At 41.4% G+C, this 115,343-nt stretch carries 97 protein-coding genes, 4 tRNA genes and 1 other RNA gene (1 of these 102 cut by a window edge); 52 read left to right on the top strand and 50 right to left on the bottom strand.

Translation table 11 applies throughout. The features are described from left to right. From hutH to H5164_RS10000, 17 genes are all read right to left on the bottom strand, one after another. On the bottom strand, positions 1-926 hold the 5' portion of the coding sequence (gene hutH / locus H5164_RS10080) for a histidine ammonia-lyase (RefSeq protein WP_182755907.1). 637 nt of this gene lie to the left of the window's left edge; 926 of the gene's 1,563 nt are visible here — the first part of the coding sequence; its start codon is at positions 924-926; the stop codon falls past the left edge of the window. 3 nt (positions 927-929) lie between these two features. Then, a complete protein-coding gene (locus H5164_RS10075; RefSeq protein WP_182755905.1) occupies positions 930-2,687 on the bottom strand; it encodes a glycosyltransferase in 1,758 nt (585 codons plus the stop codon). Next, positions 2,684-3,073 carry a thioester dehydrase gene (locus H5164_RS10070; RefSeq protein WP_182723084.1) on the bottom strand — a complete coding sequence of 130 codons (390 nt, stop codon included), beginning with the start codon at positions 3,071-3,073 and terminating at the stop codon, positions 2,684-2,686. The genes H5164_RS10075 and H5164_RS10070 overlap by 4 nt, the downstream gene beginning before the upstream one ends. Continuing rightward, positions 3,066-4,433, bottom strand: a complete 1,368-nt coding sequence (locus H5164_RS10065; protein ID WP_182755903.1) for an AMP-binding protein — start codon at positions 4,431-4,433, stop codon at positions 3,066-3,068. Before H5164_RS10065 ends, H5164_RS10070 begins: the two co-directional genes overlap by 8 nt. Continuing rightward, entirely contained in the window at positions 4,426-4,977 is a 552-nt protein-coding gene (locus H5164_RS10060) for a hypothetical protein (protein ID WP_124017467.1), read from the bottom strand. The genes H5164_RS10065 and H5164_RS10060 overlap by 8 nt, the downstream gene beginning before the upstream one ends. Next, entirely contained in the window at positions 4,977-5,225 is a 249-nt protein-coding gene (locus tag H5164_RS10055) for an acyl carrier protein (RefSeq protein ID WP_182697739.1), read from the bottom strand. The genes H5164_RS10060 and H5164_RS10055 overlap by 1 nt, the downstream gene beginning before the upstream one ends. Positions 5,226-5,233: 8 nt before the next feature. Then, complete coding sequence (locus H5164_RS10050) at positions 5,234-5,488, bottom strand: phosphopantetheine-binding protein (RefSeq protein ID WP_011635842.1); 255 nt, start codon at positions 5,486-5,488, stop codon at positions 5,234-5,236. Positions 5,489-5,515: 27 nt separating this feature from the next. After that, positions 5,516-6,367, bottom strand: coding sequence for a lysophospholipid acyltransferase family protein (locus H5164_RS10045; protein WP_182755901.1), 852 nt, complete (start codon positions 6,365-6,367; stop codon positions 5,516-5,518). Next, on the bottom strand, positions 6,360-7,121 hold the full coding sequence (locus H5164_RS10040) for a beta-ketoacyl synthase chain length factor (protein WP_182755899.1): 762 nt from the start codon (positions 7,119-7,121) through the stop codon (positions 6,360-6,362). Before H5164_RS10040 ends, H5164_RS10045 begins: the two co-directional genes overlap by 8 nt. Positions 7,122-7,360: 239 nt before the next feature. Continuing rightward, on the bottom strand, positions 7,361-8,242 hold the full coding sequence (locus H5164_RS10035; RefSeq protein ID WP_182697741.1) for a DUF3014 domain-containing protein: 882 nt from the start codon (positions 8,240-8,242) through the stop codon (positions 7,361-7,363). A gap of 269 nt (positions 8,243-8,511) precedes the next feature. Beyond that, positions 8,512-10,587 (bottom strand): ATP-dependent DNA helicase RecG, encoded by a 2,076-nt coding sequence (gene recG, locus H5164_RS10030; RefSeq protein WP_182723088.1) that lies wholly within the window; start codon positions 10,585-10,587, stop codon positions 8,512-8,514. A gap of 140 nt (positions 10,588-10,727) precedes the next feature. Next, on the bottom strand, positions 10,728-11,336 hold the full coding sequence (locus tag H5164_RS10025; RefSeq protein WP_182697743.1) for a response regulator transcription factor: 609 nt from the start codon (positions 11,334-11,336) through the stop codon (positions 10,728-10,730). Continuing rightward, a complete protein-coding gene (locus H5164_RS10020) occupies positions 11,333-12,427 on the bottom strand; it encodes a sensor histidine kinase (protein ID WP_182755897.1) in 1,095 nt (364 codons plus the stop codon). The genes H5164_RS10025 and H5164_RS10020 overlap by 4 nt, the downstream gene beginning before the upstream one ends. A gap of 77 nt (positions 12,428-12,504) precedes the next feature. Next, positions 12,505-13,185 (bottom strand): tetratricopeptide repeat protein, encoded by a 681-nt coding sequence (locus H5164_RS10015; protein WP_182697745.1) that lies wholly within the window; start codon positions 13,183-13,185, stop codon positions 12,505-12,507. Positions 13,186-13,405: 220 nt separating this feature from the next. Continuing rightward, the gene (locus tag H5164_RS10010; protein WP_182755895.1) at positions 13,406-14,335 is read right to left on the bottom strand and encodes a calcium/sodium antiporter; all 930 of its coding nucleotides are present in this window, start codon (positions 14,333-14,335) and stop codon (positions 13,406-13,408) included. A 138-nt stretch (positions 14,336-14,473) separates the two neighbouring features. Then, complete coding sequence (locus tag H5164_RS10005) at positions 14,474-16,129, bottom strand: AMP-binding protein (RefSeq protein WP_182697747.1); 1,656 nt, start codon at positions 16,127-16,129, stop codon at positions 14,474-14,476. 230 nt (positions 16,130-16,359) lie between these two features. Next, positions 16,360-16,743, bottom strand: a complete 384-nt coding sequence (locus H5164_RS10000; RefSeq protein ID WP_182697748.1) for a RidA family protein — start codon at positions 16,741-16,743, stop codon at positions 16,360-16,362. Positions 16,744-17,000: 257 nt separating this feature from the next. Between H5164_RS10000 and H5164_RS09995 the strand changes: the two genes are divergently transcribed. The 4 genes from H5164_RS09995 to H5164_RS09980 are packed head-to-tail and all read left to right on the top strand — an operon-like array spanning position 17,001 to position 20,726. After that, positions 17,001-18,233: a hypothetical protein gene (locus H5164_RS09995; RefSeq protein ID WP_182755893.1), complete on the top strand. Its 1,233-nt coding sequence runs from the start codon at positions 17,001-17,003 to the stop codon at positions 18,231-18,233. Then, positions 18,230-19,075 carry a hypothetical protein gene (locus H5164_RS09990; protein ID WP_182755891.1) on the top strand — a complete coding sequence of 282 codons (846 nt, stop codon included), beginning with the start codon at positions 18,230-18,232 and terminating at the stop codon, positions 19,073-19,075. Before H5164_RS09995 ends, H5164_RS09990 begins: the two co-directional genes overlap by 4 nt. Further along, a complete protein-coding gene (locus H5164_RS09985) occupies positions 19,075-19,920 on the top strand; it encodes a hypothetical protein (RefSeq protein ID WP_182755889.1) in 846 nt (281 codons plus the stop codon). The genes H5164_RS09990 and H5164_RS09985 overlap by 1 nt, the downstream gene beginning before the upstream one ends. Continuing rightward, positions 19,920-20,726, top strand: coding sequence for a hypothetical protein (locus tag H5164_RS09980; protein WP_182755887.1), 807 nt, complete (start codon positions 19,920-19,922; stop codon positions 20,724-20,726). The genes H5164_RS09985 and H5164_RS09980 overlap by 1 nt, the downstream gene beginning before the upstream one ends. Positions 20,727-20,779: 53 nt before the next feature. Here H5164_RS09980 and spoT read toward each other — a convergent pair whose 3' ends face one another. Genes spoT through gmk form a run of 3 tightly spaced genes read right to left on the bottom strand, consistent with a single transcriptional unit; the run spans position 20,780 to position 23,864 of the window. Next, the gene (gene spoT / locus H5164_RS09975) at positions 20,780-22,888 is read right to left on the bottom strand and encodes a bifunctional GTP diphosphokinase/guanosine-3',5'-bis pyrophosphate 3'-pyrophosphohydrolase (protein ID WP_124017483.1); all 2,109 of its coding nucleotides are present in this window, start codon (positions 22,886-22,888) and stop codon (positions 20,780-20,782) included. 13 nt (positions 22,889-22,901) lie between these two features. Next, positions 22,902-23,180 carry a DNA-directed RNA polymerase subunit omega gene (gene rpoZ / locus H5164_RS09970; RefSeq protein WP_011635854.1) on the bottom strand — a complete coding sequence of 93 codons (279 nt, stop codon included), beginning with the start codon at positions 23,178-23,180 and terminating at the stop codon, positions 22,902-22,904. Positions 23,181-23,240: 60 nt separating this feature from the next. Further along, positions 23,241-23,864, bottom strand: coding sequence for a guanylate kinase (gmk, locus tag H5164_RS09965; RefSeq protein ID WP_182723094.1), 624 nt, complete (start codon positions 23,862-23,864; stop codon positions 23,241-23,243). A 344-nt stretch (positions 23,865-24,208) separates the two neighbouring features. Between gmk and H5164_RS09960 the strand changes: the two genes are divergently transcribed. From H5164_RS09960 to yjjG, 3 genes are all read left to right on the top strand, one after another. Continuing rightward, the gene (locus H5164_RS09960) at positions 24,209-25,495 is read left to right on the top strand and encodes a DUF805 domain-containing protein (RefSeq protein WP_182755885.1); all 1,287 of its coding nucleotides are present in this window, start codon (positions 24,209-24,211) and stop codon (positions 25,493-25,495) included. 77 nt (positions 25,496-25,572) lie between these two features. Continuing rightward, complete coding sequence (locus H5164_RS09955) at positions 25,573-26,643, top strand: phosphotransferase enzyme family protein (protein ID WP_182755883.1); 1,071 nt, start codon at positions 25,573-25,575, stop codon at positions 26,641-26,643. Positions 26,644-26,775: 132 nt separating this feature from the next. Beyond that, a complete protein-coding gene (gene yjjG / locus H5164_RS09950) occupies positions 26,776-27,483 on the top strand; it encodes a pyrimidine 5'-nucleotidase (RefSeq protein WP_182697755.1) in 708 nt (235 codons plus the stop codon). An 80-nt stretch (positions 27,484-27,563) separates the two neighbouring features. Here yjjG and H5164_RS09945 read toward each other — a convergent pair whose 3' ends face one another. Next, entirely contained in the window at positions 27,564-30,119 is a 2,556-nt protein-coding gene (locus H5164_RS09945) for a penicillin-binding protein 1A (RefSeq protein WP_182755881.1), read from the bottom strand. Positions 30,120-30,305: 186 nt separating this feature from the next. Between H5164_RS09945 and H5164_RS09940 the strand changes: the two genes are divergently transcribed. The 9 genes from H5164_RS09940 to H5164_RS09900 all read left to right on the top strand — a co-directional run bounded on the left by H5164_RS09940 (position 30,306) and on the right by H5164_RS09900 (position 39,619). Then, entirely contained in the window at positions 30,306-31,385 is a 1,080-nt protein-coding gene (locus tag H5164_RS09940; RefSeq protein ID WP_124017489.1) for a pilus assembly protein PilM, read from the top strand. Beyond that, on the top strand, positions 31,373-31,957 hold the full coding sequence (locus H5164_RS09935; RefSeq protein ID WP_124017490.1) for a PilN domain-containing protein: 585 nt from the start codon (positions 31,373-31,375) through the stop codon (positions 31,955-31,957). Before H5164_RS09940 ends, H5164_RS09935 begins: the two co-directional genes overlap by 13 nt. Then, positions 31,954-32,571, top strand: a complete 618-nt coding sequence (locus H5164_RS09930; protein ID WP_124017491.1) for a type 4a pilus biogenesis protein PilO — start codon at positions 31,954-31,956, stop codon at positions 32,569-32,571. Before H5164_RS09935 ends, H5164_RS09930 begins: the two co-directional genes overlap by 4 nt. Beyond that, positions 32,571-33,089 (top strand): pilus assembly protein PilP, encoded by a 519-nt coding sequence (locus H5164_RS09925; RefSeq protein WP_124017492.1) that lies wholly within the window; start codon positions 32,571-32,573, stop codon positions 33,087-33,089. Before H5164_RS09930 ends, H5164_RS09925 begins: the two co-directional genes overlap by 1 nt. A 21-nt stretch (positions 33,090-33,110) precedes the next feature. Further along, positions 33,111-35,159 (top strand): type IV pilus secretin PilQ family protein, encoded by a 2,049-nt coding sequence (gene pilQ / locus H5164_RS09920; protein ID WP_182755879.1) that lies wholly within the window; start codon positions 33,111-33,113, stop codon positions 35,157-35,159. A 447-nt stretch (positions 35,160-35,606) separates the two neighbouring features. Next, a complete protein-coding gene (aroK, locus tag H5164_RS09915; protein WP_011635865.1) occupies positions 35,607-36,122 on the top strand; it encodes a shikimate kinase AroK in 516 nt (171 codons plus the stop codon). 8 nt (positions 36,123-36,130) lie between these two features. After that, on the top strand, positions 36,131-37,207 hold the full coding sequence (gene aroB / locus H5164_RS09910; RefSeq protein ID WP_182755877.1) for a 3-dehydroquinate synthase: 1,077 nt from the start codon (positions 36,131-36,133) through the stop codon (positions 37,205-37,207). Positions 37,208-37,246: 39 nt separating this feature from the next. Continuing rightward, positions 37,247-38,650: an ATP-binding protein gene (locus H5164_RS09905; RefSeq protein ID WP_182755875.1), complete on the top strand. Its 1,404-nt coding sequence runs from the start codon at positions 37,247-37,249 to the stop codon at positions 38,648-38,650. Positions 38,651-38,782: 132 nt separating this feature from the next. Then, entirely contained in the window at positions 38,783-39,619 is an 837-nt protein-coding gene (locus H5164_RS09900) for a Dam family site-specific DNA-(adenine-N6)-methyltransferase (protein WP_124017496.1), read from the top strand. A gap of 32 nt (positions 39,620-39,651) precedes the next feature. On the opposite strand, the gene H5164_RS09895 is transcribed toward H5164_RS09900, so the two are convergent. Continuing rightward, positions 39,652-39,831 (bottom strand): DUF2970 domain-containing protein, encoded by a 180-nt coding sequence (locus H5164_RS09895; protein WP_124017497.1) that lies wholly within the window; start codon positions 39,829-39,831, stop codon positions 39,652-39,654. Further along, the gene (locus H5164_RS09890) at positions 39,831-40,208 is read right to left on the bottom strand and encodes a hypothetical protein (RefSeq protein WP_182697759.1); all 378 of its coding nucleotides are present in this window, start codon (positions 40,206-40,208) and stop codon (positions 39,831-39,833) included. Before H5164_RS09890 ends, H5164_RS09895 begins: the two co-directional genes overlap by 1 nt. Before the next feature lie 271 nt (positions 40,209-40,479). Between H5164_RS09890 and rpe the strand changes: the two genes are divergently transcribed. From rpe to trpS, 3 genes are read left to right on the top strand one after another with little or no spacing between them, the layout of a single operon-like run. Continuing rightward, positions 40,480-41,151, top strand: coding sequence for a ribulose-phosphate 3-epimerase (gene rpe, locus H5164_RS09885; RefSeq protein ID WP_124017499.1), 672 nt, complete (start codon positions 40,480-40,482; stop codon positions 41,149-41,151). Positions 41,152-41,178: 27 nt separating this feature from the next. Next, entirely contained in the window at positions 41,179-41,868 is a 690-nt protein-coding gene (locus H5164_RS09880; RefSeq protein WP_124017500.1) for a phosphoglycolate phosphatase, read from the top strand. Positions 41,869-41,910: 42 nt separating this feature from the next. Next, complete coding sequence (gene trpS, locus H5164_RS09875) at positions 41,911-42,909, top strand: tryptophan--tRNA ligase (RefSeq protein WP_124017501.1); 999 nt, start codon at positions 41,911-41,913, stop codon at positions 42,907-42,909. A gap of 45 nt (positions 42,910-42,954) precedes the next feature. On the opposite strand, the gene H5164_RS09870 is transcribed toward trpS, so the two are convergent. Continuing rightward, positions 42,955-43,824 carry a LysR substrate-binding domain-containing protein gene (locus H5164_RS09870; protein ID WP_182723103.1) on the bottom strand — a complete coding sequence of 290 codons (870 nt, stop codon included), beginning with the start codon at positions 43,822-43,824 and terminating at the stop codon, positions 42,955-42,957. Between the two features lie 141 nt (positions 43,825-43,965). Between H5164_RS09870 and H5164_RS09865 the strand changes: the two genes are divergently transcribed. Continuing rightward, complete coding sequence (locus H5164_RS09865; protein WP_182755873.1) at positions 43,966-44,859, top strand: DMT family transporter; 894 nt, start codon at positions 43,966-43,968, stop codon at positions 44,857-44,859. A gap of 19 nt (positions 44,860-44,878) precedes the next feature. Here the strand turns inward: H5164_RS09865 and dolP are convergent, their stop codons facing one another. The 4 genes from dolP to H5164_RS09845 all read right to left on the bottom strand — a co-directional run bounded on the left by dolP (position 44,879) and on the right by H5164_RS09845 (position 48,314). Beyond that, positions 44,879-45,448, bottom strand: a complete 570-nt coding sequence (gene dolP, locus H5164_RS09860) for a division/outer membrane stress-associated lipid-binding lipoprotein (protein WP_124017504.1) — start codon at positions 45,446-45,448, stop codon at positions 44,879-44,881. Continuing rightward, positions 45,445-46,038 (bottom strand): phosphoheptose isomerase, encoded by a 594-nt coding sequence (locus H5164_RS09855; protein WP_124017505.1) that lies wholly within the window; start codon positions 46,036-46,038, stop codon positions 45,445-45,447. The genes dolP and H5164_RS09855 overlap by 4 nt, the downstream gene beginning before the upstream one ends. Before the next feature lie 129 nt (positions 46,039-46,167). Beyond that, complete coding sequence (locus H5164_RS09850; RefSeq protein WP_182697763.1) at positions 46,168-46,494, bottom strand: YraN family protein; 327 nt, start codon at positions 46,492-46,494, stop codon at positions 46,168-46,170. Then, positions 46,491-48,314, bottom strand: coding sequence for a penicillin-binding protein activator (locus tag H5164_RS09845; RefSeq protein ID WP_124017507.1), 1,824 nt, complete (start codon positions 48,312-48,314; stop codon positions 46,491-46,493). The genes H5164_RS09850 and H5164_RS09845 overlap by 4 nt, the downstream gene beginning before the upstream one ends. An 89-nt stretch (positions 48,315-48,403) precedes the next feature. Here H5164_RS09845 and rsmI point away from each other — a divergent pair, with 89 nt between their 5' ends. The 6 genes from rsmI to H5164_RS09815 all read left to right on the top strand — a co-directional run bounded on the left by rsmI (position 48,404) and on the right by H5164_RS09815 (position 53,932). Next, positions 48,404-49,246: a 16S rRNA (cytidine(1402)-2'-O)-methyltransferase gene (gene rsmI / locus H5164_RS09840; protein WP_182755871.1), complete on the top strand. Its 843-nt coding sequence runs from the start codon at positions 48,404-48,406 to the stop codon at positions 49,244-49,246. 54 nt (positions 49,247-49,300) lie between these two features. After that, an RNA gene (rnpB, locus tag H5164_RS09835) (RNase P RNA component class A) lies at positions 49,301-49,654 on the top strand. Positions 49,655-49,747: 93 nt separating this feature from the next. Then, positions 49,748-51,430, top strand: coding sequence for a tyrosine-type recombinase/integrase (locus H5164_RS09830; RefSeq protein ID WP_182755869.1), 1,683 nt, complete (start codon positions 49,748-49,750; stop codon positions 51,428-51,430). Positions 51,431-51,493: 63 nt separating this feature from the next. Then, entirely contained in the window at positions 51,494-51,775 is a 282-nt protein-coding gene (locus tag H5164_RS09825) for a hypothetical protein (RefSeq protein WP_182755867.1), read from the top strand. A gap of 22 nt (positions 51,776-51,797) precedes the next feature. After that, on the top strand, positions 51,798-52,418 hold the full coding sequence (locus tag H5164_RS09820) for a hypothetical protein (protein WP_182755865.1): 621 nt from the start codon (positions 51,798-51,800) through the stop codon (positions 52,416-52,418). Positions 52,419-53,161: 743 nt separating this feature from the next. Next, complete coding sequence (locus H5164_RS09815) at positions 53,162-53,932, top strand: inovirus-type Gp2 protein (RefSeq protein WP_182755863.1); 771 nt, start codon at positions 53,162-53,164, stop codon at positions 53,930-53,932. A gap of 97 nt (positions 53,933-54,029) precedes the next feature. Here the strand turns inward: H5164_RS09815 and H5164_RS09810 are convergent, their stop codons facing one another. Further along, positions 54,030-54,578: a tyrosine-type recombinase/integrase gene (locus H5164_RS09810; protein WP_182755861.1), complete on the bottom strand. Its 549-nt coding sequence runs from the start codon at positions 54,576-54,578 to the stop codon at positions 54,030-54,032. 371 nt (positions 54,579-54,949) lie between these two features. Then, positions 54,950-55,648, bottom strand: a complete 699-nt coding sequence (locus H5164_RS09805) for a dienelactone hydrolase family protein (protein ID WP_182755859.1) — start codon at positions 55,646-55,648, stop codon at positions 54,950-54,952. A gap of 472 nt (positions 55,649-56,120) precedes the next feature. Between H5164_RS09805 and H5164_RS09800 the strand changes: the two genes are divergently transcribed. Continuing rightward, positions 56,121-58,250: a TonB-dependent siderophore receptor gene (locus H5164_RS09800; RefSeq protein WP_182755856.1), complete on the top strand. Its 2,130-nt coding sequence runs from the start codon at positions 56,121-56,123 to the stop codon at positions 58,248-58,250. Positions 58,251-58,472: 222 nt separating this feature from the next. On the opposite strand, the gene H5164_RS09795 is transcribed toward H5164_RS09800, so the two are convergent. Then, complete coding sequence (locus H5164_RS09795; RefSeq protein ID WP_404948303.1) at positions 58,473-60,131, bottom strand: ShlB/FhaC/HecB family hemolysin secretion/activation protein; 1,659 nt, start codon at positions 60,129-60,131, stop codon at positions 58,473-58,475. A 263-nt stretch (positions 60,132-60,394) separates the two neighbouring features. Continuing rightward, the gene (locus H5164_RS09790; RefSeq protein WP_182756083.1) at positions 60,395-61,615 is read right to left on the bottom strand and encodes a threonine/serine exporter ThrE family protein; all 1,221 of its coding nucleotides are present in this window, start codon (positions 61,613-61,615) and stop codon (positions 60,395-60,397) included. Between the two features lie 163 nt (positions 61,616-61,778). On the opposite strand from H5164_RS09790, the gene H5164_RS09785 reads away from it, so the two are divergent. The 4 genes from H5164_RS09785 (at position 61,779) to H5164_RS09770 (ending at position 67,028) form a co-directional block, all read left to right on the top strand. Then, on the top strand, positions 61,779-62,174 hold the full coding sequence (locus tag H5164_RS09785; RefSeq protein WP_182697779.1) for an MAPEG family protein: 396 nt from the start codon (positions 61,779-61,781) through the stop codon (positions 62,172-62,174). Positions 62,175-62,376: 202 nt separating this feature from the next. Continuing rightward, positions 62,377-64,698, top strand: coding sequence for a YgiQ family radical SAM protein (locus H5164_RS09780; protein ID WP_182755854.1), 2,322 nt, complete (start codon positions 62,377-62,379; stop codon positions 64,696-64,698). Positions 64,699-64,916: 218 nt separating this feature from the next. Next, on the top strand, positions 64,917-65,519 hold the full coding sequence (locus tag H5164_RS09775; protein WP_182755852.1) for a hypothetical protein: 603 nt from the start codon (positions 64,917-64,919) through the stop codon (positions 65,517-65,519). Positions 65,520-66,605: 1,086 nt separating this feature from the next. Beyond that, a complete protein-coding gene (locus H5164_RS09770; protein ID WP_182723108.1) occupies positions 66,606-67,028 on the top strand; it encodes a hypothetical protein in 423 nt (140 codons plus the stop codon). Positions 67,029-67,536: 508 nt separating this feature from the next. Here H5164_RS09770 and H5164_RS09765 read toward each other — a convergent pair. The 3 genes from H5164_RS09765 to H5164_RS09755 form a co-directional block, all read right to left on the bottom strand. Further along, positions 67,537-68,118, bottom strand: coding sequence for a lipid-binding SYLF domain-containing protein (locus H5164_RS09765; RefSeq protein WP_124017514.1), 582 nt, complete (start codon positions 68,116-68,118; stop codon positions 67,537-67,539). A gap of 141 nt (positions 68,119-68,259) precedes the next feature. Then, positions 68,260-69,198, bottom strand: a complete 939-nt coding sequence (locus tag H5164_RS09760) for a hypothetical protein (protein ID WP_124017515.1) — start codon at positions 69,196-69,198, stop codon at positions 68,260-68,262. A 64-nt stretch (positions 69,199-69,262) separates the two neighbouring features. Continuing rightward, positions 69,263-69,655 carry a nitrous oxide-stimulated promoter family protein gene (locus tag H5164_RS09755; protein ID WP_124017516.1) on the bottom strand — a complete coding sequence of 131 codons (393 nt, stop codon included), beginning with the start codon at positions 69,653-69,655 and terminating at the stop codon, positions 69,263-69,265. A gap of 378 nt (positions 69,656-70,033) precedes the next feature. Here H5164_RS09755 and H5164_RS09750 point away from each other — a divergent pair, with 378 nt between their 5' ends. From H5164_RS09750 to H5164_RS09720, 7 genes are all read left to right on the top strand, one after another. After that, on the top strand, positions 70,034-71,110 hold the full coding sequence (locus tag H5164_RS09750; protein ID WP_182755849.1) for a hypothetical protein: 1,077 nt from the start codon (positions 70,034-70,036) through the stop codon (positions 71,108-71,110). A 116-nt stretch (positions 71,111-71,226) separates the two neighbouring features. After that, positions 71,227-71,550, top strand: a complete 324-nt coding sequence (locus H5164_RS09745) for a hypothetical protein (RefSeq protein ID WP_220492685.1) — start codon at positions 71,227-71,229, stop codon at positions 71,548-71,550. After that, positions 71,540-73,021 carry a YdiU family protein gene (locus H5164_RS09740; RefSeq protein WP_182756081.1) on the top strand — a complete coding sequence of 494 codons (1,482 nt, stop codon included), beginning with the start codon at positions 71,540-71,542 and terminating at the stop codon, positions 73,019-73,021. The genes H5164_RS09745 and H5164_RS09740 overlap by 11 nt, the downstream gene beginning before the upstream one ends. Before the next feature lie 26 nt (positions 73,022-73,047). Beyond that, on the top strand, positions 73,048-73,368 hold the full coding sequence (locus H5164_RS09735; protein ID WP_124017519.1) for a DUF3630 family protein: 321 nt from the start codon (positions 73,048-73,050) through the stop codon (positions 73,366-73,368). Further along, positions 73,361-74,362 carry a serine/threonine protein kinase gene (locus tag H5164_RS09730; protein ID WP_124017520.1) on the top strand — a complete coding sequence of 334 codons (1,002 nt, stop codon included), beginning with the start codon at positions 73,361-73,363 and terminating at the stop codon, positions 74,360-74,362. The genes H5164_RS09735 and H5164_RS09730 overlap by 8 nt, the downstream gene beginning before the upstream one ends. 129 nt (positions 74,363-74,491) lie before the next feature. Next, a complete protein-coding gene (locus H5164_RS09725; RefSeq protein ID WP_124017521.1) occupies positions 74,492-75,109 on the top strand; it encodes a thiol:disulfide interchange protein DsbA/DsbL in 618 nt (205 codons plus the stop codon). A 577-nt stretch (positions 75,110-75,686) separates the two neighbouring features. Continuing rightward, positions 75,687-75,899, top strand: coding sequence for a DUF1107 domain-containing protein (locus H5164_RS09720; RefSeq protein ID WP_124017522.1), 213 nt, complete (start codon positions 75,687-75,689; stop codon positions 75,897-75,899). Here H5164_RS09720 and H5164_RS09715 read toward each other — a convergent pair. Beyond that, entirely contained in the window at positions 75,896-76,117 is a 222-nt protein-coding gene (locus H5164_RS09715; protein WP_124017523.1) for a cell division protein ZapB, read from the bottom strand. The two genes, H5164_RS09720 and H5164_RS09715, sit on opposite strands and share 4 nt — an antisense overlap. Before the next feature lie 172 nt (positions 76,118-76,289). Here H5164_RS09715 and H5164_RS09710 point away from each other — a divergent pair, with 172 nt between their 5' ends. Together H5164_RS09710 and H5164_RS09705 are read left to right on the top strand one after the other, a co-directional pair. After that, positions 76,290-76,655, top strand: a complete 366-nt coding sequence (locus H5164_RS09710) for a RidA family protein (protein ID WP_182755845.1) — start codon at positions 76,290-76,292, stop codon at positions 76,653-76,655. A gap of 211 nt (positions 76,656-76,866) precedes the next feature. Continuing rightward, complete coding sequence (locus H5164_RS09705; RefSeq protein ID WP_124017525.1) at positions 76,867-77,958, top strand: branched-chain amino acid aminotransferase; 1,092 nt, start codon at positions 76,867-76,869, stop codon at positions 77,956-77,958. 55 nt (positions 77,959-78,013) lie between these two features. Here the strand turns inward: H5164_RS09705 and H5164_RS09700 are convergent, their stop codons facing one another. From H5164_RS09700 to H5164_RS09685, 4 genes are all read right to left on the bottom strand, one after another. Then, positions 78,014-82,474, bottom strand: a complete 4,461-nt coding sequence (locus H5164_RS09700) for an EAL domain-containing protein (protein ID WP_182756079.1) — start codon at positions 82,472-82,474, stop codon at positions 78,014-78,016. Between the two features lie 287 nt (positions 82,475-82,761). Continuing rightward, a complete protein-coding gene (locus tag H5164_RS09695; protein WP_124017526.1) occupies positions 82,762-83,664 on the bottom strand; it encodes an acyltransferase in 903 nt (300 codons plus the stop codon). A 6-nt stretch (positions 83,665-83,670) separates the two neighbouring features. Beyond that, complete coding sequence (locus H5164_RS09690; RefSeq protein ID WP_182697785.1) at positions 83,671-84,567, bottom strand: acyltransferase; 897 nt, start codon at positions 84,565-84,567, stop codon at positions 83,671-83,673. A 79-nt stretch (positions 84,568-84,646) separates the two neighbouring features. Then, entirely contained in the window at positions 84,647-86,170 is a 1,524-nt protein-coding gene (locus H5164_RS09685) for a YifB family Mg chelatase-like AAA ATPase (protein WP_182755843.1), read from the bottom strand. Positions 86,171-86,536: 366 nt separating this feature from the next. On the opposite strand from H5164_RS09685, the gene H5164_RS09680 reads away from it, so the two are divergent. Further along, positions 86,537-87,844, top strand: a complete 1,308-nt coding sequence (locus H5164_RS09680) for a hemolysin family protein (RefSeq protein ID WP_124017529.1) — start codon at positions 86,537-86,539, stop codon at positions 87,842-87,844. A gap of 40 nt (positions 87,845-87,884) precedes the next feature. On the opposite strand, the gene ilvY is transcribed toward H5164_RS09680, so the two are convergent. After that, on the bottom strand, positions 87,885-88,757 hold the full coding sequence (gene ilvY / locus H5164_RS09675) for an HTH-type transcriptional activator IlvY (protein ID WP_124017530.1): 873 nt from the start codon (positions 88,755-88,757) through the stop codon (positions 87,885-87,887). Positions 88,758-88,954: 197 nt separating this feature from the next. Between ilvY and ilvC the strand changes: the two genes are divergently transcribed. From ilvC to H5164_RS09645, 6 genes are all read left to right on the top strand, one after another. Beyond that, positions 88,955-90,436 carry a ketol-acid reductoisomerase gene (ilvC, locus tag H5164_RS09670; protein WP_124017531.1) on the top strand — a complete coding sequence of 494 codons (1,482 nt, stop codon included), beginning with the start codon at positions 88,955-88,957 and terminating at the stop codon, positions 90,434-90,436. 570 nt (positions 90,437-91,006) lie between these two features. Next, on the top strand, positions 91,007-92,692 hold the full coding sequence (ilvG, locus tag H5164_RS09665; protein ID WP_182755841.1) for an acetolactate synthase 2 catalytic subunit: 1,686 nt from the start codon (positions 91,007-91,009) through the stop codon (positions 92,690-92,692). Beyond that, complete coding sequence (ilvM, locus tag H5164_RS09660) at positions 92,689-92,946, top strand: acetolactate synthase 2 small subunit (RefSeq protein ID WP_123778371.1); 258 nt, start codon at positions 92,689-92,691, stop codon at positions 92,944-92,946. The genes ilvG and ilvM overlap by 4 nt, the downstream gene beginning before the upstream one ends. 79 nt (positions 92,947-93,025) lie before the next feature. Beyond that, entirely contained in the window at positions 93,026-94,885 is a 1,860-nt protein-coding gene (ilvD, locus tag H5164_RS09655) for a dihydroxy-acid dehydratase (protein WP_123778370.1), read from the top strand. A gap of 1 nt (position 94,886) precedes the next feature. Beyond that, on the top strand, positions 94,887-96,458 hold the full coding sequence (gene ilvA / locus H5164_RS09650; protein WP_124017534.1) for a threonine ammonia-lyase, biosynthetic: 1,572 nt from the start codon (positions 94,887-94,889) through the stop codon (positions 96,456-96,458). 413 nt (positions 96,459-96,871) lie between these two features. After that, on the top strand, positions 96,872-98,008 hold the full coding sequence (locus H5164_RS09645) for an alanine--glyoxylate aminotransferase family protein (RefSeq protein ID WP_182755839.1): 1,137 nt from the start codon (positions 96,872-96,874) through the stop codon (positions 98,006-98,008). A gap of 77 nt (positions 98,009-98,085) precedes the next feature. Here H5164_RS09645 and H5164_RS09640 read toward each other — a convergent pair whose 3' ends face one another. Next, positions 98,086-98,334 (bottom strand): ubiquinone biosynthesis accessory factor UbiK, encoded by a 249-nt coding sequence (locus H5164_RS09640; protein ID WP_124017536.1) that lies wholly within the window; start codon positions 98,332-98,334, stop codon positions 98,086-98,088. A 143-nt stretch (positions 98,335-98,477) separates the two neighbouring features. Here H5164_RS09640 and rep point away from each other — a divergent pair, with 143 nt between their 5' ends. After that, entirely contained in the window at positions 98,478-100,490 is a 2,013-nt protein-coding gene (rep, locus tag H5164_RS09635) for a DNA helicase Rep (RefSeq protein ID WP_124017537.1), read from the top strand. A 23-nt stretch (positions 100,491-100,513) separates the two neighbouring features. On the opposite strand, the gene H5164_RS09630 is transcribed toward rep, so the two are convergent. Further along, entirely contained in the window at positions 100,514-103,138 is a 2,625-nt protein-coding gene (locus H5164_RS09630; RefSeq protein WP_182697791.1) for a diguanylate cyclase domain-containing protein, read from the bottom strand. 252 nt (positions 103,139-103,390) lie between these two features. Between H5164_RS09630 and H5164_RS09625 the strand changes: the two genes are divergently transcribed. The 4 genes from H5164_RS09625 to H5164_RS09610 all read left to right on the top strand — a co-directional run bounded on the left by H5164_RS09625 (position 103,391) and on the right by H5164_RS09610 (position 103,833). Next, positions 103,391-103,467, top strand: a tRNA-Arg gene (locus tag H5164_RS09625). Between the two features lie 51 nt (positions 103,468-103,518). Beyond that, positions 103,519-103,594 (top strand) — tRNA-His (locus H5164_RS09620). A 26-nt stretch (positions 103,595-103,620) separates the two neighbouring features. Continuing rightward, a tRNA-Pro gene (locus tag H5164_RS09615) sits at positions 103,621-103,697 on the top strand. Between the two features lie 59 nt (positions 103,698-103,756). After that, positions 103,757-103,833, top strand: a tRNA-Pro gene (locus H5164_RS09610). A 428-nt stretch (positions 103,834-104,261) separates the two neighbouring features. Here the strand turns inward: H5164_RS09610 and H5164_RS09605 are convergent. The 7 genes from H5164_RS09605 to H5164_RS09575 form a co-directional block, all read right to left on the bottom strand. Continuing rightward, positions 104,262-106,184 carry an EAL domain-containing protein gene (locus H5164_RS09605; RefSeq protein ID WP_182755837.1) on the bottom strand — a complete coding sequence of 641 codons (1,923 nt, stop codon included), beginning with the start codon at positions 106,182-106,184 and terminating at the stop codon, positions 104,262-104,264. A gap of 7 nt (positions 106,185-106,191) precedes the next feature. Beyond that, positions 106,192-106,842, bottom strand: coding sequence for a transglutaminase-like cysteine peptidase (locus H5164_RS09600; protein ID WP_182697793.1), 651 nt, complete (start codon positions 106,840-106,842; stop codon positions 106,192-106,194). An 86-nt stretch (positions 106,843-106,928) separates the two neighbouring features. After that, positions 106,929-107,534 carry an OmpA family protein gene (locus tag H5164_RS09595; RefSeq protein ID WP_182755835.1) on the bottom strand — a complete coding sequence of 202 codons (606 nt, stop codon included), beginning with the start codon at positions 107,532-107,534 and terminating at the stop codon, positions 106,929-106,931. Continuing rightward, on the bottom strand, positions 107,534-108,946 hold the full coding sequence (locus H5164_RS09590; protein WP_182755833.1) for a TolC family outer membrane protein: 1,413 nt from the start codon (positions 108,944-108,946) through the stop codon (positions 107,534-107,536). Before H5164_RS09590 ends, H5164_RS09595 begins: the two co-directional genes overlap by 1 nt. A 22-nt stretch (positions 108,947-108,968) precedes the next feature. After that, complete coding sequence (locus H5164_RS09585; RefSeq protein WP_182697796.1) at positions 108,969-110,351, bottom strand: HlyD family type I secretion periplasmic adaptor subunit; 1,383 nt, start codon at positions 110,349-110,351, stop codon at positions 108,969-108,971. After that, positions 110,348-112,525 (bottom strand): type I secretion system permease/ATPase, encoded by a 2,178-nt coding sequence (locus H5164_RS09580; RefSeq protein WP_182755831.1) that lies wholly within the window; start codon positions 112,523-112,525, stop codon positions 110,348-110,350. The genes H5164_RS09585 and H5164_RS09580 overlap by 4 nt, the downstream gene beginning before the upstream one ends. Positions 112,526-112,607: 82 nt before the next feature. Next, positions 112,608-115,343: VWA domain-containing protein (locus tag H5164_RS09575; RefSeq protein WP_182755829.1), on the bottom strand; the 2,736-nt coding region annotated here is incomplete at its 5' end.

The raw sequence follows: 115,343 nt of genomic DNA, 5'->3' as shown, positions 1-115,343 counted from the left end.
CGCATAAAGGGTAGAGCATCTTGCAATACGCCGATGATGTGCGGTGCACAGCGGATAGAATAACGGTCTTGAAGGCGGTCTGAATTTCGGGGATGCACATGATGATTTAAGTCCTCACGGATCCAACTGGCAATCTGGTTTTGACCTGGGTGGGGCTTGGCGGCAAATAAAATTTCATCAAAATGGTTTGCGTTACCTTTGAGCGTTAACGATGCCATGGCGGTGATCCGGCTTGATAGGCGGGTTAAATATTGCGATCTGTCATAGGCTAAACAAGCAAGAGCCGTCATAACCGCAGTACCATTCATTAATGCGAGACCTTCTTTAGGACGCAAGATTAATGGCATCATGCCAAATTGTAGGTAAACATCTTTAGTCGCTTGGCGTTTACCTTGGTAAATCACTTCGCGTTCGCCAACTAATACCGCAGCAAGATAAGATAATGGGGTTAAATCGCCACTGGCGCCGACCGAGCCCTCTTGGGGGATCACCGGAGTAATATCATTGTTTAAGAGCCACTCGATACGTTGTAGCAGTAAATAACTTACGCCTGATTTGCCCACAGCCAGTGAGTTTAAGCGGCAAGCCATAATCGCGCGGGCTTGCATCGGGCTAAATACGTCGCCTAAGCCACAGCCATGGAAGCGGGTTAAGTGCAGCGGTAATTCGTGGACTAAATCTAAGCTAACATTAACTGTACACGAGTCGCCGTAACCCGTTGTCACGCCATAAACCACGCCTTCTTCATGGAGTACGCTGTCAATAAAGCGTGCACCTTTTTGAATATATTCAACATAGTCAGCAGTGTCTGTCAGTTTGACCGCAGCGCCTTTGGCTATAGCCACCACTTGCTCAAGACTAAGATAGCGTTGGCCTAAATGCACTGTGCTGTCGGCGGTTGATGACATTGAAGATGAATGGCTCATGAATTATCTATCCTGACTGGGTAAATGGGTTGCGCTTGAGGGAGAGTGCTGAGTATTACGCCATACCAGCTCGTCTTTGCGCCAAAAATCGAAAAAGTTAAACCATTGCATCGGAGCGAGTTGGGCAAAATGCGCTAAGCGTTGGCTGTATTGGCTCATGGCGTCGGTTAAGCGTTCAATTCGACCTGTACGTGGACCTTTTAAGCTGTCGCTTAGATGTTCAACATGTACTTGATAACGGCCATGCTGACGAATACAAAATAAGGTGTAAACCGGGCAGTCGAGTAAGCTTGCTAAAATAAATGGCCCTTGTGGAAACGCTGCATCTTGGCCTAAAAACGGTAAATAGGTTACACGGCCCTGGCTGCTCGACGAGGTGCGGTCAGCGGCAATTACCACAATTTCACCTTGGTCGATTTTTTGCTGCAGTAACATGGCAGTACTCGGATCGAGCTCGTTAACATGGATTAAATTTAGGCTACTTTGTGGATTAAGCTGCTGTAGAACCTTATTAAAATTTTCCGCATTTTGGGTTAGCACCATCACATTCACTTTGACATTTTGCTGGTGGACAGAGATAGCGCGGCACAGTTCCATATTACCTAAATGCGACACAATTAATACGGCGCCCCTGCCAGTAGCCGCTTGATTTGCGAGTATTTTACGGTCGTCAAAGTCGACTTGGTCTAGATTTATCCGGTTACACCAAGCGTCAATTCTATCGAGGGCGGCATTACCAAAGGCAAAAAAATGTTTGAGGCTATCGCGCCAATTGACCTCGCGACTGAGATGAGGGTGATTGGGTTGTTGCTGTTGCACTCGGTGTAAAAAGTCTAATGATGCACGGCGAGCTGTTGAGCCAGTGAGAAAAAAATAACAAATTACTGGATACATAACCGCTCGGCACAACCAATGCCCGCCCAAACGATAGCATTGGGCTAACAGCTTAATCCCCCAAAAACTGCCTCGCTCGGTCATTGTGGACCAATGTTTTGGTGACTGAACTTGAGTTGGGGGCGACTCTTTTTGCTGCAAAAACCGTGTGCTAATAATACGTGGTAGACGCGCTAACATGCCAAAAAATAACTTGGTGTGCATCCAGCTGATGCGCACATTATCCTGAACGCCTTGAAAGTGACTGATGCCATCTTCAGGATAGATGACTTTGGTTGGCACCTGCACGACGGCAGTGCCTTGCCAGTAAAGCTTGACCATGATCTCAATATCAAAGTCCATCCGTTCGCCTAACGCTTGCTGGCTAAATAATTGCTCAGTCGCAGCGAGTGGGTAGATCCGAAAGCCACACATAGAATCTTGAATATCAAAACTTAAGGTTTCAACCCACACCCAAAAATGAGTGATATAACGCCCGTATAAACGCCCTTTAGGTACAGACTCATCATAAATTGGTTGGCCAGATATTAATGCTTGTGGGTGCTGCTTACTGGTCGATATCATTAACGGAATATCGTCTAAATTATGCTGTCCATCAGCATCGACCTGTAATACATGACTAAAACCATCACGATAAGCTTGGCGCAGCCCGCTAGTCACAGCGGCTCCTTTACCACGATTAAACGGATGACTAATAAGCGTTACCCAGGCAAATTTTTCCGCCATGGCGTGCAATAGGTAACGAGTTTCATCTTGGCTGCCATCATCAACCAAATAACATTGCAGGTTGAATTTTGCCAACTGTGCGAGGGTTTTCTCTATGGCGATATGATGATTGTAATTAGGAATAACCAAGGCGAGCTTCATGAGTCACTCTCAATATTGGTTGCAGCATTAACCCATGCGGGTTTGATAACAATGCGCCCAGAAGCAAAGCGTTTATCTTGATCGCGGTAACTAAAAATCATTTTTGCTTTTTGCGCTTGGTGTTCAATCACCAAATCAACATAGGTGTCGGGTAATATGAGTTGCTGAAACTTAAGTACTTCTAATGTGGCAACCTTAGCGGAATAGCCAAATGCCTCGCAACCCAATTTGACCGCCCAATCGACTAGAGTTATCCCAGGTAATACAGCTTGCTCTGGGAAATGGCCCTTAAAAAAGGCTAAATCTGCACTAATAAATAAGCGCCAATGATAGCTATTATTATCGCCTTCATGGCTAATGATATGAGGTAATTCGGACTTAATCATGACTAAATAAGGCTACAATTTCTGATTGGGTACGCTTGCCTTGGCTATTGAGCGGCAAGTTTTCTGGATAGCGCCAGCGTCTTGGTAACGTGATACGCTCAAACTGACTCAACAAATGACTTTTTAATGCATTATTAACTGCCAATTTGCCTTCGTCCTTTAGGGTTTGCAAGCCTAATTCGCTTAAACATATTGCAGCACCTAACATGGTCCGCGGCTGTTCTAATACCGTGACCGCAGCTTCGCGCACAAAAGGATGTGTTTGCAGTAAATGCTCAACTTGGGCTAATGACAAACGTTTTTCTTCAATTTTTACAATGCGGTCAAGTCGGTGTAATAAACGGAACTGACCATCATTTACCAGTTCAATTTTATCATCGCATTTTAACCATTGAGTCGGGTCGTCTAAATAGACTGACTGCAACATTAATGCTCCGTCTTGTGGCGCGATATCAATATTGACTTGGTTAAAGGCTTGCCATGGCTGCTGAGGTTGCAGCTGGCGGCGATAGGCAATACCGCCAGTTTCAGTACTGCCAAATATTTCAATCGGTAATTGATTAAAACAGTGCTTAACCGCCTGGGCTGCCTCTAAGTTTAACGGGCCACCCGAGCTGAAAATTAAGCTAGGAATACGTTGTTGCCTTTGGTTTTCAAGTGCATCAGGTAAGCGAGTCAATTGAGCAGGACTACTGATTAAACATAAATTTGGCATAATAGCTAAGTAGTAGCTTAAGGTTTCTGGATAGTCGATTTGTTCGCTTAAGAATGCGCGGCTCGCAGCCAAAGGCCAGAGAATTTTAAATAATAAGCCGTAGATATGTTGATGCGAAACCGTCGAAACGACTGAGCAATGAGGTAAATGTTCGGCGAAGGTGTGTTCAAGAATGCTGACTTCAGCATCCAGTTGTTGCAAGGTTTTCTTAACCGCTTTGGGTTGACCGCTACTGCCTGAGGTGAATAAGATTAATTCCCCCAAGGTTTCTGTTTTCGGCCAAGGTGCAGCGGGTAAACTTAATTCTTTTTTTAGCGCAATGTACTCACGCACCTCACATAGAGGTCTGTCGGCAATAATGGCATCAAATTCATGATTAAGTTGGCTCAAGGTGCCACCTTGGGTGTTGGCAGGTAATATCACTTGTTTACCCGCCAACAATGCCGCGCATAAACCGGCGGCAAATACGTCACTGTGCTTGGCGGCAAGCAACCAGCGCTTCGCTGTACTTTGGCTCAGTTGCGCATGCAGATGAGCAACTTGGGCACAAAATAATGATCCCGTCATGATGTCATGATGATCAAAGCTTATCAGCTGCTGAGAGGCCGGCCCTGTTGCTAACCAATTGAGTAAAAGTTTATTCATGTTTTTTCAACCAAAAACGACGGTAAATCCATTCTCCACTGAGCAGCATACCCATAAGCAGATAAGCTATCAGTCCGTTGTAAAGTGTCCATATTTCAATACTGGTTGCTATGGCCGTATAGGCAGCCACGGCACCATTAATAATAAATAACCCACACCAGAGTATGGTAATAGTGCGTAAGTAAGTAATGGCGGAGTCTGGTAAGTCAGGCTCTTTTAAGCGCGCTAAACGCTCAATCATGCTTGGGCCATTAATCAGTGAATAACCAAATAGTCCCAACATACTCATATTTATCACCACTGGATAGAACAATAACCAGTCGTGACGCTGAGCAATAAAACTGGCTGCAGTTAATCCTATACCAATCAATATTGGCAGCGTCATGGATTTTACTTGCTGTTTATTGATAATAAATCGCATTATTAACGATAAGCATAGTAATAAGGCGATTGTACCCGGTGGTAAATATTGCAATCCAAAGTACACAGCTAAAGGATAAGTGATAATAACCAAAGTTGTGATAATCAGCAGGACTAAGCGCATTAGCTTTTAATTAAACCTTCAATGGCATTGACGATATCATCGACGCTTCGCACTGCTTTAAAGGCTTCAGGCTGAATTTTTTTGCCGGTCTGCTGCTGCAATTTAATCACCAAGTCAACGGCATCAATACTGTCTAAATCCAGATCTTCGTACAAAGTGGCTTCGAGAGTGATATCTGCCGCATTTATTTCAAAGTCTTCAACTAAAATAGCGCTAAGCATTTCGAGTATTTGTTCACGATTTTGCATGCTAGCTCCTAAACACGTTGAGATTCAATAAAGCTAGCTAAGCTAGCAACACTGAAAAAGTGTGCTTTAGTTGCATCTGAATTGGCTTCAATTTTGACATCAAACTCTTTCTTAATCGCCAAGCCCAACTCTAGCGCATCGATCGAGTCTAACCCCAGACCGTCACCAAATAAGGCCGCGTCAGTTTCGATATCATCGACAGTGACATCTTCTAAATCTAAGCAATCAATGATCAGTTGTTTTATTTGGTTGTGTAAGTTCATTATTTGTCTTTCTTATCAGTATGGCTATCAATTGGACTTGATAGGTTGTTTAAGTGTATCAATGTAAAACTGCTGTAAGTCGCGCGTCAGCTGTCGAGCCATTTTGGCTTCATTACCCTGTTGAGCATCATACCGCAGGTATGGGATGCTTGTGCCAATTTCTACTGACATATTGATGGTTTGTCGCGGTATTTGGTACCAAGGTTGTTGTTTGGTTAAGCCGGCAACATCGGTTCTTAATACTACAGGTAAAATATCTGTTTGGGTGCGAAGCGCAATATTGGCGGCGCCACGAGCAAATGAGTTAACGATATTACCAGTTAATGTTCGGGTACCTTCTGGAAAAATAATTAAGTTAGTATCACGATTTAATACCTGCAAGCAGTCGTGCAGGAGCCAATTGACTTCGCGATTGGGAATATACCCTACACTGGCGAGTACGCCGCGAAAGAATGGATTACGCCATAAACCTTGTTTGACAATACAGCCCGCATTAGGCATCAAGCTAATTAATACCACCACATCCACTAATGTGGGGTGATTAGCGATAACAATTTTCCTTTTAGCGTGTTGCAGTGCTTCGATATTCTTAGTACTCACAGCAATCACCCCAGCAAAACTAAGCATGGCGACAAATATTCTAAACATCCAGCTGACTAATCGTTGCACTCTTGCAACTCGCAGTTCTGGTTTTGTGGGCCAAAGTTGTAATAGAGGTAAAATAGTTAATGAACACAATAGGCCACCTAAACCAAAGGTAATATAGCAGCCAACTCCAGCTAACCAGCGAGGAATATATCGCACTCCGCTGAGTTTCGGTGCGGGTGTTTTTGTTGACTCAATAGCATCAGCATGTGGCATCTTGTGTTGATCAGTCATGGTGTTCAAGCGACCAATACCAATGGCACAATTTACCTTGAATATTTTTTGCGCTAACAATATGGTGGATTAACTCGCTTAAACTTATATTTTTTTGTCCCTGTGGATTAGCGACATCCAGTGGATAATCAGACAAGCTCAGTGTTGTCCGTTGAGGCGCCTGTTTTTCAACGTGGTAACCTATGTGATCTTTTGGTGCAAGATACAACCCCAAGGCGAGGGGCAGTTCGACTTCGTGAGTAAATTCGCTGTATATCGGTGGCACAGGATCGTCACCAAAAATGACTAATAAGGGCTCTGGAGATTGTGCTAATTGGGCATAGGCTTCAATAAGTGCTTGAGAAAGGGTTTGTTCACCAGCAGCAATGGATGTAGAGGCTGTAGTGTTATTATTTACAATGCCAAAAATACCACTGGCAGTATTATGCACCGACTGGCTAAAAGCCATTGGCGATAAAGCTTGCTGCTGGGTAATGTCATTAAGTAAGCCTAATGTTCTCGTGAGCTCGCCATGACGAGATGAGAAAATGCTCCGACAATGCTCTTCTGGCTGGCATTGGTGAGCTGCTGTTAGCATCATTTTAGTTAAACGACTAAAACGACGACGTTGCATGGCCGGAATGTGCTTTAAAGCTGGCGAGTCGGGCTTAGGCGTCAAGTTGCCATTTGGCTGTTGCCATTGTAGCCAACTTTCTGTGGTTTGAAAGTTTGGTGACCATGCCCCCCATGATAGAAGCTCAAATACTAACTGCATGACTTTCCCTCTATAACTGCCAAGCTATCCTTATTTAACAGTTAATAATCATTTAAATAATAAAGATTAGTTAACCTTAGCGATTGTACACTGAAGTTAATGTAGATAAGAAGTCATGCAAACTAAAAAGCCTAATAGTGGAGGGGGATTAGCTAAGGTGATGGCTCAATAAAAAACGCGACATATGTCGCGTTCATTTTTGATAGCTTAATCTGCTAGGGTTACTCGTCGATATAAGCTTATTTGTTTGGAAAACTTTGTTGTAGCTTTTTGACCGCAGCTTTAATTTTACGAGTATTGTCAGGTCCCATACGGATCAACAGTTTTTGTGCACTGGGCAACGCTTCAAGGTTAGGATCAACGTATTTATAGTTCACACTGATTGATGAAAGCTCAATAGGGTCTTCAATAATCGGGGCGCTAGCAACCATGCTAAAAGCTTGCTGCATACGCTTATCAAAATCAATATCACTGTAACCGAGTTCAGTAAACGCTTCAGCAAAGAGTGGTTTTAATTCAATGTAAGTAGCGACTAAATCTTTATCGTTCAAGCCTTCGATGAAATTCGCATACAAATCATATCGATGATATCCATCTGGATTAAGATAGGTTTTATTGGTTATCTCGCTCACAGTAAATTGGGTATCAGGGCCTTTTAACGGGCTTGCTTTATGCACGATATCACCTTGGGCTAGGTTATCAACAAACACCACAAATTGGCGAGCTATGTCCTTTTTCAAGATCATCGGCGCAATTTTCATACCGTTGGCAATGGCTAATGTTTTTGCTTCAACAAAATCATCAGATTCAGCTAATACTGGCAGAGGCTCTGCCACTGCAGCAGACGATTCAGATTCTCCAGCGGGAACCATATCATCAACAGTGCTAACGTTTTGCGGTTCTTCAATCGGCGCTTGTTCTATTGGCACCTCTGGTACTGATTCTGGCAGTTCAACTGGTGTCATGACAACCGGTTCTAATTCTTCGGTATCATCACTCGTAAAATAGAAGTAACTGCTGGCGCCTAATAGCGCGATAACGGCTATAGCGATTAATAGCATGTTAGAGCCAGTTTTTTCCGTGGCTTGTGGGGTAATTCTATCTTCTTCATTAACTTGCATTTCAATTCCTTGGCGTTATAGCTAATCGATACAAAGATCTAGATGGAGTCGAAAAATTCTGCATGATACTAATTACATTCAATAACTAAACAGTTGCGGAGGACTGATTTCAAATCGCTTTCACTGCGTTAAAGCTTTCGCTTTGCTTGCAGTAAGGTGATCCCCACTAGCTGACTAGATAACAAACACAATTTATGTACCATTTTGCAATATTCGGCCCACTTGTCTAGTGATAACTGATGATAATGAACAATATATTATGATCTATATTACGCTTGGACATATTGTTGTCTATCACCGATCCAGCGATGAATGATAGCATCTACGTTTTGTGGCACTTGCTGGTAAACATGAGATGCTAATTTTTGAGTTGGTGCAATTAAGTGTTGATCACGAATCAGATCAGCAATTTTAAGATCTGCCAAACCGGTTTGTTTGGTGCCAAGCACTTCGCCTGGACCTCTAATTTCTAAGTCTTTTTGAGCAATAACAAAACCATCATTACTGTCTCTGAGTACGCCTAAACGTTTGGTGGCCGTTTGTGATAACGGGGCTTTGTAAAGTAATACACAATGGCTAGCTACAGCCCCACGGCCGACTCGACCTCTTAATTGGTGTAACTGCGCTAGGCCTAAGCGTTCAGGGTTTTCGATAATCATTAAACTGGCATTAGGCACATCAACGCCAACTTCTATGACGGTAGTGGCGACGAGTAAGTTCAATTCACCCGCTTTAAATTGCGCCATGATATGTTGTTTTTCAGCGCTTTTCATTCTTCCATGGATCAAGCCTATTTTCAGTTCTGGTAACGCTATGGCGAGTTCTGTGGCGGTGTCTTCAGCCGCTTGGCATTCAAGTACTTCAGACTCTTCAATTAAGGTACAGACCCAATAAGCTTGGCGATTATCGTTTAATGCTGCTTGTTTTACACGTTCAATCACTTGCTCTCGGCGACTGTCGGCAAGGGCTACTGTGGTTACGGGAGTTCGTCCTGGAGGCAGTTCATCAATGGTCGAGGTATCAAGATCGGCATAAGCGGTCATGGCTAAGGTACGCGGAATTGGCGTAGCAGTCATTATAAGCTGGTGTGGATGGAAGCCTTGGCTGACACCTTTTTCTCGTAAGTCTAGGCGTTGATGCACACCAAAACGATGCTGCTCATCAATAATAATCAGCGCCAGTTTATTAAACACCACCGCTTGTTGAAATATCGCATGAGTTCCAATAACCATTTGTGCAGCGCCAGAAGCGATATCTTCAAGTGATTGAACCCTAGCTTTGCCTTTTAATTTACCCGCCAGCCAGCCGACTTTTAGCCCAAGTGGTTCAAACCATGCTGCAAAGTTGCTGGCATGTTGTTCGGCGAGTAATTCAGTCGGTGCCATCATGGCCACTTGGTAACCGTTTTCAATTGCCTGTAATGCCGCCAGTGCCGCCACCAAGGTTTTACCTGAACCCACGTCGCCTTGAACTAAACGCATCATCGGCGTTGGATGTTGAATATCTTGGCTGATTTCGGCGACAACCCGCTGTTGAGCTCCAGTGGGTTTAAAAGGCAGTTGCGCTAGAAAAGGCGTTAGTAACTGACCTGTCGCTGGCATTGGCACCGCGGCATCTTGGTTACTGCGTTGGCGTAGTTGCAACATGCTCAGATTATGTGCCAGCAGTTCTTCTTGGATTAATCTTTGTTGGGCAGGATGTTGACCTTGTTCTAATTCAAAAGGTGATACTGAGCTATGGGGGCGATGTAAAATATGCAATGCATCACGCAGGCTAATATTGTTTGGCTGTAATGCACTGGGCAGCAACTCAGGTAATCCACCTTGATCCAACATCGCCAAGGCTTGTTGTGTTAATTTGATCCAACTGGCTTGCTTTACCCCTTCAGTCGTCGGGTAAATCGGCGTTAGGGTGTCGCTTAATGTGACAGATTCACCAGGATGAATAATTTGATATTCGGGGTGAACAATTTCTTTATGATGATTGCCACGGCGTATTTCACCGTAAGCCCGAATGCTGGCGCCATTTTCCATGGCATTACGTTGCGCCATAGAGAAATTAAAAAATCGCAGGCTCATCATTCCGCTGTGGTCACGGACATTACACACTAACATGCGCCGCCGACCTTGCATGATTTGAGTCGACTGAATTTCTGCTTCTATGGTGCCATAACTGCCAGGAGGTAATGCGGCAATAGCATGGATTTGCGTACGGTCTTCATAACGCAGCGGTAAATGAAACAGCACATCTTGTACTGTTTTAATACCTAACTTAGCCAGTTTTTCCGCAACCTTTTTAGCAACGCCTTTAAGGTCGGTGATCGGAACAAGATCCAGTCGTAGCAAATTGTGCTCACCTAAATTGATTACCAAAGATGTAAAAATTATAGTGATTTCAAGCTATCAATCTCAAATCACTGTAATTATATACAGATGTTTAAGGTATCTTAGCAGACTTTGCATACAAGGCAATATTAAGCCACTAATTACAACCAACCCTTTTGCTTGGCAATTCTGGCGGCATCAATTCGGTTACTGGCATTGAGTTTATTAATGGCTTCTGACAAATAGTTTCGTACTGTACCTTCTGCAATAAACAACTGACTGGCAATATCGCTGGTTGATAAGCCTTCGCTTGCTAGGCGCAATGCGCGCCTTTCTTTGTCGTTGAGAGGATCTATTTCACCAATAGCGGTGAAAGCCAATTCTGGATCGATGACTCGTTTACCCGCCATGACTTGTTTAATCGCGTTAATTAAGTCAGCAGAAGGTGCATCTTTTAATAAAAAGCCCCCGACACCGTATTCTAATGCTCGTTTGATATAACCCGCTCGGCCAAAGGTGGTCAGAATAATCACTTTGGTCTGACTGCGTTGCTGTTGCAACCATAGGCTCAGTTCTAAACCTGATTTCCCAGGCATTTCAATGTCGGTAAGTAGCAGGTCAAACGAATCGGTTTTAAGTTGTTGCATCGCTTTATCGCCATCTTCGACTTCGACAATCTCTATTGCATTTAAGCTATCACATCCTAATGTGAGTAACGCGGCGAGGGCGCCTCTTACCATGGCTTGATCTTCGGCTAATAGAATTTTCATCTAACGGACTCACTTAGTGGCAATTGGATACTCACTTTATAATGGGGAATTAATTGATAGTCGATGGTGCCATGTAGCAAGGTTACTCGCTCTTGAATACCGGTTAATCCGTTGCCTTTAGTGATGGTTTTAACCGGTACATTCTCGATAAAGTTGAGTTTGAGGCAATTTAGGCTTTGTTCAATACGCAGGGTGCAATGTGTTGCGTGGCTGTGTTTTATGGTGTTATTAATCAACTCAGTTAACAGCAAGCTGATTTGCGATTCCATGAGTTCACTGAGTTTAGGGAATGTGCCTTCTATGCTGACAGCAATAGCGTTATCTCTTAACGTATTGGCTAAGGTGTTTAAGGTATGCGTCAAGCCTTGATGTTTATAGCCCGATACCGTGTGGCGAATTTGGCTTAAACAGTCTCGAGTTATCACACTCACTTGATGAATTTGCTGCTGCGCTAAATCGATTTTACCTGAGGCAATGAGTTTGTCTGCCAGTTCAGCTTTTAAGGCGATGGCGGCTAAGTGGTGCCCCATCACATCATGTAAATCGCGGCCAATACGTTCGCGTTCTAATGCGGTAGCTAAATTGGCGACTTCATCTTTTGATTGTTGTTGCTGGCGTTTGATGCGTTGGCGGTTTTGTTCAATTATCCCAAACACTCCCACCCCTAAGCAAATTCCCATACCATAAAAAGTAAAAAAGTAGCCTGTGTAATCCATGCTAATATCGATCACTAAAAGCAAAATACTCAGTCCGATAAAACTCAATATGGCAGTACGAAGTGAGTAGAAAAAACCAATAAAGAAACAGCAAAAACTGAACAGTGATATGGCGCCACTGCTAACAAATGATGAGGCTATTGCTGTGACAAACATTAACCCAATAGGTTTGAGGGCTCGCTCTTTGCTACAGTTATAAGCCCAGAAATAACCGATAATAAATGGCACTAATAATAAGATAGCGATCGTAATGTTTAACCATTGACCGTGCATGAAATACAATGGAATAAAGTAAAAACCTAAGTTTATGAGGTAAACCCAAGCGGTTTTTTGCTCATAACTCTTTTCGTTGGGTATTGTTAAACCGAGTGTCATAGTGCCTCCTAGCGCAGTTAATCATAGAGTAACTGCGCGCTAACTCAAACCTATGCGAGTAATAATAAACTGGTCGATTACTGCTTTACTGTTTGTTGGTTTAACAGATATCTTGCCCAACCATACTGAGGGTCAACTTCAATGGCGGTTTGCCAATCTTGTAAAGCACCCTTTAAGTCGCCTTGTTCTTGTTTAGCGAGTCCGCGCCAAGTATAGGCTTCTGCATGTCCCCAACAGATTTCATTACAAGGCTGCTCAAATTGACTAATTGCTTGGGTTGCTAATGTTTGCGACTTGTCGAGTCCGCCACCAAATACGCTAGGGGTATAAAATGCATTAATTGCTCGCACTAAACTGACGCGCGGATTGTTAGGTTCCAGATCGTTTGCTTGTTGAAGTAATTGTGCCGTTTTCATTCCTAATACAGCACCTTTGCTATTATCAAACGAGATTTGCATTCCGTATACCGCAGCAAGTAGCGCTTGTGGGTCTGCAGATGGGTCTTGGTCTAAAAGAGATTCTAGTGTTTGCTGAGCATCGTTTAATGAATCTGTAGCGAGTTGACGTTGACCCATTATGTTGGCAGTAATGGCTAGACGATAATCAGCATAGGCTTTTTCATAATCAATAGCCTGTTCACTGTATTGGCTGAGTTCATTGATGTTCATGGTATTGGCAGCAGCATCAATATCGCTAATATTAGCAAAGCTAGCTTGGCTGACTAAGGTTAAGCTGGTGATCAGTAGTAAGGTTTTCATGGTTATCTCCATTTACGTTTCCCCCAATCAAGATGTTGTTGGGATAGGTGTAGTATGGCGATAGGCTTGGGTTATTCTTAGACACAAAGGTCATCAATTGAAGATGACAAATGTCATGTATTGTCAGGATCTCGTATTAAATATGAGTATAGGCTTACAAAGTGTTATGAAAAGACCGAATGAATATTCGGCCTTTAGTATGAGTAATATTGTCGATAACTTAAACCACTTGCATCACTAAATAACTGGTGTAGCCAAGGTAACCAGCTAATAACACTCCACCTTCACGACGACCAATACGTAAACCGCTCCAAGCAAACGGCAATACCATAAACGCAAAAATCAGCATGGCGATAAAATCAACTTCGTTAAATCCGGCAGCGGATACTGGGTGAATTAATGCTGTTGCGCCTAAAATACCGAGTACGTTGAAAATATTAGAGCCAACAACGTTACCGATGGCAATGTCACTTTGACCTTTAAGAGCCGCCATCACCGAGGTAACGAGTTCTGGCATACTGGTGCCAATAGCCACAATAGTTAAGCCAATGATGACTTCACTAATGCCAAACTGCTTGGCTAAATCAACAGCACCATCAACAAATAATATGCCACCACCGACTAACATTGCGATTCCAGCAAAAATTAATGCGATTGATAATCCTGGGTGTTGTGGATTGGTATTAACATCAACGTCTTCTGGATTATTTTTGGCGCTGACATAACTAAAGACTAAATAACTAACAAGTGCACCAAATAAGATGGCTCCGTCGATAAAGCTGACTTCACCATCAAGCAGCAAAAACCACATTAGTACTGACGCGCAAATCATAATAGGAATATCGCGCTTAACCATTTGAGATTGCACGGTAATAGGGCGAATAAGGGCGGTGATGGCTAAAATTAAACCGACATTAACAATGTTAGAACCGACAACATTACCTAAAGCAATCCCAGGATTACCAGCTAATGCCGATTTTACACTCACCGCTAATTCAGGGGCGCTAGTACCAAATGCCACAATGGTTAAGCCTATAATGAGCGGCGCAATACCTAAACGCAGCGCTACAGCACTGGCTCCGCGCACAAGAGCTTCTGCGCCAAAGGTTAAAATGATAAAACCGCCGATAATATATAACGCAATGAACATGAGTCTCTGCCTAATTAATGGGTATGCAACGCTATGTAAACTCTGCATAGTTGATGGCGCGTATATTGACAGAATATGTCAAAAAAATACACGCATATTGCGTGTATTTTTTGAGGCGAAATAATCGATAGTGGATGACTACAATTCGTCTTCCCAACGTACTTTTGCACCGCGCACACCGTCTACTTTGGCACTGAATGTTTTTTCCAGTACGTGACGTTTAATTTTTAACGTTGGAGTTAATACATCGTTCTCAATGGTCCAGTCATCATTGACGATTATAATGGCATCAACGTGCTCATGTGACTCAAGATGCGGGTTAATGCTGTCGAGCGTCTCTTTCAATGATGTTCTTACTTCCTCACGAGGCTGCAATTTAGAGCCTTCTGAAAGCTGCACTAATGCGACTGGGTGCGGTAAGCCAGAACCAATAACACAAATTAACTCTATATGTGAATCTTGAGCCAATTTACGTTCAATAGGGACAGGTGCGACATATTTACCTTTTGAGGTTTTAAAGTTGTCTTTAACTCGACCAGTAATATCGATATAACCGTCTGCATCAATTTCGCATAAATCGCCAGTATGGAAAAAACCATCTTCGGTAAATGCGGCAGCGGTGGCTTCGTCTTGTAAGTAATAGCCGCTCATCAAGCCAGGACTTTTAACTAACAACTCACCTTGTTCAGTTTGACGCACCAAGCATCCTTCAACTGGACGGCCGACAGTGCCAATTTTCTTGGCATTAAATGGATGGTTGATTATAGAGTAAGCACAGTTTTCAGTCATCCCCCATGCTTCACAAATATCAATGCCGATATCGTTGTACCATTGAAGCAATGATGGTGGTATTGGCGCCGAGCCTGAGCCGTTTAAGCGTGATTGATCCAGCCCTAAACCTTTTTTAATCTTACGCTTAACAATACTGCTAATAATGGGCAGTTTAAGTAAGGTTTTAAGTTTTTTCTCACCAATTTTGTTGATGATATTGAGTTGGAATACCGTCCATAAACGCGGTACGGAGAAAAATATCGTTGGACGACAACGCTGAATGTCATCAACAAATGAGTCGAGACCTTCAACAAAAGAAACCGTTGCCCCAGAATAGAATGATGAACCTTCAATAGCTACGCGTTCGGTAATGTGTGCTAATGGTAAATAAGATAATAGTCGGTCAGTCGTGTTTGCTTGTAAATCACGGATCACGGCTTCACACGCCCAGCCATAACTGGTAAAGGTTTGGATCGCGCCTTTAGGTTTGCCGGTTGAGCCTGAGGTATAAATGAGCGTCATGACTTGATCTGCAGTGGGTAACTGCTCGTCAACCAGAGGTTGCCCCAGCTTCAATAGCTGTTCCCAATGATATTGGGCAGGCATGGTGTCATATGGCATGGCTAAACGGAGAATTTCACCGCCCACGGCAGCTTCTTGTTCAGCCCAATGATCAAGCTTGCCAGTAAAGATGGCTTTTGCACCACTGTGCTCAAGTATATAACGAATCGTTTCGGCATTAGCAGTTGGATAAACAGGCACACTAATATAACCACCGTACATTAATGCTAAATCGACAATAAACCACTCGGCACAGTTCTTAGACAGTACAGCAACTTTATCACCGCGCTCTAGACCTAAATGGCGCAGTGAACCTGCAAGTTGTTGCACTTTTTGTTGAACTTCACGCCAGGTGAAATCTACATATTTACCGTCAATCGGCTGGCGAAGGTAAACTTTGTCGCCTTGCGTATCTACCCAATGAGACAACATCTCAACAGGAGTTTTAATTAAATTTTCCATCGACGCTTCCATGTTCTTTATTGTTATTGTGGGTCTCTATAAATTTAGTATGGCCATTTTTGTGCGCTGGCGCAAACAATTGCACAGTATGTGTGCAAGGTAACACAACAAACACGTTAGCAGAATTTACTGAAGAAACAATAGGTGTTGAGTAAATACTCTACAGTGTAAAACCCACAGATAATAAAAAAGGCACCCTAGGTGCCTTTAAAAAAATTGTACGGTTGTCGCTAAATTTCCATGATTCCGTCCATTTCAACCAATGACCCTTTTGGTAACTCTTTGACGCCAATCGCGGCACGAGCTGGATAAGGTTGTTGGAAGTAACGACTCATAATTTCGTTTACCGTGGCAAAATGAGATAAATCGGTTAAGAAGATATTCAGCTTAACGATGTCACTCATTTTTCCGCCAGCAGCTTCACATACCGCGGTTAAATTTTCGAACACTTGTACAACTTGTTCTGCAAAATCATCGCTCACCATGGTCATGGTTTTTGGGTCTAACGGAATCTGACCTGAAAGATAAACGGTACTGCCGACTTTAACTGCTTGTGAATAAGTACCAATAGCTTGGGGAGCTTTGTCGGTTGCGATGATAATTTTTTCAGCCATGTTGAATTCTCTTTATTTAATTGTGTTGGTTGGTAAAAATCAATAGTCAATGTATCGGCTTAGCGCTATTTGAGCAAGCCTCCTTAAACAGTTTCAATGCTACGAATAACGTCTGACCTAAATGGGTATATATGAGCTTATTATTAACTCATTATCATCAAGTATTACTTACCATAATAAAACCAGTTATTTGTAGCTATATATAAAATCGACAATCCATTTTATGATATATAATTTATATATCAGGGATGACTAGCATGACATGGAAAAACAGCGGCGCAAATAAAAGTGCACTACAACCGAGTTCACCTCATAGTTTAATGGGCTTAGACCATCAAACAGCATTAGAGCATGGACTTCGATTACCGGTTGACTTTAATTACCAAAAAGTTGAATTTGCCTATCAAGCATTTGTTATGCTGCAAAGCCTTAATGATTATGACCAACAGCAGGTGATTAAAGAAATTCAATTTATCAGCCTGCACCCAACAGCAGCCTCGTCAGTTAAACAAAGCCGTAATCCCTTTAGGCATATGCGCCGCTCTGATATTCCATTTCGTAATTATCATTACTTTATTGATTATAAAATTGCCGCTAATAGCCAAGTACATATAACCGATATATTATTTGATCAGCAGTTACATGGTAAGAAAGATCGTCATACAGATGAGCGCACTATGTTGTATCAAGTTGAAAGAATTGGTATTGGCGCAAAATACGATGGTGTAAAAACCAAAGATGAAATCGATAAATTGCAAAATGAATGGGGTGGTGCAGAGCCTAGAACACAAGTGAATACAGGACATGCAGCGGTTAATGGTATGCTAAATGAATTAACCAAGGCGCAGTGGTTGATGGGCACCCATTTAGACACAGCCTATCAAAGTGATAGTATAAAAGCCTATACCTTGTTTCATAACCCCAGTGATAAGACGGTGCGTGATGTGTATGAATGTGCCTTTGACAAAGGTCAAAGTAATACTTCGCACAATGCTCAGCACTTGGCTGCTGTATTGAAACAAAATCAACAATTGGGTAAAAAAGTCAAATGGGTCGCCCACAGCCAAGGGGCAATTATTTTCTTATCGGCATTACGCTATTATCGAGTTCATTATCAAGGCTTATTAACTAGTCAAGAATTAGCTATTCATGGAAGTGGTGCTAATGTGGCAGAGATACAACAAGCCGCTAAACTGGTAGGGTTAAAAACCCATGAACCAAGAAATAACCCATTTGATATCGTACCAAATATATTCGGCAAAAATGACCTATCAGCCAGTAGTTTTGCCCGTTCAATTAAATTTTTCCCCTCGATAATGTTTAGCTCTGCGGGGGCAAGTCCACATACACTGCCTTTTTTGGGAGTAAAAACCTATTATGCCCAATTATCGACGTTAGGTTCAAAAGTTCGCGCTAAAGAAGTTAAAAAATATATTCAGAAAGCTGAGCAATTAATGCAAGAAGCACAAAAAATAAAAAAAACATTATGAATAAATTACTAAAAACATTGTGGCAAGGCTTTGTTGGCGGAGCTGACTTTACTCAGCTAGTCACTGAGCGGTTTATTTTAGAAGATAAACTGTTAAAAATAACTATGCCAGTCAGCAATATTGCCACGGTAGAGCCCCCAAAAGAAGTAAATTATCCTTATAGAAGCGACTACTGGTTTAGTCATAAACAAGAAACTCACACCCACGAAACCTATGTACATATTTATACTGAGTTGTGGATGTATTTACCTATTATTGGCATTGTACCCAGCAGTGAATACGGCATGCTCAGCAGTGTGTTTAGAATAAAAAAAACCCCTGATGGTATTAATGCGCTCGATAACCAGGCGCTTGGTTCATGGCTTAATCAAGAATATGATGAATATTATAATCACCCTGAAGTTGGTGATAAAATGCAGGGGCGAAATACTTATTTAAGAGCGAAAATGAGTAAACATACGACATTATCCGATGAGGTAATGGCTGAGCAACTGGAAGCTTGTATCAGTGGTAGTGGTTACCCGTCTATTCCTGATGCTAGAACGGTACGAATAAATGGTACTGAATGGGTGTTTTATCAATTAGTAAATCCTCGTTCACGCAGTCGGACAGATATGTATTGTTTAGGTTTAGATGAAGGCCATTATTTAGTGGTGCGTTTTAGTCATCGTGTTGATCGCTCTGATAAGCATAAAAAGTGGCGCAAGGCTGCTGATAAAACTCAACAACGAGTGATGGAGATGGTGTCATTAACTGATTATGTTGCAGATGAGCCACAATCGCGACTATCCAATGATACTTCGTCAGCTCTGCAAACTTCATCTAGGCAAGATACGGCATAATGGGTTTGTTGAAGAGCTTGTGGCAAGGCTTTGTTGGTGGTGCTGATTTTACTCAGATCGTCACTGAGCGGTTTGTTTTAGAAGACAAACTACTCAAAGTCGCTATTCCTATTAGTAATGTTGTTGCTCGAAAGCCGACTAAAGAAGTCAATTACCCTTATAAAAATAACCATTGGTTTCACACTAATCAAGAAACTCATACTCATGAAACTTATGTGCATATCTATACTCGAGTTTGGATGTATTTACCGATTATCGGTATTTTTCCTAGCAGTGAATATGGCATGTTAGGTTGTGTATTTCGGATTAAGAAAACTCCTGAGGGAGTGAATGCGCTTGATAATCTGGCATTAGGTCAATGGCTTAATCAAGAATATGATGAATATTATAATCACCCTGAACCAGGAGATAAATCTAAAGGAAGGAATACTGCTTTAATTGCTGAAATGCAACAAAGACACGGTGATCTAACTACTTCTCATATGGCTTCACAGTTGCAAGCTTATATAAATGGTAGTGGTTACCCTGAAATTCCTGCTCCCACTACAGTCAGCTTTAATAATATTCAATGGGTATTTTATCAACTAGTGAAACCGAACTCACGCAGTCGGACAGATATGTATTGTTTAGGTTTAGATGAAGGTCATTATTTAGTGGTGCGTTTTAGTCATTGTGTTGACCGATCTGATAAGCACAAAAAATGGCGCAAGGCGGCCAATCAAACCCAACAACGGGTGATGGAGATGGTGTCATTAACTGATTATGTTGCAGATGAGCCACAATCGCGACTATCCAATGATACTTCGTCAGCTCTGCAAACTTCATCTAGGCAAGAAACGGCGTAATGGGTTTATTGAAGAGCTTGTGGCAAGGCTTTGTTGGTGGTGCTGATTTTACTCAGCTCGTCACTGAGCGGTTTATTTTAGAAGACAAACTGTTAAAAATAACTATTCCTATCAGTAATATAGTTGCTCGACAGTTACCCAAAGAGGTTAATTATCCTTATAGAAATAGGCATTGGTTTAATACGAAGCAAAAAACTCACACCCATGAAACTTATGTGCATATCTATACTCGAGTTTGGATGTATTTACCCATTATCGGCATTTTCCCCAGCAGTGAATACGGCATGCTCAGCAGCGTGTTTAGAATAAAGAAGACCCCTGATGGTGTTAATGCGCTCGATAATCAGGCGCTTGGTACATGGCTCAATCAAGAATATGATGAATATTATAATCACCCTGAGCCTGGTGAGAAAGCTCGAGGTAGCAACACTAGAATAAGGCAAGAAATGAGTAAACATACCACTCTTTCAGATGAGGTAATGGCTATTCAATTAGAAGCTGCTATAAACAACGGCGGTTACACCAAAATTCCAGATGCTACTACGGTACAAGTAAATGGTACCGAATGGGTGTTTTATCAATTAGTAAATCCTCGTTCACGCAGTCGGACAGATATGTATTGTTTAGGTTTAGATGAAGGCCATTATTTAGTGGTACGTTTTAACCACCAGGTTGATCGCTCTGATAAGCATAAAAAGTGGCGCAAGGCGGCCAATCAAACCCAGCAACGGGTGATGGAGATGGTGTCGTTAACTGATTATATTGAGGAAGAACAAAGAGTATTTTCCGCAACTATAACTGAGTAATAGCTTAAAATATGAATATTCATGAGAGGTTAACTAAACCACTCATGAAATCATTAGCGGTTACGCGAAGTGCGTAAGACTTCAGGTAAAACACGGATCCTGCGCATAACGTTTGCAAGATGAACGCGATCTTTAACTGAAATACGTAAATTAATCAGATATACACGGCCATCACGTTCTTCTGTGCTGAGGTTGTGAATGTTAGAACCAGCAGAAGCAATGATCGAAGTGATTTTTGCCAACGCACCTTGGTGGTTTACAATTTCAACGCGTAAGTTAGCTTGGTATTCAACCCCTTCTACGTTGTCCCAGTGCACTGAAATGTACTTATCAGGCTCGCCTTGATAGCCGCGAATATTGGCACAGCTTTCCATGTGCACTACCAGACCTTTGCCTGGGCTCACATGAGCAATGACCGCATCGCCAGGGATTGGGCGGCAGCAATTGGCGTAAGTGACCAACATACCTTCGGCACCGCGAATTGGCATTTGTGGTCGTTCTTTATTGCTGTCTTGAGAATCAAACTGCTCACCAACCAAGCGCTGGGCAATCACAATACTCATGGCATTACCTAAGCCAATATCTGCTAGCAGCGAGTCTAATGATGTGTGTTTGGTTTCTTTGATCACTTTCTCAAGTAATTCAGCGGGAATAGTTTCCAGCTTGGTATCACCCAAGGCATGGTTTAATAAACGTTTGCCTAATGCGATAGCATTATCGCCTTTAAGACTCTTTAATACCTGACGGATTTTACCTCGGGCTTTACCCGTTACCACAAAATTTAGCCATGCAGCATTAGGGCGGGCACCTTTGGCGGTAATAATCTCAACGGTTTGCCCTGAAATTAACGGTTGGCTCAGCGGGTATGCTTGACGATTAACACGTGCGCCAACACAGGTATTGCCCACATCAGTATGCACTTCGTAGGCAAAATCGACCGCCGTGGCATTGACTGGTAATTCTAAGATACGACCTTCTGGAGTAAATACGTAGATTTCTTCAGGGAATAATTCAGTTTTAACGTTTTCAACAAATTCAAATGAGCTGCTAGCACTTTGCTGTAATTCCAGCAAACTTTGCATCCATTTATGAGCGCGAACTTGAGAAGTGCTTTGTTGAGCCGCATCGGTATTGTTTTTGTACATCCAATGCGCAGCGACACCTTTGTCGGCCATTTGATCCATTTCTTCGGTACGAATTTGTACTTCAACAGGCACCGCATGGGGGCCAAATAACGAGGTGTGCAGTGATTGGTAACCGTTGGCTTTTGGAATGGCGATATAATCTTTAAAACGTCCAGGGCGCGGCTTGTATAATCCGTGCATAGCACCTAATACGCGATAGCAGGTATCAATAGAGTCGACGATAACACGGAACGCATATATATCCATAACCTCTTGAAATTGAAGTTCTTTACTGCGCATCTTTCGATAGATTGAATAGAGGTTTTTCTCACGGCCTTTGACTTTAGTGGGAATTCCAGCTTCTTCAAGGCGTGTTTCAATAGCCACTTCAATACTGTTAATCAGTTCTTTACGATTACCACGAGCTGCTTTTACGACATCGCGGATCACTCTGTGTCGCATAGGGTAATAGGCTTGAAAACCGAGATCTTCAAGTTCGATTTTAATATTATGAATACCTAATCGATTAGCAATTGGAGCATATATTTCTAACGTTTCGCGAGCAATACGACGACGCTTATCAGGGCGAAGAGCGCCTAATGTGCGCATATTGTGGGTGCGGTCGGCCAATTTGATGAGGATAACTCGAATATCTTGAGTCATTGCCATCATCATTTTACGGAAGTTTTCTGCTTGGGCTTCTTTTCTGTCACGAAACTTGATTTTATCAAGCTTGGAAACACCTTCAACCAGTTCGGCAACATCAGCACCAAATAACTCAGTGAGTTCTTCTTTGGTTACCGGTGTATCTTCAATGGTGTCATGAAGCAAGGCAGCCATAAGCGACTCATGATCGAGGCGCATGTCTGCCAAGATGCGGCTAACCGCAACGGGATGGGTGATATAAGGCTCGCCACTTGTGCGCATTTGCCCTTCGTGGGCATCACGCGCAACCAAATAGGCCTGCTTGAGTAATTCTACTTGATCCGGCTCTAGATAGCTGGATGCTGACTCTTTTAGACCTTCAAACAGATACAAGTGGCGCTACTCCTTATAAAACGCGGCCTTCTGCTATGGCTGCTACAGCGGCAATTTCAGCTGCTTCACGTTCACGAACAGTTTGGCGCTCATCAGCATCTAAAGTGTTAGAGGTGACTAAACCTAATTCGATTTCACGTAATGCGACAACCGTTGGTTTATCATTCATCTCATCAACCATAGGTTCTTTACCTTGGACGGCGATTTGGCGTGCACGACGCGCTGCAACCAGGATCATATCAAAACGGTTGCCGATTTTGTTTACGGCGTCTTCTACAGTTACGCGAGCCATGTGTTGAAACTCCAGTGTTATCTATGGGGAAAAATGACGCAAAATTGTACACTATGACAATTAGTCTGCCAAGAGATCAATAAGCATATCATTGTGGGTATGCTGCTGACTAGCACAGGTTAGTCTTTGGCTGCGAATAATGGCGTTTAAATCGGTTAGGGCGTCATCAAAATCATTATTTACAATCACAAATTCATATTGTGCGTAATGTGACATTTCAGAAACCGCTTGTGCCATGCGTGAATCAATCACTTGTTGGCTGTCTTGGCCTCGACCAGTTAAACGACGCTCTAGTTCAGTTTTCGATGGCGGTAAAATAAATACCCCAATCGCATATGGCATTAGTTTTTTAACTTGTTCACCACCTTGCCAGTCGATATCTAGAAAGACGTCGATACCATTAGCCAAAGTGTGTTCAATGACGGTTTTGGAGGTGCCATAAAAATTGCCAAAGACTTCAGCCCATTCAATAAAGGCGTTTTGGTCAATTAATGCTTTAAATTGCTCAACAGTGACAAAATGATAATGTTGGCCATCGACTTCGCCAGGGCGAGGTTTACGGGTCGTGTGTGACACTGAAACCTGTTTATCAGTTGGTGTATCTTTTAATAGTGCTGATATAAGTGATGATTTACCTGCGCCACTGGGGGCTGACACAATAAAAAGATTTCCACGAGTGCTCATAAATAGGGTTTCTCATCCGATTATTCATTAAGAAAGCTTAATATTATACTCGTTAACTGTAAGGTTATGCTAGCGCAATCATAGCGATTGCTACTGTTCCTTGTTGTGATAAATGGGCGACAAGCGACAGACAGGTTAATGAATAAAAAAGTTATGTAAAACCTAGGTTGGGTCTGGCTTTATAAGATAAATTCTGTAGGCTTTGCGCTATTGATAGTGGTTGTCAGTTTTGATGGTGAAAACAATCTAATCACCTTGCCATCACTGTGTATAATTACCGATAAATTCTGTTATGTACCTAGCTGTTTTTTTTTGATTTTTTCGTAAATGAATAGGAATGATTGATGTCTGTAAAAACCCTACTGTGCCGAGATGGTCGTGACACAGGCTTAAGGTTAATGGCAATTATATTCGCTGCATTTTTGTTGTTAACAGTTGGGGCTATCGTATTTCCGACGAGTGTAATTAATGTGATTGTGACGCTAGCGGTTATGCCTATTGTTGGTTTGGCTGCACTTCGTCGCTTAAATGATGCCAATAAATCGATTAAGTTAGCGATGATTTGTGTCATACCTGTATTGGCTTTTGGCATATTGACTTACTTTATGGCGCCTTTGGGCGCGTCAGCTGGCGTATTTTTATTCGGCTTAGCCTGTGGTGGCTATTTGGCATTTTTACCGCCTAGAAATATCATTAATTATGTACAAGGATATAATGGACCAAATATGGCGCCAGTATCCAATATAGGTTCGGTTTATCACAGACAAGAGCCAGTTATGAAAGGGCAGGCTATGCCTGTTCAGGCAACGCCAGAGAGTACATTTTCAGCCGTAGAATCAACTGATAATGAAGTGAACTTTAGTACATCATCTGAGCCATATTCTGGCGAAACCCAGAGCAATCAGACTATTGATGATGTTTTACCTCAGGCTGGTATTGAGCAAGATAACACGGCCCTCGATGCTGATGCTGCAATAGATGAGCAATACACTAGCTCATTTTCCACAGCGTCAGTGCGTAATAATCAACCGCTTTATGTCGATCAAGATGCATTACAATCTGGGTCGATTACCGAGCTAGCAAAATCTTGGCTTAATGTGGCCAAATTACACCAGCAAAAGCTTATTTTAATTGGTAAAATTACTGCGCTTATCTTGGCTATCTGTTTAGTCGTGTATTTGGTCTTTGCATTGGTCAATGTTTTTTCTAGCGACGAAACCGAACAAGCCGCACACCTTGATGACATAAGTCATCAACAACAAGCTGGCACTCGAGAGATGGTAAAACTACCAGACGGATTTTGGCTGGCGTTAGAGGGTGAAATCTTGATTGTGCGCTGGTTAGGAGATAACGGCGCTGCGCAAAATATGTGGCGTTTAGCGACAGCAACGGGTGATAAAACCTGCGCTAATCTTGAGTTTAATGACGGTAGTCGCTATCGACCTATCACCGTTGATTTACTTAATGATGGTGCCAGTGAGGCTAGATTTACACCATTAGACAAAGATGCCATTGTCAATGATGTCGCGCTCAGAGGCAGCTTTAAGTTGTGTGGCTATGAATTTAACTTAAAGGGCAGTCAAGCAACCTTGATGCAAAACCCTCAATTTGAAATGATACTGAGTCAGTAATGATTACAGAGAGAAACCGGACCAAAGTGATGTATTGGTTACCTTAGGTTTTGGTGATATTAGTGTTGGAGTGTTGATTGGTTAATTTTATCCGTAGCAATGTGTTACCTCAGTTTGGTTTTAGTACCGAGCACAGCTCCATTCATCCACTGGGTAATGGCCATATAAATCAGACTTTTTTGGTGCGAGATCAAGCTAAAACGATGGTGTTGCAGCGGATTAATACTCAAATATTTACTGATCCTAGGGTTATTATTCAAAATGCCGCTAACATTAGTCAGCATTTATTGGCTAAGCGGCAACAGCAACAATATCCCTTGCAAGTGGTGAGTCCAATCGCTACCGTTTCTGGCGCGCTTTACGTAGATTTAGCTGAGCAAGGATTTTGGCGGGCAATAGATTATTTGCCCCATAGCGATACAATTGAAGTAGTTGATACGCCCGAGCAAGCTAAGCTAGCGGCCGAGGCGTTTGGGCATTTTGCTGCGGCACTGAGTAACTTAACCCCCACTGATATTATCGATGTGATCCCCAATTTTTTAAATTTACCTCAACGTATGGCTCAATTGCATAGTGCCGAGATTAACGATAGTCATGAGCGATTAGCGCAGTGTAAAAAATGGGTCGATTTTTGTTTGGCTCAAACTGATTTAGTGACAACATTGTTGCAATATGAAACCGATTTACCGATCAGGGTTTGCCATAATGATACTAAAATCAATAATATGTTGTTTGATAGTCGAGACATGTCTAGTTTAGCTATTATTGATTTAGATACCTGTATGACAGGATATTTAATGTATGACTTTGGCGATATGGTTCGTGCATTTTGCTCACCGGAGGCGGAAGATTCGACTAATTTAGCCAATGTTTACGCGCGTCCTGAAATAATTATTGCCGCTGCCAACTCTTATATTGCTTCTCTTGTTGGTATTATTACTCCGCTTGAAAAGCGTAGTTTGTGGCTAGGAACCAAAGTGATGCCATTAATGCTTGGTGTTCGTTTTTTAACTGATTATTTAAATGGTGACGTTTATTTTGGGATTAAATATGAAAACCATAATATTGATCGTGCCATCAATCAGTTAACCATTTATCAAAGTCTACTGCAGCAAGAAACTAGGTTAATGTCTTTATTTAGCGCTTAGCCAGTATCGTAAAAATCATCTCGTTATATTGCCCATTGCTAGCCAATACTAATAGTAGACCAAAGCTCTGCTCGATAACTTTTATTATTTAAACTTAGTTAGGTTAGCGTTTTTAAAATAAGGATTTAATTGATGTCAAATATGCTCAATAAGTATAAATGGATTTTATTTGATGCAGATGAAACACTATTTCATTTCGATGCATTTGCTGGATTAAAATTAATGTTTTCGCGCTTTGATATTGATTTTAGTGCAGAAGATTTTTCTGTTTATCAGCAGGTTAATAAACCGTTATGGGTCGAGTATCAGAACGGTTTAATCAGCGCTGCACATTTGCAACACACTCGATTTACTCATTGGGCTGCTAAATTATCCGTAACACCACAGCATTTAAATAGTCAGTTTTTAAGTGCTATGGCTGATATTTGTCTCCCTTTACCGGGAGCTCGTGAATTAGTTGATTCATTGTCGGGTAAGGTCAATTTAGGCATTATTACTAATGGTTTTACCGAATTACAAAATATCCGTTTAAGTCGTACCGGTTTCCAAGATGCATTTAATCCAGTGGTGATTTCTGAACAACTGGGTAAAGCAAAACCTGATGTAGCTATTTTTCAGCATGCGTTTAGCTTAATGGGAGAGCCGCAGAAGCACCAAGTGCTGATGGTCGGTGATAACCTACACTCAGATATTTTAGGGGGGATCAATGCGGGTATCGACACATGTTGGTTAAATCATCATGACCAACCTATAAGCGATAATATTGTTCCCAGTTATCAGGTACGAAATTTAACTGAGCTACATCAACTATTGATACCGAACACATCAGTGGCAGGTTAGCTACATTGTAATGTCATATCATCTGTTATAAAAAAGCCATTCAGTTGAATGGCTTTTTTATTAGCTAATGTAAATCGATATTATTGGAATAAATCTTCAGCAACATTGTCGATAAAGATATCTCCACTTTGCTGAGTTTCAGTGACATATTCTTTAGGTTCAGTGCCTTCAACAAAGTACTCAAACTCTGTCGTATAGTCTGTTTTTCGAGTCAATTTACCCGTGGCTAAATCAATACGCGCAGATACAATCCCTTTAGGTGGAATGACGGGCGCTTCTGGGGTGCCAGATAGGGCTTTATTCATATAGTCATTCCAACCAGGACCGGCAGTTTTTGCTCCTGCTTCAGCACCGGATATTTGATCTGGATCGCCATTAGCCATCCAGCTTGAACGGCCTAATTGACGACCATGATCATCAAAACCAACCCAGAAGGTTGCGGTTAGTGTAGGATTAAAACCACTGAACCAAGTATCACGAGATTCGTTAGTTGTTCCTGTTTTACCCGCAATATCATGACGTTTAATTAATTTTGATGCTCGCCAAGCCGTACCATTCCACCCCGTTCCATGGCTCCAGTCACCGCCACCCCAAATCACGCTTTTTAAAGCTTCAGTAATCAAAAATGCTGTCTGTTCAGAGATAACTCTTTTGGCAAAATGAGCTTGTGGATTAGTACATACATTTTGTTCTGCGGTGATTGAGCTGACATTCTCTTGATCTAACTCTGTTGCCATCACAGTAAATGGGTCATCAATATCAGTAAGCTCTGTTGGCCCTGTTATAGATGGTTCTGGTTTACTGCATGCAATAGTTGGAATGGTTTGTTCAACCATGTTGTCGTATGCATCGGTGACATGATCGATAAAGTAAGGCTCAACTAAGTAGCCACCATTAGCGAAAGTATTAAATGCAGTAGCAACTTGTAATGGTGTTACCGATGCAGAACCTAAAGCTAACGATTCATTGCGTGGTAAATCACTTGGGTCGAATCCGAACTTTATCAGCTCTTTTATTGTGTCGTCTAAACCGGTATGTCGCATTGCTCTAACTGACATAACGTTAATCGACTGAGCTAAACCCACACGTAAGCGTGTTGGCCCGCCGTAGATATCAGGTGAGTTCTTTGGTCGCCATGCAGTACCTTGGCGGGTATCGGGTTTGTTAATTGGTGCGTTATTGATAAGCGTAGCCAAGGTGTAATCTTTTTCTAAAGCTGCGGCATAAATAAAAGGCTTAATATTAGAGCCTAATTGACGCTTAGCTTGAGTCACTCGATTGAATTGACTCTGGCTAAAGCTAAATCCGCCTACAAGCGTTTTAATTGCTCCGTCATGAGGTTCAAGTGAGACGGTTGCACTCGATACCTGAGGAATTTGTGATAATTGCCAATGCTTACCATTGTGACGGATCCAGACTTGTTGGCCGGCGGTTAATATATCGCTTGCAAGTTTCGGTGGTAAGCTCTGACGTTTATCGCTAATAAACTTACGCGCCCATTTTAAGCCATTCCATTCAAGAGTCAGCAGTTCGCCTTTTTCATCAATCACTTGTGCTTGTTGGTCTTTTACGCTTAGCACAGCTGCTGGCATAATGCCCTGTACCGAAGAAGTGCGCTTTAAAATCGCCACAATCTCATCGTTGCTTAGTGGTGTATCAGTCCATAATTCAGTGACAGGGCCTCGGTAACCATGGCGTTGGTCGTAAGCAAAAACATTATCTCTTAATGACTCCTGAGCCATCAATTGTAGATCTGAAGATATAGTGGTGTAGACATTATATCCATTGGTATAGGCGGCTTCTTCACCGTACTTCTGGATCATGTAATCACGTGCCATTTCCGAAACATATGGAGCGTATAAGTCAATTTCAGCGCCATGATATTTCGCGGTAGAAGCGCTATTGATGGCCTCTTGATATTCTGCTTGAGTGATATTACGTTTCTCGAGCATGCGGCTTAGAACCCAATTTCGACGAGATATTGCCCGTTCGGTATTTCTAATAGGATTTGCTGCTGATGGTGCTTGTGGTAAACCGGCAATCATTGCCATCTCTGGTAAGGTCAGTTGGTTAAGTTCTTTACCATAATAAACTTGCGCAGCAGCACCAACGCCATAGGCACGGTTACCTAAAAATGAGCGATTTAAATAAAGAGCTAAGATTTCTTTCTTAGAGAGTGCTTTTTCAATTTTTAGCGCTAGAAATATTTCTTTTACTTTACGAATGTACGTTTTCTCATTCGATAAGAAAAAACCTCGGGCAACTTGCTGGGTTATCGTACTGGCACCTTGACTTTTCTTACCCGTCGTTATCAAAATGACCGCCGCACGAATAATACCAATTGGATCAATGCCATTGTGTTCAAAAAAGCGCGCATCTTCGGTATCGAGCACGGCATTAATTAACTGAGTCGGGACCTCTTCATACTCAACAGGTATACGACGTTTTTCACCAAACTGAGAAATCAGTTTGCCATCGCGGCTATAAATACGCAGCGGAGTTTGTAATTGAACCGTCTTTAGCGAATTAACATCGGGTAAATCGGGTAGCACATAAAAATAAGCGGCAGCTATAGCAGCAATGCCAAGTAGTGATAGGCTAAAAAATGCAATTAATAAACGTTTAAACCACTTCACTCTAGAATTCCAGAAAAATTACAAATAGTGACGTTAGTATATAAGCGTGAGGGTTTTTGGTGAAGTAAAACATGAAATAACTAAATAGTATTTGTAAAATGTTGAAACATTTTATACAAATACTTATAACGAGTTGATTATGTGCTAATCTCTTAGAAAATAAAAATACAATTGTGATGACGGACTATGATTTCAAAATTATGGAAGCGTCAAGCACCTCAAATGGTCGGGATCGATATTGGATCTCATGAAATCAAAGCCATATTGTTGAGCAAGACTGCGGATGGATATAAAATTCAAAACCATGCGGCGGTTCCTGTTAGAAAAGGAGCTGTAGTTGATCATGATATTCGTGATTCTGAAGCGGTACTTGAATCATTAAGACAAATTCGACGGGGATTACCTAAATCCCTCAAATTTGCTGCTGTTGCTGTTTCAGGATCTGCTGTAATGACTAAGGTCATTTATATGGATGCTGCGTTGAATGAAGAGGAAATGGAAGCTCAAATTGAGATTGAAGCTGACAATCTTATTCCTTATTCGCTCGATGAAGTCAGTATTGATTTTGAAAGACTTAATCCTAACATTACCGATCCAACGAAAGTGAATGTGCTACTGAGTGCATGTCGCACCGAAAACATTGATTCACGAGTAGATGCACTAGATGCTGTCGAGCTGGATGTAAAAGTTGTCGATGTGGAAGCCTATGCCCTAGGACGTTCTGCAGAATTAATTTATGGCCAGTTACCTGATGGTGCTAAAGATAAATCAATCGCCATGGTTGATATCGGTGCCAATATGACCACATTCTCAGTGGTTGAAAATGGTGATACTACTTTCATACGTGAACAAGCTTTTGGTGGCGAGTTATTTACTCAATCAATCTTGTCATTTTATGGAATGCCCCATGATGAGGCTGAACGAGCCAAGATAACAGGGCAATTACCCCGTAATTATATGTTCGAAGTTCTATCACCTTTTCAGACGCAATTATTACAACAAATTAAACGAACCTTACAGATATACTGTACTGCCAGTGGCCGTGAAAAAGTTGACTACATCGTTTTATGTGGTGGTACAGCTAAGTTAGAAGGAATGGTTGAATTACTTACCAACGAGTTAGGTACTCATACTATTCTTGCTGACCCCTTCCAAGGCTGTTTGCATGCAGATGATGTGATGAAAAGTCAGCTTCAACCTAATATGAGTAAATATATGGTGGCATGTGGTCTTGCGTTAAGGAGTTATGCTCAATGGCGAACATAAACTTATTACCTTGGCGTGAAGAAGCAAGAGAGAAGCAAAAACGCGACTTCATCGGTATTTTAGCATTAGTCTTTTTAGTGACTTCATTAGTCGTTTATTTATTTCTGGGTTTTCTGGAGGTGGTCACTGATGATCAACGTCAACGCAATGCCTATTTGGAATCGGAAATTAGTTTGCTTGATACCCAGATTGCCGAAATTAGAAAAATTACCGAACGTAAAAAAGACATAGAACGTCGCACTGAGATTATTCTCAATTTACAACAATCGCGTAATTTACCGACCCATGTTTTAGATGAATTAGTTCGAATTGTTCCGCCTGGTATTTATCTTTCAAGTATAGAGAAGAAAGGTAGCGTGTTATTAATTGAGGGACGAAGTGAATCGAACAATAACGTCGCTAATATGATGAGAAAGGTTAAAACTTCTGCTTATCTGAACGATCCGAGTATGCAATCGATTGTGACCCAAAATGAAGAGTTAAGGCAGTTACAACGTTTTAAATTACGTGTCACTATTCGTGATGATTCACAAGAAGCGAATGTTGATCCGAACCAAGGAGCGAGAAAATGAATCTCGACCTAGATCAATTTAACGATATCGATTTTGAAAACATTGGTGGTTGGCCTAAGCTGGTAAAAATTGTATTTGCTGGTTTCTTGTCTCTATGTGTTATTGGTGGCAGTTATTACTTGTTTATTTCTGACTCGATCAATGAGATGGAAGCTGAACAGCAAAAAGAAATTCAATTACGTGAAGATTTTGAAACTAAATATCGTTTAGCAGCTAATCTTAAACTGTACCGTGAGCAATTAGACGTGATGGAAGTGCAGTTTGCCGAATTGCTTAAAATGTTGCCTTCTGAAAATGAGATGCCTGGTTTATTAGATGATTTAACGTTTGTTGCTACCGATGCTGGCCTTAGAATTAATAGCCTAGATTGGGATGATGAAATCGAACGTGATTTTTATATTGAATTCCCAATTAAGATGTCAGTGGAAGGTGATTATCATAAAATAGGTAATATGGTGAGCGGGGTTGCAAAATTACCTCGAATTGTCAGTCTGCACGACTTTATTATAAAGCAGAACGATAGTGGTGGTTTATCAATGGATATTCTCGCTAAAACGTATCGCTTTAAAGAAGGGGCAGAATTAACGCAACAGGCCAATAAGGGACAGAAATAATGAAATTTTTGCCTTTATTCTTATCAATGGTGTTTTTATTGAGTGGTTGTATTGGCGATCGCAGCGATTTAGAGCTATTTGTTACTACTACAAAGGCACAACACGTCGCCCGTATACCGCCTTTGAAGCAAACACCAAAGTTTGAACATTTTGCATATCAAGCTGAGTTAATGCGCAGCCCGTTTGTTCCACCATCAAGGGAATTGACAGAAGAGGTGATTGATACATCTAAAGATTGTTTACAACCAGACTTAAAACGTCGCAAAAGTCGTTTAGAAACTTATGCATTAGACAATTTAAGAATGCGTGGAACATTAAGCGAAGATGGAACTATTTGGGCTTTAGTCGAATCTAGCGATGCCAATGTTTATCGCATGGGTGTAGGCGAGTATTTAGGGCTTTATCATGGCCGAATTGCTAAAGTAACGCCGCAATTTATCGAAATTATAGAATTAATCCCTGATGGTTCGGGTTGTTGGTCAGAAAGATCCAGCAATTTAGAATTATCAGGAAAATAACGTGCGAAGGATGAGAGAATAATGGAATCTTCTGCCGCGATAAAAAAAGCAATAACAAAGTTATTATTTTTTAGAGCGTTTTTAGGCGCAGTATTATTAATGGGTTTAATACCCAGTGCAATAGCTGCTAATCGTCTTATGGACGTCAAATACCATTCAATGGTTGATCATCAATTAGAATTAGAGTTGATTTTTGAATCATCAATAGTGTCACCGTCTGTCGATTTATCGGCAGATCCAGCTGAAATTATGTTGAATTTCTCTGATACTATTTCTAATTTAACTAAAAACAATATTCCGGTGAATACTGTTGGCATAAAAGAAATTAATACACAACAACAAGGTGGCGATTTACAGATCATTGTTGCAATGAATAAAGTAAAACCGTACCAAGGTAAAATTGTTGGTAATAGTTATCGGTTAACGATTAATGATGATGTCGCTGGTCCAGTAGAAGCTAATAATCCATTTGTTAACGGTATTAGTAGTATTGATTTTCGTCGCAACAAAACCGGTGGCGGAGAAATATTATTTAATCTTAGCAATCGTTCTGTAGCCGCTAATGTTGAACAAGTTGGTTCAAAGCTCGAAATAAAACTCTATAACACCGATATTGGTAATGATTTGCTTTATGTTATGGATGTACAAGATTTTGCCACACCAGTCAATAGTTTTGAAACATTTAAAGATGATCTTACTGCCCGTATCTTGGTTGATGTTGATGGTAACTATGACTATAACTACCGCCAAGACGGTAATGTGTTTAAAGTTAGCATTGATAAAGTTGAACGCGTTTCGGTTGCTAAAGAGGCCAAAAAATATAATGGTCGCTCATTGTCACTTAACTTCCAAAATATTTCAGTCCGTACTGTTTTACAAATTATTGCTGATTACAATAACTTTAACCTTGTTACCAGCGATACCGTAGAAGGTGAAATTACCTTACGTTTAGATGACGTACCTTGGGATCAAGCCTTGGACCTTATTTTACAAACTAAAGGTTTGGATAAACGTATTGAAGGCAATATTTTAATGGTTGCACCAAGTGAAGAGCTTGCTATTCGCGAAAGTAACGACTTGAAAAATCGCCAAGAAGTAAAAGAGTTAGCCCCGTTATATTCTGAATATTTACAAATAAACTATGCCAAAGCCGTCGATATAGCCGATTTACTTAAAACTACCGATTCCACTCTACTATCATCTCGCGGCAGTGTTGCCGTTGATGAACGTACAAATACGCTATTGGTAAAAGACACTGCGGAAATTTTAGAGAACGTACACCGATTAATAGATGTATTAGACATTCCTATTAAGCAAGTATTGATTGAAGCCCGCATGGTGACAGTGAAAGACGATGTGTCTGAAGATTTAGGCATCCGTTGGGGCATCACCGACCAGCAAGGCACAAAAGGCACCTCTGGTACCATTAATGGCGCCACTGATATTGCTAACGGTATTATCCCAAGTGTTAATGATCGTCTTAATGTAAATTTACCGGCAGCAGCAAGCTCTGCAACCAGTATTGCTTTTCATGTTGCTAAATTGGCTGACGGTACGGTACTCGATTTAGAGTTAAGCGCATTAGAGCAAGAAAACAAAGGCGAGATTATTGCCAGCCCACGTATTACGACGTCTAACCAAAAGTCGGCGTATATTGAGCAGGGTGTTGAAATTCCCTATGTTGAGTCAGCATCTAGTGGTGCAACAACGGTTACCTTTAAGAAGGCAGTGTTATCGCTTCGGGTAACCCCACAAATTACCCCAGATGACCGTGTTATCCTTGATCTTGAAATTACTCAAGACTCTCAAGGAACAACGGTTGCCACCCCGACTGGTGAAGCTGTTGCGATTGATACTCAACGTATTGGTACCCAAGTGCTGGTTGATAATGGTGAGACCATTGTGCTTGGTGGTATATACCAACAGAACTTAATTAGCCGAGTGAGTAAAGTACCGGTATTGGGTGATATTCCGTTAGTAGGCTTCTTATTTAGAAACTCAACTGACACCAACGAGCGTCAAGAATTGTTGATTTTCGTTACCCCTAAGATTGTTGCTGATAAACGATAGTTTTCTTTAGCGATAACGAGCATAAAAAGCCAGCGACGTAAGCGCTGGTTTTTTTATGGTGCATGTTTATGAGCAGCAAATTACCACTGAGGATAAATACACTAGCGGTAAATATCACTCAAGTGAGTAAAATGACTGCCTATGGCGGCAATAATAGTGATTTTATTAAAGTTTATAGCGAATGATATTAATTAGATTATGTTGTCTGCAGTAAACTATAGTCTTTGCATTAACAAACACTTAACTGTAAACATTACATTATTTAGGGTGTTTTTATCTTCGAGGTTATAATAAAATCATTATAAATAGCTGTGATGACTTGCAAGCGGTAGCCCTTAACTGAGATAATCCTTCGTCAAGTCTCAATAGAGCAAGGTTAAATTATAGGTCGGCTTGAGGTTTAAGTCGATAAGGCATTCTTCCATATAAGATTCAGACGTATACGAAATGGCTGAAAAACGCAATATTTTTCTGGTAGGCCCTATGGGCGCAGGTAAAAGCACAATTGGTCGCCATCTGGCGCAAATGCTGCATTTAGATTTCCACGATTCAGATCACGAGATTGAACAACGTACCGGTGCAGATATTGCCTGGGTGTTTGATGTTGAAGGTGAGGAGGGTTTCCGTCGTCGTGAAGCTCAAGTCATTGGTGATCTTTCAGAAAGGCAAGGTATCGTTCTCGCGACAGGTGGTGGTTCTGTTCAGAGTAAAGATATCCGCAACTATCTTTCTGCTCGAGGTATAGTGGTTTACTTAGAGACAACTATCGACAAGCAAGTTGCGCGTACTCAGCGTGATAAGCGTCGCCCGTTGTTACAAGTAGATGATCCACGTGAAGTGCTCGAAAGCTTAGCGGAAATTCGTAATCCTTTATATGAGGAAATTGCGGATGTTATCGTTAAAACGGATGAGCAAAGCGCGAAGATCGTCGCAAACCAAATTATCGAGCAACTCGGCTTTTAGGTAACAACATGCAACAGATTCAGGTTCAATTAGGTGATAGAAGTTACCCCATTTATATTGGCCAGGATTTGATGAATGATAGCGAGCTATTTGCTCGCTACCTAACAAACAAGAAAGCCTTAATTGTTTCAAATGACACCATTGCTCCGTTGTATCTTCAAAAGATACAACAAGCGATGAGCGCTTGCGCGCGTGTTGAAACGGTTATTTTGCCTGATGGCGAAAAATTTAAAGATTTACAGCACCTAGATTATATTTTTACTGAACTACTTGAGCACAATTTTGCCCGAGACTCAGTCTTAGTTGCTCTCGGTGGTGGTGTTGTTGGTGATATGACTGGTTTCGCGGCAGCGTGTTATCAGCGTGGTATTGATTTTATTCAAGTGCCGACAACATTATTGTCCCAAGTTGATTCCTCTGTCGGTGGTAAAACGGCAGTAAATCATCCTCTTGGGAAAAATATGATTGGCGCATTTTATCAACCCAAATCTGTGATTATCGATACGCTTTGCTTACAGACATTACCTGCAAATGAGTTTGCAGCAGGTATGGCAGAAGTCATTAAGTACGGTGTTATTTGGGATGCAGAATTTTTTCTATGGCTGGAAGAAAATGTTAACCCATTAAAGTCACTCCAGACTGATGCGCTTAACTATGCCATTGCAAAATGTTGTAAGATTAAAGCTGATGTTGTCGCGCAAGATGAAACTGAACAAGGTGTCAGAGCGTTATTAAACCTTGGGCACACCTTCGGTCATGCTATCGAAGCCGAAATGGGCTACGGAGTTTGGTTACATGGTGAGGCTGTCGCTGCTGGTACCGTTCTTGCGGCAAAAACTGCATGTAAACTCAATCTATTAGATGATTTAAGTGTTGAACGTATTTGTCAGTTAATGCTAGCGTTTGATTTACCTATAACGGCTCCAGAGTCGATGGATTTTGAACAGTTTATTAAGCATATGCGCCGTGATAAGAAAGTTTTAGGTGGTAAGATTCGCTTAGTATTACCCACAGGTATAGGCCAAGCTGACGTCTTTAGTGATGTAGGTGAAGACTTGTTAAAACAGGTTATTAGCTGCGAATAAGTTATGCTTCCTACATCTCAATTATAGTGTGGTGAATCATTGACGACTCCAGGACTATTGTTACTCCCCACTCAAGAAGCGCTTATTCAGCGTTTACAGCATATTGCTAGCTATAGTGAACAGATGTCGGTGGTTTGTGGCGTTGATGGCTCAGGTAAATCTACGCTTACAGCTGCACTAGCCAGTGAGTTAGATGATTACAATTCAGCTTTAATTATATGCCCTCAACATGCCGATAGTGCAGAGATTCGTCGAAAAATTCTTGTTCAACTCATTTCGGCCCCCATATTTGATGACGAACGTCCTTTAATGGATACCGTTCTTAGAATTCAATCAAGTTTGAAAAAGCCATTACACATCATTATTGATGATGCCGATCTATTGCCTAAAGATATTTGGGCTGAATGCATTCTTCTGAGTCAAATCCATTGTGCTGGTAAACCTGTAGCGGTCACAGTAACGGTTAGCCCTGATTTTTGGTATACCTTAGTGGCTGATTTAACCGATGATATTCGTGCTAGATTGCTCCCGGTTACGATCGAACCTTTATCGTTACCTGAGCGAGATGGTCTTTACCAGAGTTTATTACTTCGTAGCCAGCAAACGCCGTTTATTCCCCGTGAAATCATCCATAAACAATTAGAAAAACAGCAGGGCACGCCAGCTGAAGTGGTTAAATTATTAGCGTTAGCATTAGAAGAGCCGCAAACCAGCAAAGCATCTTGGTCCTGGTCGGCGAAAATGTTCATTGCCTTGTTTGCCATATTAGCGAGTGTGGCAATGTGGTGGGGTATTAGTCGTCAATTACCTCCAGCTATTTCTACATCGATATCGCCAACATTAACGGCTGAGCAATCAAGGTTGCGTGCCAAAGCAACAAAATATGTGATGAGTTATGCCGATAAAACATTAACCGCTTATTTTGCTCAGAGGCAATTGGTATTCACTAAGTCGAGCGCCAATGAGCAAGCACAGTTGCTTATAGAGGAGCAAGTCATTACAGATAGCCTAATTGAAGATAAAGATGCGACTGAGCTTGTTGAAGGTGTGCCTGTAGATAATTATACCGAGGTGGTGGTCAACTCATCATTAACGGGCTTGTCTTTTCAGGGGAAATTACCCAAAGCACAAGTTAATCCGGTCAATAAACCGAATGATATCGTTGAGCGAGACAATACTCCCAACCTAAAAGTTAAAGGGTTTACACTGCAACTTGCGAGTGTGAATGACAAAGATTCACTTACGCCTATATTAGTGAAATTGGCGCAAGAGCCGCAGGTTTACATTATGAGTTACAAACAACGTCACATTATATTATTGGGTGATTTTGAAACGGCTACGAGCGCTAGCTTAAAAGCGAAAAGTCTGCAGGAAAAATATGGGTTAGCGGCACCTTGGGTTAGAAAGTGGGCCGACTTAAGTGATTATAAGCGACAAGATTAGTTGCATCATATTCTGGAGCATTTAAGTCAATAACATGAAGAATCAACACAATTAATCTACTTTAGCCGATGATAATTGTCGTTAAACAGAGTACAATCTTCAGCTTTAATTTTGCTGGTATAATTCCTTTTCATGATAAAAAAGCATAGAGCCTTTCTAAAGTGGGCAGGCGGTAAATACAAGCTTGTTGATGAGCTAGCAAAACACCTTCCAGTAGGCAATCGACTCATTGAACCTTTTGTTGGCGCGGGTTCGGTATTCCTCAATACTCAGTTTGATGATTATTTGTTGTGTGACATTAATCAAGACTTAATCAATTTATACCAAATTGTTCAGCAACAGCCTGATAAATACATTCAAGCGGCAAAAGCAATGTTTGTCGATGAGATGAATGACAAAGATGCCTATTATCGTATTCGTGCAGAATTTAATCTCTGTAGCGATCCATTTATTCGGTCAGTATATTTTCTGTATATGAATCGTCATGGTTTTAATGGTCTATGTCGATACAATCGTAAAGGTGGTTTTAACGTGCCGTTTGGCTCGTACAAAAAACCTTATTTTCCAGAAGCCGAAATTCGTTATTTTTCATTAAAAGCGCAAAAAGCGACCTTTAAATGTATAAGTTACGAACAAGCCTTTGATATTGCTGAAAGCGGCGATGTTATTTATTGTGATCCGCCTTATGCACCTTTATCCACAACAGCCAGTTTTACCACTTATGCCGGCCCTGGTTTTAGCCTAGACGACCAAGCATTACTAGCACGTCATTCACGGCTTATTGCTCATGAACGAAATATTCCTGTGCTGATCAGTAACCATGATATCCCGTTAACTCGAGAATTATATCGCGGTGCATCTTGCTCAACGATTTCGGTGCAACGTAATATTAGTCCTAAAGGTGGTTCACGTAATAAAGTTGACGAAATTATGGCGTTATATGACCATCATTATCGTGAAGAAGAATAATATTACAGTGGCATATCTAGCAAAGCAGGTAATTAACTTAAGACTTGGTTAACAATCAAGATTATTGAAATCACTAAAGTAATTGCTAAGATAATTCCCATGATGATGAAGGGCAGAGGAGATTGAGTTTGAAAATCTTTTTGACGGTTTTGTTCTGTCTGCACGCCAAAAAAAGCCGCTACAGTACTACTAAACACTCGCCAAATAGACATTAACGCGATATCTGAGTTGGGCTGCCAGATGATGGCATATCATTTAATGGCTTATCTTTGTGGCCGTGGATCAGTTCAAGTAGATCAATGAAATGAAATTGGCTTGAGCGACTGTTGCCTGTAACCCAATTTCCCCAGCTCACATCGTTTGATTGTTCTGCACATCGATTGGTAGGATGACTACTTGGCAAGCTAGTATTGTAGTTGGTGCCGCTATTACACACGCAGGCTTTACTATTGGCAGAGTTATTTTCGGTGCTCATTAATACTTGGCTTAGCAATAGTGCCGAAGCTGATGTCGCAAAAACAGCAAAAATCTGTATTGACAATAATTTGCCATCACGACCAGAAAGCTTGCGTATTAAGTACTTAAGCATAAATTTTGCCCTATCCGTGGTGTAAAATCGATTAATACTACAACAGATGTAAGATCTTCTATTGGATCATAAACATAACAACATTTTCGCATTATAGCAAAATAGCTTAGTTATTGAACACTGGTTTCTGTTTAAAAAATAACAAAGTTGACCAATGTTGGCATTTTCGACTAAATTCCAGTTTCAGAGTGGTTATTTCTCGCGTGAGACTAGAGGGTTGCGGCTGCAAAGGGTAAAATGTCGACACTTTGATCTGCCAATAGAGAAGATTATGCGCCCATTTTTAATTGCACCATCAATTTTGTCCGCCGATTTTGCCCGTTTAGGTGATGATGTTAAAGCCGTATTAGATGCGGGGTCGGATGTTGTTCACTTTGACGTAATGGACAATCACTATGTTCCTAATTTAACCATTGGCCCTATGGTATGTACTGCACTGCGTAATTACGGCATCACTGCAGATATTGATGTACATTTAATGGTAAAACCCGTCGATCGCATTATTCCTGACTTTGCTAAAGCTGGCGCTTCAATTATTACCTTTCACCCAGAAGCTTCAGAGCATGTTGATCGTACCTTACAGCTTATTAAAGAATCTGGCTGCAAAGCTGGTTTAGTCTTAAATCCCGGCACACCATTGCATTATTTAGATCACGTAATGGACAAACTTGATGTTATTTTATTGATGTCGGTTAACCCAGGTTTCGGTGGTCAGTCATTTATTCCGCATACATTAGACAAACTTCGCCAAGTTCGTGCACTCATAGATGCGAGTGGGTTTGATATTCGTTTAGAAGTCGATGGTGGCGTAAAGGTCGACAATATTGCTGAAATCGCGGCTGCCGGTGCAGATATGTTTGTCGCGGGTTCGGCAATTTTTAATCAACCAGATTATAAAGTTGTTATTGATCAAATGCGTGCAGAACTTGCTACGGTATCATAACGTCTTTTCGTATTATTAGGACTTAACATGATGCAATGGTCAAACATTAGCGCTATCGCTTTTGATTTAGATGGTACATTAATCGACAGTGTGCCTGATTTAGCTGCAGCCACCAATGCCACATTAGCACAATGCCAATATCCACCCGTAACAGAAGCGCTGGTGCTGAGTTGGGTCGGAAATGGTGCGCGTGTATTAATGCAACGTGCATTAAGTTATGCCTCTGGCATGGCAGAAAATACTCCTGAGCTACAGGCATTACTTGAGAAAACGATGCCACTATTTATGCTTTACTATAGTGAGCATTTACATACGCATAGTCGTTTGTACTCTGGGGTGATCACCACGTTACAAAAGCTAAAACAAGCTGGTTTTAAACTGGCTATCGTCACCAATAAACCTTATCGTTTTACCTTGCCGATATTAAGTGCTTTTGGCCTCGATGATGTGTTTAGCGAAGTGCTCGGCGGCGATTCATTAGCCAAAATGAAGCCGGATCCTATGCCGTTGCAGCATTTGCTTGGACAGTGGCAATTGGATGAGTCGCAATTACTGATGATTGGTGATTCAAAGAATGATATTTTAGCAGCTAAAGCTGCCAATGTTATGTCTATTGGCTTGACCTATGGCTACAACTACGGCGAAGATATCGGCCTAAGTCATCCCCATGCGGTATGCGAAAATTTTGCTGATATAGAGCAATACTTACTTTCATAATAATTTTAATTTTCAAAAAGATAATCTGGAGCAATAAAACACATGACTAAACCCATAGTACTCAGCGGTGCGCAGCCATCAGGCGAATTAACCATAGGTAATTATATGGGCGCACTTCGTCAATGGGTTGCCATGCAAGATAGTCATGATTGCCTATATTGTGTTGTTGATTTACATGCCATCACGGTTCGTCAAGATCCTAAGTTACTCCGTGAAGCCTGTTTAGATACATTAGCCTTGTACCTTGCGTGTGGTGTTGACCCTAAAAAAAGCACCGTATTTATTCAGTCGCAAGTGCCGCAGCATACTCAACTTGGTTGGGTATTAAACTGTTACACCCAAATGGGTGAGTTAAACCGCATGACCCAGTTTAAAGATAAGTCTTTAAAGCATGCTAATAACATTAACGTTGGGCTATATGGTTATCCTGTGCTCATGGCGGCAGATATTTTGCTGTATCAAGCTAATGAAATCCCAGTTGGTCAAGATCAGAAGCAACACTTAGAATTGACTCGCGATATTGCCACTCGTTTTAACAATGCTTATGGCGACACGTTTACTATTCCTGAGCCGTTTATTCCTGAGCATGGTGCTAAGGTCATGTCACTGCAAGACCCACTAAAGAAAATGTCCAAATCAGATGACAACCGCAATAACGTTATTGGTTTACTTGAAGATCCTAAAGCGATTTTAAAGAAAGTGAAAAAAGCCATGACTGACAGTGAAGAGCCGCCTGTGGTGCGTTTTGATATCGAACAAAAGCCGGGTGTGTCTAATCTACTGAGTTTAATGTCAGGTTGTACAGGGCAGTCGATTGCATCTTTAGAAGCAGAATTTGAAGGCAAAATGTACGGCCATTTAAAAGTGGCTACCGGTGAAGCGGTTGTTGGTATGCTTGAGCCATTACAAGCTCGCTTTAAAGAGTTCCGCGCCGATCATGCATTTCTAAGCCAAGTGATGGCGGAAGGTGCTGAAAAAGCCCAAGCGCGTGCAGAAGTGACCATTAAAAAAGTCTACGAAAAAATTGGCCTTATCGTGTAAGTAAAACTTTAGCTATTGTTACTGATAAGCCAGCAAATTGCTGGCTTATTTTTTGGTTAACCATTGCACAAACGCAGCGATAGCAGGTTCCTTTAAACGTCGTTGTTTGCAGCTAAAATTGAATTCAAAGCCAGTCAACATAGCGGGTAAGTCAAGCGCGACTAATGCTCCCTTACTAATATCTCGCTCTACCATAAAATCTGACGCTAGCGCGATACCCTGACCGGCAATTGCCGCTTCAATGGCTAACAACACATGGCTAAATACATGCTGTTGTTGTGTCGCGGCTATGCTAATGCCATTAACGGTTAACCAGCGCTCCCAATCAAAGCCTATTGGCCCTTCGTCAACGGTAAGTAATGCATGCTGACGTAATACACTCAGCGCCGAGAGGTCGGTATTGAGCAGCCCAGGACAGATCACTGGGATCAGTCTCTCTTGGTGTAACATGCGATGCACATAACCGGGTTGGCCACTTTGGCCAGTAATAAACATATCAGCCACACTATCACTCATCAGTGGGTCGTCGGTGATCATATCTAGGCGAATTTTAATTTGTGGATGCAATCGATGGAAATCGCTTAAGCGAGGGATGAGCCACTTAATGGCAAATGAACTGTATACCGCTAAACGGAGTTGATCATTACTGTCTCCAGTGATTTGCATGCTTAAATCATTCAGCTCATTAAATATTCGTTCTAGCTCATGATAAAGCACACTGCCTTTACTGGTTAAACAGAGTTGCCTGCCTTCGCGGCTAAATAATCGTTCACCAAAATGAGCTTCAAGCAGCCTCACTTGATGCGATACCGCACTTTGAGTAATACAAAGCTCAGTTGCCGCCCGAGAAAAGTGCGCATGCCTTGCAGCCGCTTCAAATATTTGTAGTGCCCTCAGTGGTGGTAGTTTGCGCATATGCACCTTAAATATGAGTTTATTTTATTAATATTTACTATGTATGAATTTAACTCATGCATTGATTAAAAACATCATTATTCGATATAAATTACTAAGGATATGATGCAGCCAATTATTGATTCTTAGGTTGTAAGTACAATGAAATCCACAATCGCCATCGGCATGATGTTATTGGTCGTCGGTAACCTTTTTAGTGCTATGTATGATGTGTCTATAAAATGGCTTCCAGAGGGCAGTAGCGCTGCAACATTTCTGTTAATTAGACAGTTAACATCAGTATTCATGTTGCTGCCTCTGTGGTTGGCGGCTAAAAAACCAACCAGCCGCCACGTAAAGGTGCATTTAGTGCGGGCTAATACCGGCGCTATTGGCGCTGTATGTTTAGTTATTGGCTTAATTGCGCTACCGATTGCTACAGTGAGTTCGTTATTTTACTCAGCACCATTAATGATTGTATTAATGGGATTTTTGTTTTTGAAAGAAACCGTTACTACAGCGCATTGGTTAGCGGCTATTTTGGGGTTTATTGGCATTATTATTTTACTGCGCCCAAGTGAAATTAACTGGTTTGGTATTGCGGTATTAATTTCAGCATTTACGTTTGCGATTAACCAGTTGGCACTGCGCAAGTTACCTAGTACAGAAAGTCCAATCGTTACGCTAATGCTTTATAATTTACTTAGCATGCCGTTAGTTTTTGTGATGGCCTTAGTACAAGGCATAGAGGGAATAAGTGTTTCTTTAGTGGTCATCGCAGTGTTAAGTAACGTATTTTTACTCGCATACCAGTGGTTTTGTGCCTTAGCGTATCGTCAAGCGCAAGCCAGTCAAATTGTGGTGGCAGAATATACAGGTTTATTGTTTTGTGTTTTCTTGGGCTGGTTATTTTTTGACGAATGGCTTGATGGACTAAGTTGGTTAGGTGCCGGCTTTATTGTGTTACCGTCACTGGTTATCCCTTGGATACAAGCCAAAAGATCGCAAAAAAATTCATCGAGCAAAATGCAGGATGAATTTTTTAAATCGCGATAAGTTGTTAGCTACAGCAGGATTAAGATTCAGTGTATTCAAAAACCTTAATCACTTTGCGAACACCTGCTGTATTTCGAGCGATATCAACGGCTAAATCAGCTTGTTTGCGGTCAATTAACCCAAGCAAAAACACTTCGCCGTTTTCGGTAATGACTTTAATGCGAGTAATATCGAGCGACTTCTCATTCAGCATGCGGCCTTTTACTTTGGTGGTGACCCAAGTGTCATTGCTGCGAGTGGTAAATGAGGTTGGTGTGCCAATACGGATTTGATTATGTATTTTGCCGCCAATTTGTAAATCTTGTACGACTTTAACGGCTTTATCGCGCAGCATTGAATTAGGCGCTTGGCCTATCATCAATACATTTTTGTTCATCACAATGGCAGCGATATGGGTTTGATTGTTGAGGTCATCATGTTTTGATAATGCGCTGGCAATAACAAAGTCAGCATTGGTATCGCTGATTTGCGTGCCCATGCTGCGCTCATCGTTTGCCATCTTGGCACCGCTAACGGCGCCAACCATGACCGCACCAGCACATCCCTGCAACATCGCAAGGATCGAGATGATGAGTAACCCTCTTATCATGCTTGTTCGTCCTGTGGGAACAAGGTGCGATCGATGTTATCGCATAAACAATGAATAACCAGTAAATGAACTTCCTGAATACGTGCTGTCACGTTTGACGGTACACGGATTTCTACATCACCAGCGCTCATTAAACCTGCCATTGCGCCGCCGTCTTTACCAGTTAATGCAACAATTGTCATGTCACGGCTTAATGCTGCTTCCATGGCTTTAATAATGTTACCTGAGTTACCACTGGTAGAAATCGCTAATAAAATATCACCAGGTTGTCCTAAAGCTAAAATTTGCTTCGAGAAAATTTCATCGTAGCTATAATCGTTGGCGATAGCCGTAATGGTTGACGTGTCACAGCTTAATGCAATAGCCGGTAGAGGTGGACGTTCAATTTCATAACGGTTTAATAATTCAGCTGAGAAGTGTTGAGCATCGCCAGCACTGCCGCCATTACCACATGACAGAATTTTATTACCGCCAAGTAGACATTGCACCATCATCTCGGCCGCTTTTTCAATCGATTCTGGCAATGCTTCAGCAGCATCAATTTTAGTTTGAATCGATTCGGTGAAACTATCTTTAATACGTTCTAACATGCAACAATCCTTACGCTAAATTATGTCTACGTATGTCTCTGATTGGCCTTTTTAATATCGCTCATCAGTAAGACTTGGTGATTTGACTCTATGATGCCATAAATCAAGGTTATGGTAATCAATTGCCGCTTAAAAACAGCCTTGTAGCCAGTTTATTTCATCAATATTCATCGCAATGACATCAAAGCGACAAGGTGGATTCAATTTTTGTCTTTGTAAATAATGATCCGCGGCTAATCTTATCCGGGTGATTTGCTTATTTGTAAGTGCATTTAAGGCGCCACCAAACTGATTTGACGCTCTAAATTTGACTTCCACAAACACCCATACATCTTGCTGGCGCATAATCAAATCTATTTCACCAAATGGATAGCGGACATTAGCGGCAACAAATATCAGACCTTGTTGTTCAAGATAAGTTCGTGCACGTTGCTCAGCTAATTGTCCACTGTTCATAGTGGTGTTAATTTTCCTTGAGTATATTTACCCCAAGACAATTGACGCTCAATCACACCATTAGGTTTCACTGATAATGCGCCGCTACGCCCCATAAATTGATAACCAGGGAAGGCACGCATTTGCGCTAAACGATTAACCAACTCAAGTGCGTCAAACCCCATGACATACAAGCGTTTTTGGCTATTATTCCAACCACTCCACAGTTCTGACACCATTTGAGTTTCGCTATTCGATTGCATTAGCCAAGGAACATCACTAATGATCAAGTTATTTAACTCTTGTGCTGATTGTGCTGACTCACTTTCAAGGCGGCTCCGGCTAGTGGTATATAAAGTTACCGGTTCAGAGAACACACTAAAGTTAACGTCTAAAAAGGGTTTTAGCAGGGCTAAATCTTGTGAACCAGAAATCATGTAAATCGCATCAATATCTTGGCGAGAACGAAAATCTGATTCTAAGCGACTGCCTAATAAATCGCGCATTCTACTAATACGTGCCTGGCTATCTTTTACGCCCAATGCTTCTTGAACCGTCAACTTCATTTGGTCGCCAGCATCATAGAAATACACTTCGGCATCGTTACTGGTTAATGTCAGCCATGTTTGTTGAAAACTGTCGGCCATACGTTTACCAATCGGGTCATTACTGGCTAAAAGCAATGGCAGTTTGACGCCATCATTAAACAGTTTACGTGCTGCATCACTGGCCTCTTGCGCGGGTGACAATGAAAAATAAAACAGATTTGGTTGTGGTGTAAAGGTGTCTGTTTGATTCAAATACAGCTGAGGAATAGTGGTTTTTTGTTTATCATTTACTTTCTGTAATTCTTCAACTTCATTGGGTAATAATGGCCCAATGATAAATTCCGCTCCCTTGGCAACGGCTTGTTGATAAGCGGCAGCAACACCTTGCTGAGTATCATAAAAGTTAATTGATACATTGGCATCATAGTCTGACAGGTAACTTGACATTAACCCCTGACGAATGGGCTCAGCAACCACAGCACGTGGACCACTTAATGGTAATAACACCGCAATATTTTGCGGTCTAAAAGGCTTAGCATTGAGTGCCTGTTCTAGATCTGCAGGTAATTTCATCGCCGCAGGATGATTAGGGTTATTACGCTGCCATTCACCTAAATAACGCACTAATTGAGTTGGTTCAACCGCATAATGCTTAGCAATATAGGTTAATTGTAACCAACCCGCAAAAATCGGATTAGACTGATCGCGCATAAACGACTGCACTGTTTCTTCATGTAAAGGCTGTAGAAGCTTCCAAATGACATTATTAATCGCAGAGGTTTCAGATTTTGGTAAGTAATTACTTAACAGGCTTAATTGCTTAACTTGATCAATTGGCTGTTGAGTATTCTTATACAGCTTGGCTTTAAATTGGTGATAACTCGCCATTTGCCAACGCGGTAACTGCCAATGAGGCGGATACTGTAATATATCCAGCGCAGCTTGGCTGCTATTGGTTTTCTCTGCAATGCGCGCACGCAAGTATATGTGCTCAGCTTGAAGCGAGGGAACGGTCACCATCGACTTCTGCATTGAGGTTAATACTTTAGCGGCAGAATTAAAGTTACCGTCATTGATATAAGCGTGAGCGGCGAGTAATAAATAACGATCACGCTTTTCTGGTAAACTGCTATTCGTTGCTTGGGCTAAATAAACTTTAGCTGGATGTTCAGCGGCAACGAGCGATGCACTTGCGTCAATATTATCTTGCTGTTTATTGGCGGCACAACCGACCACCAATACAGAGAAAATCAACGCGCACACGAATTTTGTAGTATTCAGTCTTTTTAACACTTGGCTTCACTCTGGTAAGATGCTGTCACTAGTTTAACCTGCTCTTACGCTTGGCGAAAGACTCAGGTAGATTCATTATCGAGGTAATTATGGACCAAATGGTCGCGCTGTATATTGTTCCCACCCCAATTGGTAATTTTGGCGACATCAGCGCTCGGGCAATAGACGTGCTGCAACAGGTTGATTTAATCGCCTGCGAAGACACACGCCATAGCGGAAGGCTGCTGAGTCACTTTGGTATTGAAACCCGTAAAACGGCATTACATGATCACAATGAACGTGACCGAGCGCAATGGATAGTTGAACAGTTAAATGAAGGTAAATCAATCGCACTTATTTCTGATGCGGGTACGCCATTAATTTCTGATCCTGGCTATCATTTAGTTAATCATGTTCGCCAAGCTGGCCACAGAGTCGTGCCACTGCCTGGCGCTTGTGCCGCCATTACCGCCCTAAGTGCATCAGGGTTACCGTCTGATCGCTTTAGTTTTGAAGGTTTTTTACCTTCAAAAGAAAAAGCGCGTATCGATAAGCTTGAATTTCTTAAAGAAGACCCTCGTACGCTGATATTTTACGAATCTCCTCACCGTATTCTTTATAGCCTTGCTGCTATTGTTGAGGTGTTAGGCGAAGATAGACAAATAGTGATGGCTCGTGAAGTCACTAAAACCTTCGAAACTTTTTTATCGGGTACCGCTGCTGAAGTATTGGCACAGGTTGAAGCCGATGATAATCAGCAAAAAGGCGAAATGGTCATTATGTGCCATGGCTTTACATTAACTGATGAAGAAGGTATTCCAGCGGTTGCAGTTGCTACATTAAAGTTACTTTGTGAAGAATTACCGCTTAAGAAAGCCGCAGCTATAGCTGGGCAAATTCATGGTTTAAAGAAAAATGCCCTATATAAATATGGTTTAGAACTGGATTTATAAAAAGCTGGTCGCTTTGGCATTGGTTTGTTGCGCTGCTTAGGCTATAATCCGCGCCGAGTTGGCCAGACAGTTGCCGCGTACGTAAGTACGGGGAGGAAAGTCCGGGCTTCAAAGAGCGGGGTACCAGGTAACGCCTGGGCGGTGTGAACCGACGACAAGTGCAACAGAGAGGAGACCGCCATTTTGGCCTCGGCTAAGATGGTAAGGGTGAAAGGGTGCGGTAAGAGCGCACCGTGCGGCTAGCAATAGTCCGTAGCAAGGTAAACTCTACCCGAAGCAAGACCAAATAGGGTTCCGCATGGCGCTGCTCGCGTTGGAACCGGGTAGGTTGCTTGAGCCTGTGAGCGATTGCAGGCCTAGATGAATAACTGTCCACGACAGGACCCGGCTTATCGGCTAACTCAACCAATTGGGAAAGCCCCTTGTAATTCAAGGGGCTAACTCAATACTTCAATAGTTATCCATATAATCAGTGTGACGCTGTAACACAAGGTGTCACACATGTACTATCAAAAAATCCCTCATACTATTGTCAGAAATGGCATCTACTATCTTAATTTTCGATTAAACAATAAAAAGTTCATCCGCCAGTCTCTTTTGACTGATAGTGCTAGACAGGCTAAGTTTCTAGTCGGTAAGATGTTGCCATCTATCAGGAAAATGAAAAATCAAATGGAATTGACCTCTGAAGAAGACCTTGTTGATCGTATATCAGCACTGAATCAAGTAATTCGAACCATGGTTTCTAACATTCGTGAGCGTGCCAATGCAGCAATGTATCCCACATCAAATGAAGCTATGTTATACATAAAAAAGTGGAATTCTATATGTGATGATATCGAATGCCCTGAAGATATTGAACCAGATTACTGGGAAGGGTATTTACAGGCGGAATATTATAACCAACCAAGCAAACATGCTTTAGATTATCTATTCCCATTAGAAGTAGAACCAAAAAATACTGCTTACAATATTGTCCACGCAATATTCAATCCGACTAAGCCAGAGTTTCACAATGTATTAGAGTCCGTAACTCGGGTTTATGATATCGCAAGTAGTATACGTGAGAATATTGAAGCTTTTGATTATCCAGAAGCTGAAAAACAAATTAAAAGCTTAGAACTTTATGCTGAAAGGTTATGCGGTGATAAGTTAACTCCACCAGCACACATTACTAGCCAGCCAATCTTATCTGTCAAAGTAACCTCGCCATTACTGTCAAATTGTTTTAATCAATTCATTAATTCTAAGCAGAATGGTAAAGACCGTTGGGATGAAAAACAGCTAAGTACTAATAAACGCAATGCTGATACATTGATAGCGCTAATTGGTGATATGCCAATTAACGACATAGATTCTCATGTTTTAGATGACGCATTTAGCATTGCCATGCAGATGCCTAGACGAAACAAGAAACCCTACAACCGTTTAAGCGTACCAGAGTGCATAGAACTTGCTCAGGCAGGTGATATTGATGAAGATGATATAGTATCAGTCAAAACAGTTAAGGAGCTTAAGAAGCTATTGCAAGGGCTTTATAAGTTTCTAAAACTCAAAAGAGAAATTGATAAATCCCCGACAGAGGGAATGTTAATTAACCTATCCAGCAATACAAGGCGTGGGGCATTTAGTCATACTGAAATGCAGTCTATTGTTGAGCATGCTTGTACGCAGACAGAAGACTATAAAAAATGGCCTCTACTGATAATGGCTTATACTGGAATGCGTAATGGTGAAATCATGCAATTACGTCAACAAGATATTAAGTACGACAGCGAAACAGAAATTCTCTATTTTCACATCACCCCAGATGCTGGTGCCGTTAAAACAAAAGCCGCTGTACGTAAAATTCCAGTCCACTCCAAGTTACTTGAACAAGAGTTTTTAGCGTTTGTAAGAGGTTCAAATGATAGGTTGTTTGAACAAGGGGCTAGAGCGCTAACGAGCTACTATCAAAGGATTAAGGATGTATTGCAACTTCCTGATGTAGATGAAAATAATGATGCACTTTCCCTATATTCAATACGTCATAGAGTGGTTACTACCTTGCAGTCAAAAGGGGTGAATCTATCCACAACACAGCAGCTTGTCGGGCATTCAAAACAAAGCTCTATTACGGAGAGATATACGCACAGTATAGATTTAACATCGTTGCAGTTGGCAATTGAAATAATTCATTATTGATAGATTGAAGAGTCATTTGATTGATACAAAGATATTAAATTAATAATTTAAGGAGTAATTAATATGGGACTAATATCAAAATTTCTTGATAATGTACATGAAGAACATGTACAAGATGAGCTGAGCAAGGTTAACAAGTTGTACACTGGCTGGATTAAATTAACAGACAATTGCACTGATACTAAAGAAGTGTTGCAAGTGTTAAACGCGGCGTTAGCAGTGAGTGAGGTTATAAAAGAAAAATACACTAGCCCAGATAAATTTTATAATCAATTTGTGACGAATACTGATGATGTGGTAGCCGTTTATTATTGCAAGCGTACAAATACAATCAAAAGTTTATAACTGACTACTTTAAGGAGTTACTATGAGGCTTATATTGCTCTGTACAGCATGTATATTGATGGGGTGCCAGCCAAGTGACTCTGACTTTGATAAAAGAGTTGATGAGTTTAAATCAACTGATATTGGAAAAGATATTGCTAATAATAAATTTGTACCGCCATACAGTAGTTTTGATCCATTATTGGATTTTACAGAATGGTGTAACTCTGTTCTATGGGTACAGAAAACGACAGAAGAACAGTTTATTGATGAAGCATTTTTAAGAGAAGATATACTTGCTTTAGCTCCTAAGGAAATTATAGGTTTCAAGGGCGCTACTAATGATTTTATTGAAAAGTCTGGCGGATCTGATGCTATTTATCAATATGCCCATGGCGATGCGGCTTATCTTATGAAGCCTTCTCGTTTAGCTGTACCAGTCATTAGACACATGTTAAAAGAGAATGGGGAGAGCCCAAGTTTTAAAAAAGTAATGGCTTTGAATCAGAATAAACCAAAGAGGTCTAAATCTTTCAAAGATGCTAGTGATTTATGTTTTACTGCGGATGTTCTTACGGGGGTTTTAGGCGGTGAAAGTCGTTCGAGGGCGATAATCAAAGACGTCTCGACATTGGTTCGTAAGAATACATTGCAGGAGCGATAAGTGTGCTGATTTGAGTAGGGACTAAACTATTAATTTGAAGATTAGTTCTGCTTAATGACATTTGCGGATAACCTTTTAATTCAGTTTCTTTGAAGGTCTTTGTTACTAATTATTTGTAAAGAGCGTGGTGGCATAGGTCTTTGTTATAGCTATGTATTTTTTATTTATTTCTTACCATCTTGTTACGATATCAATCTTGTTGTTGATGTAAGTTGATAATAAGTTTTGAGTACGTAGTCGTGGTCATGTTATATTATTTATAGAGGTAAAGTTCAAACTGACCTTTCGTTCAGCATTATAGCTAATAATTCTTATACTCCTTTCATAAGCTGCCAATAAGGTAGCCAAAGTATTTAACAAATAGAATGTATAAAGTTACAACTCCTTATCTGAAGGACGTTGCTGTTTTCATTCCCTGTAAAACAAACAAACATAATATGTTATCAATTATCTGGATAGTGATTTTTTATACTATTCATAGTTCATGGTTTCTATCTTTCATTTAATCCATGTAGTAAAAAATTAATTATTAAGGTGGTACAACCTGCTTTAAATTCCCATAGTTGGAAATGTTAAATACCTAATGTTTTTTGCTCAAGCTATTAGTGTAGTGGAGTTTATATTATCTATGGCTATAGGTGTGGAATTTAATCTAATTTGGTGAAAAGCTTATTCTATAAGTGTTTTGATAGGTTTTAAAATTCGTGGTAAGTGTAATACGTTAATATAAGTATAGGAGGAGTATGTCTAAGGTATTTAGTCCCACGTTAGTTAGTGGTTATTTGTATAGGGGAGTTTATCGAGTTAATAAGAATTACCGTAGTTATGATTATGATCATTTGTCGTCATTGGTAAAATGGTGGGAGTACTTGGATCATAGTCAGTATCGGTATACATTTCTTGTTTTTACATTAAGTTATAATAAAGATGATATTCATAACTCGTCAAATATAACTAGCTTCATTAGTAACATAAGGAAAAACTTCAAAATAAATGGGTTTGAGGTTCCTTTGCACTCGGTTTGGAAGTTGGAATATCGTAAGCTCAGCTCGGAGTGTGGTGCTAGTGGATATCATTACCATGTGTTTCTGTGCTTCAATCGAGAAATATCGCCTTCCACTACACAACTTAGTCTACTAGTTAAAAAATACTGGAAATGGGGTGATGTCCACATTAGTGCTACACATTTAACACCTAAAACATTGCAAAGCGATGGAAGGGGATGGCCATTAGACTTCCCAATAAAAAATACACAAACAGAACATAGGGCTGGAGTATTCCATCATTTAAGTTATTTAGCTAAAAATGACCCAGAACAAGTTTTACCATCAGAATATAATGGAGATTCATTTAAAGCATCCCAGTGTATTCCTGATAGATTGATAAGGCATCCAAGTATTATAAAACGTAAAAATAAAATAAGATTAATACAACAAGATTGTATAGATTTTGAGGATGCCCCATATATGCCTGTATCATTGGATATAGATTTCAAGAGTGAAGTTCCATTTTGATCTAGAAGAAGCCATTTTAGCTTAACAAACTGCTCCCCCCTTCAACTTCCTGATAAATGTTTAAAAGTTGCTTAAAATGGCTCTGAGGAGCTTTAAATTATAGCTCCAGACAGGTGAAAGCATCATCTAGTTCATCTTGGTCAATACCTATATACCTTAGCGTGTGAGCAGTTGAGCTATGCTGTAAGGCTTTCTGGACTAAGGCGATATTGTTGGTATTACGATATTGGAAATAACCCCATGTTTTACGCATAGAATGAGTATTAATTGGCGTATCTATAATGTTTGATGCTTCTTGTAATGCCTTACTCAGTGTTTGCCGTGTAATGGGTTTCTCGCTTGATTTAGCGCGGTTGCTGGTGGACTGAAACAAGTATGTATGCCCATAAGTCTTTCTACGTTTAACAATATCTAATGCTTTACCATTAAGGCGTATTTGAATGGACTTGTTGGTTTTCTGTGCCTTAACGGTTAATACGTCATTTTTAATATCGGTAAATTGAATCGCCAGTAAATCAGATACCCTCAATGAAACTTGCAAACCAAACCGCCACGCATCGCTTACCACTTCTGAGTAGTGTTTAGTGATGAACGTTTCAACCCGTTCAAGGTCAGCTTTAGATTTAATTGCATTAACTTCATTCATGATAAATCCCTTAATTTAATGGGTTTGCTAAGTTACACAATTAAGTCTAATGGAGTGGTTTGAACAAGTAAAGTGATATCCCTATTTTTAAAGGACTCCCTATATTACATAATGTTATTGTGTAACTTAGATATTTTGTTTATTCATGATTTTTAAAAGTGGGATGGCTTTGTGCCGTGCTTAGAGGGTTTCCCTTAAATCTAGGATTTCACTGTCACACATTGTGTAACACAGATATGAGTGCTAATCTCATGATTCAATGAGTTATATCATTAATTAGTGTTACACAGGGCTTATCGGCCAACTCAACCTCTTTATAATAAAAGGCCTCACAGCAATGTGAGGCCTTTTATGTTACTGACACCTGTGGGTTAAATGCAGAGTTGTTCGGCAAGAAACGCCAGTGAACGTCCCTGGGCTAAAGCCGCGGATGGTTGATGATACATGCCTGAACGTCCCCAACAGTTAAAACCGTGTCCTGCAGGGTAGTCAAAAAATTGTGCATGAGTGTGATGAGCAAACGTTGCTTTAATTTTAGCAACATCATTGGCTGGAATATGTTCGTCATGTGCACCGTGATGGAACATAATCGCTTGCTTAAGCTGCGGCGCAACATCTAAATAATTTGCAATACCGCCACCGTAATAACATACAGCTGCGCTGATGTCTGCACTTGCAGCCGCACTGCGATAGGCAAGTTGACCGCCAAGGCAGTAGCCAATAATACCGATTTTTCCATTGACCTCTGGGCGTGTTTTAAGGAAATCAATTGCCGTCACAACATCGCTAACAGCCTGATCGGCATCCAGAGTTTGGTAACACTCAAAGGCTTTTTGGGTACCTGCGTCATCATAGTTTAAATCCAGTCGTGGAGTGAGTCGCCAGAACACGTCAGGAGCGAAAACCACAAAACCAGCTTGCGCATAGCTGTCGGCAACGGCACGAATGTGTTCATTCACTCCCCAAATTTCTTGAAGTAAAACCAGACCTGGACCTGTGCCTGTAGGAGGTAAACTCAGGTATCCGGCAAAAGGTTGGTCAGGAATAATAGTAATCCATTGTTGTGTCATGTGAACCTCTGTTTAGGTGAATTTAGCTAGGCTATATATGTTAGCGCCAATTGAGATCAATGTGTTTATACGCTGATATCTCAGTTTATTGTTTACGACTATTGAAGGTCATTATCTATAATAATTTCAATAAAATCATAGCTATTAACCATTTGTGTTGCAAACGAATTGGTGTGTTTATACTTCAATAATCTGATTCTGAAAAGGGTGGTTATACGTCGCCAATAGCATGTTTGACCAATTAACACCTCCTCAATTTACTCTCACACTAATGCACAGATTAACAACGGCGGTTATTTACTGCTGCATGCTCAACCTACTGCAATGACTTCATGCTAGCAATATTCTGTGCTAGATAATAATTAACAAAATATCACAAATGTAAATTATTGAATGAGAATAGTTGTCATTAGTATTTGATGCTATATTGCACGCAATTTTATAGCGATAGATTGTTACTAGGTAAAGTGTCATGCATTTGAAGGTTACGAATATTGGGGTGTTAAGCCTACTATTACCAGCGTTGAGTGTCAGTGCTAATGAATCGGCTGTGAATTCGAATCAGTCAATTGAGAAAATAACTGTCATGGGGCGGGCACAGACCTTTTATCGTGAATCTTCTACGTCTGTTGGTGCCAAAGTTGAAACTGATATTATGGATTTACCACAATCGGTACAGGTGCTGAATGAACAGTTGATTGTTGACCAAGCGGCACGTGAAATCACCGACTTATATCGTTCTATTGCGGGGGTAAGCACTTACAGTTACTCGGGAGTGACCTTTCGTGGTTTTCGTGATGACAGCAATGTGTTTTATGACGGTGTAAGAGGCGACCCTTTTTCGGGATTCGGCGTACCGCAGTTATTTAATATTGAACGAGTTGAAGTGTTAAAAGGTCCTGCTGCTGCGTTATACGGTGGTGGAGAACCTGGCGGGATGATCAATTATGTCAATAAAAAGCCGAGCTTTGTCCAAGATACTGAAGTGACATTAACCACTGGTGATAACGATCGTATGGGCGGGTCAATTGATTCTAAAGGTGGTTTAACAGATTCAGTTGCCTATCGTTTAGGTGGTTTTTATGAACAAAAAGACAGCTTTCGTAATAATGCAGACTCTGAAAACACCGAGCTGACCGGTGGGTTATTATTTCAACTTGGCGATGATACAGCGCTCACAACCACCATTGATTATATCAAACAAGACTTAGGCGGTAATCGTTTACGTGGTGTTCCCGTTGACGATGAGGGTAATTTTTTAGTGGATCCAAGCTATAACGCGAATGAAAAATCCGACTATCAAAACCTTGAAGCAACAATATTACAAGCTAACTTACAACATCACTTTAGCGATGAGTTGAGTGTTAATACCATAGTGCGTTATCTGGATAACGAGCGCGTTCAGGGGTATCACGAATCACAAAGTTGGGTTGATGTTAATGGCGATGGTAAAGCAAATATTGATGATAAAACCATTAAACGTGAATATCGTAAACAATATCGCGCTAACCAAGAAGTGAGTGTGACGTCAGATTTTGTATATCGATTAGATACTGATATTGAGCAAACCTTATTATTTGGAGCAGATTATCATCACGTAAACAGCGATTATGATTATTGGCGTGCCCGTTACGAGGCTGACGGGGTGGCCAATCTCAACATTTTTGATCTTAATTACGGTGAAACAGATCCTTCAACTTATAACTTACAAGATCAACATCGTGATGGCACTAAAACCGAACGCGCGGGTTTATATGTTCAAGATCAAATTAGTTTAAGCGAGAAATGGTTGTTGTTGATGGGACTACGTTACGATCACTTTAACGATTTTGACAAAGAAACTGGCTTTGAGTTTAGTGATAGCCATGTATCACCGCGTGGTGGTGTTGTTTATAAATACTCCACCGATACGTCGTTATATATTAACTACGCTGAAAGTTTTAATCCGACCTCCCTTGGCGATCAAGAAACTGCAAGTAAAGACGCGAGTTTAGATCCGGAAATGGGCGAGCAGGTTGAGTTCGGTATTAAAAATCAGTGGTTTGACGGTAGTATGATGACCACGGTTGCTGTGTATCAAATTACCAAAAAAGATGTTGCCATGAGTAACCCTGACTATACCGGTCTTGATGATGGTATCCCTGCCTTGGTTAGTTTAGGGCATGTCGAAAGTAAAGGGGTTGAGTTTACTCTGGTGGGCGATATTACTGCCGACTGGACCATTATGGCCAATTATGCCTACAACGATGCCCGTGTTACCCAAGGCGATGTGGGCGATACTTATGCCGATGGCACTAAGTTTATTAATGCGCCGCGACATCAAGCGGGTTTGTGGACGCGTTATGAGATTGCCAGTTTGCAGTCTTCTATTGCATTAGGTGCCGACTATGTTAGTGAGCAAATCAGCGCGGATGCGCAGCGTGTTAAGCCTTATACTGTGTTTGATATGAGCTGGACAACTCGGTGGCAAGATACGCAATTTCAGTTAAATGTGAAAAACCTGTTTGATAAACAATATGCCGTGAGCGGTTTCTCTGAACGTAATGGTCATTTCCCTGGTGCACCACGAGAAGTGGTGTTGCAGGTATCACATCACTTTTAAACTAAGACGGTTAGTTGCAGTAGTATTTACGTGTTGTTGAATAAAAAGGAGTGAACAATTTATTGTTTACTCCTTTTTTGTTAAGCCGCTGCTTTACACGCTGGTTTTGTGGCCACCAGTTGAGAACATTTTTGGTCATCAAGTCTACATTGCAGCACATAAAGCATTAAGTGCTGACTACTTTGCGAAAGTTTATCGTAACTAAACGGTCTACCTACCGCTTTAAAAATGGTCCTTAACTTGGAATCTAAATTCCCAGGCATTGATGTCATTACCTGTGGTGATAGGGACGGCAATATCAACATGGGCTACGTTACCGTAGCTTGATTTAGGGGAGTAAATGCGCGCGCCGATGCCAACACTGCCAATAGGACCATTGACTTCATTTTGCTGATCTGTGCCGCCGCTTGCTTCGCCAATGTCAGCAAATACTGCCCAGCCTAATTCGGCCAGTTGATATAAGTTAATATTAGGGTAATAACGGATCTCACCAGTAAGTAACCATTGGTTGTCACCATGTTGATAGTCATTAGGGTAACCGCGCACGCCGGTTTCATCGCCAAGGGCAAAAGTTCGGTCAAGGTAATTATTGTGCGAAGTGGCAATGCGGGCCTTGGAGTAGGCCGTCCACTTTGGGCTAATTTGATGGAAAAATTCAGCCCCTAAACCGACATTATAAAAGTCCTGTTGACCCGTTTGAATATCGGTCTGGCCATCGATAGTCATGAGCAATAATTGATTGTCTTTTTGCCAGCCACGGGTACTTAGCATGGTTAAGTGGTAGCCGAGATCGGCATTATCAGCGACGTCATTGGTTTCTAATCCTAAACTGACCCTATGATGCCAGCCCAAATTAAAGTCTTCGTTTTTATTAATCAGGTGAATATTATTTAGGACTGTGAATTGATCTTGGACATATTCGTAGCTGATCCATGGATACATAAATTCACGATCATAAGGTAATGGTGACTGAGGATATAAGTCTATATTATTGAATTGATGTTGGTCTTGGGTAATACCGACACTGATACGATGCAATTGATCCGCTTGTTTATCGACTAACCAACCATAACCTAAGTTTGCATAATCAATAACATGCTCAAACTCGTTAATGTCTTGACCATTTTGTCTAATGGTATCAATGCGGGTGTCAGTTAACCACGACGCTGCATACATATTTTGGCTATCGAGGGTATAAAAGGGCTTATTAAAGGCAATTGAGGATGCTTGACCGTCACTGTTGTCGTAAAAATCAACCGACACATTCGCGTGTTTAAGCCATCTTACTGGAGCATCAAAAGCTAATTTATAACCGGTACGATCGGCACTTGATTGGTATTTTATTTTGGTTTTAACCCCTAATCCCAGTAGGTTATCTTCTTTCATACCAAAAGAATATTTAGTGTCGCCACCATTTTTGCTCAAGCTTACCGTGGGTAATAATGACCAGTTATCCCATGTTTCGACTAACACCACATCTTCAACATTATCGGTTGCCAATGGGTCTTTTCTGGCAATATTAATTTTAGCATCGCGAATATAAGATTCGTAACGCAACAATCGCTGCGCTTCTTGCAGATCTTTCTCGGTGATCTTATCGCCTTTTTCAAAGCTTAAGCTATTGAGAATGGTCGATTCTTTGGTGTTGATATGCAAATAGTTAGCCCAGCGATGTAAAAAGATAGCATCTGGTGCTGACTCATCAAAAATAGGGTGACTAACAATAACGATTTTAGCGACCTTATCAACAAGGTGCTTATTAGTTGTCGATTGCTCATTGATGTCAGAGTCATCGTTGGCGGTTAGCTGTGACTGAGTGGCTGCAACCTCAGCTTGAACACTCTGCGAAGTCAGCAGGATGAAGAAAATAAATGCTGCCATAAATATGATTGGCATAGCTTCGTCCTTATTTTTATTGTTATGTTTTTTTAAGAGGTCAGCAACAAAGGGTAATTGTTTCTAATATGAAATTATTATGTTGCCTCTTTGTTTTGTATCATACCTGAATAACATCATAGTCAAACATGTAGCTTAAATAAATATTTCATTTAGCCACTAAAAAGATAAGGGTATTTAGATTGTTAACAACATAAGGGCTGTATTTATCATGCCCTCATGCTGTTTGAAATATAATAATCGGAGGCTTACAAGGAACGGCGGGGAGGTACGATTACGTTGGCAAAAATGAGTCCTGCGATTAAGGACATAAAAATGAGGAATATTTGTGAGCCTAAATGGGCTTGATTCAGCATCGTTTCACCTGAGATAAGTGCATTTAAGCCGATATAAGTTTTGCTACCCGGAACAAGAATAACAATACCTTGGAGTAACGCAATCGACACTGGTGCCTTCATCCAACGGGCGTATAGATTCGAATAAATACCTACCGCGAGCGCGCCGACAAAAATGCCAATAGATTCACCTAAGTAGATACCGCCGAGCATGGCAGAGAAAAAAGCCACAATGCCAGCAAAAACCCCCCAAGGAGAGTCTTTTAAGCGTGCTTTAAAGATAATCACCAGTGACATAGACAATAGCGGTACAGCAGACCAAATCGCCCAGCGCGGCAGTGGTATCGGTTCGACATAAATGGTTTCGCCAAATATCGCTTTCCCTATGGTCATGCCAAGCACTGCACCAAAATACAGTTTAAACAACTGCATGACAGCATCCATGATACGTGCAGTACCCGAGATTAAGTCGCGGGCGGCAAGCTCCGCTAAGCCAAGCGTGAGCGCAAGACCAGGAACAAAAATAATAATCCCCGATAAAATGGTCACAGGTAAATTGATACTCGGGTCAAATTGCGCAATCCCTGTTGCCATGATAGCGCAAACGACCGCCGCCATAGGCTCAAGCATTTCTGCAATACGTTTTGAACGTTCAGCCCAAAAAACGAGGCTGTATACCAGTAAGCCTAAAATAGCCGACCAAAAAACGTCATGCCAACCGGTACCCATTAACATGGCAAAGGCACCCGCACTTGAGCCAAAAGCTAATAAAGTGAGTTTATGGCCATAAGGATTGGGTTTATTGGCAATTTCTTCTAGGCGCTCTAACGCTTCTTGCAGAGTGCGCTGGCCAGAACTAAGCTCTTCCACTAACTCAAAAGTGCGTGCTAATGAACCTAAATCGAGGTCACCAGGTTTGACGCGAGCGACATGGTTATACTCTTGTTCAGTATCGTGTTGCAGTACAAAAGTCATCGAAGTCGGTGATATTAAAAAGTAACCTTCAATACCGAGCGTGCTACATACCGTTTGCAAGTGGGATTCTAAGCGATACGCAGGCGTACCAAACTTATGTAAGTATTTTCCTAACTTAATAATAAATCGGCGTTTTTCTAAAAAATCCTGATTATCCACTGGGCGATAGTCACTCTTGTTAGGGTGTTGAGCTAGTTTTGGCGCGAATATTAACCGATTAAGGCGTGTGTTTACAGCCAAACTGATCCAAAATGTTGGTATAGCATCAATATGTTAAAGATTGATGTAATAACAATAATATAGTCGACTCAAGGAATAACACATGACATTGATGATATCGGGTTTATACGCGGGTTTAACGGCGGTATTGGTTTTAGCATTATCGTACAAAGTGGTTAAATTTCGTCGCGCAAATAAAATAGGTATCGGTGATGGTGGTCACCAAGGATTATCGATTGCGATTCGAGCGCATGGCAATTTAATTGAAAATGCACCCATAGTACTTATTTTGTTAGCGTTGGCTGAATTAAATGGTATGCCAGTTTACTTGATACATTGTTTGGGCACCGCTTGGATTGTGGCGCGCTTATTACATGCAATTGGGTTAAATCAAGGCCAAGGTGGTTATCATTTTGGCCGTTTTTGGGGCGTATTAATCACGTGGATTGTGCTATTAACCTTAGCGGTTGCTAATATTGGCTTCTTTCTTGGGTTATAACATTGAAAGCATAAGGGAATAGCAATATTCCCATGCGTTTTACAAGGTTATAAAAGGATAAAAATATTTCACTTTTGATGTTTTTTTAGTCACACTTAGTGTCGCTGTACTGCTATACTCCGCGTCCGTTAAATTCAGCCGTAGGCTGATGTTGTCATCGGATCAGTTAGACTGGTTTTCCCCATTTATGTAGGTCATATACATGCAAGTTGAGTCAACGTTATTTAATTATCCAAAGTTTTGGGCTGAATGCTACGGAACTGCACCTTTTTTACCTATGTCTCGCAAAGAGATGGATATTTTAGGTTGGGATAGTTGCGATATTATTGTCGTGACTGGCGACGCGTATGTTGACCATCCTAGCTTTGGTATGGCGGTGATTGGGCGAATGTTAGAAGCTCAAGGTTATCGTGTGGGTATTATTTCGCAGCCAGACTGGTCAAACAAAGAAGACTTTATGCAGCTAGGTCGTCCAAATCTGTTTTTTGGGGTAACCGCTGGCAACATGGATTCGATGATTAACCGTTACACAGCAGACCGCAAGTTACGTCATGATGATGCCTATACTGCCGGAGATATTGGTGGTAAACGCCCAGATCGTGCGGTAACCGTGTACACCCAGCGTTGTAAAGAAGCCTTTAAAGATGTACCTGTTGTGATTGGCGGCATTGAAGCCAGCTTACGCCGTATTGCTCATTACGATTATTGGTCAGATAAAGTCCGTCGCAGTGTGATTTTTGACGCCAAAGCCGACATTTTAATTTACGGCAATGCTGAACGACCATTAATGGAAGTTGCACGCCGTATTGCTGCGGGTGAAGCCATTGGCGATATTGATGATGTTCGTGGTACCGCAACAATGCGTAAAGAACCTATGCCCGGTTGGCGCGGCATGGATTCACGCAAAATTGACCAACTACATAAAATTGAGCCATTACCTAGCCCATATGGTGCTGATGATGTTGGTTGCAGTAATTTATCTGGTCCAACAGACGAAAAGATTTTTGATAACGATGCGCCCAAAGCCATTAGCGTGCAACCGCCGCGTCCAAAGCCATGGGAAAAAACCTATGTGCTGCTTCCTGCCTATAACAAGGTCAGCGAAGATAAGTATTTGTATGCCCACGCCTCGCGTATTTTGCACCAAGAGCAAAATCCGGGTTGTGCCCGTGCCTTGTTTCAACCACATGATGCCAACCGTGGTGTATGGGTAAACCCACCAGCGTGGCCATTAAACACTGACGAAATGGATGCGGTATTCGATTTACCGTATCAACGCATCCCGCATCCGATGTATGGCAAAGAAAAAATCCCAGCTTACGATATGATTAAGACGTCGATCAATATCATGCGTGGTTGTTTTGGTGGTTGTTCATTCTGTTCGATTACCGAGCATGAAGGGCGAATTATTCAAAGTCGCTCGCAAGAGTCGATCATCAAAGAAATTAAAGACATTCAAGAAAAAGTGCCAGGTTTTACCGGTGTTATTTCTGACTTGGGTGGCCCAACGGCAAACATGTACCGTTTAGGTTGTACCAGTGAGAAAGCAGAGAAAACCTGCCGACGTTTATCGTGTGTGTTCCCGTCTATTTGTGGCCATCTGGGCACCGACCATAAACATACCATTGACTTATACAAAGCGGCGCGTGAAGTACCTGGCATTAAAAAAGTGCTAATCGCTTCGGGTGTGCGTTACGATTTGGCTATCGAAAACCCAGAATATATTCGAGAGTTAGCTAAACATCATGTGGGTGGTTATTTAAAAATTGCCCCAGAACATACCGAAGAAGGCCCACTCAGTAAAATGATGAAGCCAGGTATGGGAACCTATGACAAGTTTAAAGAGCTGTTTGATAAGTTTTCTAAAGAGGCGGGTAAAGAGCAGTTTTTAATTCCGTACTTTATTTCGGCGCATCCTGGTACTACCGATGAAGACATGGTCAATTTGGCATTATGGTTAAAAGGCCAGAAGTTTAAATTGGATCAAGTACAAAATTTTTATCCATCGCCGATGGCCAATGCGACCACGATTTATCATACCGAACTTAACTCACTGAAAAACATTAAACATGACAGTGAACAAGTGACAGTGCCGAAAAAAGGCCGTCAGCGTAAATTACATAAATTTTTGTTACGTTACCACGACCCTGTAGGCTGGCCGATGATCCGTGAAGCCTTAGTCGCCATGGGTAAAGAGTCGTTAATTGGTAATGGTCCAAATCATTTGGTACCACCAGAAACGCGTAACGAGCAAACTAAAGTGAAGTGGGGCCAAAAGCCGTCGCTTAAAGCAAAAGAACAAGGCGGCCAAAAGGCGATGACCCGTTTTTCTGCCGATCAGTTTGAAGACCGTAAAGGTAACACTAAAGCGGATAAAGGCAGTGTTAAGCCAGTAGGGCAGAAACCAAAGTCTCCAGCTAAAGCTTCGGGTCAAGCGGCAAATGGGCAAGCACCCAAAAGCCAGGGAGCTAAGCGTCCAGCAAAAGCGACCACTTGGGCGACTAAGTCTAAATACGCTAAGTAAGCTAACACGTTAACTTATTGTCATAAAACCCGCATGAACATTTGCGGGTTTTGTTTTTCTAGCAGCAATAGATTCAATAACAAGGTAATGTGGGCTAATACTGTCGCTAATACTGTCGCTAATACTGTAGCGAATAGTCATAAGTGTTTTACACTATGACTCTTTATCGATTTAATCGTTTTAAAATCTAATTATTTGATAAACAAGGAATGATCATTATGCCAACGTTAATTAGGCTGAGCGGATACCTTAGTGGGGTATTACTGTGTGGTAGCACTATGTTGGTTAATCCTGCTTATGCCGCAAACTCGGTACAGCAACAGCAATTTTTTGAAGCGATTAGCGCTCTTTGTGGTAAAGCTTTTGCCGGTAAGATCACTGCTGGTGGCAGTGAAGGAGATGGCTTTAGTGGCAAACCATTAATTATGCATGTAAGAGAATGCACCGATCACCAGTTACGTATTCCATTTCATGTTGGTGATGATCACTCTCGCACTTGGGTGATAACTCAAACCGATACCGGATTGCGCTTAAAGCATGATCATCGCCATGAAGATGGCAGCGATGACAAAGTGACTATGTATGGTGGAGAGACCCGTGATACTGGCACAGCCAACTTGCAAACGTTTCCAGTAGACGATGAGTCTATTGCCAACTTTAAGCAACATGGCTTAACGCAATCGGTTACTAACGAGTGGCAAATGATGATTGAAGCCAATACTTTTACTTATCGGTTAACCAGGGAAAATCGCGACTTTAAAGTTGAGTTTGATTTATCTCAACCAGTTGCATTACCACCAGCGCCTTGGGGATATAAATAGGTTTTTGACAAGTTTATCGGTTTTGCATGGCCTGCGGCCACTAGCGTTGTGGTGCTTCGCCCACACCAGAGTAAGTTAGTAGGTTGTCTTCTTACGCAGGCTAATTTAATCGTCATCCCGGTAATGTTCGTGAGCAGGGATCCAGGTTTGTACTTTTGCACTTTTGTATTTATGGCCTGCGGCCACTAACGTCGTGGCGCTTCACCCACACCAGAGCAAATGGGTAAAGCGCTTGTACCCCTTTGCAAACCCTCAGCGTTCCGGCAACATTTTCTGAACAGCGAAAAGGTCGCGACGGAAACTAATCTAGCTTTCGGCCTCGTTTGAATCCTGCTTCGGCCCATCTTGTAATAAGGAGTGAAAATGCTAACGCTTCCGATGGTACATCCTGTACCGCGAAAGCTAGTCTGATGTCCAGTCAGGTTCACGCATTCTTTTATAAAGAGTCTTCAACGTCCTCAAGTTCAGAGTTGAATCGGTCCATTTCCAAGTCAAGAAAACTAACTCGTTTGTGCCCCCAAAGTTTGTTGGCCTACGAATGAAGGTTTGGTATTTTTTATGATTGGTTGAGTGGTGTTTAGCTGAGTGGGTATTGGTTAAATGAGTTTGAAGCTTTTACCTTCAATGTAGTCAATCACTTGCAGTGGGCTTATGTGCAGATACTGCTTCGGGACGCTTTGCGCCATCCATGGCCGCTTAACGAAAATGTCCCTGTTTTCGATACCCTCAGTCGCATCTACACTGGATCATTCTATCTCTTCGATTTAGCTTCATTTGGTACGAATGTTAAGTTAAATGCTAACTTGTTTTTGACCCAAAACGTGTCAGTAAGGTATATCTTGGAGAAACTCATAACCGGGCAATATAAAAGCTATAAAATCGAAAACCTTTCTTAAAAGATGTAATTAGAAAAGGTGATTAGATACAAAGTTGTACAAAAAACTACTGTAAAACAGCGAATTTCTATAGCATAAAACATACCGATTAAAGTTTGATATGGCATCGCCCAAGTCTAATAAGCGATTTATGCGTCGCAAACAGCGCAACGCATAAATACTAAAACATTAACTGTAAAAGGAGCTTGTCATGCAGTATAAAAACACTCAGCTTGGAATCGCGATGATTTCTGTTATGGGAGTTGTAACATTAGTGCTTATCTTTGCTTCGGTAACTCAACCTACCGAACCTATTGGATTTGCGTATTTAATTGTAGGTTTGGTTTCAATTCTTTTTTCAGCATTAACAATCAAAGTTGAAGATGGAGAGATAAAATGGTTTTTTGGTCCAAAATTTTGGAATAAATCAATAAAGATATCTGAAATTGAGTCGGCGCAAGAGATAAGAACAAAATGGTACTACGGGCTTGGAATTCGGTTAATCTCAACTGGATGGTTATATAATGTTTCTGGTCTAACGGCTGTTGAATTAAAACTTAAAGATGGCACAACTGTTTTTCTGGGTACAAACGATCCAAAAAATTTAATAAAGGCTATTAAGCAAAGTAGTTAACTTGTGCTCGTTCCTTGCAAGTTTTAGCCAACTATTTACCGCCTTTTACAGTGCTCGCTATTAACTCATTTCTGTCCAAAAAGCGATCTGGTCTCTACTTAAAAATGGATAAATTCAACTCTGAACTTGAGGACGTTGAAGAAAATAGCGTGAGCTAGCCATGGATGGCGAGCTAGCTTTCGAGGGGAAGGGACGCCCCATCGGAAGCGTTAGCATTTTTGAATAAGGCCGAGGCAGGATTCAAATGAGGTTTCAAGCTGGATAAATTTCCGTTGCAATTTTTTCGCTGCCGTTGTTTGGTTAAACAGCGAAAATGTTGCCGGAACGGCAGGGGTGATCCAAGAGGGGATTGCTGTTGATCCTCTTTTGGCCCGTGCAGGGTGGAACCTTGCGATCTTAAGCGTTAGTGGCCACAGGCCATACCTTAAAAACCACTTATTCAAAATAATTCAGGCTGCCAATGGCAGCCTGAATGTTATGTACTTAAGAGTGTTAAGACTCGTCGCGGTTACTTACCATCAAAAGTAAATGACTGACCTGCTAGGGCGGCTTCAAACATTAATCCACCTTTAGCGGCGGTAAATATCGCCATGCCATTGATGTAGGCTGCAGTCGCAGCATGATTACTGCCAGCTTGTCCTGCACCCGCAGAATTACCTGTAGTGCCGACTTGAGCATTAGCACCAAGGTTAATCGCTACTGCTGACGCTTGAGCGCTAAACTCAAAACTGCCGCTGGTGAAATCATTGTATGCTTTGGCATCTTTAAAGAAGATTATTTCGCTATAGGCCTGTCCGCCTAGCTGAAAACCGATTGATAGCTGGGTTAATGTAGAATCACCCATATAAGAGCCTGCCTGATACACTCGACCGTTACCATAAGCAGCACCAATACCTATTCCCCCTTTGGCGACACTGGGGAAGATTGCATAACCATAAGCTGAATCAAATAAATGTCGGCTTTCGTTGGCTTTTTTAAAATTGGTAGTTGCATCGTTATAAGCTGCTTCGTCAGCAAAACTAGGAGCTGAAAACGCGAAGCTTATTAATACGAGAAAACTGGAAAACACTAAGCTAATTGAACGTTTCATAAATAACCTCGGTGACTATATTGTCATGATAAAACTGGCCTTAGAGTAGCATAACCCTTACATAGCGTGCGTTAATAAACATTTATATTCTGCTACTCGCAATACGCTCTTAAGCATAATGTTAACGTGAGACATGCGCCGTTAGTCTTTTTTATCACTGCTATTTTTAGTCGCGTATTGACTGGTATCGCGTCCATCTTTATTGGTCATTAACTGCTGTAAATAGGTGATTTCTTCATCGTCTAGTAGCGAATGAGCTTTAAGTTGCGACTGTGACGTATCATCTTTGCTGCTGGCGTTGAGTGCACCGCGCAAATAGGCTGATCGTGTGACTTGATGGATACCATACAAGGCAAACACATAGACTGTGAATAGAAGGCTTAATTGAGTTACTGCTTGAATTAACAAGGATACTGAATCACCTAAGTAAAATGGTAAGTATACCAATACAATTCGCAGCACCCAATTAATCAAAATACCTATGGTTAATACGCTTAACCAGCGAAAACGAATAACTTGTAAGTTAGGTTGCCTACTGGCTAAATATTGTGGTCGATAGCGTGATAACAAGCGATAAATCGCCCAAGAATAACCCATGGTTTGCAGCATTAATAATAGGGGTAAAATGACTGCTAGTAGGTTAATCGTGTTTAACTCAGCGAGTGATGTAATAGTGTTTTGTAAGTTTTTAGGGGCGATACGAATATGAAACAAGATGGCTGAACTGGTGACTAAGGCAGCAAGAATAGCCCCGCCAAAATGTTTAATGATCAGTGGTTGGTAGTCTTGTTCGGTTAAGCTGCTTTTACAATATAAATACAGCATGGGCATGAGTAAAAAATAGATTGGAATGAATAACGTTAGGGCCAAATGGATTGGTATTGGAGCTGTTTCTTGTGTTAGCAACCCGGTTAAAAAATAACAACCGATGAGTAAAAATATTCCCGCGAGTAGGCTATGGCTGCGAGTGCTGCTTTGATAAATATAATGAACATACACGCCCACTCCAAGGCAATGAATGCCTCCGAGTAAGGAAAGCCACCAGTATGTTTGAATAAATAAATCGTTAAATTGGTTCATTTTCACTCTCTTGGACGACAGTGAATACTAACCTACTTTCTGCAAAGCAAGTAGTTTACGATTGTTAACCTTGCTTAACTTTGCGAAAATGTCTGTTTGAGGCTTTTTCTGGTGGTAAACCTGGTGCAGGTTTACGCTCAGCAAGTAAATGCTTAATCGCCATAATGGGATGTGGTAATAACATTCTTGGCCCAGCAAACATCATAATTTCACGGGCTTTTTGTTTCATTTGGGGCTTGTAGCAGTGTACTGGGCATTTATTACACGTTGGTTTTTGTTGGCCGTAGGGGCAACGATCTAAACGAGTGTTGGCATAGCTTAGAAACTCACTACATTGTAGGCACACATCTCTGGCTGGTTTGAGTGGGTGGTGCACTTTACAGTAGATTTCCACCATAGCTTGCATAGTGCGAAACTCATAGAGTAATTGGTCACTCAATAATTCTGCTTCAGCCATAAGGTTATCCTCGATTTAATACCTTAGTAAAATAGTCTGATATTGGCAGTGTAAGCTCGATGATAACAGCTGACAAACTGAGTGTGGTTAACTTTGATATTCGGCCCAAAATTAACTTTATATGAGGTTAAGATCGCAAATATGGGGTTAAGATCGCAAAAAAGATTGAACCAGTGCTCAAATGATCGGCTATGTATGCCTTTTTACAGATTAAAATAGATAAATAGTCGCTTTTATAGTGTACATTGAAATAATAATGGTAGATGCTTAAAAAAACAGCACGCTATCATTAACCCTTTACATTACCTCACAATAAATGTCGTTGTGAGTGAGAACAAATAGTGTGTTATGGCACTTAATCAGCAAGGTGGAAGCCTAATGAAGATCATTTTAATGCTCGTATTGGTTGCAATTGCTCTGTACCTATACAGACGCACTCAAGCAGTGGCAAAACAAGAACTTGATAAAACCGATAGCAATGCCACTGCGCATTCGTCATCATCTGAAGTTGCTCAACCGTCATCGCCAGCCGCTACCGATACGACGGTTGCAGAGCATAAGGAATTAGATAAACCGGCAGCTGATGTCGTTTTAGGCGATTCTGTTATTAATGCCCCTCAGAGCACATCGGCTACATTGGTCGATGAACCAAGTACAACCGCTAATACTTCGCCTGTCGATACTCAACAAGCAGAACTCACTACCGAGCCAGATGCAGAGCTAAATGATTCTGAAATCACAGAAACCTTGAGTCATGCTAAGAGTCCATCAGTTAACGCTTCTCCTGTCGATACTCCAAAAATAAAGCTCACGACCGAGCCAGATGCTGAGCTAAATGATTCTGAAACTACAGATACCTTGAGTCATGCTAAGAGTCCATCAGTGAACGCTTCACCTGTCGAAACTCCAAACGTAAAACTCACGACCGAGCCAGATGCTGAGCCAAATGATTCTGAAACTACAGAGAGCTTGACTCATGCTGAAACTGGATCAGCGGATACATCTGCGACTGCAGTGTCGACTCTCCAAGCTGGAGGATTGAGTTTGGAGCCCGCTAAAGGCGATTGGGCTAGTGAGAGTTTGCAACAGCAGGTTGAAGTAGCCAACAATGCCACAGATCTTCAAGGTCAGCATGATGGTTTAGTCAGTGTGATTAACCATTGTTATAAAATGCGTAAGCAAGCTGATTATTGCCAATATGGCGCAGCATTGCAGCTAACCTATTTAGAGCTCTATCGCTCACTGCATCAGCAACATGTGGCTCAAAAAAATACTGACGATATCAAAGCGCCAGTGTTTATGCAGTTATCAACCTTGTTAAATGATGTTGGTCAATTTGATGAAGCGCTTAAGGTGTGCCAGCAAGCACTTGAATACCAGTTAACTGATGGAACTGTCACTGGGTTTGAAGGGCGAATAAAACGCATCGAAAAAGCTAAAGCTAAAGCGAGCTAATAGGCTAATCAATACTGTTGCATGGATATCAGGTATGATATTCAAAAGGAAAGCGGACCTTGGTTCGCTTTTTTGTTGCTTCAGATCCAATGATTTTAAGGTTTAAAATGATATTAATGACCCGTACATTGACTACAATATTGCTGATAACTGCCACGCAAGTCTTACTTGGCGGGTGTATGCGTACTCCAGAATGGACCTTATTTTATGTGGCTGACCACACGCCTGTGCCGACGCAAATTGTCCTGCAAGAGCATATTTCTGGTTATTACGATTCATTAGAACAATGCCAAGCTAAAGGTGCAGGAATGTTACGCTTACAGGCATCATCATTGCCAGCAGAGAAAGCTTTTGCTTGTGGTGAACAGTGTCAGGTAAATGAACAACAGCAATTACAATGTAAAAGTCAGGTTGTTGGTGCTGTATATGATGCACTTTAAGCAAGATTTTTTTGAACAATTAGACGGATTTTATTCACAAGTTTATCCGCTACCCATCAGCAATCCTCATTGGCTTGGTTGGAGTGATGACGCCGCGAAACTGATTGGATTACAAAAACCTAATAATGAATTGCTGATGCAGTTATCGGCTAACTATGCCGCGCCTGGCGCCAGTTATTATGCGCAAGTATATAGTGGTCATCAATTTGGCGGTTACACTCCCAGATTAGGCGATGGTCGCTCAATTATATTAGGTGAAGCTATTGGCCCTAATGGTGCTTGGGATGTCGCGTTAAAAGGTGGCGGCCCAACACCTTACTCTCGCCAAGGTGATGGCCGGGCAGTAATGCGCTCTGCGGTGCGCGAGTTTTTAGTATCAGAAGCGCTTGCGGCGCTTAATGTGCCCACAAGCCGCGCATTAGCCGTTATCGGTTCCGACTTACCTGTATGGCGTGAAAGCCAAGAAACAGCAGCTATTACGGTACGCCTGGCTAAAAGTCATATTCGTTTTGGTCATTTTGAATATTTTTTTCACAGTGAAAGCGGTGATGCTGGTAAGTTGACTCAATTAGTGAATTTTACGATTCAGCAGCACTTTACCCACTTATCCGCCGATGCTGCGGGTTATAAACAGTGGTTTTATGAGGTGGTGCAATCTACTGCAAAAATGATTGCCCATTGGCAGTCCATCGGTTTTGCTCACGGGGTAATGAATACCGACAATATGTCGATACTCGGTGACACCTTCGACTTTGGCCCCTTTGCATTTTTAGATACTTTTAAAGAAAACTTTATCTGTAATCACTCTGATCACGAGGGCCGTTATGCATTTGGCCAGCAGCCCGGAGTAGGTCTATGGAACCTTAAACGTTTAGCCCAAGCACTCTCGCCCATTATTGATGCTGATGATTTAATTGCGGCATTAAATACTTATCAAACTGAATTAGTTAACCAGTATTTAAGCCTAATGCGCGCCAAATTAGGGCTGCCTCAAGCGAGCATTAACTCAAATATATGCACTCAGGCGGCTCAAGCTGAGCTGGATCAGCAAGATTTACAGCTCGTGGGGCAGTTAACTGTTTTACTGGAAGCGAATCAACTTGATTACACCAATAGTTTACGTCGTGTGGGTCAAATTGACCCGAGTAGCTCTTATTGTACTTTACGTGATGATATGGTCGATCTTGCAGGCTTTGATACTTGGTATCAAGCTTATCAAAAGCGAGTGGGTGAAGTGGCAGATGTCAATGCGTGGCAAGATGATCGCAATAGTGTTAACCCGAAATACATTTTGCGTAATTACCTCGCGCAAGAGGCCATTATTGATATAGAAGAAAGTGGCGATAACAGTAAATTATTACAACTCCAACAATTGTTAAGTCGTCCTTTTGACGAACAGCCCGAGATGGAAGATTTTGCTAAACGCCCACCAGAATGGGGACAAGGCCTAATTATGTCTTGCAGCAGTTAATTGAATTATTTTAGTCGAGTTAATTTATGAAATTATTGTCAGCCCAATTAGATCCCGCAGCATTAAGTCTTATTATTAAAGCTGAGGTGGATTTTGAGCAGTTTGAACGATTTGCAGAACCGCTGGCGGCGGCACTTGATTGCGAAATCCGTGAGCGCCAATGGGGCGCAGATCGCCACCAATGGTTGCTGAACTTTGAAGGCAGTCCTCTATGGTTACATTATGAGTTTTATGGTGATATTTGTTGGATATCTACCGATAGCGCTGCAGAATTAGACGTACTAGCGTTTTTGTTAACGCTACTTGCTCCACATATTCAAACGACTAAAGAAGGCATACATGGATAACCGTACGGGCGCAGAATTTCATTTTCAGGCACTGAGACCCGATCTCATTCTTGATGCCATTGAAAGCATTGGTATCTTCCCTGAGACGGGATTATTAGCGCTAAACAGTTACGAAAATAGAGTGTATCAGTTCCGTTGTGACCAAGGGAGGCGCTATGTGGTCAAGTTCTATCGACCACATCGTTGGAGTAATGAGCAAATTCAAGAAGAACATGATTACGCCTTGGCTTTAGCGGCCGAAGATATTCCTATTGCTGTTCCTGTGGTTATCGAGGGTAAAACCTTATTTGAGTATCAAGGTTATCGTTTTGGACTATTCCCCTCTATTGGTGGTCGGGCATTTGAAGTTGATAATTTAGATCAACTCGAATCGGTGGGCCGTTTTATTGGGCGAATTCATCAGTATGGTGCAACACAACCTTTTAAGTACCGTGAATCGCTAACGCCGGAGATTTTGGGAGATGAGTCTTATCGCTATTTACGTGAAAGTGATATGGTTTCAAGCGCGATGCAAACGGCTTTTTTTACCGTAGTTGAGCAGGTCTTAGATAAAGCCAAGCAGATATGGCAGCAACATCGTTTTACGCCTATACGCCTGCACGGAGACTTGCACCCTAGTAATATTTTATGGACCCCAGACGGCCCCGGATTTGTTGACTTAGACGATGCCAGGCAAGGCCCAGCAATACAAGATTTGTGGATGATGTTAACTGGTGATCGCCATCAACAGTTGTTGCAGCTTGATATTTTATTAGAAGGCTATCAAGAGTTTTGTGATTTTGATGCTAAACAGCTGGCTCTGATTGAGCCGTTAAGGGCTTTCAGGATGGTGCATTATAATGCGTGGTTAGCCAAACGCTGGCAAGACCCAGCATTTCCAATGAATTTTCCATGGTTTGGTGATATAAAGTACTGGGAACAACAAACGCTAGCGTTTAAAGAGCAGTTATCTACGCTCAATGAACCTCCGCTGAGTTTACCCAGTTTTAATTAACAATATTTCATAATCACTACCTAATCGTATTTAGTTACAAATACAATTAGCTAGCAATTGAGTTACAGGCTAACGCTAGACTATGATAGAGCCAGCGTATTTATATTTTGCCTATTAGAAGGAAGTAAAATGAAAAAAGCATTACTGATGGCTGCTGCACTCTTGCTAGCGCCGATGGCTGCGATGGCTGCCGATTATAAAGAAGGTGTTCATTACACTGTGATTAGTGATGGCCCTGAAACTGCCAAGCCAGAAATTACTGAGTTTTTCTCCTTTTACTGCCCACATTGTTTTAATTTTTCTAAAACTGTGGTGCCTAAAATAGAAGCGACTTTACCTGAAGGCGTAAGCTTTAATCAGGAACATGTTGAGTTTATTGGTCGTGAAATGGGTGTTGAAATGTCTCGTGCATTTGCAGTTGCGCAGCAGCTTAATGTTGAGAAAAAAATGGAAGCAGCTTTGTTTAGCGCTATCCATGAAAAACGCCAGCAGTTCACCCGTCCTGATGATATCAGAGCGATATTTATTGCTAATGGCATAGATGGTAAAGCTTATGATGCCGCAGCAAAATCATTTATGGTGAATGCCAAGATGTCTAAAATGAAGCGTGATACTGAAAATGCGAAAATTTCAGGTGTGCCTTCATTGGTTGTTAATGGTAAATATCGTGTTGAAACAAGCTCAATTAAATCTTATGACGAGTTAATTGATATTGCATATTACTTAACGTCTATGAATAAAAAGTAGTGTTAACTGCTGATATTTTAAAAGGAGCTTAGGCTCCTTTTTTGTTGCCTGAATATTTGTGATTTAAATGCTGGCAAGGGCCAGTCGTCACTTATTCGCCTGTAAAAGAGCTTGGTCGCATTATTTATAGGGAGTGTATTGTGGTGGGGGAGCGGATATTACGTTACGGCAAAAACGTTAATCAAAAGACTGTAAGTAAAAAGTGTCAGGCAAAAAAAAACCGTATGTCTATAAAAGACGATACGGAGATGAGTTAAATAACTCTTTTTTACCCTGAGTAACATTAAAGATCCTAACATGGCGTCAAAATATTGGCAAGCGGCATTAAAGTGTCGTTTTGTTTTTGGATTGATCAACCTGATAAAAAATAGCGTATTGATGAAACTCTTCCGCAGGCGCGTGGTCTAATCTTTTGACATTAACCTTGTAGTGGCTCAACTAGAAAACTAAACAAAAAGTGAATAGTCGTGTTAAGTGGTTTTATCGACGCTTTAGACTTCTATCTGTCGAGTTATACATAACTTATTGTCGTTATTTCATCGCAATTTACATATGTTATCTTGTTGGAGGAAATCGTATGAGAAGGTTCCCTGTGTATGCACCTAAATTGATTGTTAAGCATGCGAGGATTTTTTTGAGTGGTGTTATCTGGGTAAAAGACTTAGGGTTACTTGAGTTTGATAAGGGCCGCTTTTTACAGACGAAAAAAAGCCTGCCAAAAGTTAAGCAGGCTATCAGCGAACTAAATGCCTTGATTGAAACACAATCAAAGCAGTATCAATCCATTTAGATTTCGTTATTCAATAAACCAACAAGGCCGTTGACCTTATCACTCCAAGAGTTTAGGTCCTGCTGCAATTGTTGGTTTTTTTGTGTCAATTCTTGCTGCTGTAATACTAATGCTTCATTCTTTTGCTTCTCTTCATCAAGCTCCATTTTTAGTAGCTCAATATTTTCGAGAGTTGCCTGGATTTTGTTTTCCAGTTGGGACAATAATTCAAGGCTCATGGGGAGTCCTATACGTTTCTGGATGGAATCCCGATTCTAGCAGTGACAAGGCCTATAGGAATAGCCTTTAAAACTAAGTGGCTAAAATATATTCAATAAATCGTACTATATTGTACTTTATCTGAGATCGCGCTATTTTCATCTGCCCTCTATGGTAATAAAAGACTTAGTTATGATAATTACTCGACACGATGTCAGTGAGCGAATGAGCAGTATTGTGATCCATAATGATACTGTTTACCTGTGTGGCCAAGTTGCAAATGATAAGTACGCAGACATTAATACTCAAACGGCGAGCATGCTTGAACAGGTTGATCGTTTACTGGCACAAGCTGGTAGCCGACGCGATCATATTTTATCCGCGACTATTTACCTCAAAGACATGACAGATTACGATGCTATGAACCTAGTATGGGATAGTTGGTTGCCAGCGGGCCATGCTCCTGCAAGAGCATGTGTGCAAGCTGCGATTGCGGAGCCGGAATACTTAGTTGAAATATCAGTGATTGCCGCTGTGGTAAACGAGTTATTGCCTTAAGTCAGTGATTAGCCTTAATGGATTCACTTTGATTAATAAGCGCGCGATGAAAATCAGACATGCACTGACAGTTTGTCTGTTGCAATTTGAATAAATATATTGATGCTTGTTACGTTCAATTGACGTATTTTGATTTAGGATATATGGCTGCGACTTGACATTAATCTCTAGCCTCCATAGTCTGCAAGCTCAGTTTTTAAGGTGGTATGCAATGGACATAAAATATAATTTAAAATCAGCGTCAGAGCGCCGCACAGAACCCTTTAAACCAGAAGGTGATGTTGGTTTTGGTCGACTTCGTACTGATCACATGTTTTTAATGGATTACCGTGATGGTCAATGGTGCGATCCGCGCATAGTGCCTTATGGTCCTTTTGAAATGGCGCCAGGTGCAATGACATTGCATTATGGCCAATCGATTTTTGAAGGTGCAAAAGCATTTATGCATGAAGACGGTGAGATTTATACTTTCCGTTTAAATAAAAATGCTGAGCGTATGAATCGTTCTGCCGATATTGTGTGTATTCCAAATATCGATGAAGCGATGCAAGTAAAGGCGATTAATGCCCTTATTGATGTTGATCGTTTGTGGTTCCCGCAGCAAGATGGTGCCTGTTTATACATTCGACCTTTCATTTTTGCCACTGAAGATCGCTTGTCTGTTAGCCCAAGCCAGCAATACACTTTTTGCGTCATGTTAAGCCCATCTGGTGCTTATTATGCTTCTGGGGTTAATAATGGTATTCGCTTATTAATTACGACTAAGTTTCACCGTGCTGTTTCTGGTGGTACGGGAGCGTCAAAGGCTTCGGGTAACTATGCCGCTTCTTTACGTGCAGGAAAAGCGGCAGCTGAATATGGTGCTGCGCAAGTGCTGTATCTAGATTCAACCAACACTCAAATTGAAGAAGTTGGCGCAATGAATCATTTTCATATTTTAAAAGACGGTACGGTGATTATTCCGACATTTACCGATACGATTTTAAAGTCAATCACCTCGCAATCAATTCTTGAGTTGGGCGATTTACTTGGATGTGAAGTGAGGCAAGAAACTGTAATGTTAGATAAGTTTGTTGCTGATATTGAGTCTGGCGAAATTATTGAAGCGGGCGGTTTTGGTACCGCTGCAGTAGTATCACCTGTTAGTTCATATATTTTTGAGGATGGACGCATTATCACAGTCGGTGATGGTAATGTTGGGCCTAATATCAAACGTATCTATAAAGTATTTACTGAGTTACAAAAAGGCCATATTCCTGCACCAGCAGGCTGGGTAAAGCGTATTGAGCGCGTTGCTCCATAGTTTAGCTTATTATGTTTATAATAATAAAAGCTCCCTTGGGAGCTTTTATTTTATCTTAAAAATGACGAGTGTCAGTTTTGTCGTATGTTAATAAAGTCATGCAGTCATCGGCACTTAAGGGTTTACTGAGTAAGAAGCCTTGAACTTGATCACAACCGCCTTCACGTAAGAAATTTAATTGTGCTTGGGTTTCTACACCTTCAGCAACAACGTTAAGATCTAAACTGTGGGCTAAAGTAATAATCGCGCTAGTGATGGCGGCATCATCAGGGTCTTCAGTGATATCACGCACAAATTCTTTATCAATTTTTAAGGTATCAATAGGGAAGCGCTTTAAATAGCTTAAGCTAGAGTAACCAGTACCGAAATCATCAACAGCAATAGTTAACCCTAGTGCCTTTAATTGCGCCAATATCGCTACAGAATCTTGAGGATTGCCCATGATCATTGATTCTGTTAATTCGAGCTCTAGGGCGCTTGCTGGTAATCCAGAGACGGCTAATGCGACCTCTATGATAGAAATTATATCGGCTTTTAACTGTCTAGCCGAAAGGTTTACCGCGACAGATATATGCTCAAAACCAAGCGCATGCCATTGTGCCAATTGACTACAGGCTTGGTTAATCGCCCAGTGACCAATCTGGTTAATGATACCCGTTTCTTCTGCCAGCGGGATAAACTCAACTGGTGAAATAAGCCCTAGCTCTGGACTCTCCCAACGCATTAAGGCTTCAACGCCGATAATCTTTTCAGTTTTAACATCATATTTAGGTTGATAAACCAAATATAATTCGTTGTCTTGAATCGCCTTTTTTAGCCCTGCTTCTAATTGAACATAACGTGTTGCATATTGGTTTAACTGTTCAGTATAGAATTGGAAATTGTTTCGCCCCAATGATTTAGCATGATACATGGCTGTGTCGGCGTACTTAATCAACGATGTAGTATCTTTAGCATCTTCTGGATACAAACTGATACCAATTGACGGTGAGATCGTCAGTACTTTATCGTCTAGTAAGAATGGGGTTTGAAATGCATGTAACACTTTTTCCGCAATAATAGTGGCCGCTTTAGTTTTAGCCACGCCTTCTAAAATAATGGTAAATTCATCTCCGCCCAAACGAGCAACCGTGTCGCCATCTCGTACAGCATTTTGTAGACGATGGGCGACGGCTTTAAGCAGCAAATCACCAATATGGTGGCCCATTGAGTCGTTAATATGTTTAAATCGATCGAGATCTAAAAATAATAATGCCACGATACTATTGGCGCGATGGGCTTTGGTTACTGCTTGATTTAGTCGGTCTTGAAACAGAGTGCGGTTAGGCAGTCCGGTCAGTGGATCAAAGTTAGCCAATACACGTAAATCTTCTTCAGCTTTTTTACGTGCGGTAATATCAGTAAATACTGCAACAAAGTGACTGGTTTCACCTTTATTATCGATGACTTGGTTGATCTCTAACCATGCAAGAATACCGCGTCGGTCGCGAGTTCGAATATGAATTTCACCAGCCCAATGTTTGTGTCTTAGTAGCTGGGTTTCAACAGCATTATAAAATTCTCGAGACTGCTTACCCATGGTCAAAAATAAGAAGTGCTTGCCAACAACATCACGGTGTTTAAAGCCAGTTATACGGCTAAACGCAGGGTTGATTGAACGGATTTGGTAATCCAACTCGCCGACGACAACGGCTTCGTTCATACTGAATAATACTTGTGATGACAGTTTAAGTTCATTTTCGGTAATTTTACGACTCGTAATATCTTTATGTGTTCCCGCCATCCGTATGGGAATATTATTGTGATCACGTTCAACGATTTGGCCCCGGTCTAGTACCCAAGCCCATTCTCCAGGTTTAGTTTCAACACGGTACTCAGCTTCAAAAAACTCACTGTCGCCATTGAGATGTTCGTTAAGCAGTTGTTGAACCCGAGGCTTATCTTCTGGATCAATATTTTTAATCAATAGTTGATCTGTTAATGATAAATTCATCGGCTCAATCATATTAGTGCGATAAACTTTATCGTCCTTAATATTCCAATCCCACATACCGTCGCCAGAAGCCCAAAGCGCTAATTTGAGACGCTCTTCAGATGCGCGGATACTGCTGTCAAACTCGCGTTGTTTAGCTCGTTTTTTCTTTCTAGTCGAAAAAATCCAAATAATAATAAATAACCCGAATGTGGCATAAAGTGCATAGGCCATCTTGGTCATGTAAATAGGCGGGATGACGGATACATTTACATTTAGTGTATATTGACTGTATCTATTGGTTCCCAGAGCATGGCGAACCATTAAGGTGTACTCACCCGGCGGTAAGTTCGTATAAGTGATGTCATTGCCGTTAGATAACTCATGCCAATCACTATCATAGCCGTCTAAAAAGTAACTAAAACGGTTTAATCCAGGGTAATTAAAATTGAGTGAGCCGATTTCAAAACTGATCAGTTGTTGTTCATAAGGCATGACAATGTGAGGTGCATGGCTTAAGTCGAGAATAGGATGCTGGTCTTCACCTACGGTGTATTTCGTTAGCGCCAGTTTATTCTCCGCTCTCTGAGTGGGAATCGTGCTGGGGTTAAACTGATTAAGCCCTCTAATACCGCCAAACCATAAGGCGCCATTCGCCTCTTTAAATTTGGCAGTACCATTAAACTCGTTAGCTTGTAGACCTTCGAATTTATTATAGGAAATAAAGCTCTGAGTACTTGGAGTAAATCGTGAAATTCCTGAGTTAGTGCTGAGCCACAAATCGTGAGCGTCATCTTCTAAAATGGCATAAACCGTATTGCTACTGTTATCCGCGTTAACGTCCATCCGTTCAAATTTAAATGTACCGTATTCAATTGTTAGCTTGTCTATACCACCATGGGTTGCTACCCAAAAATCACCGTTATCGGCCAGTAAAAAGTCTCTAACACGGTTATCACTAATGCTGTAAGGATTTTCTGGGTCGTGATTTAACAACACTAATTGTTGCGCTTCAGCAGAGAGCCTAACGACACCGCCCATGGTGCCTAGCCATAAATAACCTTGGCTAAAATAGAGCTTAATAATCTGGTATTTATAGGGTGAAAAGTCATCTTGAAAGCCAAAGTTATAAGCCATCATAGTGTGACTATATTCAGATATAAAATATAACCCCTGTGAACTTGCTATCCATAAACGGCCTTTGTCATCAATGGTTAAACTGCGAAATTTGGTATCGGTACTAAATTGCTCATTTGCAGGTTTTATTTGTTTGAGGGTGTTGTTGTTATCGAGAGTAAACAGTCCTATATTGGTGGCAAACCACAGTAAACCTTGGTTATCTTGCACTATGTCGTGTACTACAAACGATAACTCTTCTGCTGGTATTGCTAATGTTTTAGCAAATAATTCATTAATATAGTGATATTGATGGTCATTAGGAGCTAAATATTTAAGCCCTGCACCATCAGTACCAACCCAAAGGCGTTGCTGCTTATCGCGAAAAATAGCCCGGATCATGTTTGCCATGCCTGGGGTATCAGTTTGGTAATCGTAGAGATGGCTAAAATATTGATTGGTAAGAGAGAGTTTATCAATTCCTGAATAACCAGTGCCAATCCATAAGGTGCCATTTGGATCAAGCATTAGGTTTTGCAGATTATTAGCACTGATGGTATTGAGGGTTTGCGGATTATACTTGTAATGCCTGCTATGCCATTGTTCATCAAAAAAATCCAGCTGAAAAAGGCCATTGTTATTGCCGATAGCAAAAATCTGATTGGCATTAATCACCACAAAGTCTGCAATATTACGGTTGTATCCGTAACTATTTTCATTTGTCCAAATGAGTTCTTTTTCATGGGTATCAAGATTGTAGCGCCAAATTTGATTATTAATCGCTAACCAAACTGAATAGATTGAGCTCGATTTAATTTGATTTACTGTCATATTGACCGGAATATCAAGTCGAATGATAGTGTTACTGTCGATGGCAAATATGCCATGCGCTTGAGTACCGACAACAATGTACTTATTGTCGATGTTAGCGATACTGGTAATTTCAGGAGCAATGTTATTGCCTAGGCTAACGGAGGTTATTTTTTCTGTTTTTAGCGAGAGAATGTAAAGACCTGAACGTGTGCCGATCCAAAGGGTATCACCGATAACATCAAGTTTGGTCACCTGAAGATCTAGCAAGCCTTGAGCTTTTTTAAACTGAGTAAATTTGCCTGTGGTTAAATTTAACCTATTGAGACCATTATTGAGAGTACCGACCCATAAATCGCCGTCAGGTGACTGCAAAATATCAGTGATAAAATTGCCTGAAATAGAGTTAGTGCTTTTTTGTTGTTTCAAATACAAGCTAAAGTCTACACCATTATAACTGTGCAGACCGTCTTGAGTACCTATCCATAGCATTCCCGCACTGTCCATGAAAAGGCGAGTAATAGAGTTTTGATTTAGGCCATCCTTGGTATCAAAGTGCTCAAATTTTACTTCAGTTAGGCTGTCATAAGGAGCATTTTTTTGCGCTGCAACAGACACCGAGAAACTCAATGTAATGACCAAAATTAGCCAGTGTGTTGCAAGCGTTAAGGCACGAAAATTCAAATTTCACCTATAAACATTTCATTGGAAGGCTGCGAAAAATTTTAATTATGTTAACAATGATATGCTAATTTAAGCTTTGCAGATTCAGTTGTTAACTAATTTTATCAATTGAGTTATCTGAAAACTATTTTATTTCTAAAACTGACAGTTTTACATGCTCAACGCAACAGAAAATCGTCATTTGTCGACTTTCTGACAATTAAACCTATCCAATACCCTTATTACTGTTGGTAAACTTTTATTATGTCATCAATTTGCTGATCTTTATCTAACCAGAGCTGATTTAACCAGCGCTGAAATTCGACACGGTTTTCAGGGCTTGAAAAGTAAATTTCTGAATCCACTTTAGGCACGGGTAGCGTTTCAACACGCATAACCACTTTTTTAGTGCGCCCATGCATGACATTGGCTAATACTTTTTCTGACGTTTCTGGATACACTAAAGTGATATTGAGCAGTCCGGTAAATTGTTCGCCCATTGCTGAAAGTGTAAAAGCGATACCGCTCGCTTTAGGACGTAACAAATGGCGATAAGGTGAGTTTTGACGCAGGCGTTTTTCTTCGGTAAACCGACTCCCTTCGACATAATTAATAATGGATGTCGGCATGTGCTTAAATCGTTCACAAGCTTTGCGGGTTGTTTGCAGATCTTTGCCTTTTAATTTGGGATTTTTTTTCAGCTTGGCAGCACTGGTGCGATCCATAAATGGCATATCGAGTGCCCAGCAACCTAGACCCATAATGGGCACATAGATGAGTTCTTTTTTTAAAAAGAATTTCAACATTGGAATGTGGTTACGCAATAAGTATGTTTGGGCTGCTATATCGAAACCACTCACATGATTACTGATCAATAAATACCAGCCATTAGGGTCAAGTTTATCTAAACCTTCGACGTCCCATTCTATATTTGAGATTAAATATAAAATACCACCATTGCATGTTGCCCACGCCCACATGAATCGGTTCATTATTCGCGTTAACAGACGACGAACGGGCAAGAAAGGCAGTAATAATTTTACCACCCCACCAATGGTCAATAAGGTGCTCCATATTGCGGTATTGATGATCAATAGTGACAGACTAATAATAAACAGTATCGGACCTGGTAGAAAAGACAGCATTCCTTGTTATACCTCTTGCTTTGCTTGCGAAGAAAATTCCTGTAACTGTAAATCTTTTTTAAGCCAAAGCTGATTGAGCTGCTCTTGAAATTCAATTTTAAACTCACGATCTTTTAGGTAATCACCTCGCATCTTCTGAGGAATATCAGTGATTTTGATGTCGACTCTCACCTCAGACAACCCGCCACTGATATATTGCCAATATGTGGGTACCGTATCAGGGTAATATATAGTGACATTAACCAGCTTGTTAATGTGTTCACCCATGGCTGAGAGAGCAAACGCCATACCACCAGCTTTAGGCTTTAAAAGATGTTGAAAAGGTGATGCTTGTTTATCGTGTTTAGCTGCAGTAAAACGCGTACCTTCAACAAAGTTCATTATACTCACAGGCTTAGTTTTAAATTTTTCACATGCTTTACGTGTGATTTCAATGTCTTTCCCTTTCAATTTAGGGTTTTTGCGCAATTGTGATGTGCTATAACGGCGCATAAAAGGAAAGTCTAATGCCCACCAAGCCAAGCCTAGTACGGGCACAAAAATCAGTTCTTGTTTCAGGAAAAACTTTAAAAAGGGGATCTTGCGATTAAATACTCGTTGTAAAATGAGGATGTCGACCCAGGATTGATGGTTAGCAATAACCATATACCACTCTTGTTCCGAAAATGATTGATCACCTGTAACGCGAATACGCATCGGATGAAAAATAGCTTCGATGACGGTATTGACGCTAATCCAAGCAGTGGCGCAATTATCAAGAATATAGCTGCAGATTTTTTGGCAAATACCAATAGGGATCAATTTTACAAAACTAAATGCTAAGATCGGGATGGTCCAAAAAATGGTATTAATGACATAACATAAGAATGCGATTGAACCTTTGATTTTCGAAAGCAGCGACATTTGTATCTCCTATTAAACGGAGTGCTATGTTACTCGTAGTCGCTGTTTTGCTCAATCAATACGATAGGTTAAATTACGCTTATTGCTGATTCAATTTTGCCAGTAATCGGTCCATTGCCCTATAGCCAAGGGCTTGAGCAATATGACTGCGTTCGGTGGTTGGTGATTGCTGTAAGTCTGCAATGGTGCGAGATACCCGTTGAATACGATGAAAACTGCGAACAGACAACCCTAAACTCACCACACTTTGCTCCAAAAAAGCCAAATCTGCTTGAGTTATTCCGCCGTCTTGTTTGAGTTGTTTTGGGCTTAATTCACTATTTAATACCCCAGAACGGTTGAGTTGTCGATCGCGTGCTTGTTTAACCCGTTTAGCGATTTCAACGCTGGACTCACTGGGTTGATGTTGTTGGGTTAAGGTGCCAGCTGGCAGTTTGGGTACATCAACGGTTAAATCGAAACGATCTAAAAAAGGTCCCGATAGACGTGATAAGTAACGTTGAATTTGATCAGGGGTAGAACGAGCACGTTCCGTATCGCCACAGGGGCTGGGGTTCATTGCCGCGATGAGTTGAAATCGACTCAAAAAAGTCAGTTTAGCGGCTGCGCGTGATATCTCAACTTGACCGGTTTCTAGTGGCTCTCGCAGGCAATCTAATACTTTTCGAGGGAACTCAGCTATTTCGTCAAGAAATAATATACCACGGTGAGCCAACGATATTTCCCCAGGTTTTGGATGACTGCCACCACCAATAAGCGCAATCGATGATGACGTATGATGCGGCGAGCGAAAAGGGCGGTTAAGGAAACTTTGTGGTTTAATATGTAATCCGGCGACAGAGTGAATGGCTGCCACTTCAATGGCCTCATCGTAGGTGAGTTTGGGTAATAGTGGGATAATTCGATTAGCTAACATGCTTTTTCCTGTGCCAGGGGGGCCTATGAATAGCATGTTATGTCCCCCGGCAGCTGCGATTTCTAATCCTTGTTTGGCTTGATATTGACCAATGACATCGCTCATGCAAAGTGATGATTGCAGTTGCGGCTCTTCTTCAATCCACTCGGGGAGAGTATCGAGTAAAGGTAATTGTGCTTGGCCGTGTAGAAATGCCGCTAAGTTTTGTAAGTGTGCGACAAAATAACTGTGATGATAGCCAACGAGCTCTGCCTCATGGCGATTTTCGATAGGCATAAAGAAATGATGCTGATCGTTACGCGCGGCAATAATAGCAGGTAACAAGCCACTGCAAGGGCGAATTTGACCGGAAAGAGCCAGTTCACCGACAAATTCACATTGATGTAATGCTTTGGCTGGGACTTGATTTGATGCTGCGAGAATCCCAACGGCAATAGGCAAATCATAGCGACCGCCTTGCTTAGGTAAATCTGCTGGCGCTAGGTTGACAGTGATCCGTCGTTGCGGGAACTCAAATCCTGCATTAATTAACGCGCTTCTGACCCGCTCTTTAGCTTCTTTAACTGACGTTTCTGGCAATCCCACCAGATTAAATGCTGGTAAACCATTACTTAAATGGACTTCAACTGTGACTCTCGGCGCTTCTACACCGCAACTCGCTCGGGTAAATACACAGGCAATCGCCATTAACAATTCCTTTTGTTTGAATAATATACAAATCAACACGTGATTATAGTCTAGCAGCGATGTTTTTTTTTGCGTGATAAAGCCCAAATAACTCAGATATAATTATGCTGGCACGCTAGTTTAAATCACTGATGTTGAGTAGAATACCGCGGCTTTATAGTACGAGAGGCTTGTTAATCAATAGGTCTTTTGCTGTGAAACGCTATAATCATATTCCATCTGTCGTTATTTCTATTTGTATTGAATCATTAGCGTTATTGATTTTTATTTAAATCAATCGCTTTGATTTTACATTTACCCATTTTGTAACAATGATATGTCCATACATTCCTGATATTTTGGCTAGTATTCAGGTAAAGGTAAACTATGAGCCTCTCTGATAATTTAGTCATCATCTTGTGCCTCATCGGCATTAGTTGTTTTTTCTCTATGTCCGAAATTGCCCTTGCGGCGTCGCGTAAAATTCGTCTGCAATTAATGGCTGATGAGGGCGACTTACGTGCAGCCAAAGTGTTGAAACTTCAAGCTCATCCCGGTAGTTTTTTTACCGTTGTCCAAATCGGCCTTAATGCGGTGGCGATCATGGGCGGTATCGTTGGAGAGTCTGCTTTTAGACCTCATTTTGAACAACTATTGTTACCTTTATTAGGCAACGAATGGGGCTTACAACTGAGTTTTGTGTGTTCATTTATCACAGTTACATCCTTATTCATTCTATTTGCTGATTTAATGCCGAAGCGGATTGCCATGGTGATCCCTGAGCAAGTCGCGGTCACTTTTGTGATGCCGATTATTTTGTGTATTAAAGTGTTAAAACCTTTCGTGTGGATTTTTAATGGCTTGGCCAATGCGATTTTTAAATTGTTGCAAGTGCCTACAGCGCGAAACGATCAAGTTACTCATGATGATATTTACGCCATGATGACCGCAGGTACTGAAGCTGGTGTAATGGATAAAGGTGAGCAGCAAATGATGGAGAACGTGTTTGAAATGCAGTCGGTATCGGTAACCTCTGCAATGACGGCGCGTGAAAGTTTAGTGTATTTCTTACTGCAAGATAGTGAAGAAGTCATCAAACAAAAAATTGCTAAGAATCCACATAATAAGTTTATTGTTTGTGATGGCCAATTGGACATGATCAAAGGTTTTGTTGATGCCAAAGAGTTGCTCATTAGGGTGATTAACGGCGAGAACATCACCTTAAAAGGCAGTACCCTAGTGCATAACTGTCTGATCATTCCTGATACGTTGACCTTGTCAGAGTCGATGGAATATTTTAAGAATAATCGTTCTGACTTTGCGGTGGTCATGAACGAGTATGCTTTAGTCGTCGGCATTGTGACCACTAATGACTTACAAAGCGCCGTGATGGGGGCGTGGTCATTACACGAAAGTGAGGAGCAAATAGTGGCTCGTGATGGCAATTCTTGGTTAGTCGATGGTGTGACGCCTATCACTGATGTGATGCGCGCTTTTAATATTGAAGCCTTTCCGCATAATCAAAATTACGAAACCATTGCTGGTTTTATGATGTATATGTTGCGCAAAATTCCTAAACGGACTGATTTTGTCAATTACGCGGGTTACAAGTTTGAGGTAGTCGATATTGATTCATATAAAGTGGACCAATTACTGGTTACTCGTTTAGATATTGAGATGCCACCACTACCTTAAGTATCGTCTATCCGCTTAAGTCTAAGTCGCCTCGGTACGATTAAATGATGTCTAAGAACGCACTAATGATTGGATCATTGGTGCGTTTTTCTTTGCAGCAACAGCCTAATTCAAAAGGAGGAATGGGCACCGGTGACAATAAGGTTTGGATACGTTCTCGCACCGGACTATTGTGGATCACCGCTTCTGGACTAATACCAACACCACAACCGAGTGCGACCATAGAGACAATCGCTTCCTGACCGGATACTTGAGCATAAATATTGGGTTTAATCCCCATCTGCTTAAACCATAAATCGATTCTTTTTCTGCCGGGACCATGATCCGGTACGATATAAGGTAATTTAGCCCAGTCAATTTTTGCTTGATTGACCCATTGCTGAACTTGGCATTGTATTGTGGGTGCAATGACAGAAATCGGTACTTTATCAATCGGGGTAAAATGCAAACTGCTGGGGAGCACCTCTGGCAATGCAATAATGGCAATATCAGCACGATTCTTTTGAATTTGGCCGACTGCATTTGCCGGATCTCCGGTGTTGAGATTGATGTCTACATGGGGATGTTCACGTCTAAAGCGATCCAACAGTGCCGGTAAATGGCTGTAAGCAGCGGTCACCGAACAATACAGATTAAGATTACCGCGTAACACCTGCTGATTGGGATCAATCCGACTGCGTAGTTGGGTCCATTGCGCTAAAGTTTGCTCCGCAAAACCTTTAAATTCAATGCCTGCATGGGTAATAGTGACACTGCGATTGTCACGCTCGAACAATTTACTGCCTACTTCTTCTTCTAAACGCTGTAAAGCACGGCTTAACGTCGAGGGACTGACATGAGATTGCTCTGCAGTTTTGGCAAAATGCAGGCTATCGCACAAGTGTAAATACAATTTAAGTGAGCGAATATCCATAACAGCACCTTAAAGCACAAATTCAGTTGAGTATGAGGTTTATCAGTCCATGTTGCATTAATTGCAACGTGACGTCCCGAATATATCATTTTAAGCAATCATATGCATGCGCTATAGTGATTTTAATCACAACGCTTAAGGTCACTGACTTATAAGATGTTGAGTCCCAAATTATTAAATTTTAAAGGTGGTATCAGATGGCTAACTATTTTAACTCTCTGAATTTACGTCAACAATTAGCTCAACTAGCACAATGCCGCTTTATGGACCGTACTGAATTCAGTGATGGTTGCCAATATATTAAAGATTGGAATATCGTTATTTTAGGTTGTGGCGCACAAGGCCTTAACCAAGGTTTAAACATGCGAGACTCAGGGCTGAACATTTCTTTTGCCTTACGTCCGCAAGCGATCGCTGAAAAGCGTGCCTCATGGCAAAAAGCGACCGATAATGGTTTTAAAGTCGGCACCTTTGAAGAGCTTATTCCTGCAGCTGATTTAGTGTTAAACCTAACACCAGACAAGCAACATACTAATGTTGTTAATGCGGTTATGCCATTAATGAAACAAGGTTCTACGCTATCTTATTCACATGGTTTCAATATTGTTGAAGAAGGCATGCAAGTTCGTCCAGACATTACAGTTGTTATGGTTGCACCTAAGTGTCCAGCGACAGAAGTTCGTGAAGAATATAAGCGTGGTTTTGGCGTGCCGACCTTGATTGCTGTCCATCCAGAAAATGATCCTAATGGTGACGGTGTAGCCATTGCTAAGGCTTATGCTAGTGCAACAGGTGGCGACCGTGCCGGTGTATTAATGTCCTCTTTTGTGGCTGAAGTTAAGTCAGACTTAATGGGCGAGCAGACCATTTTATGTGGCATGTTGCAAACGGGTGCCATTTTAGGCTACGAGAAAATGGTCGCTGACGGTGTTGAACCTGGTTATGCCGGCAAGTTAATTCAACAAGGTTGGGAAACGGTTACCGAAGCACTTAAGCACGGCGGCATTACCAACATGATGGACCGCTTATCTAACCCAGCAAAAATCAAAGCATTTGATATGGCTGAAGAGTTAAAAGTTATCCTTAAGCCATTATTCGAAAAACACATGGATGACATTATTAGCGGTGAGTTTTCTCGCACTATGATGGCAGACTGGGCAAATGATGACGCTAACTTGCTGCGTTGGAGAGCGGAAACTAACGAAACCGCATTTGAAAATGCGCCAGTGTCATCTGAACATATTGATGAGCAAACCTACTTCGATAAAGGTATTTTCTTAGTGGCGATGATCAAAGCCGGTGTTGAGCTGGCATTTGATACCATGGTTGCCGCAGGGATTGTTGAAGAGTCTGCTTACTATGAGTCGTTACATGAAACCCCTTTGATTGCGAATACTATTGCACGCAAGCGTTTATATGAAATGAACGTAGTGATTTCGGATACGGCAGAATACGGTTGTTACTTGTTCAACCATGCTGCCGTGCCAATGTTACGTGATTATGTGAATGCCATGCCAGCTGCATATTTAGGTGCAGGGCTGGATGTTTCATCAAATGGTGTTGATAACAAACGTTTGATTGAAGTGAATGAGCAAATTCGTCATACCGACGTTGAATTCATTGGCGCAGAATTACGCGGTTACATGACCGACATGAAAGGCATTGTGGAAGCGAACTAAGCACTAATTACCAAGTGTTTAATTGAACTGATGTTGTACCTGTTCAGAGTTTTGGCTGGAAATACAGCTCCGTTGTCGGACAGGCATCAATCGAAACGCCTTCATCCTCCTGATTGAGGCGTGGGGAAAACAAATAGTTAGAGTGAGTTCAACTTGATTATGTCGTTGAACTCATAGGTTAAGTTTTTGTTGTTGTTTGCATTGTCTCGGCAGGGAAGCTGAATTTTTTTTATAAAGACAATTTATTAGTTGTGCTAAGTAAATCTTTTATGGTACTTGTTAGTAATACCGTAACGTTATTTGAACATAACTAAACAAATTATTTACTAGAAACTTAGGATACAGTCTAAAACATGTTAAACCATGCAGCCATGCTCATTCTCGTAATTATTACCGTAGTGATTATTAAGTCACAGCGGGGGTGGCGTTTGGCAACTAGACTGACCTAAGAGTCAAACAGATTGCAAAAACCCCCGCTCCGAAAGGACCGGGGGTTTTTTAGTTTTAGGCTTAAAGAAAAACAACCACACAGTAGAGCAGCAGAACCATTGACGAAGTAGAGAGCAACATATGGAAGCAGGACAGAAAATGCGCGGCGCGGATGCAGTAATCAAAGTACTAGCAGCACATGGTGTGACAACCGTATTTGGTTATCCTGGCGGAGCGATTATGCCAATCTACGATGCCCTTTATGGCGGTCCGGTAGAACACTTGCTTAGTCGTCACGAACAAGGTGCTGCGTTTGCTGCTGTAGGGTATGCCCGCGCCAGTGGTAAAACCGGAGTGTGCTTTGCCACCTCAGGTCCAGGGGCCACGAATCTCATCACTTCACTTGCCGATGCTTTACTTGATTCAGTGCCATTAGTTGCCATAACCGGTCAAGTGTCTACTGGTGTTATTGGTACTGACGCATTTCAAGAAATCGATGTATTAGGTATGTCGTTGTCATGTACCAAACATAGCTTTATGGTCACCGACATCAACGAGTTAATCCCGACTTTATATCGCGCATTCGAAATCGCTGCAGAAGGACGTCCTGGTCCTGTATTAGTTGATATCCCAAAAGACATCCAACTTGCGGCATTAGAATACAGAACACCGCTTCAAAGCGTTGCTGATGAGTTACAACCTCAGATAAGCGATTTAGATGCAGCTGCAGTGTTAATTAAGCAGGCTAAAAAACCTATGTTATACGTTGGCGGTGGTGTGGGGATGGCGGGTGCTGTTGCGCACTTACGTCAGTTCATCGACACCACGGGCATCCCATCGGTAGCGACGTTAAAAGGTTTGGGCAGTATTGCACATGGGACTAAAGGTTATTTAGGCATGTTGGGTATGCATGGTGGTAAAGGTGCCAACCTTGCAGTGCAAGAATGCGATTTATTGATGGTTGTCGGTGCACGTTTTGATGACAGGGTTACTGGCCGCCTTGCCAGTTTCGCTTGTAATGCCAAAGTATTGCATTTAGACATCGATGCCGCCGAAATTGGCAAGTTACGCCAAGCGGATGTCGCCATTGCCGCCGAGTTGAGCATAGTGTTGCCAGCATTAACTGCGGCGGTAGCAGATAAGCTTGATATTGGTCAGTGGCAAGCAGATGTTGAGGAGTTGTCTCGAAAGCATCAATGGGATTATCACCATCCAGGTGATTTAATTTATGCGCCAGCGATGTTACGTCGTTTAGCCAATAAATTACCGGAAGACAGCGTAGTTGCTTGCGATGTCGGCCAGCATCAAATGTGGGTTGCACAGCACATGTGGTTCCGCCGCCCTGAAGATCATTTAACCAGCGCAGGGTTAGGCACTATGGGCTTTGGTTTACCTGCCGCCATTGGTGCCCAAGTCGCACGCCCCGATGCGACTGTGGTTACTGTCTCTGGTGATGGCTCGTTTATGATGAATGTTCAAGAGTTAACCACCATTAAACGCCGTAAATTACCGGTGAAAATCTTACTGATTGATAACCAAAAACTGGGTATGGTTAAGCAATGGCAACAGCTATTTTTTGAAGAGCGTTACAGTGAAACAGACTTATCTGATAACCCTAACTTTGTCCTTATGGCGTCGGCATTTGATATCCCTGGCAGAACCATTACGCGTGCGGATCAAGTCGAGCAAGGATTGGATGATATGTTAAACAGTAGCGGTCCTTACATGCTGCATGTATCGATTGATGATATTTTTAACGTATGGCCTTTAGTACCGCCAGGTGCGAGTAATAGTGACATGATGGACCAAATGGAGAAGCAAACATGATGCATGCATTAGAAATAACCGTTCAGCAACGCCCCGAGGTACTTGAACGCGTGCTCCGTGTGACTCGCCATCGTGGATTTAAAGTGACTCAAATGCAGGTGCGCATCAACGACGACACCAGTATGGCGGTCGACTTATGGGTTGAGGCCGAACGCGCCATTGAATTGTTAAGTACCCAGTTAGATAAACTCATTGATGTGATGCATTGTAAAGTTTTGCCAGCAGTGTCACTGGATCAAGCAGCAAACAGTTAAGCTTTTTTATCACTCTTTATTAGAACGTTATCCGTGATCAAATCGGTAACGCGCTCCACATTAAACAAGGATATTTGCAATGCCAAAATTACGTTCAGCAACCAGTACCGAAGGCCGCAACATGGCAGGCGCCCGCGCACTATGGCGTGCAACTGGCGTAAAAGAAAATGATTTTGGTAAGCCCATTATTGCCATTGCCAATTCGTTCACCCAGTTTGTACCGGGTCATGTACATTTAAAGAATATGGGCTCATTGGTTGCTGGCGCGATTGAAGAGGCGGGCGGTATTGCCAAAGAGTTCAATACTATTGCCGTTGATGATGGTATCGCCATGGGTCATGGCGGCATGTTGTACAGCTTACCGTCTCGTGAGTTAATTGCAGATAGTGTTGAATATATGGTCAACGCTCATTGTGCTGATGCATTAGTGTGCATTTCTAACTGCGATAAAATTACTCCAGGCATGTTAATGGCCGCGCTGCGATTAAATATCCCTGTGGTATTTGTGTCTGGTGGCCCAATGGAAGCAGGTAAAACCAAGTTATCTGATCAAATTATTAAACTTGATTTAGTCGATGCCATGATTGCCGGTGCAGACTCTAATGTCAGTGATGAAGACAGCAAGCAAATTGAACGCAGTGCTTGCCCTACATGTGGCTCGTGCTCGGGTATGTTTACTGCTAATTCAATGAACTGTTTAACCGAAGCCTTAGGTTTGTCTTTACCGGGTAATGGTTCAATGCTTGCAACTCATGAAGACCGTCGTGAATTATTTTTAGAAGCAGGTCGCCGGGTGATGATGCTGGCTGAACGTTATTACAAGCATGACGATGAAACTGCCTTGCCACGTAATATTGCGTCATTTAAATCATTTGAAAATGCCATGGTACTCGATGTTGCCATGGGAGGTTCATCTAATACTGTGTTGCATTTAGTCGCCGCAGCGCAAGAGGCGGAAATTGACTTTACTATGGCGGATATTGATCGCATATCGCGCTTAGTGCCTCATCTATGTAAGGTTGCACCATCAACGCCTAAATATCATATGGAAGATGTTCACCGTGCTGGTGGGGTAATGGGGATTTTAGGCGAGTTAGATAGAGCAGGTTTAATCCATAACGATGTACCGCATGTGGCCGCAGACAATGGTGGTGATTTAAAATCAGTCTTAGCTAAGTACGACATTAAACAAACTAACGATCCAGATGTAATCCGTTTTTTTAGTGCCGGCCCTGCTGGAATTCCCACCACAAAAGCATTCAGCCAAAATTGTCGTTGGGACAGTGTTGATGATGATCGTGAAAATGGCTGTATTCGTTCGCGTGAGTTTGCCTTTAGCCAAGAAGGGGGCTTAGCCGTATTGTCAGGTAATGTGGCCGTTGATGGTTGTATTGTGAAAACCGCAGGGGTTGACGAGTCTAACTTAACCTTTGTTGGTAGCGCTCGAGTGTATGAAAGCCAAGACGATGCGGTAGCCGGTATTCTCGGTGGCGAAGTCGTTGAAGGTGATGTAGTGGTTATCCGCTATGAAGGCCCTAAAGGTGGCCCGGGTATGCAAGAAATGCTCTATCCAACAACCTACTTAAAATCACGTGGTTTAGGCACTAAATGTGCGTTAATTACCGATGGGCGTTTTTCCGGTGGTACTTCAGGTTTATCGATTGGTCATGTGTCACCAGAAGCGGCGTCAGGTGGCACCATTGCACTTATCGAGAACGGCGATCAAATTGCCATCGACATTCCCAAGCGTAGCATTCAGCTTAATGTCAGCGATAAAGAGCTTGCTCAGCGTCGCACTGCGATGGATGCCAAAGGTCCGCTAGGTTGGAAGCCGGTTGCTCGTGAACGTTATGTGTCATTAGCGCTTAAGGCGTATGCATTATTGGCCACCAGTGCTGATAAAGGTGCCGTTCGCGATCGCGCTAAGCTGGAGGGGTAATATGTTGGCTTTGGCGTCTCAAACTCAATTAGATTTAGCGCATTATTATTTACAGAAAATTTTGCTGTCGTCTGTTTATGATGTGGCTAAAGTGACGCCATTGTCGAGCATGAATAAATTGTCTGCTCGCTTTGGTTGTCAGGTGTATTTAAAGCGTGAAGATATGCAGCCTGTGCATTCGTTTAAAATACGTGGTGCCTACAACCGTATCGCAGCGTTAACTCAAGATGAGTGCGATAGAGGTGTGGTGTGCGCATCAGCGGGCAATCACGCTCAAGGGGTAGCTATGTCTGCTGCCAGTCGCGGTATTGATGCCGTAATTGTAATGCCTAGTACCACGCCAGATATTAAGATTGATGCGGTGAAACGCTTGGGTGGCAATGTGGTCCTTCATGGGCAGGCGTTTGATCAAGCCAATGACTATGCCAAAAACCTCTCGGCAACAGAAGGACGGGTGTATATCGCCCCATTTGATGACGAAGCGGTTATTGCCGGACAAGGCACTATTGCTCAAGAAATGGTACAACAACAACGCGATATTGAAATCGTGTTTGTGCCTGTTGGCGGTGGTGGTTTAATTGCCGGTATTGCGGCCTATTACAAAGCTGTGATGCCGCAAGTTAAGATCATTGGGGTTGAACCCGAAGACGCTGCTTGCTTAAAGGCGGCACTCGAAGCTGATGAACCAGTAACTTTGGCTCAAGTGGGGTTGTTTGCTGACGGCGTAGCGGTTAAGCGGATTGGTACTGAGCCATTTCGTTTAGCGCGTGAATACGTTGATGAAGTGGTTACCGTCACTTCTGATGAAATTTGTGCCGCAGTAAAAGATATTTTTGAGGATACCCGCGCGATAGCCGAACCCGCTGGAGCCTTGTCGATTGCGGGGCTTAAAAAGTACATGGCGCAACAGGGTGACTCTATCGATGCCCCCAAAAAAGTAGCGGCTATTCTCAGTGGTGCCAATGTGAATTTTCATAGTTTACGTTATGTGTCTGAACGCTGTGAATTAGCTGAGCAAAAAGAAGCGGTGTTAGCGGTAAAAATACCTGAAAAACCAGGCAGTTTTTTACGTTTTTGTGAGTTACTTGATAAACGAGTGATGACCGAGTTTAATTACCGTTTTAGCAGTCGTGATATTGCAGTGGTATTTGCGGGTATTCGTCTCACTGGCGGCCAAGCAGAACTCAGTGAGATCATTGCTAAGTTAGAGTCTGAAGGCTTTGAAGTTCAAGACTTATCCCAAGATGAAACCGCTAAATTACACGTGCGTTATATGGTCGGTGGTCACCCACTTGAGCCATTAGAAGAGCGCTTATTTAGCTTTGAGTTTCCTGAGCATCCCGGGGCATTGCTGAAGTTTTTAACCACTTTACAGAGCAAATGGAATATCAGTTTATTTCATTACCGTAACCATGGTGCAGCCTTTGGTAGGGTGTTAACCGGTTTTGAAGTACCGGCTAAAGATGACGTCGCGTTTGCGCAATTTTTAATGGAGCTCGGTTTCGTTTATCAAGAAGAAACCCACAGTCCGGCTTATCAGTTATTTTTAAATAGTGCGAAAGCAAAATCATAATTCATTTTTAACTGACCTGAACACGGGATAAGAAATGAAGATATGATATTAAAGATCATAGGCTTAGACGTTTATCACTATCAAACTTGTCATTTGTTTTACTAACAAGGCGAATTGCGCGTCTATGGCAAGTTGATTCAACACCGTTAGCAAGACAAAGGGCTGTTTGGGAGGCGTTTGTTATCCCTAGTTCAGGTTAACTACCATTCTTAGGTGATTTAGTGCCTCAATGTGGTATTGTCAGTACGCCTAAAACGAAAAAATATTCGTGGGTCTGTAGAAACGATTACCAACAAGTGAAAGTTGATTTATTTTGCTGCAACTGATTGGTATGTTTTGCTTTATATGTAGGGTAAATTTTTCCAGATTCATATTGAGTTATGAATTTTAGACCTCATTTTAAGGAGACATTGATGTTACCCGTGCCAACAATTCCAGTTTTTATGCCACCGCGCAGAATCTTAATGGGCCCAGGCCCATCTGATGTGTATCCAGAAGTGCTTGCGGCACAATCAAGGCCGACTATCGGTCACCTTGACCCATTATTTGTCGGCATGATGGATGAGCTCAAAAGCTTAATTCAATATGCTTTTCAAACTAAAAACGAAATGACTTTAGCGGTATCAGCACCAGGCAGTGCCGGTATGGAAACCTGTTTTGTCAATTTAGTTGAGCCAGGCGAAAAGGTCATCGTATGTCGTAATGGGGTGTTTGGTGAGCGCATGCGTCAAAACGTTGAACGAGTTGGCGGTGTAGCAGTTGTTGTCGACAATGAATGGGGCGAACCTGTATGCCCAGATAAAGTTGAAGCAGCACTCGTGGCGCATCCAGATGCAAAATTTCTCGCATTTGTACATGCTGAAACTTCAACAGGTGCACTGTCTGATGCGAAAACCTTGTGCACCTTAGCGCAATTACATGACTGTATCAGTATTGTTGATGCAGTAACCTCATTGGGTGGTGTTGAATTGCTGGTGGATGAGTGGGGCATTGATGCCATTTATTCTGGCAGCCAAAAGTGTCTCTCCTGTGTCCCCGGTTTATCGCCTGTGTCATTTTCACCTAAAGCGGTTGCCAAGCTTAAAGCCCGTACTACCCAAGTGCAAAGTTGGTTTTTAGATCAAACCTTAGTCATGGGTTATTGGGGCAATAGTGCTGGTGCTAAACGCAGTTATCATCATACTGCGCCAGTGAATGCCTTATATGCTCTGCATGAATCTTTACGTTTACTTGCCAATGAAGGGCTCGAAAATGCCTGGGCAAGACACCGAAAAATGCACTTGTTACTGCGTGATGGGCTAACAACATTAGGCTTTAAATTTGTGGTTGAAGAGTCGTCGCGTTTACCGCAACTCAATACAGTATATATTCCAGACGGTGTCGATGACGCTGCAGTGCGTAAGCATTTATTGGAAGAATATAATTTAGAAATTGGTGCTGGGCTAGGTGCTTTAGCAGGTAAAGCATGGCGTATCGGCCTGATGGGCTTCAGTGCTCGACGTGAAAATGTCGCCCTTTGCTTATACGCATTAGAAGAGTCGTTAACATAAACATTGATTGTTGAATTATCATAAAAATGACGCTTTAGAGCGTCATTTTTTATGATTTTTCAGAGATTATTTAGTCGCTAATCAGCTAACTTTTTCTCTAATTCATTGACTTGTACTTGTAATGCTTCCAGCTTTTCACGGGTTTTCAGTAACACATGTTGCTGCACTTCAAACTCTTCACGCGATACCACATCCAGCTTCATCAGTTGGTTTTGTAATAGCTGCTTGCTGCGCTCTTCAAATTCCCCGGCAAACTGCTTAACACCGCTAGGTAAGTTGTCGCTAAGTTGTTTAGCGAGCTCTTCAATTTTCTTTGGATTAATCATTATGATCCCCTACTGATATATTGAGTTAATTGTAACCGAGGTGAGTGCTTTTCCAAACCTTAACTGTGATTTTTCGTTAACCGTCACCAGTTGATTCTGCTATGATCCGCCTTCGTTTAACGTTAAGTAAGGTGTAATAATTAATGAAACTCAATCCAGGGCAAAATGAAGCCGTACATTATGTGTCGGGTCCATGCTTAGTGCTTGCTGGCGCGGGGAGTGGTAAAACACGAGTTATCATTAATAAAATTGCTTACTTAGTTGAAAAGTGTGGCTACAAAGCCCGTAATATTGCCGCCGTAACCTTTACTAATAAAGCCGCTCGTGAAATGAAAGAGCGTGTGGCTCAGTCTATGGGCCGCAAAGAAGCCCGTGGATTATGGATATCTACCTTTCACACCTTAGGACTCGAAATCATTAAGCGTGAGCATAAAGTGCTTGGGCTTAAGGCGGGTTTCTCTTTGTTTGATGATCAAGACACCTTCGCGCTATTAAAAGAGCTGACTGAAGATGAGTTCGATGACGATAAAGATTTAATCAAGTCCTTGGCATCAGCCATATCGAACTGGAAAGGGGGATTAGTGATCCCTCAGCAGGCAATCAGTATGGCAAAAGATGAGCAAAGCCAATTATTTGCTACCTTGTATCAACGATATGCTCAGCATATGAAGTCCTATAATGCGCTCGATTTTGATGATCTTATTTTAATTCCAACCTTATTGTTGCGGATGAATGAAGAGGTGCGCACCCGCTGGCAAACCAAAATTCAATACTTGCTGGTGGATGAGTATCAAGATACTAATACTAGCCAATACGAATTAGTAAAACTGTTGGTGGGTCAGCGTTCACGTTTTACCGTGGTAGGTGATGACGATCAGTCTATTTATTCTTGGCGTGGCGCCAAACCGCAAAATCTGGTGTTGCTAGGAACTGATTTTCCTAAGCTTAAATTAATTAAGCTAGAGCAAAACTATCGATCAAGCCAACGTATTCTCCGTGCTGCCAATATTTTGATTGCCAACAACCCTCACGTGTACGATAAGGCGTTATTTAGTGAGTTAGCTTATGGTGAGCCACTAAGAGTATTAATAGCCGCTAACGAAGAGCAGGAAGCTGAGCGAGTGGTGGCAGAGATCATTCGGCATAAGTTTGTTGGGCGGACTAAATTTGGTGATTACGCCATTTTATACCGAGGTAATCATCAATCTCGTTTACTCGAACGATCGCTCATGACCAACCGCATTCCTTATAAGCTCAGTGGTGGTACTTCCTTTTTCTCCCGAGCAGAAATTAAAGACATCATGGGGTATTTACGTTTAGTGGTGAATCCTGACGATGATAATGCTTTTTTGCGGGTGGTTAACTTGCCTAAACGTGGTATCGGCCCTGCATCGCTGGAACGTTTGGGTAATTTTGCTAATCAAAAGCATATTTCGCTATTTGAAGCGATTTTTGATGTTGAATTGAATCATCACCTTGCACCCGCGGCAGTCAACTCGCTGTATCAATTTGGCAAATTTATTGTTGATACTGGTGAGCTAGCAACTCGTGGAGAGCCGGTTGAAGCGATTAAACAGCTGATCCGCAAAATTAATTACGAAGATTATCTGTACGAAACCAGTACAAGCGCTAAAGCGGCCGAAATGAGGATGAAAAATATTTCGGAATTATACCGTTGGGTTACCGAAATGCTCGAAGGTGATGAGTTAGATGAACCGATGACGCTACCGGAAGTGGTTACTCGATTAACCCTGCGCGACATGATGGAACGTAATAGCGAGGATGAAGGTGGCGATCAAGTGCAGTTAATGACCTTACATGCTTCTAAAGGACTGGAATATCCTTTTGTATTTATGGTGGGGGTTGAAGAGAGAATTTTACCGCACCAGTCGAGTATTGACGAAGACAATGTCGATGAAGAACGGCGTCTGGCTTATGTGGGGATAACGCGAGCGCAGCGTGAATTATGGTTTGTGATATGTCGCGAGCGCCGCCAATTTGGTGAGACGATGCGCTGTGAACCCAGTCGCTTTTTACTTGAGTTACCACAAGATGACTTAATCTGGGAAAACCGTAAGCCAGTTCAAACTGAAGAGCAGCGTGTGGAAACCAGTAAAAGCCATATTGCCAACATACGCGATATGTTTAAAAAGTAGTGCTAATTAGGTTGGCCTATTGATTAGGCACAAGACTTATGGGGCTTTTTTTTTTCGTTAAATAATTTGCTGATTGCTCGCCCTTGACCACGCATATAACCAAGTTCTAAAAACTGTCTTACTTGTTGTTGCGTGTCAATGGTAGTGGCGTACATGTCGAAATTAAGTGTTTGCGCCGTCAATTGGTAAGCTTTGACTAATTGTAACTGTTTGTCATTGAGTAAGTGCTTACTGATGTCTTCATCTAACTTTAACGCTTTAATCGGTAAGAAGCTTAAGCAACTGAGCGAGCTGTAACCTGTACCATAGCCATCGATACCGATTTGCACATCCAGTTGCGAGATAAGCTCGAAGCCATTGATATGATTTTCGGTGTCTTGCATCAAGGCTTGTTCGTTAAAAAATAATATCAGTTTACGTAAATCGATATTACTGCCTTTGATGGTGTTTTTGAGATTGCGTAACACAAACTTATTTTTAATATGTTGACTGCTAATCGATAAGTGCAGATCAATATTGGTACCATATCGTTGCTTAATTGATTGGAAATGTTCATTTAAGTGGCCAAACATATAAGCATCTAAATTCAGTGTTAGCTGATATTGTGCCGCCAAGCGTTTCATTTTTGAGTGATCAATAATGCCTTGTTTTAGATGATGCCATTCAACTTGTGGTTCAATAGCAATAATCTCACCAGTGTTAAAGTCGACCACTTCAATATAATGTATCTTAAATCCCTGTTGCTCGAGCGCCTGCTTAAATTCAATTTCTAAGTCATGTTGTAATTTAGATTTCGCGCTCAGCTTGTTATCAAAAATGACGAAACACCCTTTACCATTTGCTTTAGCTTGATACATTGCGGCGTCAGCATCTCGCAGAAGAGATTCACTGGTCACTAGCTTATTACGTCCGCTAAAAGCCACCCCTATACTCGCACCAGAGATGAATTCTTGTTTGGCTAACTGATAGGGCATAGATAATGTTTGTAAAATACGCTCACAGACTTCGACGGCATCTTCTGTGGCATTAATTGAGTCCAGTAATATAACAAATTCATCACCGCCCATGCGAGCCAGAGTATCGTTGTCGCGAATACATGATTTTATGCGTTGTGACGTTTCAATTAAAAAACGATCGCCTTCCAGGTGACCAAAAGAGTCATTGATGACCTTGAAACGGTCAAGATCGATAAATAATAATGCAAATTGATCTAGCCCATGACGACGTAAGTGCTTTAATGCTTGTGATAAACGTTCCATCAAATAGCTACGGTTAGGTAACCCTGTCAGGCCATCATGTTGAGCATCATATAATAATTGATCTTCCATTTTCCGGCGTTGATTAATCTCTTTTTGGAGATTGTTGTTGAGTTCTGCAAGCGCCATGGTCCGTTGAACAACTTTATCTTCTAATAGCTCGTGGCTATTCTTCAGTGACTCAGCAGCGAGTTTACGTTCAATCGCATTAGCCATGTGTTGCGACACAAAGGTCAGCAGTTCAAGATCTTTTAATTGATAAATATGGGCGTCATCTAGACTATAAATGGTTAATGCCCCAGCAACTTCACCATTAATGATTAACGGAATACCTATCCATTGATGCATTCTATCGGTTTTGTTTAACTCTGGTGATTTAGCATAAATTTCACCTAGGCTAACCATGGTCGAGATATCTTTAGCTGAAAATAATCGCGGTAATTTATGTTGGAGAATATATTCGGTTAATCCATCTTGCATTGGTCGAGAGGCAGGATATTCAGCCGTCATTTGCGACACATAAAACGGAAACGACAGCATATTATTTTTGTCAATTAACGAAATAAAACAGTTATTGGCAGGAATGAGCTGGCTGATAATAGCGTGGAGCCGTAAGTAGAAATCTTGCTGAAGCACGTTGGATGCAGATAAATCGGCAATTTCAAACAGTGTTTTTTGCAATTTCTCCGCTTTAACTCGCTCAGTGACTTCTTGTTTAACCTTCTCATACGCTTGGCTGAGCTCTTTAGTGCGCTCCACAATGGCTTGCTCAAGTTGTTGATGATGCTCAAGCCGTTCCATTACTCCTGAAATATGATGGCAAATAAAGCCCATTAACTCTAATTCTAACTCACCGTAAGTATTGGCTTCGTTGTAGCTTTGCACCACAAGCACACCACTGACGACGTCTTTAGTTTTAATCGGTACGCCAAGCCATTGATGACTTGGCGAGCCAAGGCTTTTAATATCGCCACTGGCAATCAATTCATTAAACTTATTATCGTCGCATAACAAAGGCTCACCATTGCGAAGCACATACCCAGTTAGACCACTATTGAGTAATGCCGATATTTCTTGGTCTGGGTAAAGCTCTGTTGGATGAGAATCTTGTTGGTCAGCAAAAAAGGGTAAACTTGTTAGCCCTGTTTTAGCATCTTGAGATGCAATAAAAAAGTTTTCTGCAGGGATAAGCTGTTGTAGATGTAAATGAACTCGTTGATAAAAGTCATCAAGTGAAGTGACCTGGGTCGCAATATTGGAAATACCGAGTAAGGCGTTTTGAATAATCTCAGAACGTTTATATTTTTTAGCCAAACGCCTTAAACGAGCGACCCGTTTTTGGAGATGCTCGATCCTAGGAAAGGTTTTAGAGTGACTAATGACTGTATCCATACCCTTGTTTATCGTTATCCTATTAATTCTGTAAACAAATATTGTTGAACAGTCATTATAATTACCATAAATATAAATGTGATCCAAGCGAAATAAATGTAAACACAAGGTTAATAATTGTCGTAAGTGATAAAAAACAGGTTAATTGTTGCCTTAAACGCGTAAAAGTTAGTCAGTCAGTCAAAAGAAAGTAAATCAAGGCTAGACGTGAAGCTGTTTTATCCCTATTATATGCCTCGCTAACCAAGGCGAGCGCCCATAGCTCAGCTGGATAGAGCGTACCCCTCCGGAGGGTAAGGCCGAAGGTTCGAATCCTTCTGGGCGCACCATTCGGCAAGTACAGTTTCTGTCGTATTGGTTAGTAGAATTGAAAGTCAGTGGTGATTGTAGCTCAGTTGGTAGAGTCCCGGATTGTGATTCCGGTTGTCGTGGGTTCGAGCCCCATCAGTCACCCCATTCAATTTGTTGTTTTATATTTATTTCGGTGATTAGCGCAGCCCGGTAGCGCATCTCGTTTGGGACGAGAGGGTCAGAGGTTCGAATCCTCTATCACCGACCACATTTAAGTAAACAGGTTAACTTGATTAATTGGTTTACTGCACAGTTTAAAGTAAATTTCGGTGATTAGCGCAGCCCGGTAGCGCATCTCGTTTGGGACGAGAGGGTCAGAGGTTCGAATCCTCTATCACCGACCAATTTAAAAAAGCCACTCTTATGAGTGGCTTTTTGTTTTTCTAGAATCGATTAATGATTCCAATGGTATATTGTTATTTCAGCAACCATCATAAATCCTCAATCTAATTGATTGTATGAGCGTTAATATCGGTGTGCTGTTCTATTATGCCTATCTGTATTGAGCTCCTTAGGCTGCGTTATAGGCCGTATTAGCGCCTAATTATGTATCGCCCCCAAGCAACAACTTTCTAGCAGTGGTTCAAGAGATCAACCTAAATGTGTTGTGGCCACTCCATTAAACGTGAACTCTGGGCAAGACGTTAAAATATAATTATAAAGATTATAAGTTTAGACGTTAACCACTATCAATTAGTGAGCTAATCGCCGAGATATAAAAAAACCACTCAAAAGAGTGGTTAGTTTTCAGCGAGCAATTCATTGATATAATTTAAAGGTCTATATTCACTGGTGGTACAATAAAGCCTTGATAGGCATCCACTCTGAGATCTGTAAACCTTGTTAATTGTTCAGCTTCCTGGATCCCTGTGACAATAACTTGAATATCTAATCCTTTAGCAACATTGACTAACGCACGGCATAATTCACTGTTATGTTGATTATCTTCAATGTAAGCCAGTGATTGGTCAAGTTTGACATAGTTAGGACGTAAGCTTTGTAAGTAGGCCATAGAGCCAAATTGACGACCAAAATGGTCAATACCAAAATGGGCGCCAGAATCTCTAATGACTTTACACAGATTTTCACAAGATTCTAAGTCGCTATAAACACTCGCTTCTGGAATTTCGAAACAAATACGATCGGCGTATTTACTGACTCGTAGGAACTGTTTTAACCATACATGGAAATCAGTATCACTTATACTTTGATAGGTGAGGTTAATGGCAACACGTTCATAGTTACGTTCAAATAAACGATTTTCATTGATGGTTTCAATTAAGCAACGATCAAGCATAGTCCCTAATGAGAGCAATTCTACATAAGGCATAAATTGACCTGCGTGCAGGGTTGTTTCGCCTATTTTCAGCTGACAATATAGCTCGCGTTGACAAATTTCATCTCTGGCACATAACTGAATTGGCTGCCAACGGAATTGGAAGTTTCTGGTCTTGATAGCATTGTTTAAATTACTGCGCCATTCTTCTCGGGTAAAAAGCTGCTTTTGAGTGTTTTCAAACCAATGGAACACCTTTTCGTCTTTAATGGCTTGTTGCAATGCGTTATCTGCTTGGGCCAGCATATCAGATACCGTCATTTGCCCTAAACGCTCTGCTACACCAATATAAAACTGTTCGTTGGGTTTGCAGCCAGATTTAGATATTTCTTTATTCACAGTGCGTATGAGACTCTGCAAATATTTAGTCAGTTGGTCGTGTTCACAGTCTTCAACAAGAAAGGCAAATTCGTACGCAGCAATCCGCGCAATAACAGAAGAGGATATTTCATCTTGGTGATGCTGTAGTTTCTCCGCCAGAATACGAATTGTCTCATCACGAACTTGGAAACCATATTTACTGTGAACTTCTTCTAACCAATCCATTTTGACTAAGTAAAGCGCTCCGGTACTGGGCTCGCTTAACCAGCCATTCACTCGACTTACCATGTATTGTCTATTTGGCAGTCCAGATACTTGATCGACGAGATTTTTCTTTCTTAATGCAGAGACTTCTTCGTCGAGGGAGTTAAATACTTGTTTTAACTGAGCAGACATGCTGTTAAATGCATTGACTAGTTCTTTTAGTTCTTTGGTTTTTGGTGCTGGCATATCAGGGCCAAATTGGCGCTCAGCAATTTTTTTTGCGTGTACAGAAAGGGTATTTAATGGTTTTAATATCCAGCTTAATCCTACTCTTGCACAGATAATGGCAATGAGGAATAAGATCGAAAACAGAATAATAATGTCGGAAATAATCCGCCATAATTCTTGATAGCCAAAACCTGGATTTGCGGTAATTTCTAGCGTGGCAAGTTGTAACCAACCTGAAGTAATCGTGGTTTGTTTTTTTATTGTTTTAAACAAATTAAGATCAATAAACCATTGAGGAACATTGTCGACTTGTACAGCGTTATTCCACACCTGTTGCTTGCCACCCACTAACCAAGTTAACTTAATTTGTTGGTAGTAGCCGCCCTCAAAAATAACATTGACTAATGTTTCGGCTCCGGCATCATCACCCGCTTCTAAAACAGGCGTTAGCATCAGTCCTAATGAGTTGCTGGCATTATTAAGATCAGATTCCATCTGTTTAGATAAGAAACCTTGGGTCTCTGAAAATTGTACGTAGGCTACACTTGCAATTGTTAGCAAGAAAAGCCCAAAAAGTAACGCATAGATCTGCCTGAACAGGGTCATGTTGTTACTACTCCATGTTGAGTTTTGGTTGGCGTAGGCGATCTACACCTAATCTAAGTTTAAGGTCAGTCCATTTTTCAAGGCGTGATGATGAGCCAGCTAACACACCTCGACCTTTTTCTTTGTTTAACCATAATTGTTTACCGTTAAAACTGTAAACAGGCAGAAGATCTGTTCTTTTTGTTGCCAGCTTTATGGTTTTATCTAAATTATCAAGCACTAGCGGGATTGAATTTGGTTTTTCGTAATACGCTAAAACCATATGATACTGATTTAAAGATGTTGCTTTTACCATGGTTATTCTGAGTTTGTCTTCAGGAATACCAAGCTGGAGTAGCGTAAAGTATTTTGCTATTGAAAAGTCTTCACAATCCCCGCCATTGGCACCAATAAACTCCATTGGCGATGCCCAATAATTGGAGTCGCCCCACAATGTTTGATCATCAATAAATCTAAATAAATTAAAAAATTGATTAACTTTTTCTAATTTGTCTATATCAGCAAGTTGTTGCGAATCTCTGACGATATTAAACCAAGCATTGGCTCGTAATCCGGCGCGATCGCCATAGCGTTGCGATAATGCAGCGACGGTTTTGTCTTGGTTTAACTCTTGTGTCGGAGCGGCAAATAAACATGAAACTAAAAGGGCCGATGCCATAATAAAAACATGGCAGACCCTTTTATATAGCGATATGGTTACTTTGCTGCTTTCGCGACTCAAAGAATCAATGCCTTGTATGTCCGTTAGTCAACTTCTTCATCTACAGTGTAGATATTCCATCGCATTGCTGGAAGGGTATCATCAGCTGTCACTTCAGCGATTACACGACGATTACGTTCCTCTGCTGCTGGTGTGCCACTGTTATCGATAGGACGATCAAAACTATAACCAATTGCCGTTAAGCGACTTGGATTGATACCATAGGTGGTTTTTAACACATCAGTGACAGCTTTAGCACGATTTTGAGATAACGCTAAATTTAGCTCATAACTGCCAACTTTGCTTGTATGACCTTCAATTGTCACCCTTGTGGTCGGATATGTTTCCATCAATTTAGCTACTTTTTCAATTTGGTTATAATATTGAGGTTCGATAACCGTAGAATTATTACTAAATAGAATTTTTAAGTCTTGGCGTTCATTGATATTTGTTATTCTGCCACAACCATAGTTGTCAACCGCAGCACCCACAACAGTACCAGCGCAACGTTCACGGGCCATGATCACGCCATCACGGTCACTATCATTAAGATCAAATTGTTGAGTTGTAGATGGATTCGACTCAACAATATCGGTTACTGAACAGCCTGCAGTCGTTATCAATGCGAATAAAACTAGTAAGTATTTCATTATTTTACTCCTCCTTCATAATCCTGCTCTCCACGCCATTCTCCTGGACGTGTTACTCGAAGTGAGTCAAGTAGATCGCCAGTTGCATTTAGTACTCGATAGCGAGCGGCAATTTCATCGTACTCAGTTTGTAAGTAATCCTTACGAGCTTCAAATAGTTCATTTTCGGTATCGAGTAAGTCAAGAAGGGTACGTTGACCCAAATTAAACTGTTGTTCATAAGCGACTTGAGTCTGTTTTGCTGCAACAACATGTTCGCGAATAAACTGTTTTTGCGGTGCTAACATTTCATAGGCATTCCAAGCTAAAGAAATACCTTCAACAACTTCACGATAAGCGCGTTGTTGGACCTCTTTTGCCTCATTGATTTTATAGGCGCTCTCTCTGTCTTTAGAGGTGTCTTTACCACCAGAGAAGAGGTTGTATTTCATCCTAACCATGGCTACTAAGTCATTATTATAGCCATTGACGTTCTGGCTATTAATCGCGCTATAGCCGTCTTCACCAGAGGTATCATTATTCCAGTTACCGTTAAGCTCTAAACTTAATTTTGGATAATAGTTAGCTTGGCCTGAACTTCGTTCTTTTTTAGCAGCATTAATGTCATTTTCTGCTGATTTTAATATTGGGTGTTTTGCTTTAGCTAACATGATCCCTTTATCTAAACTTTCAGGCAGCAAATCGGCATCAGGCACAGGTAGAATTAAGTCAACAGGCTGTGCTTCAACCACTCTAACAAAGGCTGCGCGGGCATCTTGTAGATTATTTTTAGCTGAAATAACATTGGCATTTGCACGGGCGAGACGGCCTGCAATTTGCGATAAATCTGCTGTTGATCCCAATCCAGAATCTGTACGTTGTTTTATTTGGTCATATATATCTTTATGACTCGCGAGATTTTTTTCAGACAGCAATAATACTTGCTCACTACGAATGTAGTTTAAGTAGACTTTTGTCACATCCAATGCGGTATCTTCAGCAGCAGAAAATAATGCCCACTGATCTGCACTCGCTTCAAATGAATAGCGATCGACTTCGCTACTGGTATAAAAACCATCAAAAAGCATTTGTTTGATACTAACACCGGCTTCGCCACGTTCTAAATCAATCATACCGTCACTATCAACATCACCTTGACCCGCTCGGCGACGTGTTGAAGGACTATCTGTTTGTTCCCAGCCATAACCCGCTGTGATATCAAGTGTCGGCATGTATCCTGATTGAGCTTGATTAACTTGCTCTTCACGTGCTTTAAAGCGATTAAAAGCTATACGTAAATCTGGGTTTGTATCTAGTGTATATGCAACAGCTTGCTCAAGTGTTTGACTTGAAGCTGTCGGGGCTATCAGCATTGACAAAGTTAGTGCTATAACAGTTAACTTGTTTTGCTGTTTTGTTGTAGTAATAGTCATTAAAAAACCCTCCTGGTTCTTCTTAGCGCTCTCTAAGAGCTGTATCTTTGGCTCTTAAAATTGGATTTAAAATATACTCAAGTATGGATCTTTTTCCTGTAATGACATCAACCGAAGTGAGCATTCCAGGAATAATTGGCATCTCTGTACCATCGTCTTTCATTAAACTGGATTCTTGTGTTCTTACTTTTACAATATAGAAACTGTTACCTTCATCGTCCTGTGACGTATCGGCACTAATATGCTCAACCGTTCCTTTGAGCCCACCATAACGAGTAAAGTCATAGGCAGTCACTTTGACTATTGCAGGTAATCCTGGATGTAAAAAAGCAATATCTTTTGGTATTATTTTGGTTTCTATCAGTAATTTATCTTCTGAAGGAACAATTTCCATAATATCTTCGCCTGGCTGAACAACTCCACCCAAAGTATTAAAGTTAATTTTTTTAATGGTGCCAATAACAGGAGAGGTAATGACAGCTTTGCTGACTTTATCAAATGCTCCTTTTTGCGCTTGGTTCATGCGCGATAATTTCGTTTGCATTTCATTAAGCTGTGCCCGTAGATCGGTAGCATAAACAAACACTGCGTCGCGACGTTTTAAAATGGCCTCATCCATAGCGGCTTTCACTTTTGGGCGCAAGAGTCTAACAGATTGTAATTCGCCCTGAATATCGTTTACGGTGCGCTCAAGTTTGAGGAGTTCTACTTCAGGCACAATGCCTTTACGAGCAAGCGGTCGAGTCAATTCGAGTTCGCGAGATACTAATTGATAACTTGTCGTAAGTGTACTGATTTTAGAAGCTAATTCTTCAATTTCTTGTTGTCGTTGTTGAATTTGACGCGCTAAAATTTCTAATTGGTTACTTAAATTATCAAGTCGAATGGAATACTCTTCTTGTTGGCGTTTAACCAGTTCTGGTTCTTCATCAATAATTGTTTGTGGAAAAACTAAATTTTGCTTAGTAATTTTCACTTGTTGGCGCCAGTCTGAGGACATGTCAGAGATAATGATGCTGTCCAACTCAGTGCGCATGCGAATAATATTTGTCTGTAACCCAAAGACCTCTTGCTCTTGTTGGTCAAAGTCTGAGCGAAATCGTGTGTCATCAATACGAGCTAAAGGTTGATCTTTAGTCACTAATCCACCTTCTTGAACATAGATCTCTTGTAAAATACCACCATCTAAACTTTGAATAACTTGCAGTTGTGAAGAGGGAATGACTTTACCGGTTCCTGTCGTCACCTGATCTAATTCTGAGAAATATGCCCAAATAAAAAAACACATCATCATTGCCGCGAGCGACCAAATAATAAGACGATGCCCTGACGGGGCATCGGTCATCATGGCGCCATAAACATCATCGACCATTTCTAAATCTTTCGTTGTCAGATATTTACTCATGAAGATTGGCCTCCAGACAGGGTCCCTGAATTGAGTTTTGCTAGGACCTCATCTTTAGGGCCATCAGCCACAACATGACCACGTTCGAGTACAATGATACGATCGACAAGATTTAATAAATGCATTTTATGAGTAATAAGTAGTAAGGTTCTTTCACGACTGACTAACTGCATTGAGCGAATAAACTGCTTTTCAGCTCTAGCATCCAGGCTTGCCGTTGGCTCATCCATTAATAATATTGACGGATCATTTAATGTTGCTCTTGCTAAAGCAACGGTTTGCCTTTGACCACGACTAAGTGCGAGGCCACCTTCACCTACTTGTTGGTCTAAGCCTTCTGACTCCAGGTTAGTAAACATATTCACGCCAGACAGCTGGATTGCTCTTATTAATTGATGCTCTGTCACTTGACGAGAACCAAATAAAATATTGTCGCGAATGGTACCGTGAAATAAGGTGACGTCTTGGGGTAAGTAGCCAAAGTTACGTCTAAGATCGCTAGGGTGAATTTGTCCTGCATCAAGGCCATCATAGCGAAGACTACCTTGAGTTGGTTTGTACAATCCGAGCAGTAATTTGGCTAAGGTACTTTTACCTGAGCCATTTCGACCAATGATAGCAATACGCTCACCTGGATTAATACTGATCGAGAAAGGGTGTAAGCTTGGTTTTTCCGAGCCTGGAAAGCTGAAACTAATATTATCAGCTTCAATTTTGCCCATAAACCGTTCTTTACTGGCTAGATTTCCTTTGTCTTCAAACTCATCTTCTTGTTCCATGATAGCGTCTAGTTGGCGCAGTGAACTTATTGTATGATTACCACGAGTAATTAAGCCTGCTAATTGCGCCATCGGTGATATGGCTCTGCTAGATAGCATGACCGCAGCAATAATCCCACCCATAGATATTTCGTTATCAGCTAATCTATACACACCTAGTATCACAACCATGACAACAGTTAATTGCACCATGAAGTTAGCAATATTAGTCACATAATTGGATAACTTTTTAGTTTTAAGTTGCCAGTTAGCAGTATGACCGATCATTTGTTGCCAGCTTTTCTGTACTAAGCCTTCGGCGCCATTAGCTTTAATTGATTCTAATGCGGTTAAACTTTCTATTAAATGTCCATGCTTTAAGCTAGCAAAACGATTACTTTCTTCAATGGCTTGTTTTAGTTTAGGTTGAAGATAAAAGGTCACCGCAATAATAACTAAGCTGCAAATTACTGGGATGATGGCTAAATCACCCGCGACAATATAGATGATGACCACAAATAGCAGTGCAAACGGTAAATCAACTAATGTGGTTATGGTTGCAGAAGTTAAAAACTCCCGAATACTGTCAAACTCACCTAGTTGTCTTGCCATGCCGCCAACACTTGGCGAGCGTTTTGAAAGTGGAATACCAATGGCTTTTGCAAATAGTTTTGATGAAACAATAATGTCGACTTTTTTACCTGCAATATCGATTAAATAACTTCGTAACTGCCGCATAATAAAGTCAAATATATAAGCAATGCTGGCACCTATGGCTAAAACCCAAAGTGATTCAAATGCAAGATTGGGCACCACTTTGTCATAAACATTCATAATAAAGAGTGGTGAAACTAGTGCAAAAAGGTTAACTAATACTGAGGCTATAAGCGCATCTCGGTAAATAGGAGCAGAGTCTTTGATGCTTTGCATTAACCAATGTGTTTTGCTGTCATGCAGGTGAACATCAAAACTTTTATCACCACGATAATCTTGTTTAACTAAGAATAAATAGCCGACGTATAGGGTTTCTAAACCTTCGACTGTTAGAGTATCTTCGCCACCCGTTTCGGGTAATTGAATTATGGCCTTGTCTTGTTCTAGATCTATTTCTCTTAAAATACATGCCTTTTTATCTTTTAATAATAAGATACAAGGCAATAAAATTTTGGAAATTTGATTTAAATCTTTTCGTGATAACTTCGCTGATAATCCAGCTCTACCAGCCGCTTGAGGGATTAAATCAGGTGTGATGACTGCACCAGACAGCGGAAGTCCTGCCGCAAGAGAATCTATTGAGCAAGGGTTGCCAAAATGTTCAGTTAATAACACTAGACAGTCGAGTAAAGGATCAACCGTTACCCGTTGGGCAGCCGAAATAGTCCATTGCTCACTTGTGTTAGACGCAGTTTTAGGCACCTAATCTTTATCCTTAATATTATTGTTAGAATTATCAAATATGCGCCACATAATACTATGTGGCGCAGTCAATGTGTTGTTATTAAGGAATAATATTTCCATTATGTTGATCAAATAGATCAGCATGAGTGGTTCCTGGTGACGGAGCTGGGTTGGCTGTTGCAGTATCAACAATAAGTGCACCATCATTAAGCAAACCGTTAATAATCACGCCCTCATCATTGCTACCGTATTCATGCGATAGGTCTACACCATCGAGTACAATCAATTGGTCAACAGTGCCATTAAGGTCGGCATCGATAGAAATTGTCGTACTGCCATTACTGAACGAGAATTCAAGATAGGATTCTAAGTTACCGTTCTGTTCATTTTGTAATAAATCACTGATATGAAGAGAGTCATTGTTAACTTCGAAGTCTTTAATCGTATCTGTACCAGTATCGCCCTTAGACCATACAAAAGTGTCATTACCCAGACCACCAATGAGTGTGTCATCGCCTAAACCACCGATAAGCACGTCATTACCTTCGCCGCCATGGATAACATCATTGCCACCTTGGCCAAAAATGATGTCGTTACCCGCTGCGCCATTTAAAATATCGTTACCGTCATATTGATTATTGATATTAAATTCATTTACATGTTCACGAATGTAATCATGTACTTCACTTACATCAATATCGGCAATGTTTTGGCCTGTTTTATCTGCAACATAGCTTTGTAAAGCGAGATAGCCTTGTTCCGTTATACCAGCAAACTGGGCCAAGTCACCAAAGATAATGTCATTACCAGCAGCACCATCAACATTATCATCACCTTGAAGTAACTGTGTTTCAGTACCCAAAATAACAGAGGCAAGGTTGTTAGCATTAACACCAGTTACTGGAGTATTGTTAGAATCATAATTTTGTAGAGTAGTATAATTAATGCCGTTGCCGATCCCGATAGCTTCGATATCTGAAATGGCATTCAAATTAGCAAAAGCTGCAGGAGCGCTACTCGAATTGGTATTAGGATAACCATCGGTAATAAAGTAGGTTAAGTTTTCACCACCACTTAAACTGTTGAACCACCTTGTTGCAGCATCAAAGCCTGCTGCATAATTTGTATTACCACCAGAAGCCATGGCATTGAGTGCTGCGGCTAATAACGTAAGAGCATTGGTGTCAGCTAAGTTGACTGGAACTGAAGCTTGAAGGCCAGTATCAAAATCCACTAACAAAATATTCACTATGCCCGAATGCGTACCACCTATGCTTGCTTTTAGCGTATCAAACACTGAGGTTAACTGAGCTTTCATGATATCGAGCTGAGTACGACCTACACTTCCAGAAGTATCGACAATGAAGGCAATATTGTAAGATTCACCATCAACTATTTTTATCGACTGCAGATCACTAACGATAACATCGTTATTGTTTGTTCCTTGAATCGTGTCATCGTTAGGATTTCCGGTATAGCTCACATAAGTTGAGCTAGGATCAGATTCTCCCACAATATTTATAGTCACAGTTGCTGTATCTGTAGCACCATATTGATCTGTTACTGTGTAGGTAAAGGTATCAGTTGACAGCTCCCCAGCCGTTAGTGATTCAAATGCATTATTGGTGTCGTAAGAATAGGTACCATCACTGTGTATGGTCAGTAGTGCGCCACTATCTAGCAAAACAATCTGACCATCTGTAACTGTTGCACCATTCACCCCTGTTAGCGTAAATGTATGACCTTGCGCATCAGAGTCATTATTTAATAGGCCTAGGCTAGTATCTGTAATAGATAGCACGCCATCTTCAGAGACCATATAAGTGCCCATAATAGCTGGACCAGACGCGGTAATGCCGGTTAAGAAGTAATCAGATGAGTCACTTAAGACACTACCATTCGTTGCTTCATTAATTGTCTGTGTTGCTTCAAACACTAATTGGTCAAAGACAATATTACCAGTGTCAATATTGAAAGTCCCCACATTGCCAGCGTCCGTCTTGAATATGTCGCTTGCGACTAGTTGGCCATTATAATAAGCCTTCCAAATTCCTTGTTCGCCATTATTTTCATCTGAAAACAGGTTAGAAACACTGAATTCAGCTTTATTTACTAGGCCATTAAAATCAATGACAACCGACTCTGAGGTGCCTGTCGCTGAGTTATATTCAATTTGTCCAGTAATTTGGTCTGAGCTGCGTGGAGATCCTGCTACTCCGAGCAAATTATTACCAGGTTCATAGTTTAATACACCCATAGAACCATCAGCATTACGAGCGGATATCGTCATTAGATTCTCGCCATTAGACTGTGGAATAGTCCAAGCGGTATTAGAACCTGTGGTCACTGAATATGATGATCCAGGAAGGTCATCGTTAGCATCAACGTTATTAAGATCAAAGGTCACAATTGCAGTATCACTTAAGCTGCCATCACTTGTCTTAACGGTTAGGCTAATTTGGCTACCATTGTCATAGTTAATTTGTGTCGTGTCATTAACAGAAATGACACCAGTCTGAGCATCAATAATAAATGCACCATTTTCGCTAATTAAGCTGCTCGATCCATTAGCTAGAATGAAAGAGTAAGTTAAGTTATCGCTATCAATATCGGTATCGTTACCTGTGTTGGCATCATTCACATCATATACGCTAGTGCCATTGGCAATCGAATCGTTAATAGTGCTGCTGTAATCATCAATAACAGGCGCATCGTTTTCTGGGGTGACGGTGATGGTCAAGGTCGAGGTGTCAGTGCTCGAGCCGTCGGTTAACACATAAGTGATCAGCGGCACAGGGCCGTTGTAGTTGGCCACAGGGGTGAAGCTGTAGCTGCC

Origin of the sequence: Shewanella sp. SG41-3, assembly GCF_014164545.1 — a bacterium.
GTDB lineage: Bacteria > Pseudomonadota > Gammaproteobacteria > Enterobacterales > Shewanellaceae > Shewanella > Shewanella vesiculosa.
Note: the sequence above shows the minus strand (reverse complement) of the source record. Positions and strands in the feature narration are given on the sequence as shown.

Excerpts from the sequence above, each read along its gene's own strand:
- H5164_RS09695 (WP_124017526.1), bottom strand. The coding sequence starts at position 83,664 with ATGCTGTCTTTTCTACCAGGTCCGATACTGTTTATTATTAGTCTGTCA.
- rpe (WP_124017499.1), top strand. The coding sequence starts at position 40,480 with ATGCGCCCATTTTTAATTGCACCATCAATTTTGTCCGCCGATTTTGCC.
- H5164_RS09855 (WP_124017505.1), bottom strand. The coding sequence starts at position 46,038 with ATGTTAGAACGTATTAAAGATAGTTTCACCGAATCGATTCAAACTAAA.
- H5164_RS09995 (WP_182755893.1), top strand. The coding sequence starts at position 17,001 with ATGACATGGAAAAACAGCGGCGCAAATAAAAGTGCACTACAACCGAGT.
- H5164_RS09640 (WP_124017536.1), bottom strand. The coding sequence starts at position 98,334 with ATGATTAATCCAAAGAAAATTGAAGAGCTCGCTAAACAACTTAGCGAC.
- H5164_RS09830 (WP_182755869.1), top strand. The coding sequence starts at position 49,748 with ATGTACTATCAAAAAATCCCTCATACTATTGTCAGAAATGGCATCTAC.
- H5164_RS10050 (WP_011635842.1), bottom strand. The coding sequence starts at position 5,488 with ATGAACTTACACAACCAAATAAAACAACTGATCATTGATTGCTTAGAT.
- H5164_RS09685 (WP_182755843.1), bottom strand. The coding sequence starts at position 86,170 with ATGGCGATTGCCTGTGTATTTACCCGAGCGAGTTGCGGTGTAGAAGCG.
- H5164_RS09600 (WP_182697793.1), bottom strand. The coding sequence starts at position 106,842 with ATGGCATCGGCCCTTTTAGTTTCATGTTTATTTGCCGCTCCGACACAA.
- H5164_RS09895 (WP_124017497.1), bottom strand. The coding sequence starts at position 39,831 with ATGTCTATTTGGCGAGTGTTTAGTAGTACTGTAGCGGCTTTTTTTGGC.
- aroK (WP_011635865.1), top strand. The coding sequence starts at position 35,607 with ATGGCTGAAAAACGCAATATTTTTCTGGTAGGCCCTATGGGCGCAGGT.
- H5164_RS10025 (WP_182697743.1), bottom strand. The coding sequence starts at position 11,336 with ATGAAAATTCTATTAGCCGAAGATCAAGCCATGGTAAGAGGCGCCCTC.
- H5164_RS09820 (WP_182755865.1), top strand. The coding sequence starts at position 51,798 with ATGAGGCTTATATTGCTCTGTACAGCATGTATATTGATGGGGTGCCAG.
- H5164_RS09770 (WP_182723108.1), top strand. The coding sequence starts at position 66,606 with ATGCAGTATAAAAACACTCAGCTTGGAATCGCGATGATTTCTGTTATG.
- yjjG (WP_182697755.1), top strand. The coding sequence starts at position 26,776 with ATGTCAAATATGCTCAATAAGTATAAATGGATTTTATTTGATGCAGAT.
- ilvA (WP_124017534.1), top strand. The coding sequence starts at position 94,887 with ATGTTGGCTTTGGCGTCTCAAACTCAATTAGATTTAGCGCATTATTAT.
- H5164_RS10060 (WP_124017467.1), bottom strand. The coding sequence starts at position 4,977 with ATGCGCTTAGTCCTGCTGATTATCACAACTTTGGTTATTATCACTTAT.
- pilQ (WP_182755879.1), top strand. The coding sequence starts at position 33,111 with ATGGAATCTTCTGCCGCGATAAAAAAAGCAATAACAAAGTTATTATTT.
- H5164_RS09900 (WP_124017496.1), top strand. The coding sequence starts at position 38,783 with ATGATAAAAAAGCATAGAGCCTTTCTAAAGTGGGCAGGCGGTAAATAC.
- H5164_RS10000 (WP_182697748.1), bottom strand. The coding sequence starts at position 16,743 with ATGGCTGAAAAAATTATCATCGCAACCGACAAAGCTCCCCAAGCTATT.
- H5164_RS10005 (WP_182697747.1), bottom strand. The coding sequence starts at position 16,129 with ATGGAAAATTTAATTAAAACTCCTGTTGAGATGTTGTCTCATTGGGTA.
- H5164_RS09870 (WP_182723103.1), bottom strand. The coding sequence starts at position 43,824 with ATGCGCAAACTACCACCACTGAGGGCACTACAAATATTTGAAGCGGCT.
- H5164_RS09805 (WP_182755859.1), bottom strand. The coding sequence starts at position 55,648 with ATGACACAACAATGGATTACTATTATTCCTGACCAACCTTTTGCCGGA.
- H5164_RS09595 (WP_182755835.1), bottom strand. The coding sequence starts at position 107,534 with ATGAAATACTTACTAGTTTTATTCGCATTGATAACGACTGCAGGCTGT.
- H5164_RS09825 (WP_182755867.1), top strand. The coding sequence starts at position 51,494 with ATGGGACTAATATCAAAATTTCTTGATAATGTACATGAAGAACATGTA.
- H5164_RS10075 (WP_182755905.1), bottom strand. The coding sequence starts at position 2,687 with ATGAAGCTCGCCTTGGTTATTCCTAATTACAATCATCATATCGCCATA.
- H5164_RS10015 (WP_182697745.1), bottom strand. The coding sequence starts at position 13,185 with ATGAAAACCTTACTACTGATCACCAGCTTAACCTTAGTCAGCCAAGCT.
- ilvC (WP_124017531.1), top strand. The coding sequence starts at position 88,955 with ATGGCTAACTATTTTAACTCTCTGAATTTACGTCAACAATTAGCTCAA.
- H5164_RS09930 (WP_124017491.1), top strand. The coding sequence starts at position 31,954 with ATGAATCTCGACCTAGATCAATTTAACGATATCGATTTTGAAAACATT.
- H5164_RS09800 (WP_182755856.1), top strand. The coding sequence starts at position 56,121 with ATGCATTTGAAGGTTACGAATATTGGGGTGTTAAGCCTACTATTACCA.
- trpS (WP_124017501.1), top strand. The coding sequence starts at position 41,911 with ATGACTAAACCCATAGTACTCAGCGGTGCGCAGCCATCAGGCGAATTA.
- H5164_RS09730 (WP_124017520.1), top strand. The coding sequence starts at position 73,361 with ATGGATAACCGTACGGGCGCAGAATTTCATTTTCAGGCACTGAGACCC.
- H5164_RS10045 (WP_182755901.1), bottom strand. The coding sequence starts at position 6,367 with ATGACTGATCAACACAAGATGCCACATGCTGATGCTATTGAGTCAACA.
- ilvM (WP_123778371.1), top strand. The coding sequence starts at position 92,689 with ATGATGCATGCATTAGAAATAACCGTTCAGCAACGCCCCGAGGTACTT.
- H5164_RS10020 (WP_182755897.1), bottom strand. The coding sequence starts at position 12,427 with ATGACACTCGGTTTAACAATACCCAACGAAAAGAGTTATGAGCAAAAA.
- H5164_RS09785 (WP_182697779.1), top strand. The coding sequence starts at position 61,779 with ATGACATTGATGATATCGGGTTTATACGCGGGTTTAACGGCGGTATTG.
- H5164_RS09890 (WP_182697759.1), bottom strand. The coding sequence starts at position 40,208 with ATGCTTAAGTACTTAATACGCAAGCTTTCTGGTCGTGATGGCAAATTA.
- H5164_RS09935 (WP_124017490.1), top strand. The coding sequence starts at position 31,373 with ATGGCGAACATAAACTTATTACCTTGGCGTGAAGAAGCAAGAGAGAAG.
- H5164_RS09720 (WP_124017522.1), top strand. The coding sequence starts at position 75,687 with ATGAGAAGGTTCCCTGTGTATGCACCTAAATTGATTGTTAAGCATGCG.
- rpoZ (WP_011635854.1), bottom strand. The coding sequence starts at position 23,180 with ATGGCTCGCGTAACTGTAGAAGACGCCGTAAACAAAATCGGCAACCGT.
- H5164_RS10040 (WP_182755899.1), bottom strand. The coding sequence starts at position 7,121 with ATGCAGTTAGTATTTGAGCTTCTATCATGGGGGGCATGGTCACCAAAC.
- H5164_RS09795 (WP_404948303.1), bottom strand. The coding sequence starts at position 60,131 with ATGGCAGCATTTATTTTCTTCATCCTGCTGACTTCGCAGAGTGTTCAA.
- H5164_RS09705 (WP_124017525.1), top strand. The coding sequence starts at position 76,867 with ATGGACATAAAATATAATTTAAAATCAGCGTCAGAGCGCCGCACAGAA.
- ilvG (WP_182755841.1), top strand. The coding sequence starts at position 91,007 with ATGGAAGCAGGACAGAAAATGCGCGGCGCGGATGCAGTAATCAAAGTA.
- H5164_RS09690 (WP_182697785.1), bottom strand. The coding sequence starts at position 84,567 with ATGTCGCTGCTTTCGAAAATCAAAGGTTCAATCGCATTCTTATGTTAT.
- rep (WP_124017537.1), top strand. The coding sequence starts at position 98,478 with ATGAAACTCAATCCAGGGCAAAATGAAGCCGTACATTATGTGTCGGGT.
- H5164_RS09780 (WP_182755854.1), top strand. The coding sequence starts at position 62,377 with ATGCAAGTTGAGTCAACGTTATTTAATTATCCAAAGTTTTGGGCTGAA.
- H5164_RS09715 (WP_124017523.1), bottom strand. The coding sequence starts at position 76,117 with ATGAGCCTTGAATTATTGTCCCAACTGGAAAACAAAATCCAGGCAACT.
- H5164_RS10065 (WP_182755903.1), bottom strand. The coding sequence starts at position 4,433 with ATGAATAAACTTTTACTCAATTGGTTAGCAACAGGGCCGGCCTCTCAG.
- H5164_RS10035 (WP_182697741.1), bottom strand. The coding sequence starts at position 8,242 with ATGCAAGTTAATGAAGAAGATAGAATTACCCCACAAGCCACGGAAAAA.
- H5164_RS09940 (WP_124017489.1), top strand. The coding sequence starts at position 30,306 with ATGATTTCAAAATTATGGAAGCGTCAAGCACCTCAAATGGTCGGGATC.
- H5164_RS09605 (WP_182755837.1), bottom strand. The coding sequence starts at position 106,184 with ATGACCCTGTTCAGGCAGATCTATGCGTTACTTTTTGGGCTTTTCTTG.
- H5164_RS09850 (WP_182697763.1), bottom strand. The coding sequence starts at position 46,494 with ATGAACAGTGGACAATTAGCTGAGCAACGTGCACGAACTTATCTTGAA.
- H5164_RS09980 (WP_182755887.1), top strand. The coding sequence starts at position 19,920 with ATGGGTTTATTGAAGAGCTTGTGGCAAGGCTTTGTTGGTGGTGCTGAT.
- H5164_RS10010 (WP_182755895.1), bottom strand. The coding sequence starts at position 14,335 with ATGTTCATTGCGTTATATATTATCGGCGGTTTTATCATTTTAACCTTT.
- H5164_RS10055 (WP_182697739.1), bottom strand. The coding sequence starts at position 5,225 with ATGCAAAATCGTGAACAAATACTCGAAATGCTTAGCGCTATTTTAGTT.
- dolP (WP_124017504.1), bottom strand. The coding sequence starts at position 45,448 with ATGATAAGAGGGTTACTCATCATCTCGATCCTTGCGATGTTGCAGGGA.
- H5164_RS09865 (WP_182755873.1), top strand. The coding sequence starts at position 43,966 with ATGAAATCCACAATCGCCATCGGCATGATGTTATTGGTCGTCGGTAAC.
- H5164_RS09815 (WP_182755863.1), top strand. The coding sequence starts at position 53,162 with ATGTCTAAGGTATTTAGTCCCACGTTAGTTAGTGGTTATTTGTATAGG.
- H5164_RS09710 (WP_182755845.1), top strand. The coding sequence starts at position 76,290 with ATGATAATTACTCGACACGATGTCAGTGAGCGAATGAGCAGTATTGTG.
- H5164_RS09775 (WP_182755852.1), top strand. The coding sequence starts at position 64,917 with ATGCCAACGTTAATTAGGCTGAGCGGATACCTTAGTGGGGTATTACTG.
- H5164_RS09740 (WP_182756081.1), top strand. The coding sequence starts at position 71,540 with ATGCACTTTAAGCAAGATTTTTTTGAACAATTAGACGGATTTTATTCA.
- H5164_RS09960 (WP_182755885.1), top strand. The coding sequence starts at position 24,209 with ATGTCTGTAAAAACCCTACTGTGCCGAGATGGTCGTGACACAGGCTTA.
- rsmI (WP_182755871.1), top strand. The coding sequence starts at position 48,404 with ATGGACCAAATGGTCGCGCTGTATATTGTTCCCACCCCAATTGGTAAT.
- H5164_RS09745 (WP_220492685.1), top strand. The coding sequence starts at position 71,227 with ATGACCCGTACATTGACTACAATATTGCTGATAACTGCCACGCAAGTC.
- H5164_RS09760 (WP_124017515.1), bottom strand. The coding sequence starts at position 69,198 with ATGAACCAATTTAACGATTTATTTATTCAAACATACTGGTGGCTTTCC.
- H5164_RS09880 (WP_124017500.1), top strand. The coding sequence starts at position 41,179 with ATGATGCAATGGTCAAACATTAGCGCTATCGCTTTTGATTTAGATGGT.
- H5164_RS09810 (WP_182755861.1), bottom strand. The coding sequence starts at position 54,578 with ATGAATGAAGTTAATGCAATTAAATCTAAAGCTGACCTTGAACGGGTT.
- H5164_RS09735 (WP_124017519.1), top strand. The coding sequence starts at position 73,048 with ATGAAATTATTGTCAGCCCAATTAGATCCCGCAGCATTAAGTCTTATT.
- H5164_RS09755 (WP_124017516.1), bottom strand. The coding sequence starts at position 69,655 with ATGGCTGAAGCAGAATTATTGAGTGACCAATTACTCTATGAGTTTCGC.
- H5164_RS09645 (WP_182755839.1), top strand. The coding sequence starts at position 96,872 with ATGTTACCCGTGCCAACAATTCCAGTTTTTATGCCACCGCGCAGAATC.
- H5164_RS09725 (WP_124017521.1), top strand. The coding sequence starts at position 74,492 with ATGAAAAAAGCATTACTGATGGCTGCTGCACTCTTGCTAGCGCCGATG.
- H5164_RS09925 (WP_124017492.1), top strand. The coding sequence starts at position 32,571 with ATGAAATTTTTGCCTTTATTCTTATCAATGGTGTTTTTATTGAGTGGT.
- gmk (WP_182723094.1), bottom strand. The coding sequence starts at position 23,864 with ATGAGCACTCGTGGAAATCTTTTTATTGTGTCAGCCCCCAGTGGCGCA.
- H5164_RS09590 (WP_182755833.1), bottom strand. The coding sequence starts at position 108,946 with ATGACTATTACTACAACAAAACAGCAAAACAAGTTAACTGTTATAGCA.
- H5164_RS09750 (WP_182755849.1), top strand. The coding sequence starts at position 70,034 with ATGAAGATCATTTTAATGCTCGTATTGGTTGCAATTGCTCTGTACCTA.
- ilvY (WP_124017530.1), bottom strand. The coding sequence starts at position 88,757 with ATGGATATTCGCTCACTTAAATTGTATTTACACTTGTGCGATAGCCTG.
- H5164_RS09585 (WP_182697796.1), bottom strand. The coding sequence starts at position 110,351 with ATGAGTAAATATCTGACAACGAAAGATTTAGAAATGGTCGATGATGTT.
- H5164_RS09985 (WP_182755889.1), top strand. The coding sequence starts at position 19,075 with ATGGGTTTGTTGAAGAGCTTGTGGCAAGGCTTTGTTGGTGGTGCTGAT.
- H5164_RS10070 (WP_182723084.1), bottom strand. The coding sequence starts at position 3,073 with ATGATTAAGTCCGAATTACCTCATATCATTAGCCATGAAGGCGATAAT.
- ilvD (WP_123778370.1), top strand. The coding sequence starts at position 93,026 with ATGCCAAAATTACGTTCAGCAACCAGTACCGAAGGCCGCAACATGGCA.
- H5164_RS09765 (WP_124017514.1), bottom strand. The coding sequence starts at position 68,118 with ATGAAACGTTCAATTAGCTTAGTGTTTTCCAGTTTTCTCGTATTAATA.
- aroB (WP_182755877.1), top strand. The coding sequence starts at position 36,131 with ATGCAACAGATTCAGGTTCAATTAGGTGATAGAAGTTACCCCATTTAT.
- H5164_RS09990 (WP_182755891.1), top strand. The coding sequence starts at position 18,230 with ATGAATAAATTACTAAAAACATTGTGGCAAGGCTTTGTTGGCGGAGCT.
- H5164_RS09680 (WP_124017529.1), top strand. The coding sequence starts at position 86,537 with ATGAGCCTCTCTGATAATTTAGTCATCATCTTGTGCCTCATCGGCATT.
- H5164_RS09630 (WP_182697791.1), bottom strand. The coding sequence starts at position 103,138 with ATGGATACAGTCATTAGTCACTCTAAAACCTTTCCTAGGATCGAGCAT.